Annotated in this window: 95 protein-coding genes, 4 tRNA genes and 6 pseudogenes (1 of these 105 cut by a window edge); 54 read left to right on the plus strand and 51 right to left on the minus strand. The window is 42.7% G+C overall.

Annotation, left to right across the window (positions count from 1 at the left end; all coding sequences use genetic code 11):
- The 4 genes and pseudogenes from F973_RS07185 to F973_RS07200 form a co-directional block, all read left to right on the plus strand.
- Positions 1–792, plus strand: partial view of an RNA-guided endonuclease InsQ/TnpB family protein gene (locus F973_RS07185; RefSeq protein ID WP_034432381.1) — the 3' portion only. The gene continues 267 nt to the left of window position 1, outside the view; 792 of the gene's 1,059 nt are visible here — the last part of the coding sequence; its start codon lies beyond the left edge, outside the window; it ends in the stop codon at positions 790–792.
- A gap of 50 nt (positions 793–842) precedes the next feature.
- Positions 843–1,189 (plus strand): annotated as a pseudogene (locus tag F973_RS07190) (DUF6607 family protein); the annotation flags it as partial.
- 179 nt (positions 1,190–1,368) lie between these two features.
- A complete protein-coding gene (locus tag F973_RS07195) occupies positions 1,369–2,178 on the plus strand; it encodes a formate/nitrite transporter family protein (protein ID WP_004756001.1) in 810 nt (269 codons plus the stop codon).
- Between the two features lie 63 nt (positions 2,179–2,241).
- The gene (locus F973_RS07200; protein ID WP_004760909.1) at positions 2,242–3,975 is read left to right on the plus strand and encodes a bifunctional protein-serine/threonine kinase/phosphatase; all 1,734 of its coding nucleotides are present in this window, start codon (positions 2,242–2,244) and stop codon (positions 3,973–3,975) included.
- Between the two features lie 608 nt (positions 3,976–4,583).
- Here the strand turns inward: F973_RS07200 and F973_RS07205 are convergent.
- The 4 genes from F973_RS07205 to F973_RS07225 form a co-directional block, all read right to left on the minus strand.
- Positions 4,584–5,702: a Fic family protein gene (locus F973_RS07205; RefSeq protein ID WP_004755996.1), complete on the minus strand. Its 1,119-nt coding sequence runs from the start codon at positions 5,700–5,702 to the stop codon at positions 4,584–4,586.
- A 243-nt stretch (positions 5,703–5,945) separates the two neighbouring features.
- A protein-coding gene (locus F973_RS14610; RefSeq protein ID WP_155756463.1) for an IS3-like element ISAcsp5 family transposase occupies positions 5,946–7,075 on the minus strand; the annotation gives its coding sequence in 2 pieces (ribosomal slippage) (positions 5,946–6,823 and positions 6,823–7,075; 1,131 coding nt in all).
- Positions 7,076–7,444: 369 nt separating this feature from the next.
- Positions 7,445–7,520: transfer RNA gene (locus F973_RS07220), tRNA-Arg, on the minus strand.
- An 82-nt stretch (positions 7,521–7,602) separates the two neighbouring features.
- Entirely contained in the window at positions 7,603–8,961 is a 1,359-nt protein-coding gene (locus F973_RS07225) for an amino acid permease (protein WP_004760913.1), read from the minus strand.
- Positions 8,962–9,331: 370 nt separating this feature from the next.
- Here F973_RS07225 and prpF point away from each other — a divergent pair, with 370 nt between their 5' ends.
- From prpF to F973_RS07240, 3 genes are all read left to right on the plus strand, one after another.
- A complete protein-coding gene (gene prpF / locus F973_RS07230; protein ID WP_004760915.1) occupies positions 9,332–10,519 on the plus strand; it encodes a 2-methylaconitate cis-trans isomerase PrpF in 1,188 nt (395 codons plus the stop codon).
- A 162-nt stretch (positions 10,520–10,681) separates the two neighbouring features.
- On the plus strand, positions 10,682–11,593 hold the full coding sequence (locus F973_RS07235; protein WP_004760916.1) for a polyprenyl synthetase family protein: 912 nt from the start codon (positions 10,682–10,684) through the stop codon (positions 11,591–11,593).
- A gap of 19 nt (positions 11,594–11,612) precedes the next feature.
- Positions 11,613–11,900, plus strand: coding sequence for a DUF3817 domain-containing protein (locus tag F973_RS07240; RefSeq protein ID WP_004681563.1), 288 nt, complete (start codon positions 11,613–11,615; stop codon positions 11,898–11,900).
- Positions 11,901–11,985: 85 nt separating this feature from the next.
- Here F973_RS07240 and F973_RS07245 read toward each other — a convergent pair whose 3' ends face one another.
- The 4 genes and pseudogenes from F973_RS07245 to F973_RS07260 form a co-directional block, all read right to left on the minus strand.
- A complete protein-coding gene (locus F973_RS07245; protein WP_004675007.1) occupies positions 11,986–12,837 on the minus strand; it encodes an SPFH domain-containing protein in 852 nt (283 codons plus the stop codon).
- Between the two features lie 16 nt (positions 12,838–12,853).
- Positions 12,854–13,321, minus strand: a complete 468-nt coding sequence (locus tag F973_RS07250) for an NfeD family protein (protein ID WP_004675003.1) — start codon at positions 13,319–13,321, stop codon at positions 12,854–12,856.
- A 182-nt stretch (positions 13,322–13,503) separates the two neighbouring features.
- Positions 13,504–14,421, minus strand: a complete 918-nt coding sequence (locus F973_RS07255; RefSeq protein WP_004760917.1) for a patatin-like phospholipase family protein — start codon at positions 14,419–14,421, stop codon at positions 13,504–13,506.
- 62 nt (positions 14,422–14,483) lie between these two features.
- A pseudogene (locus F973_RS07260) lies at positions 14,484–14,708 on the minus strand (acyltransferase); the annotation flags it as partial.
- 242 nt (positions 14,709–14,950) lie between these two features.
- Between F973_RS07260 and F973_RS07265 the strand changes: the two are divergent.
- The 5 genes from F973_RS07265 to F973_RS07285 all read left to right on the plus strand — a co-directional run bounded on the left by F973_RS07265 (position 14,951) and on the right by F973_RS07285 (position 21,480).
- Positions 14,951–16,198 carry an MFS transporter gene (locus F973_RS07265; RefSeq protein WP_004760920.1) on the plus strand — a complete coding sequence of 416 codons (1,248 nt, stop codon included), beginning with the start codon at positions 14,951–14,953 and terminating at the stop codon, positions 16,196–16,198.
- Between the two features lie 347 nt (positions 16,199–16,545).
- The gene (locus tag F973_RS07270; protein WP_004760922.1) at positions 16,546–17,673 is read left to right on the plus strand and encodes a porin; all 1,128 of its coding nucleotides are present in this window, start codon (positions 16,546–16,548) and stop codon (positions 17,671–17,673) included.
- 123 nt (positions 17,674–17,796) lie between these two features.
- Positions 17,797–19,437: a phosphoethanolamine transferase gene (locus F973_RS07275; protein WP_004760923.1), complete on the plus strand. Its 1,641-nt coding sequence runs from the start codon at positions 17,797–17,799 to the stop codon at positions 19,435–19,437.
- 21 nt (positions 19,438–19,458) lie between these two features.
- Positions 19,459–20,136: a DNA-binding response regulator PmrA gene (locus F973_RS07280; protein ID WP_004681554.1), complete on the plus strand. Its 678-nt coding sequence runs from the start codon at positions 19,459–19,461 to the stop codon at positions 20,134–20,136.
- Between the two features lie 6 nt (positions 20,137–20,142).
- On the plus strand, positions 20,143–21,480 hold the full coding sequence (locus F973_RS07285; protein WP_004755965.1) for an ATP-binding protein: 1,338 nt from the start codon (positions 20,143–20,145) through the stop codon (positions 21,478–21,480).
- A 12-nt stretch (positions 21,481–21,492) separates the two neighbouring features.
- On the opposite strand, the pseudogene F973_RS07290 reads toward F973_RS07285, so the two are convergent.
- From F973_RS07290 to F973_RS14615, 5 genes and pseudogenes are all read right to left on the minus strand, one after another.
- Positions 21,493–21,879 (minus strand): annotated as a pseudogene (locus tag F973_RS07290) (serine/threonine protein kinase); the annotation flags it as partial.
- 52 nt (positions 21,880–21,931) lie between these two features.
- Positions 21,932–22,648, minus strand: coding sequence for a phosphatase PAP2 family protein (locus F973_RS07295; protein WP_004760927.1), 717 nt, complete (start codon positions 22,646–22,648; stop codon positions 21,932–21,934).
- 406 nt (positions 22,649–23,054) lie between these two features.
- Entirely contained in the window at positions 23,055–24,242 is a 1,188-nt protein-coding gene (locus tag F973_RS07300; protein WP_004760928.1) for an ammonium transporter, read from the minus strand.
- A 237-nt stretch (positions 24,243–24,479) separates the two neighbouring features.
- Positions 24,480–24,914: a type II toxin-antitoxin system VapC family toxin gene (locus tag F973_RS07305; protein WP_004755961.1), complete on the minus strand. Its 435-nt coding sequence runs from the start codon at positions 24,912–24,914 to the stop codon at positions 24,480–24,482.
- A 92-nt stretch (positions 24,915–25,006) separates the two neighbouring features.
- Positions 25,007–25,180, minus strand: a complete 174-nt coding sequence (locus tag F973_RS14615; protein WP_004760929.1) for a type II toxin-antitoxin system Phd/YefM family antitoxin — start codon at positions 25,178–25,180, stop codon at positions 25,007–25,009.
- A 266-nt stretch (positions 25,181–25,446) separates the two neighbouring features.
- Here F973_RS14615 and F973_RS07310 point away from each other — a divergent pair, with 266 nt between their 5' ends.
- Positions 25,447–26,637: a hypothetical protein gene (locus F973_RS07310; protein WP_004760930.1), complete on the plus strand. Its 1,191-nt coding sequence runs from the start codon at positions 25,447–25,449 to the stop codon at positions 26,635–26,637.
- A gap of 99 nt (positions 26,638–26,736) precedes the next feature.
- Here F973_RS07310 and F973_RS07315 read toward each other — a convergent pair whose 3' ends face one another.
- The gene (locus tag F973_RS07315) at positions 26,737–29,634 is read right to left on the minus strand and encodes a valine--tRNA ligase (RefSeq protein WP_004760931.1); all 2,898 of its coding nucleotides are present in this window, start codon (positions 29,632–29,634) and stop codon (positions 26,737–26,739) included.
- Positions 29,635–30,043: 409 nt separating this feature from the next.
- Here F973_RS07315 and F973_RS07320 point away from each other — a divergent pair, with 409 nt between their 5' ends.
- Together F973_RS07320 and F973_RS07325 are read left to right on the plus strand one after the other, a co-directional pair.
- Positions 30,044–30,706: a hypothetical protein gene (locus F973_RS07320; RefSeq protein WP_004674981.1), complete on the plus strand. Its 663-nt coding sequence runs from the start codon at positions 30,044–30,046 to the stop codon at positions 30,704–30,706.
- 12 nt (positions 30,707–30,718) lie between these two features.
- Positions 30,719–31,525, plus strand: a complete 807-nt coding sequence (locus tag F973_RS07325; RefSeq protein WP_004760932.1) for an SDR family NAD(P)-dependent oxidoreductase — start codon at positions 30,719–30,721, stop codon at positions 31,523–31,525.
- Between the two features lie 19 nt (positions 31,526–31,544).
- Here the strand turns inward: F973_RS07325 and F973_RS07330 are convergent, their stop codons facing one another.
- The 8 genes from F973_RS07330 to sdsA form a co-directional block, all read right to left on the minus strand.
- Positions 31,545–31,982 (minus strand): YbjQ family protein, encoded by a 438-nt coding sequence (locus F973_RS07330; protein ID WP_004681541.1) that lies wholly within the window; start codon positions 31,980–31,982, stop codon positions 31,545–31,547.
- A gap of 8 nt (positions 31,983–31,990) precedes the next feature.
- Positions 31,991–32,341, minus strand: coding sequence for a YbjQ family protein (locus F973_RS07335; RefSeq protein ID WP_004674976.1), 351 nt, complete (start codon positions 32,339–32,341; stop codon positions 31,991–31,993).
- A gap of 289 nt (positions 32,342–32,630) precedes the next feature.
- Positions 32,631–34,091 (minus strand): multidrug efflux RND transporter AdeIJK outer membrane channel subunit AdeK, encoded by a 1,461-nt coding sequence (gene adeK, locus F973_RS07340; protein ID WP_004760933.1) that lies wholly within the window; start codon positions 34,089–34,091, stop codon positions 32,631–32,633.
- A gap of 5 nt (positions 34,092–34,096) precedes the next feature.
- Positions 34,097–37,270, minus strand: a complete 3,174-nt coding sequence (locus tag F973_RS07345; RefSeq protein ID WP_004674971.1) for an efflux RND transporter permease subunit — start codon at positions 37,268–37,270, stop codon at positions 34,097–34,099.
- A 12-nt stretch (positions 37,271–37,282) separates the two neighbouring features.
- On the minus strand, positions 37,283–38,545 hold the full coding sequence (locus tag F973_RS07350) for an efflux RND transporter periplasmic adaptor subunit (RefSeq protein WP_004674970.1): 1,263 nt from the start codon (positions 38,543–38,545) through the stop codon (positions 37,283–37,285).
- The gene (locus tag F973_RS07355; RefSeq protein WP_004755950.1) at positions 38,532–39,182 is read right to left on the minus strand and encodes a phosphatase PAP2 family protein; all 651 of its coding nucleotides are present in this window, start codon (positions 39,180–39,182) and stop codon (positions 38,532–38,534) included. The genes F973_RS07350 and F973_RS07355 overlap by 14 nt, the downstream gene beginning before the upstream one ends.
- A gap of 151 nt (positions 39,183–39,333) precedes the next feature.
- Positions 39,334–41,403 (minus strand): site-specific recombinase, encoded by a 2,070-nt coding sequence (locus tag F973_RS07360; protein ID WP_004760934.1) that lies wholly within the window; start codon positions 41,401–41,403, stop codon positions 39,334–39,336.
- A gap of 15 nt (positions 41,404–41,418) precedes the next feature.
- A complete protein-coding gene (gene sdsA / locus F973_RS07365; RefSeq protein WP_004674967.1) occupies positions 41,419–42,396 on the minus strand; it encodes an All-trans-nonaprenyl-diphosphate synthase in 978 nt (325 codons plus the stop codon).
- Between the two features lie 458 nt (positions 42,397–42,854).
- Between sdsA and rplU the strand changes: the two genes are divergently transcribed.
- From rplU to F973_RS07400, 7 genes are all read left to right on the plus strand, one after another.
- A complete protein-coding gene (gene rplU / locus F973_RS07370) occupies positions 42,855–43,166 on the plus strand; it encodes a 50S ribosomal protein L21 (protein WP_004652230.1) in 312 nt (103 codons plus the stop codon).
- 17 nt (positions 43,167–43,183) lie between these two features.
- A complete protein-coding gene (gene rpmA / locus F973_RS07375) occupies positions 43,184–43,438 on the plus strand; it encodes a 50S ribosomal protein L27 (RefSeq protein WP_004760935.1) in 255 nt (84 codons plus the stop codon).
- A gap of 198 nt (positions 43,439–43,636) precedes the next feature.
- Positions 43,637–44,332 (plus strand): outer membrane lipoprotein periplasmic chaperone LolA, encoded by a 696-nt coding sequence (gene lolA, locus F973_RS07380; protein ID WP_004760936.1) that lies wholly within the window; start codon positions 43,637–43,639, stop codon positions 44,330–44,332.
- 128 nt (positions 44,333–44,460) lie between these two features.
- Complete coding sequence (locus tag F973_RS07385; RefSeq protein WP_034432482.1) at positions 44,461–45,222, plus strand: RsiV family protein; 762 nt, start codon at positions 44,461–44,463, stop codon at positions 45,220–45,222.
- 117 nt (positions 45,223–45,339) lie between these two features.
- Positions 45,340–46,611 carry a serine--tRNA ligase gene (serS, locus tag F973_RS07390; protein WP_004760938.1) on the plus strand — a complete coding sequence of 424 codons (1,272 nt, stop codon included), beginning with the start codon at positions 45,340–45,342 and terminating at the stop codon, positions 46,609–46,611.
- Between the two features lie 69 nt (positions 46,612–46,680).
- Positions 46,681–48,054 carry a siroheme synthase CysG gene (gene cysG / locus F973_RS07395; protein WP_004760939.1) on the plus strand — a complete coding sequence of 458 codons (1,374 nt, stop codon included), beginning with the start codon at positions 46,681–46,683 and terminating at the stop codon, positions 48,052–48,054.
- Positions 48,055–48,137: 83 nt separating this feature from the next.
- Positions 48,138–48,617, plus strand: a complete 480-nt coding sequence (locus F973_RS07400) for a tRNA (cytidine(34)-2'-O)-methyltransferase (protein ID WP_004760940.1) — start codon at positions 48,138–48,140, stop codon at positions 48,615–48,617.
- A gap of 159 nt (positions 48,618–48,776) precedes the next feature.
- On the opposite strand, the gene F973_RS07405 is transcribed toward F973_RS07400, so the two are convergent.
- From F973_RS07405 to rpoD, 6 genes are all read right to left on the minus strand, one after another.
- Positions 48,777–50,186, minus strand: coding sequence for an APC family permease (locus F973_RS07405; RefSeq protein ID WP_004760941.1), 1,410 nt, complete (start codon positions 50,184–50,186; stop codon positions 48,777–48,779).
- Positions 50,187–50,438: 252 nt separating this feature from the next.
- Positions 50,439–51,623, minus strand: coding sequence for an iron-containing alcohol dehydrogenase (locus tag F973_RS07410; RefSeq protein WP_004681523.1), 1,185 nt, complete (start codon positions 51,621–51,623; stop codon positions 50,439–50,441).
- 1 nt (position 51,624) lies between these two features.
- Entirely contained in the window at positions 51,625–52,158 is a 534-nt protein-coding gene (locus tag F973_RS07415) for a hypothetical protein (protein WP_004681522.1), read from the minus strand.
- A gap of 81 nt (positions 52,159–52,239) precedes the next feature.
- Complete coding sequence (gene lipB / locus F973_RS07420) at positions 52,240–52,893, minus strand: lipoyl(octanoyl) transferase LipB (RefSeq protein ID WP_004760942.1); 654 nt, start codon at positions 52,891–52,893, stop codon at positions 52,240–52,242.
- A 151-nt stretch (positions 52,894–53,044) separates the two neighbouring features.
- Positions 53,045–53,332 (minus strand): YbeD family protein, encoded by a 288-nt coding sequence (locus tag F973_RS07425; protein WP_004760944.1) that lies wholly within the window; start codon positions 53,330–53,332, stop codon positions 53,045–53,047.
- Between the two features lie 139 nt (positions 53,333–53,471).
- Positions 53,472–55,355, minus strand: coding sequence for an RNA polymerase sigma factor RpoD (gene rpoD, locus F973_RS07430; RefSeq protein ID WP_004760945.1), 1,884 nt, complete (start codon positions 55,353–55,355; stop codon positions 53,472–53,474).
- A 349-nt stretch (positions 55,356–55,704) separates the two neighbouring features.
- Here rpoD and F973_RS07435 point away from each other — a divergent pair, with 349 nt between their 5' ends.
- Together F973_RS07435 and F973_RS07440 are read left to right on the plus strand one after the other, a co-directional pair.
- On the plus strand, positions 55,705–55,908 hold the full coding sequence (locus F973_RS07435) for a PA3496 family putative envelope integrity protein (protein WP_004681516.1): 204 nt from the start codon (positions 55,705–55,707) through the stop codon (positions 55,906–55,908).
- A 71-nt stretch (positions 55,909–55,979) separates the two neighbouring features.
- Positions 55,980–56,504 (plus strand): YecA/YgfB family protein, encoded by a 525-nt coding sequence (locus tag F973_RS07440; protein WP_004760946.1) that lies wholly within the window; start codon positions 55,980–55,982, stop codon positions 56,502–56,504.
- A gap of 108 nt (positions 56,505–56,612) precedes the next feature.
- Here F973_RS07440 and tmpT read toward each other — a convergent pair whose 3' ends face one another.
- From tmpT to F973_RS07455, 3 genes are all read right to left on the minus strand, one after another.
- Complete coding sequence (tmpT, locus tag F973_RS07445) at positions 56,613–57,242, minus strand: thiopurine S-methyltransferase (RefSeq protein WP_004760947.1); 630 nt, start codon at positions 57,240–57,242, stop codon at positions 56,613–56,615.
- A 49-nt stretch (positions 57,243–57,291) separates the two neighbouring features.
- Entirely contained in the window at positions 57,292–57,900 is a 609-nt protein-coding gene (locus F973_RS07450; protein WP_026040019.1) for a DedA family protein, read from the minus strand.
- A gap of 141 nt (positions 57,901–58,041) precedes the next feature.
- Entirely contained in the window at positions 58,042–58,974 is a 933-nt protein-coding gene (locus F973_RS07455) for an oxygen-dependent tRNA uridine(34) hydroxylase TrhO (RefSeq protein ID WP_004760948.1), read from the minus strand.
- A 110-nt stretch (positions 58,975–59,084) separates the two neighbouring features.
- On the opposite strand from F973_RS07455, the gene F973_RS07460 reads away from it, so the two are divergent.
- The gene (locus tag F973_RS07460; protein ID WP_004674940.1) at positions 59,085–59,576 is read left to right on the plus strand and encodes a DUF1289 domain-containing protein; all 492 of its coding nucleotides are present in this window, start codon (positions 59,085–59,087) and stop codon (positions 59,574–59,576) included.
- 55 nt (positions 59,577–59,631) lie between these two features.
- Here F973_RS07460 and gltA read toward each other — a convergent pair whose 3' ends face one another.
- Positions 59,632–60,906: a citrate synthase gene (gene gltA, locus F973_RS07465; RefSeq protein ID WP_004674939.1), complete on the minus strand. Its 1,275-nt coding sequence runs from the start codon at positions 60,904–60,906 to the stop codon at positions 59,632–59,634.
- 898 nt (positions 60,907–61,804) lie between these two features.
- Here gltA and sdhC point away from each other — a divergent pair.
- The 9 genes from sdhC (at position 61,805) to sucD (ending at position 73,698) form a co-directional block, all read left to right on the plus strand.
- On the plus strand, positions 61,805–62,206 hold the full coding sequence (sdhC, locus tag F973_RS07470; protein ID WP_004681507.1) for a succinate dehydrogenase, cytochrome b556 subunit: 402 nt from the start codon (positions 61,805–61,807) through the stop codon (positions 62,204–62,206).
- The gene (sdhD, locus tag F973_RS07475) at positions 62,206–62,571 is read left to right on the plus strand and encodes a succinate dehydrogenase, hydrophobic membrane anchor protein (protein WP_004652198.1); all 366 of its coding nucleotides are present in this window, start codon (positions 62,206–62,208) and stop codon (positions 62,569–62,571) included. The genes sdhC and sdhD overlap by 1 nt, the downstream gene beginning before the upstream one ends.
- A 12-nt stretch (positions 62,572–62,583) precedes the next feature.
- Positions 62,584–64,473: a succinate dehydrogenase flavoprotein subunit gene (gene sdhA / locus F973_RS07480; RefSeq protein ID WP_004760949.1), complete on the plus strand. Its 1,890-nt coding sequence runs from the start codon at positions 62,584–62,586 to the stop codon at positions 64,471–64,473.
- Between the two features lie 14 nt (positions 64,474–64,487).
- Positions 64,488–65,198: a succinate dehydrogenase iron-sulfur subunit gene (locus tag F973_RS07485; protein WP_004760950.1), complete on the plus strand. Its 711-nt coding sequence runs from the start codon at positions 64,488–64,490 to the stop codon at positions 65,196–65,198.
- A gap of 751 nt (positions 65,199–65,949) precedes the next feature.
- A complete protein-coding gene (locus F973_RS07490) occupies positions 65,950–68,790 on the plus strand; it encodes a 2-oxoglutarate dehydrogenase E1 component (RefSeq protein ID WP_004760951.1) in 2,841 nt (946 codons plus the stop codon).
- Positions 68,790–69,998, plus strand: a complete 1,209-nt coding sequence (odhB, locus tag F973_RS07495; RefSeq protein ID WP_004674931.1) for a 2-oxoglutarate dehydrogenase complex dihydrolipoyllysine-residue succinyltransferase — start codon at positions 68,790–68,792, stop codon at positions 69,996–69,998. Before F973_RS07490 ends, odhB begins: the two co-directional genes overlap by 1 nt.
- A 58-nt stretch (positions 69,999–70,056) precedes the next feature.
- Entirely contained in the window at positions 70,057–71,490 is a 1,434-nt protein-coding gene (gene lpdA, locus F973_RS07500; RefSeq protein WP_004760952.1) for a dihydrolipoyl dehydrogenase, read from the plus strand.
- Positions 71,491–71,626: 136 nt separating this feature from the next.
- Entirely contained in the window at positions 71,627–72,793 is a 1,167-nt protein-coding gene (gene sucC, locus F973_RS07505; protein WP_004674927.1) for an ADP-forming succinate--CoA ligase subunit beta, read from the plus strand.
- 14 nt (positions 72,794–72,807) lie between these two features.
- Positions 72,808–73,698: a succinate--CoA ligase subunit alpha gene (gene sucD / locus F973_RS07510; RefSeq protein ID WP_004681499.1), complete on the plus strand. Its 891-nt coding sequence runs from the start codon at positions 72,808–72,810 to the stop codon at positions 73,696–73,698.
- 91 nt (positions 73,699–73,789) lie between these two features.
- Here the strand turns inward: sucD and F973_RS07515 are convergent, their stop codons facing one another.
- The 4 genes from F973_RS07515 to trpS form a co-directional block, all read right to left on the minus strand.
- The gene (locus tag F973_RS07515; protein WP_004760954.1) at positions 73,790–75,496 is read right to left on the minus strand and encodes a flotillin family protein; all 1,707 of its coding nucleotides are present in this window, start codon (positions 75,494–75,496) and stop codon (positions 73,790–73,792) included.
- 31 nt (positions 75,497–75,527) lie between these two features.
- Positions 75,528–76,172 carry a YqiJ family protein gene (locus F973_RS07520; RefSeq protein ID WP_004760956.1) on the minus strand — a complete coding sequence of 215 codons (645 nt, stop codon included), beginning with the start codon at positions 76,170–76,172 and terminating at the stop codon, positions 75,528–75,530.
- Positions 76,173–76,410: 238 nt separating this feature from the next.
- Complete coding sequence (locus F973_RS07525) at positions 76,411–76,611, minus strand: dodecin family protein (protein WP_004674921.1); 201 nt, start codon at positions 76,609–76,611, stop codon at positions 76,411–76,413.
- Positions 76,612–77,031: 420 nt separating this feature from the next.
- Positions 77,032–78,045, minus strand: a complete 1,014-nt coding sequence (gene trpS / locus F973_RS07530; RefSeq protein ID WP_004674920.1) for a tryptophan--tRNA ligase — start codon at positions 78,043–78,045, stop codon at positions 77,032–77,034.
- Between the two features lie 189 nt (positions 78,046–78,234).
- Between trpS and F973_RS07535 the strand changes: the two genes are divergently transcribed.
- The 9 genes from F973_RS07535 to pgaD all read left to right on the plus strand — a co-directional run bounded on the left by F973_RS07535 (position 78,235) and on the right by pgaD (position 87,000).
- The gene (locus tag F973_RS07535) at positions 78,235–79,158 is read left to right on the plus strand and encodes a DUF808 domain-containing protein (RefSeq protein ID WP_004760958.1); all 924 of its coding nucleotides are present in this window, start codon (positions 78,235–78,237) and stop codon (positions 79,156–79,158) included.
- Positions 79,159–79,189: 31 nt separating this feature from the next.
- Positions 79,190–80,077, plus strand: coding sequence for a KPN_02809 family neutral zinc metallopeptidase (locus F973_RS07540; RefSeq protein WP_004760959.1), 888 nt, complete (start codon positions 79,190–79,192; stop codon positions 80,075–80,077).
- A 186-nt stretch (positions 80,078–80,263) separates the two neighbouring features.
- Positions 80,264–81,265 carry a CobW family GTP-binding protein gene (locus tag F973_RS07545; protein WP_034431184.1) on the plus strand — a complete coding sequence of 334 codons (1,002 nt, stop codon included), beginning with the start codon at positions 80,264–80,266 and terminating at the stop codon, positions 81,263–81,265.
- Positions 81,266–81,353: 88 nt separating this feature from the next.
- On the plus strand, positions 81,354–81,884 hold the full coding sequence (locus F973_RS07550) for a YaeQ family protein (RefSeq protein ID WP_004674913.1): 531 nt from the start codon (positions 81,354–81,356) through the stop codon (positions 81,882–81,884).
- A gap of 30 nt (positions 81,885–81,914) precedes the next feature.
- Entirely contained in the window at positions 81,915–82,256 is a 342-nt protein-coding gene (locus F973_RS07555) for an FKBP-type peptidyl-prolyl cis-trans isomerase (RefSeq protein WP_004760962.1), read from the plus strand.
- A gap of 378 nt (positions 82,257–82,634) precedes the next feature.
- A complete protein-coding gene (locus F973_RS07560; RefSeq protein WP_004760963.1) occupies positions 82,635–83,036 on the plus strand; it encodes a hypothetical protein in 402 nt (133 codons plus the stop codon).
- A 247-nt stretch (positions 83,037–83,283) separates the two neighbouring features.
- On the plus strand, positions 83,284–85,281 hold the full coding sequence (pgaB, locus tag F973_RS07565) for a poly-beta-1,6-N-acetyl-D-glucosamine N-deacetylase PgaB (protein ID WP_004760965.1): 1,998 nt from the start codon (positions 83,284–83,286) through the stop codon (positions 85,279–85,281).
- 13 nt (positions 85,282–85,294) lie between these two features.
- The gene (gene pgaC / locus F973_RS07570) at positions 85,295–86,551 is read left to right on the plus strand and encodes a poly-beta-1,6-N-acetyl-D-glucosamine synthase (RefSeq protein WP_004760966.1); all 1,257 of its coding nucleotides are present in this window, start codon (positions 85,295–85,297) and stop codon (positions 86,549–86,551) included.
- 32 nt (positions 86,552–86,583) lie between these two features.
- A complete protein-coding gene (gene pgaD, locus F973_RS07575; protein ID WP_004760968.1) occupies positions 86,584–87,000 on the plus strand; it encodes a poly-beta-1,6-N-acetyl-D-glucosamine biosynthesis protein PgaD in 417 nt (138 codons plus the stop codon).
- 234 nt (positions 87,001–87,234) lie between these two features.
- Here pgaD and F973_RS07580 read toward each other — a convergent pair.
- Positions 87,235–87,320 (minus strand) — tRNA-Leu (locus F973_RS07580).
- 207 nt (positions 87,321–87,527) lie between these two features.
- Here F973_RS07580 and F973_RS07585 point away from each other — a divergent pair.
- Positions 87,528–89,288, plus strand: a complete 1,761-nt coding sequence (locus F973_RS07585) for an alkaline phosphatase D family protein (protein ID WP_004760969.1) — start codon at positions 87,528–87,530, stop codon at positions 89,286–89,288.
- 125 nt (positions 89,289–89,413) lie between these two features.
- On the opposite strand, the gene F973_RS07590 is transcribed toward F973_RS07585, so the two are convergent.
- Both F973_RS07590 and F973_RS07595 read right to left on the minus strand, forming a co-directional pair.
- Positions 89,414–89,499, minus strand: a tRNA-Leu gene (locus F973_RS07590).
- Positions 89,500–89,507: 8 nt separating this feature from the next.
- Positions 89,508–89,581, minus strand: a tRNA-Cys gene (locus F973_RS07595).
- A gap of 170 nt (positions 89,582–89,751) precedes the next feature.
- On the opposite strand from F973_RS07595, the gene folD reads away from it, so the two are divergent.
- Together folD and F973_RS07605 are read left to right on the plus strand one after the other, a co-directional pair.
- Entirely contained in the window at positions 89,752–90,600 is an 849-nt protein-coding gene (folD, locus tag F973_RS07600; RefSeq protein WP_004760970.1) for a bifunctional methylenetetrahydrofolate dehydrogenase/methenyltetrahydrofolate cyclohydrolase FolD, read from the plus strand.
- A gap of 242 nt (positions 90,601–90,842) precedes the next feature.
- Complete coding sequence (locus F973_RS07605; RefSeq protein WP_004760972.1) at positions 90,843–91,511, plus strand: class I SAM-dependent methyltransferase; 669 nt, start codon at positions 90,843–90,845, stop codon at positions 91,509–91,511.
- A 54-nt stretch (positions 91,512–91,565) separates the two neighbouring features.
- Here F973_RS07605 and F973_RS07610 read toward each other — a convergent pair whose 3' ends face one another.
- Positions 91,566–91,988 (minus strand): hypothetical protein, encoded by a 423-nt coding sequence (locus F973_RS07610; RefSeq protein ID WP_004760974.1) that lies wholly within the window; start codon positions 91,986–91,988, stop codon positions 91,566–91,568.
- Between the two features lie 265 nt (positions 91,989–92,253).
- Between F973_RS07610 and glpK the strand changes: the two genes are divergently transcribed.
- The 3 genes from glpK to glpD all read left to right on the plus strand — a co-directional run bounded on the left by glpK (position 92,254) and on the right by glpD (position 96,331).
- Positions 92,254–93,762 carry a glycerol kinase GlpK gene (gene glpK / locus F973_RS07620; protein ID WP_004760975.1) on the plus strand — a complete coding sequence of 503 codons (1,509 nt, stop codon included), beginning with the start codon at positions 92,254–92,256 and terminating at the stop codon, positions 93,760–93,762.
- A 54-nt stretch (positions 93,763–93,816) separates the two neighbouring features.
- Positions 93,817–94,575 carry a DeoR/GlpR family DNA-binding transcription regulator gene (locus F973_RS07625; protein WP_004674899.1) on the plus strand — a complete coding sequence of 253 codons (759 nt, stop codon included), beginning with the start codon at positions 93,817–93,819 and terminating at the stop codon, positions 94,573–94,575.
- Between the two features lie 235 nt (positions 94,576–94,810).
- Positions 94,811–96,331, plus strand: coding sequence for a glycerol-3-phosphate dehydrogenase (gene glpD, locus F973_RS07630; RefSeq protein WP_034432394.1), 1,521 nt, complete (start codon positions 94,811–94,813; stop codon positions 96,329–96,331).
- A gap of 57 nt (positions 96,332–96,388) precedes the next feature.
- Here glpD and F973_RS15455 read toward each other — a convergent pair whose 3' ends face one another.
- The 5 genes from F973_RS15455 to F973_RS07655 form a co-directional block, all read right to left on the minus strand.
- A complete protein-coding gene (locus F973_RS15455; RefSeq protein ID WP_228127457.1) occupies positions 96,389–96,616 on the minus strand; it encodes a glyoxalase superfamily protein in 228 nt (75 codons plus the stop codon).
- A gap of 32 nt (positions 96,617–96,648) precedes the next feature.
- On the minus strand, positions 96,649–96,996 hold the full coding sequence (locus F973_RS07640; RefSeq protein WP_004760978.1) for a hypothetical protein: 348 nt from the start codon (positions 96,994–96,996) through the stop codon (positions 96,649–96,651).
- A 69-nt stretch (positions 96,997–97,065) separates the two neighbouring features.
- Positions 97,066–97,533 (minus strand): hypothetical protein, encoded by a 468-nt coding sequence (locus F973_RS07645; protein WP_004760980.1) that lies wholly within the window; start codon positions 97,531–97,533, stop codon positions 97,066–97,068.
- 3 nt (positions 97,534–97,536) lie between these two features.
- On the minus strand, positions 97,537–97,965 hold the full coding sequence (locus tag F973_RS07650; RefSeq protein ID WP_228127213.1) for a hypothetical protein: 429 nt from the start codon (positions 97,963–97,965) through the stop codon (positions 97,537–97,539).
- 195 nt (positions 97,966–98,160) lie between these two features.
- Positions 98,161–99,213 (minus strand): COG3904 family protein, encoded by a 1,053-nt coding sequence (locus F973_RS07655; protein WP_004760983.1) that lies wholly within the window; start codon positions 99,211–99,213, stop codon positions 98,161–98,163.
- Positions 99,214–99,501: 288 nt separating this feature from the next.
- Here F973_RS07655 and F973_RS14625 point away from each other — a divergent pair.
- Positions 99,502–99,808, plus strand: a pseudogene (locus tag F973_RS14625) (tyrosine-type recombinase/integrase); the annotation flags it as partial.
- Positions 99,809–100,024: 216 nt separating this feature from the next.
- On the opposite strand, the gene F973_RS07665 reads toward F973_RS14625, so the two are convergent.
- Positions 100,025–101,854: a phosphoenolpyruvate carboxykinase (GTP) gene (locus tag F973_RS07665; protein ID WP_004760985.1), complete on the minus strand. Its 1,830-nt coding sequence runs from the start codon at positions 101,852–101,854 to the stop codon at positions 100,025–100,027.
- 396 nt (positions 101,855–102,250) lie between these two features.
- Between F973_RS07665 and F973_RS07670 the strand changes: the two genes are divergently transcribed.
- The 4 genes from F973_RS07670 (at position 102,251) to groL (ending at position 106,099) form a co-directional block, all read left to right on the plus strand.
- A complete protein-coding gene (locus F973_RS07670) occupies positions 102,251–103,189 on the plus strand; it encodes a diacylglycerol/lipid kinase family protein (protein WP_004760986.1) in 939 nt (312 codons plus the stop codon).
- Positions 103,170–103,937: a metallophosphoesterase family protein gene (locus F973_RS07675; protein WP_004755907.1), complete on the plus strand. Its 768-nt coding sequence runs from the start codon at positions 103,170–103,172 to the stop codon at positions 103,935–103,937. The genes F973_RS07670 and F973_RS07675 overlap by 20 nt, the downstream gene beginning before the upstream one ends.
- 177 nt (positions 103,938–104,114) lie before the next feature.
- Positions 104,115–104,405 carry a co-chaperone GroES gene (locus F973_RS07680; protein ID WP_004674886.1) on the plus strand — a complete coding sequence of 97 codons (291 nt, stop codon included), beginning with the start codon at positions 104,115–104,117 and terminating at the stop codon, positions 104,403–104,405.
- 59 nt (positions 104,406–104,464) lie between these two features.
- The gene (groL, locus tag F973_RS07685) at positions 104,465–106,099 is read left to right on the plus strand and encodes a chaperonin GroEL (RefSeq protein ID WP_004674885.1); all 1,635 of its coding nucleotides are present in this window, start codon (positions 104,465–104,467) and stop codon (positions 106,097–106,099) included.
- A gap of 265 nt (positions 106,100–106,364) precedes the next feature.
- Here groL and F973_RS15595 read toward each other — a convergent pair.
- The 5 genes and pseudogenes from F973_RS15595 to F973_RS07710 all read right to left on the minus strand — a co-directional run bounded on the left by F973_RS15595 (position 106,365) and on the right by F973_RS07710 (position 109,533).
- Positions 106,365–106,674 (minus strand): annotated as a pseudogene (locus F973_RS15595) (hypothetical protein).
- Between the two features lie 182 nt (positions 106,675–106,856).
- Positions 106,857–107,396 (minus strand): IS630 family transposase, encoded by a 540-nt coding sequence (locus F973_RS07690; protein WP_126038012.1) that lies wholly within the window; start codon positions 107,394–107,396, stop codon positions 106,857–106,859.
- Positions 107,392–107,868, minus strand: a complete 477-nt coding sequence (locus F973_RS07695) for a helix-turn-helix domain-containing protein (protein WP_004760987.1) — start codon at positions 107,866–107,868, stop codon at positions 107,392–107,394. The genes F973_RS07690 and F973_RS07695 overlap by 5 nt, the downstream gene beginning before the upstream one ends.
- An 11-nt stretch (positions 107,869–107,879) precedes the next feature.
- Positions 107,880–108,538, minus strand: a pseudogene (locus F973_RS14635) (IS256 family transposase); the annotation flags it as partial.
- Positions 108,539–108,609: 71 nt separating this feature from the next.
- The gene (locus F973_RS07710; protein WP_004760989.1) at positions 108,610–109,533 is read right to left on the minus strand and encodes a copper resistance protein B; all 924 of its coding nucleotides are present in this window, start codon (positions 109,531–109,533) and stop codon (positions 108,610–108,612) included.
- Between the last annotated feature and the right edge of the window lie 91 nt (positions 109,534–109,624).

The following is a 109,624-nucleotide window of genomic DNA, read 5'->3' on the forward strand; positions in this document are numbered from 1 at the left end:
CGAGTCAGCAATAAAAAATCAGCTAGGCGTTCATTGGGCTGGATACCATTCAAAAAAGTTGCAATCAAATATGCTAATGGCTATGTTCAATACGGCAAGCATCAATTCAAACTATGGGATAGTTACGGACTATCAAAATACAACGTCAAAACAGGCTCGTTTGTAGAGGATAGTCGTGGGCGTTGGTATGTCTGTCTTGTAGTTGATTCAATTAAAACAGAGAAAACCAGCGCTAAAACCTCAATTGGTATAGATTTGGGATTAAAAGACTTAGCTACTTGTTCAGATGGTATAAAGCTCAAAGCCCCTAAAATCTATCGCCAATATGAACAAAAACTTGGCATTGCTCAACGTGCAAAAAATAAGAAACGCGTCAAAGCGATTCACGCCAAGATTAAAAATATACGTCAAAACATGTTGCATCAATTCAGCCATAAACTGGTGAATGAACATGCAGCAATCTTCGTTGGCAATGTGAATGCCAAAGCACTCGCACAAACTAAATTAGCTAAATCAGTGCTAGATGCAAGTTGGACAACACTAAGAACCATGCTCAAGTATAAATGCGAGAACGCAGGGGTATGGTATGAAGAAGTCAATGAAGCGTATACCACCCAAACGTGTTCGTGCTGTGGCTCACGCTGTAGTAGTCCGAAAGGTAGGACAGGTCTTGGAATAAGAGAATGGCAGTGCATGGAGTGCGGTACGCTCCATGATCGGGATGTAAATTCCGCACTGAATATTCTTGCGCTCGGACATGAGCGTCTCGCAGGAGGAATCCCCGTCCTTTAGGTCGGGGAGGATGTCAAGGCGAATTCAAACATGAGGTGCGACAATATTAGGAATATGAACCAACAAAAATGTGGAGCTATATTGGTAACTATAAATGGAAAAGTATTGAGCTAAAACAACAGGATGCACAAGGAAAATGGTTGCAGACAGTATGGCAGGTGGATGAATCTCCATGTTATGCAGGTTTGGGGCGTTGGACCAAAGATAATGGGGTAACGGAATGGACTTCAAATGAAACCTATCGTCCATTGCCACGCCGTGAGCATACGATTCGTAATGATTACGATGTGATTATTGGGACCAACCACCATGCATTGACAGCAACGGGTTGGGTGCATGAACAGGACAATATCAAGTTTGATAGCAAGACCATACTGCGCTGGCACGCAAATTGGGTGAATCAATACTTAGGTCTTTTTTATTTCTGGCATGCCATTTGCTTTTAAATAATTAGACAGGCAAAGATGCCTATTTCAATTAATCACTACGTTTTTATGGGCAAAGGGGCCTAAAGCTGAAAGATGCTTTAGGCCCTTTTTTTATAAAAATTTTTAAAGAAACTATAGAGGATTGTTTATGTCGTATATTGCGCCATCCGAGTTTGCGGTCAAGGTTGTTGATGCAGGCGAATCAAAACTGCATATGGCAACACGGGATGTGATGATTCGTGCCTATATGGCAGGGGCAATCCTTGCGATTGCGGCTGTATTTGCGGTGACGATTGGGATTCAAACAGGTGTGCCACTTATTGGTGCGTTGTTGTTCCCAGTGGGATTTTGCATGTTGTATTTATTGGGTTATGACCTATTAACGGGCGTTTTTGTATTAACGCCATTGGCATGGATCGACAAGCGTCCAGGGGTGACCATTCCAAGAATCCTGAAACACTGGGGCTGGGTGTTTTTAGGTAATTTCGCGGGTGCATTAACCGTCGCTGTGTTGATGGCAGCTGTTTATACTTATGGATTTGCCACTGAACCAAATGAAATTGGTAATAAAATTGCGCATATTGGTGAAAACCGAACCATTGGCTATAAGGAATATGGCTTTGGTGGCTGGATGACAATTTTCATTCGCGGCATGCTGTGTAACTGGATGGTTTCACTGGGGGTGATTGGTGCGATGATCTCGACCTCGGTGAGTGGTAAGTTCATTGCCATGTGGATGCCTGTGATGCTGTTCTTTGCCATGGGCTTTGAGCATTCTGTGGTGAATATGTTCCTGTTCCCATTTGCCATGATGATGGGTGGTGATTTTTCAATTATGGATTATTTCCTATGGAATGAGATTCCAGTTGCATTGGGGAATTTAGTGGGTGGTCTGGCTTTGACAGGTCTTGCGCTCTATACCACGCATGTTAAAACAGCACCAAAACGTAGCTTCTAATGATTTGCTATTGAATGGCATAAGGGAATCAGGGAGTGATTCCCGTTCAATACTGAGATAAAAATGACACAACAATTACAGGTTGAACTGGGACAATATTCTCATCAAGGTCGTAAAAAGCTCAATCAGGACTTTTATGCCGCAACTTTACCGCAAAACTATCTATTGCAGCATAAGGGCATGGCATTTGCCTTGGCGGATGGTATTAGCAGCAGCAATGTCAGTCACATTGCCAGTCAAACCGCCGTTACAGGATTGCTATCAGACTACTTTTCCACGCCAGAAACATGGACCGTCAAAACCTCGGTGGAACGGGTACTGACCGCAATCAATGGCTGGTTATACGCACAGACTCAACAGAGCCAGTATCGCTTTGATAAAGATCGTGGTTATGTCTGTACCTTGAGTGCTATGGTGCTGAAAGGGCAGATTGCCCATCTGTTCCATATTGGCGATAGTCGAATTTATCGGCTGCAATCGGGTCAATTGGAACAACTGACGACAGACCATCGGATTTGGTTATCATCACAAGAAAGCTATTTAAGCCGAGCCTTGGGGGTTAATGCCAAGGTAGAGATTGATTATCAAAACTATGCCTTATATGAGGGCGATATTTTTATTTTGATGACCGATGGGGTGTATGAATATTGTCCCCAAGCGCAACTCATTCAGTTTTTAACTCAAACAAATACCAGTTTAGATCAAATTGCTCAGCACATTGTGGAATGGGCCTATCAGCAGGGCAGTACCGATAACCTGACCATTCAGATTATTCAAGTGCAAAAACTGCCTCAAATTGAAGCACAGGATATTTTGCCTGAATATGCACAACTGGCTTTTGTGCCAGCGTTAAATGTGCCTACGCAATTTGATGGTTATCAACTGCTTCGGGAAATCTATACCAGCCACCGTAGTATTTTATATTTGGCACATGAAATAGATCGGCAACAGTTGCTGGTAATCAAAGTGCCTGCCTCTGAGGTGCAGCATGATCAATATTTGGCTGAACAGTTTTTACTGGAGGAATGGATTGCCAAGCGGATTCATAGTCCTCATGTATTGAGCGCCTATCCTCAAACCCGACCACGACATTATATTTACCATACCATGCATTATGTTGAGGGACAGACCTTAAAGCAATGGATGCTGGATCAGCAACAACCGATTGCATTGGATCAAGTACGTCAAATTATTGCGCAGGTTGCCAAGGGTTTACAGGCAATGCATCGACTGGAAATGTTGCATCAGGATATTCGCCCAGAAAATATTATGCTGGATCGCTTTGGAACGGTAAAAATCATTGATTTTGGGGCTTGTCGTGTTGCAGGCATTCGCGAAATGCAACGGGAAACACAGGATGCTGCCTTGGGAACGTTGGCCTATATGGCACCTGAATATTTTTTACTGGAACCTGTTTCAACCCGATCAGACCAATATTCGCTTGCCGTATTGACCTATTATTTATTGACAGGGGATTTACCTTACCAGACCAATATTGCCAAATGTAAATCCAGAAAAGACTTGAGGAAGCTGTATTATTTTTCGGTCTTTGAATATCGCAAAGATATTCCGATCTGGGTTGATCTGGCATTGGAAAAGGCGGTTCGACCTGATCCTGAGCAGCGTTATGAGGACATCTCAGAGTTTATTTATGATTTAAATTATTCTAATCCTCTGTTTGTGCAGCCAGCACGTAAATCATTTGTAGATAGGGACCCTGTTTTATTCTGGAAAATGCTATCTGCAATCCTGTTATTATTGCTTTTGGGCCTACTTTCCCTATTACACGGCAATTAGTTGTTTTTTATTAGTTTTCTGTAGCGTTGATTTCTACTTCTCATAACTGGTGTTTAGCACGAATCTCCTAAAATATTGTAGATTATTTTACCTTGCGGTTAATTTAATTTTATGAATCATAATTTTTATTTTGGATATTTAAATGAAGTCGTTGTATCTGGTGCTACTGGGCGGCAAGCATGAACAAGCCAATGTTGAGGTGTATGATGTCATCCCTGTGATTTGCAGTGATTTAACAGAAGCTTAACCCATGACCATCGTATAGGGAATAGTCTTTCTCTTTTGGTTTTGCACTTGAACACTTTGAATCTGTTAGGGGGGGATGTGTTTAGCCATAGCGAATGAGGATACAAAAGTTGATAGAACTGGATATATCCTCATTTTTTGCAACGGTATCCTTATTTATTATTGTATATTTTGTCATGTTGTTTTGGTTAAATTGCTATATATCAAAGGATTTTAAATATATTTTTCTATATTTGTTTATTGTGATTGTGCGCCCTGCGGGACTCGAACTATTATGTTATATAATTGAATTTTAAGTTTATAATTTATGAATTAAATTGATTTTACCGCAAACTATACCGTAAAAAATAAAAGTACTCTATTTATAATTGAGTATTGATCTGATAGCGAGTATTGCGCCCACCACCTTCCAATTTGATTATACACTCTTTTCCGAGCAAGTCAGATAAGTGACGAGTAGCCGTTGCTTTACTGACTTTAGCAACCTTTTGATATTGTGAGGCACTGATACCATGTTCAAAACCATTTTCCCCTCCATCCAATAAACGATTCAATACTTTGCGTTGTCCTTCATGAAGATCTAAGTTTGAATATTTATGCCAAAACTGGCTCTTAAACAATGTTCGATCAATTTGCTTTAGCGTCGTTTCAAGGCTGTCATTTAAAGTATCTAAAAACCAGACAAGCCAATTGGTGATATTGGAATCATTTTTTTGGGTTTGTTCTAATATTTCATAATAACTTTTGCGTTTATTTAATATAACGGGGGACATCGCATACAAACGTATACTCTGTTCATCCATTTGTGCTAATGCAAGGTCTGTGAGGGTACGTGTAATACGACCGTTACCATCATCAAAAGGGTGAAGTGTGATAAACCATAAGTGAGTAATGCCTGCACGAAGTAGTGGGTCAAGCAACGCATCGGTTAGACTATGATTAAACCAATTTATAAAAGCTTCTAAACGTTCTTCTAGTCCTTCTCTAGGAGGTGCTTCAAAGTGAACGGTCGGATAGTCCAATCGACCAGAGACAACCTGCATTGGTTCTGAACCTCTGAGTTGACCAATACGTAAACGCTGCATTGTCCAATCAGGGTCATTAAAAAGCCATTGGTGCCATTGCATAAGACGTTTAACAGTAAGTGGTTGCTTTACGTTATTAAGCGCATCCAGCATGATGTTGGTTAAGTCTTCAGATCGGTCTGAACTTGGGTAAGGTTGTTCAAGGGTAACACCCAAACGACGAGCAAGTGAGGAGCGTAATGAATACACATTTAAGGTCTCATTTTCAATCGCTGATGACGCTACAAGATTGGCAAGTAGAGTATCTAAAGTGAATTGTTCTTTGGCTAAATCATGTTGACTTTGCCCAAGTAGGATTCCAATTTTTTGATGAATTTGTCTGGTTTTGGGTAAGATGATTTCATCTTCCCATGTGAAGTTTACCCAGTTGTCACTTTGCCAAATCCAATCTTGCATCTTAATCTCCACTTAGAGTCTTTCCAAGGTGAGCTAAATATAACACATATTCGGCTCAATAAATGAGTTGAATGTAATGTTTAATGAGCTCATTTATACTCATGTACCTCTATTGAATGAGGGGTACATTATTGCTGAATCACTTTTTTTAATTAGAAATAGTAAATAATAACTAATGTGGTTCCGTTAATTAGACCACTCAATTCAGTTTTATAAGTGATAAATCCGCTCTAAATATTTAAATTATGCTGCCATTACTTTTAGTAAATGTTGATCATAAAATTCATTTGGTGTTGCCTTATTCAAACTTGAATGAGGACGTATCGTGTTATAAAAATCCAAATATTCAGCAATTGATTGTTTCGCTTGTTTAACCGTATCGTAAGCCTTCAAATAGACTTCCTCATGCTTCACGCTGCGCCATAACCGCTCAATCATCACATTATCCATCCATCGTCCTTTCCCATCCATACTGATACTGATATTTCGCAATTTTAACTCATTCAAAAATGCCTCGCTTGTGAATTGACTGCCTTGGTCTGTATTAAATACCTCTGGACAACCATATTTCACAATTGCTTCTTGCAACGCATCTATGCAAAAGTCTGTTTCCATACTGATCGATACACGATGAGCCAGTACTTTACGACTATGCCAATCTATAATTGCACACAGATAGACAAAGCCTTTAGCCATAGGAATGTATGTGATATCTGTACACCAGACTTGATTAGAGTGATCGATGACCATGTTTTTCAACAGATATGGGAAAATACGGTGTGCAAGATTAGGCTTACTGGTATTGGGTTTTGGATACAAGGCATGTATTCCCATCAAGCGCATTAAACGTCGGACTTTACGCCGACCTATTTGATGTCCTTGACGCTGTAGCATATCTCGTATCATTCGACTGCCCATAAAGGGGTAGTCGAGATGAATTTCATCGATCAGACGCATCAAACTCAAATCAGTTGATGAAATCTCTTTGGGCTTGTAATACAACGTACTGCGATTGATTTGAATCAATTGCGATTGTTGTCGTACCGAAAGTTGATGGGTCTTATCGATCATTTTTTGCCGCTCAGCTGCCCTATTTTTCTGAGCGCACCTTCTAAAAAATCAATTTGCAATGCCTGATGTCCTATCTTGGCATGTAAAGCTTTGAGGTCAATCTCAGGTTCTTGTTGTGCTGTTGGTCGTGAAAAAATATTGATTGATTGCTCAAGCAGTTGATTTTTCCAATCGATGATTTGGTTTTGATGTAAATCGAATTGAGTAGAAAGTTCAGCGAGTGTGTGGTCGCCTTTAATTGCTGCGAGAGCAACTTTAACTTTAAACTCTGCTGAATGATTACGACGTTTTCTTCGTGTCATGGTTGACTCCAAAAACAAGCATTTCCCATGCTTATTGGGGAGTAGATTATCACTTATAGACGTGGTCTAAAATCCTAGACCCACATCAATAATCAAAAATAAACCATTACCATCGGCAAGCTTCTGAACTTTTGTAGAGTCTGCTTTGATAGTTTTAATCTTGGTATCTGTAAGTGGTATAACTATTTTTGGCCTTTTTACGGTAAGAGTTTTTGCGGTAGTACATCTTACCGTAAAAATTACCGCAAAAAAATATGTATTAAGTTGGAAATTTATAGACTAAATTAGATTTGATTTTAATTAAATATTTGAATTTAATGTATGTTTTATTTTTGGGTGGAATGTTTTATATCAAAATAAACCATAAAATGGTGCGCCCTGCGGGACTCGAACCCACGTCGGTCGCTTAGGAGGCAACTGCTCTATCCAGTTAAGCTAAGGGCGCATAGTGCGGTGATTGTAAATGAAAAAGCATAAACAAAAAAGTGATTGCTAGAACAATCACTTTTTCAATACCGATCAAGTGTTTAATTCTTGGCTTTTAAATTCAGCACTTTATACAGTAAAAACATCAGCACAATCCAGATTGGAATCATCAGCACGGATTCCTTAAAGCCCTGCTGCCACATGATGTACAACACCACAGCAATAAATGCCAAGACCAAATAGTTACTCAATGGCGACCATAACGCAGGGAAGCTGGTTTTCAGGCCTTTTGTCTTGGTCATCGCCTTGAATTTCAGGTGGGTCAGGCTGATCATCGCCCAGTTTAAAACCAGTGCGCCGACCACTACATACATCAAATGGCCAAGGGCATCTTCTGGAACAAAGTAGTTCAACAACACACAGCCAAAGATCAATAAGGCAGACAGTAAAACCGCTGGTACAGGCACACCCTGTTTATTGGTCTTGGCAAACACTTTAGGCGCATTGCCTTGTTGAGCCAGACCGTACAACATACGACTATTGGCATACATACCACTGTTATAGACTGATAAAGCAGCAGTCAGGATAATAAAGTTAAGTAAATGTGCAGCCCAGCCAATTCCCATCTGGCTAAAGATCATCACAAATGGGCTTTTATCCAGACCGCCTAAATCCAACTGATTCCAGGGCACAAGTGATAATAAAATTGTGAGTGAACCGATGTAGAAAATCAGAATACGGAACACAACCTGATTGATCGCTTTAGGAATGGTTTTCTTTGGATCATTGGCTTCGGCTGCTGCCATACCAATCAATTCAATCCCACCAAAGGCAAACATCAGGAATGCCAGCATATAGAACAGGCCATCGAAGCCATTTGGGAAAAATCCACCATGCGCCCACAGGTTGCTAAATGAGGCGGTTGAATTGACATCTGCGGTAAAGAGCAGGAACAGGCCAAACAGGATCATGGCAACCACGGCCGTGACCTTGATAATGGCAAGCCAGAATTCTGACTCACCATAAAACTTTACATTGGTCAGGTTAATGGCAGTAATGACGACAAAGAAGAACAGCACCGACTGCCAGGCCGCAATATGAGGCCACCAGTAATTGATATATTTGGCGACCGCCGTCAGCTCACTCATGGCAACAAGGATATACAATACCCAATAGTTCCAGCCTGACAGGAAACCTGGAAACTTACCCCAATACTGATAGGCGAAATGGCTAAATGAACCTGCAACAGGCTCTTCAACAATCATTTCACCAAGTTGACGCATGATTAAAAAGGCAATCAAGCCGCCAATCGCATAACCCAAAATAATGGATGGTCCAGCAGACTGGATCACCTGTGCAGAACCTAAAAATAAGCCCGTACCAATTGCTCCACCCATCGCAATGAGCTGGATATGGCGGTTTTTTAGTCCACGCTGAAGTTGAGAAGAATCGTTGTTCAAAGGACTGAGCTCGACGATGAATAAGTGGATTATTCTAATAGATTGCAGGATTTTCGCCTAGTAAAAGTACAGGCAGGCTATGACTGTAAAGTAGTTTTTAAAAGTTATTTAAAATCCTATATTTGAATGATTGATAAAATAAATATTGATTTATATTTGTACGCTTGAAAGGCAAGTTTGTTTTTTAACCATGTTTGTTGGCTTTAGTGCTATTGTTAAATCATGCTGATATACCCAATATAAACAACATATTTTGCTAACGATAATTTGCCTAAAAAACCATTGGTCGTATGGCATTTTTGACTGCTGTGCAGTAACGTTGAACACAAAACCTAGCTGCACCAAAACATGATAAAAGGATGAAATTGACATGAGCTCAGTACCGCAAATCAAAGTCCCAGCAACCTATATGCGTGGTGGCACAAGTAAGGGGGTGTTTTTCAAGCTGGATGATTTGCCTGAAGCGGCACAGGTGGCAGGAAAGGCACGTGATCAACTTCTTCTTCGTGTGATTGGCAGTCCAGACCCTTATGGCAAGCAAATTGATGGCATGGGTGGTGCAACTTCAAGTACCAGCAAAACCGTGATTTTGGCAAAAAGTTCACAACCAGAACATGATGTAGATTATTTATTTGGACAGGTTTCGATTGACCAGCCATTTGTGGACTGGAGTGGTAACTGTGGCAACCTCACCGCAGCGGTGGGTTCATTTGCCATTTCCAATGGTTTGGTTGATGCAGAACGTATTCCTGAAAATGGTATTTGTACGGTACGCATCTGGCAGAAAAATATACAAAAAACCATTATTGCGCATGTGCCAGTGACCAACGGGCAGGTACAGGAAACAGGTGACTTTGAACTGGATGGCGTGACCTTTCCAGCAGCGGAAGTGCAGATTGAATTTTTAGACCCTGCCGATGATGGTGAAGAGGGCGGCGATATGTTCCCTACAGGCAATGTGGTGGATCAGCTTGAAGTACCTGAGATTGGTACATTTCAGGCCACCTTTATCAATGCGGGTATTCCAACCATTTTTCTGAATGCGGAAGATATTGGCTATCAGGGTACAGAATTGCAGGATCATATCAATGGTGATAACGCTGCCTTGGCGCGCTTTGAAAAAATCCGTGCCTATGGCGCGCTACAAATGGGCTTAATAAAAGATATTTCTGAAGCGGCTGCCCGTCAGCATACGCCTAAAATTGCCTTTGTTTCTCAGCCGAAAAACTATACTTCTTCAAGTGGCAAAAACGTTGAAGCGGCTGATGTGGATTTATTGGTGCGTGCCTTGTCGATGGGTAAGCTGCACCACGCTATGATGGGCACAGCCGCAGTTGCAATTGGTACGGCAGCAGCCATTCCAGGAACGTTGGTGAATCTGGCAGCAGGCGGTGGTGAGCGTGAAGCGGTTCGTTTTGGTCATCCATCAGGGACATTGCGTGTTGGCGCTCAAGCTGAGTTGATTGATGGCAAATGGGCCGTGAAAAAAGCCATTATGAGCCGTAGCGCACGTGTGTTAATGGAAGGTTGGGTGCGTGTACCAGGTGATACGTTCTAAATTATCCCAGTAAATTTCTTGATAGAGTCTCCTTTTGGAGGCTTTATTATTTTGAATAAGTTAAAAATACAAACACAATTTCCTGAGATAAATAATGGTATGATGTCGCCATTCTGACAGGTCCTGTCTTTATCCTTATCATTCAAGCTTCCAGAGGCAATTGTGTCATCTATTTCTCAAGTTAATGCGGATGTTTTACAACAAGCTCAACAACGTATTCAACAGGATTTATTGACAGCATTGGCTGCATTCTCCATTCCAGAACCGTTAAAGGCCGCTGTGCATCATGCCGTGATGCTAGGGGGAAAGCGTGTTCGTCCTGCATTGTGTTATGCAACAGCAGCTCTATTGCCGAATCATAATTTTGCAGCGGCTCGTCGTGCTGCCGTTGCGATTGAGTTAATACATTGTTATTCCTTAGCACATGATGACTTACCCTGTATGGATAATGATTTACTGCGTCGTGGGCAGCCAACCTGCCATGTGGCATTTGGTGAGGACACTGCCTTGTTGGCAGGTGACATCTTGCAATCCATGGCATTTGAAATTCTGGGAAGCCGTTTGTTTGATGAACAGGGGCAGGGAACTGATGCTGCAATTGTACTGAAGCAAATGCAGATTTTAGCCACCGCCAGTTCAAAAATGGTCTGTGGTCAGGTACTGGATTTACAGGCTGAAGGCAAACAGGTCGATCAGGCTGAACTGGAAAATATTCACCGTAATAAAACAGGTGCCTTGATTCAGGCCGCGATTATGATGGGTGCAGTGACAATTTTTGCAGGTACGGATCAGGCGATTCCAAAGTTGCGCCAGTTTGGGCAAAGCATTGGTTTGGCTTTTCAGGTTCAGGATGACATTCTGGATATTACCGCCAGCACTGAAACGTTGGGTAAAACTGCGGGTAAGGATGAGCAGGTACAAAAATCGACTTATCCAGCCTTAATGGGTTTGGAAAAAGCTCAGGCCTATGCGCAAACCCTACATGATCAGGCATTTGAAGCATTGGGCTATTTTGGTGATGGCGCCAGAGAGCTGGTGGCAATTGCACAGTTTTTACTGGCACGAAAAAGTTAATGACAGGAACAGCATCATAATGAATATTAAAACTTTACGTTTCGTGGGTACGCTTGAGGGAATCAGTTTCCTGTTATTGCTTGGTGTTGCGATGCCGATTAAATATATTTGGGATAATCCTGTTTTTGTCAAATACATTGGTATGGGACATGGAGTACTGTTCTTGTTGTTTTTAGCGGTCTTGCTGGTTGTTTGTCACCGTATGAAATGGTCACTGAGTATTTTTAACATGGGGTTGATTGCTGCGATCCTACCTTTTGGCCCTTTTATTTTTGATCGTAAAATTAAGAAATTAGCTGAGCAATAAATATCAACTACACAGGTTAGATGGTATTTGCTCAATAAAAAAACGCACCATCTTTAGAGATAGTACGTTTTTTTATAACTAAAAATTAATGCTTACCCATAATCCCACGAATTGCATTCAGTACATCAGCAGGGAGTACCACAGTTTTTGAATTACTTGATTTGGATAAATCCTGCATGGCTTTCACATATTGTTCACCCAATAGGTAGGCAACAGGAATTTCTTTATCTCCCACAGCACTGGTGACCATTTCAATGGCACGTTGTGAGGCTTCAGCAAGTACCACTTGCGCTTCTGCATCACGACGGGATGCTTCCAGACGGCCTTCTGCACTTAAAATAGCTGCCTGTTTTTCACCATCTGCTTTGGTTACAGCAGCACGACGTTGACGCTCTGCTGCCGCTTGTTCTTCCATTGCAGCCTGCATGGTATGTGAAGGTTGAATATCCTGAATCTCAACGGTTTTGAGCGTGATTCCCCAGTCTGAAATATCATCAGAAATCGCGGCTTTTAATTTCGCTTTGATATGGTCACGGGAAGACAACGCATCGTCCAAGTCCATTTCACCCACGATGGAACGTAGTGAAGTTTGAACAAGGTTTTGAATTGCCCATGTATAGTTTTCAATGCCATACACCGCTTTTTCAGGTGTGGTCAGGTTGATATAGGCAACTGCATTCATCACCAAGACCGCATTGTCGCGTGTAATCACTTCCTGTGAAGGAATATCCAGCACAATATCCTTGGTGGTGATTTTATAAGCCACTTCATCAACATATGGAATGACAAAATTCAGGCCAGGACTCAACGTAGTATGATATTTACCTAAACGTTGTACAATCCATTTATAACCCTGGGGAACAATACGAACCCCTTTAAAAATGGTTATACCAATAAAGACCAAAAGAGCTAAAACAATAATCGCTCCAGCAGACATATCAAAACCCTCTTTGTTATGAAATATTACTACTATGTGGTTGGACCACTAAATCATTACCTAGAATATCAACGACCCGAACACGGTCACCGACTTGAACAGCCGTTGTGGTTCGGCAATTCCATTCATCTGAGCCCAAAACAGGCATTGGAAAGCGTACAATGATCTGATCATGGTCAAGCCCAGTACGGATGACCATACCCACTTGTCCAATCGTGGCTTCCCGTGGTAATCCTGCCTTGGTTTTATCAGTCGAGAGTGGCTTGATAAACTTGAACCAGAGTATCGTACATAAAATAGATAAAATTCCCCAGGTCACCACTTGGGTGGTAAAGCCCATCATTGGGAAAAGCCACAGTAAAATACATACCATGACTGCTGCTATGCCAAACCATAATGCGGCAAAAGCAGGCAAAATCAACTCTGAAAGAATCAGTAAAATCCCTAATACGAACCAGTGCCAAGGTTCAACTACAAACTCCATAGATTTGCTCGCATCATTAAACTGAGTGGAGGTGAAAAAATATTCACTTTCTCCACTCTAGCAGATGATTATCTTTATGAATATAAAAAGATTGTTTTTTTAGAATGGGGGGGATGCGAGCTGGAAAGCTTACTCATAGAGCAAGCATTTTTGAAATGCACACCACCCCTTATATTGTTTTTTTAGAATTTGACCCGAGGCGCTGGCTGTAATGCAGCAGGGGACTTCTTAAAATCAGTAATGGCTTTTTGAATGGCAACGATTTTACCCTGAGCCGCTCTTTCACCCTCTAAAATCGCTTCATTACTTGATTTAAGATCAAGCACACCAAGATGACCAACTTTAGGCTGAATCACGACGTTTGCCTGATTCAACTCCCCATTAATACTTTGCTGTCCCATAATATTAATGGTCTGGTCGAGCAATCCCCACATACTCAATGGTTTGTCACCCGTTGGACGGGCTGAAATATCCACCGCAATCACAATATCAGCACCCATATCCTTTGCTGTTTTTACTGGAATTGGGCTGACCAGACCTCCATCGACATATTTGGTATTGCCAATCACAGTGGGTACAAAAACGTTCGGAATACTACAGGATGCACGTACTGCCTGACCTGCATTGCCCTTAATAAATTCAGCCTTTTTGCCATTGTCTAAACGGGTTGCAACCGCAGCAAAACGGATTGGGAACTTTTCAATCGGTTTATTGCCCACCTGAGCATTGACATAGTTCTGTAGTTTCTGACCTAAAATAATGCCCTGACTGTTGAGGGTTAAATCACGCAGATCAGACTCTTGCAGCTTTAGGGCAAGGTTTTGCATTTGATAAGGTGTTTGACCGCTTGCATAGATACTGCCCACAAAGCTGCCTGCACTGGTGCCTGTCACAATCTTGGCCTTAATCCCATGTGATTCCAGCACCTTGATCACACCAATATGAGCAAAGCCCTTAGCACCACCACCACCCAACGCCAGTGCGATCACAGGTTCACGGGCCTTGATTGCTGTTGTGGGAGGTGTTTTTTTTGCAGTCTGATCACAACCAAATAAAGCCAGGCTAACTAATGCCAGGCAAGACAGTCGAGCAATTTTCATATTAAATGCAGATAAAGTGTACAAAAAGATGGGCACATCAGAGCAGATTTGCCCTTAATTTTCTAGTTTTTTTTCACAAGTTTTTGTAAGGGTTCAGCCAGCCAGTGTGGATTCTTTGGTGAGAAATGGCCCTCATAACATTTCATAATTTTCTCAAGGTCTTGCTGATAGTGTCCTGTCGTGGTGAATGCGCCCAGACTATAGATGGTCTTGTGCTCATAATCGAAAGAAAATATCACAATCGGTAAGCCAGCGGCATGGGCAATATGATAAAAGCCACTTTTCATCCCTGACCAATGAAAAGTTTTCTGCACAATGCACGACTATACGCTCTGCCACGTTGCGGAACTAAGGGCGGTAAATCTGGAAAATCTTGTGGCATAAGCGAAGATAGGTCAAGAACAATTCCTATTATCTTAAATCCTCATGACAGTGCCTGCATTGGCAAAAAGTAAGATTTTATTGCCATGACACTGAAAGGATTGGATACTCTGGGCTTCGCCATAGCTTGCCAAGGGAAACTGAAAAAGTGCCTAGTCTCAGACAGATTTACATTTTATTGTTTTCCCTATATTGGGCACAGGGACTTCCCGTTGGCTTTATGACCCACGCCTTACCCGTGATTTTAAGGGCGCAGGGGGTATCTCTGGCACATATTGGTGGCTTTGGGTTGTTGATGATGCCGTGGTCAATCAAGATTTTTTGGGCGGCCTATGTGGATCGTTATGCCTTGTCACGTTTGGGGCATTATCGTAGCTGGATTGTCCCCACTCAATTATGTAGTGTGTTTATTCTGGTCATTTTGTCTTTTTTTCCCATTCAGTCTCTGGACCAACCCAGCTATTTGATCATTTTTTTTGTGCTATTGCTGCTCATGAACCTTACGGGAGCAACTCAGGATATTGCCACAGATGGTCTTGCTGTGAACCTGCTTAAAAGTGATCAGCAACATTGGGGCAATACCTTTCAGGTGATCGGTTCCCGTCTGGGCTTTATTGTCGGTGGTGGAGCGGTACTCTGGGGGCTGGACTGGCTACATTGGCAGGCAACATTTCTTGTGTTGGCGGTACTGGTTTTCCTGAACACATTACCTGTTTTATTTTATCGGGAACCGCTTCATTCAAGGCCAAGCGTTGATGATCCACAGGTTGCTCCCTCATTCATACAGGCCATCAGGAATTACCTGAATTATTTTAGCTCATCCAAAGCGCTTAAAAGCTGGTTAATGGTCTTGATCAGCTTCAAGGTCGCGGATGGTTTGGCAGGGCCATTATTAAAGCCGCTTATGGTGGATATGGGATTGAGTTTCACCCAAATTGGCGTGTTTATCACCATGTTTGGTGCCATCGCTGCACTGATCGGGGCAGCTTGTGCAGTTGTGCTGCTGAAATATTTTTCTCGGGCACAGTGCCTGATCATATTTTCCCTGTTGAAAATTCTGAGTCTGGTCGCTTATGCCGTTGTTGCATATGCATATGACCAGCAGGTTCAGGTTGCACCGTTATGGCTATATGCCGTGAACGCATTTGAAGATGCCTGTTCCGCGATGCTGTTGGTGGTGATGTTGACCTTGGTTATGCAATATAGCCGTAAGCCATTTGCTGGAACAGACTTTACCTTTCAGGTGTCAGTCATGGCGACAGTGAGTGGTTTGCTGTATCTGATCAGTGGAATCGTAGGGGATGTACTCGGATATTACCGTTATTTAGCCATGATTTGTGGGGTTGCCATTTTCTGTTTATGGCCGATATTCCTTTGGAAAAATAATGCAAGATGAAAATATAGTTTTATTACAATTTTTTCTAAAATGGCCTACGATTGAAATAGGTTTTATGTGCTGAAGTCATGTTTTATATGGAAAACTGAAGTAATTTATAAAAAATAGTTGTTTTATGAATAAAGGTGTTTTTATTGAAATAGAAAATAAATTTATTTTCTTAATTGATTGATAGTTAAAATAATAATCTGGATGATGAGATAAGGAAAATCGAGTTAAATGGTAATGAAAGAGTGTCTAAAAATTAAACTTTAGTCGAAAATTGAATAAATTAATAAGATTTTAATCGTTTTGTCATATAAAGTTAATGTGTAGGATTTGTTACAAATTTAGCTAGGACGTACACAATGAAAATCAAAATTGTAACAGCAGCAGTGCTTAGTTTACTTGCAACCACAACATTTGCAGCACCGACCATTTACGGTGAAATTGATGCCAGTGTTGACTATCTACCAGAAAAAAATGCAACCAAGGCCAACAAGGATGTTTGGGAAATTAGTTCAAACAGTTCATTTATTGGTGTTAAGGGTGATGAAAAACTTACAGAACGCTTAAGTGCCGTGTATGCCATCGAATGGGGCTTCAGCGCAGATGGTGACAGCACAGACTGGTCACAGCGTAACCGTTTTGTCGGTTTGAAAGATGCCCAGTTAGGTACAGTGAAAATTGGTGTACATGATACGCCATTGAAGCAACTTTCTAGTGTCGTTGATACTTTTAACAACTATGTTGCCAATAAGGCCGACATTGGTGGAATTTTTGGTGGTGAAACACGTGTCAGTAACGCGGTGGTTTATGAGTCTCCAGCGGTTAAAGTGCCTGCCCTAAATGGTGCAGTCAAGGTAAACGCATTGCTGGCAACAGGCGAGGCAACAGGCGAAGCAACAGGAATTGATACCAGTAAATCAGGTGTTGTTAAAACAGCAGGCCGTGGTTTAGGTGATGCATGGTCAGCGTCAGCAAGCTTTGAAAGTCCGTTATTGGTTGCTGGTGTTGCTTATGATAAAGCCATTCCAAGCTCATTTCTGGGGCGTGGCTTCTTAAATGCATCAGATAAGGCTGTGGCAGGCGGTTCTTTAGTTGCAGCAGCCAATACAGTGCGTGTGATCGGCCGTGTTAACCCAGTGAATGGTTTGGCGCTGAAAGCACTGTTCCAAAGCTCTGAGGTCGAGAATGTGGCTGGCAATACCGCAGGCGCAGACAAGATTGATGATGCCAAGGGCTGGTTGCTTGGTGTGGAATACACCATTCCACAGGCAAAGAACTGGACAGTGAAAGGTCAGTACAGCCAGAACACCACCAGCTTTAAGGACATCACGGCTGACTTTGAGGCCAAACAGATCATTGGTGGCGTTGACTATGCATTTAACAAGCAGGTAAAGACTTATGGCTATGCAGGTTACTTAACGCTTGAACAGGCCAGTAAAAAGGATAAACAGCCTGTTGCTGGTTTAGGTCTGGAATTTAAGTTCTAAGAATTAATATCATTATCATTTTAACAAAAAGACGATCACTTGATCGTCTTTTTCTATTTAAGTCATTTTTAAGTTTGTATTTTTATATTAAAAAGGAAGCAGGATATTGATGTTTAGACTGTAATGATGACATTTTTTCAACAATTAAAGATAAAACCCATTTCTTTAATTGTATTTAATCTATTGTTGGCAATTTGGTTGGGTGTATTTTTAAATATTGCCTTTTTTGAAAAAATACGCATGCTGACACCATATAATGGTGTAAAGGCAGGATTATTTGTTGTCGCTTCAATCATTATTGTGGTTGCCGCCTATAACTTTATTTTCCAGCTTTTTAACTGGAAATGGACAGCAAAACCTCTGGCGATTGCACTGGTATTTATTGGCGGTTTTTCCGCTTATGCAGTGAATACCTTGGGTGTGCTGATTACATCTGACCAAATTCAGAACTTGATGCAGACTGATATTGCGGAAGCGCGTGATACCTGGTCATGGCATTTGCTGACATGGACTTTGGGAATGATAGTACTGCCAATTATTGTAATTCTCATGATGAAAATCAAACCTGAACCCATCATTCGCCAGCTATTGCACAAGGTCATTGCTTCTGTTGTCTCTCTGGCGATGGTGTTAGGGCTATTATTTGTTTTCTATGTTGATTTTGCTGCAATCTTTCGTGAAAACCGTGACCTGAAAGGCATGATTTCGCCGCAGAACATGATTGCTTCCTTTGCTTCATATTATAAGAAGAAAGCGCCGAAAGAGAATTTACCGCTAGTCGTGTATGGTGAAGATGCGGTGATGAAAAAAGCACAAGATTCATCTTTACCCAAGCTGATGGTTCTGGTCGTAGGTGAGACAGCACGTGCTGAAAACTTCTCCTTAAATGGTTATGGCAAAAATACCACCCCAAAACTGGCACAGCAGGATATTTTAAACTTCTCGCGGGTCAGTTCATGTGGTACAGCAACCGCAGTTTCGGTTCCCTGTATGTTTTCAGGTATGCCACGTAAAGAGTATGAGGAACGTTTGGCTAGCCACCGTGAGGGATTACTGGATATTGCACAACGTGCAGGCTATCAAGTGACCTGGATTGATAATAATTCAGGCTGCAAAGGCACCTGTGACCGTGTCAATCAATTCAAGATTCCTGAACCGCTCCAGCAGAAATGGTGCAAGGACAAGGAATGTTTTGACGATATTCTGATTGATAGCTTTAAGGCCTATTTAGCCACAATTCCGCAAGATGACAATCGTCCACGTTTGATTGTACTGCATCAAATGGGCAGTCACGGGCCAGCCTACTATAAACGTGTTCCCGCACAATTCAAGGTGTTCAAGCCGACCTGTGACACCAACGCCATTCAGGGCTGTAGCAGAGATGCATTGCTGAACAGTTATGACAATACCTTGCTCTATACCGATTATGTTTTGGACACCCTGATTGAAACATTAAAAAATACAACGAAATATCAAAGTGCTTTGTGGTATTTATCTGATCATGGAGAGTCCACAGGTGAAAGTGGTATGTATTTGCATGGTGCGCCTTATGCGATTGCACCAACGCAACAGACCCATATCCCGATGTTGATGTGGTTCTCCACTGTCTGGCAACATCAGGCAAAACAACAGATCAAGTGTTTGGCACAGCAGGGCAGGCAGGAGTTGAGTCAGGATAACCTGTTCCCGACCATGCTGAGCCTGCTTGATGTGAAAAGCAAGGTGATCGACCCGAATAACGATATGCTGGCAGCATGTCCCTAATCCATAAGGTGTGGTGAAGTCATGACCAAAATTTTGATGATAGAAGATGATTTTATGATCGCAGAGTCAACCATGACGCTACTGCGCTATCATCAGTTTGAAGTGGAGGGGGTGAATAATGGGGTCGATGGCTTGGCATTATTGACCAAACAGGCGTTTGACTTGGTTTTATTGGACCTGGGTTTACCGCTTATGGATGGCATGCAAATTCTGAGACAAATCCGCCAGCGCACCTCAATTCCTGTTCTGATTATCTCTGCACGGGATCAGTTGCAGAATCGGGTGGATGGACTGAATCACGGCGCGGATGATTATCTGGTTAAGCCTTATGAGTTTGATGAGTTGCTTGCCCGTATCAATGCACTATTGCGTCGAGGAAATGCCGAAACCGCCTTACTGAAAAATCAGTCACAGTTACTTAAAAGTGGCGAGTTGACGCTGGATGTGGAACAGCATTTGGCGACTTTTAAAGGACAGCAAATTGAATTGTCCAACCGTGAATGGGCCATCCTGATTCCAATGGTGACCCATCCGAATAAAATCTTCTCCAAAGCCAACCTTGAAGACAAGCTCTATGACTTTGATAGTGAAGTGACAAGCAATACCATTGAGGTGTATGTCCATCATTTGCGTGCCAAGCTTGGCAAAGACTTTATTCGAACCATTCGTGGGCTAGGTTATAGACTGGGACAACCCTGATTATTTATGAAAAAAATGAAGCAATATTCACTGAAAAAAAGACTGATTTGGGGAACATCTGTCTTTAGTCTTCTACTTGGATGCTTGCTGATTTTTACCGCCTATAAAATTGCCCTGCATGAGGTCAATGAAATTCTGGATACCCAGATGCAGTATATGGCTGAACGCTCCGCCGTTGAACCGATCATAAAGATTGCCAGCAAAATAGAACTGCACCGCAGTTACCATGAAGAGGATTTACTGGTTGATATTTGGGCATATAAAGATCAAAGCCACCTTTGGCACCCAACCCATTTACTGGTTCCCCCTGTAAAACAGGCGGGTTTTTATACCCAAAATACTGTGCAGGGCACATGGCGGGTTTATGTATTTCCCTTAAAAGACTATCAAATCCAGATTAGCCAGCAGGAAAAGGTACGTCAAAGCTTTGCCTGGGAACTAGCGGGCAGCATGTTTATTCCCTATATCCTGATGTTGCCATTTGCGATCATTGTACTGGCCTTTATTATCAGTTTAAGCCTAAAACCACTGGAAGACTTTAAAACTGAGCTGACCCAACGAGGGTCTGAGGGATTGGCACCAATTGATAGTGACGAATATCCGCAGGAGTTGATTCCAACCATTGAGGAAATGAACCGTTTATTTGAACGGATCCAGCACGCACAGACCGAACAGAAACAGTTTATTGCCGATGCGGCACACGAACTCAGGACGCCTGTCACCGCCTTGAACCTGCAAACCAAGATTCTGATTAGCCAGTTTCCTGAACATGAGGCTTTGCAAAACCTCAGCAAGGGGCTGGCGCGTATTCAGCACTTGGTAACACAGTTGCTGGCCTTGGCGAAACAGGATGTTGGATTAAGCCTGATTGAACACAATACCAGGTTTTGCCTGAATGATGTGGCACTGAACTGCGTGGAGCAACTGGTCAATCTGGCAATGGAGAAAGAAATTGATCTGGGCTTTGAGCGTAATGACCTGATTGAAATGCAAAGCCTTGAGCCAACCGTTCACTCGATTATCTTTAACCTGATTGATAATGCGATCAAGTACACTCCGAATCAGGGCATCATCAATATTTCGGTTTATGATGATACCGATGGCTTTGCCTACGTGCAGATTGATGACAGCGGGCAGGGCATTGATCCAGACCAATACGACAAGGTTTTGAAGCGTTTTTACCGTGTGCATCATCATCTGGAAGTGGGCAGCGGTCTTGGACTTTCAATTGTGGATAAGGCCACGCAGCGTTTGGGTGGCACACTCACTTTATCAAGAAGTATGGATTTAGGCGGTTTATCTGTGCTGGTAAAACTTCCTAAAAAACTGGAGCATCATGCATAGAGAAAACTATGCGAATGCCTTTTCAGCGTGTTCTTTGCGGCGGGCAAGCGCTTGATCCAGTTGCTGAATCTGGCTTTGATGCTGTATTCCAATGTCTTGTAATAAAATGCCTTTTTCCGAAACTGCCAACACATTTGGCGTAGAAACCCCTAATTCCCTGAGTTGCTGAATCCGCTTGAATTCACACTGAATTGCGATTGATCCCCCTCGGTTGGGAACAGGCATGATTGCACCGAGGTTGAATATTTTTGCCAGCCATTTCAGAGGGGTGTAGAGCTATAAACCATGACGCTCGGAAGCCTTTTTAAGCCAGACCTTGCCTATATTCAGTTCATAGGCCTCAATCGAATTCTGTTGTGTGGTTAAAGAAGATTTTAAAAAAGTTTGAAAGTCAGACATAAGGCAGCAAAAAACATCCTGATGTTTATAAACACTTACTTGTAGTAGGTGTTCACTTTACCACATCAAGCTGTGCTTGCGGTACGGAATTACGGTCGGGGAGCGATACGTGGTATTTTGCAGTGACCGCATATAGAACAAAGTTAATGGTTAGACAAATCCAGCCTGTCCAGAGATTATGGCTGAGGAAGTGTGCGCCCCGCATCATCTGTGCCCAACCCATCGCAAAACCCAGTGTTAAACCAGCAAATAAATAAAACCATGCACGGTTTCTTTCACGCAAACGGTAGCAGAAATAACCCGTGACCAATGCAAAGCCTGTACTGGCATGACCTCCTGGGAAACAATGCCCCACAGTTGCGGAGAAATCCCAGACAAAACCCGTTGCGGTTTGCTGGGTCATATTCCAAGGGCAGGCATGGGCTGATTGGGCTTTCAGCAAACCGACAGTACAGGTACACAGCATACTGACCCAGAACATATAGCCATATTGCCAACGTCTTGCTTTCAGTTTCTCAACCTTAAATGATGAACACCAAAGTACAAAAAAGATGATGTAGACCATTGTCAGGATTTTCTTCACATAAGTATGACTTAGGATGGCTAAATACCAGTCGCCCTTTAATTGGAAATGTCCTGTGCTATCCACCCAAGGTTGAATAAGAGATAAATCAATCTGTCCAGCGACTGGAAATACAAAAATCAATACCAACCCGCTGAGAATAAGTAGGCAACTGTTCCATAAGAGAAAAGGGGATTTCATTAACATAATGAATAAATAATAATGGCGCAGATTGGACTGGGATTTAAAATGATGGAACTTAATATAAAATTAACCAAAACTTAAAGAAAAATTAAATTTATTTGAATGATAATTCTTATTATTATCTGATGTTACTCAGTAAGTGTATTTTTGGGCACTTTCACCACAATATGTTGTGGTTGAATTTTTGAAAATTTACAACATATAGGCTAGGTGCGTAACATCAGTTATTATAATAAAAATATTATTCATATTATAAGGTAATACAAATTTATAAAATAAATGTGGAGCGAGCTAATACATTTAAAATGTATGTTTGAAATATATTTTTTATGTTTAAAATTATTCCCTTGTAGTGAGGTCTGCACATACAAGGGAAATTTCAGGGGTACTCACTAATCTTCAAACCACATCAAAACATGGATTCTTCAGAATTTGCCGAAATTTTGTGAATGGAAAGGTCTGCACCGCGATATTCATCTTCCTGAGAAAGACGTATACCCAAAGTCGCCTTTAAGATGCCATACACGACAAAACCACCAATCAGCGCAATGATAATACCTAAGCCTGTACCAATGATTTGGGAAATGATGGACACACCACCCAAACCACCTAAAGCCTGCTGACCAAAAATACCCGCAGTGATGCCACCAAATGCACCACAGACACCGTGTAAAGGCCATACCCCCAGTACATCATCCACCTTGAGCTTGTTTTGCGTATAAGTGAACAGGTAAACAAACAGGGCACCCGCAACGCCACCAATGAATAATGCACCAATAGGATGCACAATATCCGAACCCGCACAGATTGCGACCAAACCTGCCAATGGACCATTGTGTAGGAAACCAGGGTCATTTTTACCCATAAAGTTTGCAGCCAATGTACCGCCAACCATTGCCATCAGTGAGTTGATTGCCACCAAACCAGAGATGGCCTCCACCCGTTGCGCACTCATCACGTTAAAGCCAAACCAGCCTATAATCAGAATCCATGAGCCTAAAGCAAGGAATGGAATTGATGATGGTGGATGGGCACTGACACGACCATCATTCTTATAGCGACCATTTCGAGCACCCAGCAGGATTACCGCTGCCAATGCAATCCATCCACCCATGGCATGTACAACGACTGAGCCTGCAAAGTCATGGAACCCTGCACCAAAGGTTTTTTCCAGCCAACCCTGCAAGCCATAATTGCCATTCCAGATCATGCCCTCAAAGAACGGATAGATCAGTGCGACCAGAATCAGCGTGGCAATGGCCTGGGAGCGCATTTTGGCACGTTCAGCAATACCACCAGAGATAATCGCTGGAATGGCGGCGGCAAAGGTGAGCAGGAAGAAACAGCGCATCAGGTTGTAGCCATGATCGGCAGCCAAGGTAGTGCCCGCATGGAAAAAATTCTGTCCGTATGCAATCCAGTAGCCCACAAAGAAATAGGCAATAGCTGAAATGGCAAAATCAGTTAAGATTTTGCTGAGCGCATTGACCTGGTTTTTATGGCGTACTGTACCCAGTTCCAAAAATGCAAAGCCAGCATGCATTGCCAATACCAGTACTGCACCGAGCAGTAAGAAAAATAGATCTACGTTTTGCATAGTAGTGCTCAAAAAAAGTGCTAAATTCGGTTTTGATACAAATATTTGATTCGTTTTTTGCACCAAAATAGATTTAGTAAATCTAAAAACTCAAGTTGTCGTGAAACAACTCAATTTGATGAATTTTATAATGCAAAAAACGCACCAATTTAGAATTTAAATTGTAATTTTGGTGAAAAGTGGTGCGATTTGCTTAAAAAGAGCACAAAATTGTTGCTGAATATGGAAAAAATCGGGTTATCTAAACCAATTGACCAACCTTAAACCTGAAATATTTTGAAAGTCTTTGCTATTACGAGTGATTAAAGCTAAGCCTTGAGCCATTGCGATTGCTGCAATCTGTCCATCTGCAAAGGGAATATTAAGCCCATTTTGTTGTGCTTCTAAGCGAATTTCAGCATGAATTTTGGCAGCAGATTCATGATAAGAAAGAATGGGAATCAGACTGACAATGTCATGTAAAAAAGAACCAATCATTTCTTTACCTTGCCCTTGAGGCATTTTAAGCCAACCAAACCGAAGTTCATTCCAAACTAAGCTCGGAATTGCAATTTCATGTTGATACAGTTGAAATTGCGAAATGACATGCTGATTGGGTTGTGGCTTGATCAATTCAGAAATGATGTTGGTATCTAGGAGATAACTAATATGAGATAGGGTAGAATTTACCATGAAAAATTTCGCCCCTGTTCTTGTGAGCGTTCAGGCTGAAAATCATCAGTCTCATTTTGTAAATCTTGTATATGTTGTTGATGCCATGCTGATCATGCCTGCATAAGACTTTGTGGATGATGACCTAATTTTTGATAGTCATTGAAAGATAAGAGCACCGCAGAGGTTTGCCCTCGTTGTGAAATAAAAATCGGTTGACCTTGTTTGCTTTGTTGTATCAGTTGCGCAAGATTGGCTCGGACTTGGCTAAATGGAATGTTGTTCATATTATTTGTCCTATTTAGATGTACATTTTAATTGTACATTTTGTAAGGCGAGTCTAGTAAGTATAAGATGCCGATTGTACTGATTTAAAGCCGCAGTTGAAGTGGGAAAAAAGAACGTTTAAAGTATATGAAAAAGCTGAGTGGGATGAAGATCTTGATGGAGCATGGGGTTCTATGAGATAAGATTTTACTTTTAAAACAAATGGTCGTAGGCATGCTTTCTGTTAAAATATTGAGTCAAATCGCATTTGTATTGAAATAACGTCATGAGCATTTTAGATTTAAGTTTGTATCAAGAAACTGAAAATTTATCTCCACAACAAAAAAAGTTTAATCGTCAGATTCAAAAAATTGAGAAATTACAAGTCTCTTTGGTTGAGTGGCAACAAGCACAACAAAAAGTACAGCAGGATGCAAGTGTTGAACTCTTGCGATTATATGCTCAATGGCACCAAGTTTTATTTAGTCAACTAGAGGTACTTTGGCAATATAAACAATCGCATAAATTTGCTAAAACCCATTTAGAGCGTTTAGATAAAAAAATCTCAATTTTAGTGAGTCAACTTTTAAATAATCCCAATCTGTCTGAAGAACAACATAAATTGACCATCGTCATTGCTCAATTTTATAAAATTTTAGAAGACCATGATCATTTGCCTACATCACAAGTAGATGATACAGAGGATGATTTTCATTCAGAGCATGATGTTGATGAAATGATGGAAAAACAAGTGATGAAAGAAATTCTTGCAGATCAATTGGGTGTGTCTGAGGACTGGATTGACTTTGATTTTGATCTCGAAAATCTTGAAGAGTTTATGCAAAAAGTAAAAGAAAAATTTGATCGAGAGGAAGCTGATTTCATTCAAAATCAACTTAATGATCATGAACGTGAAGCATATCAAAAGTTTGCAGAAAAACAAAAAAAGAAAATTTTAAAGAAGCAAATGCAACTTGAAGATGCAAAAAAAATGGCAGGGCAGTCATTAAAAAGCATTTATTTAAAAATTGCCTCTGTCATCCATCCTGATCGTGAACGGGATGAGCAAAAACGTATAGACAAAACCGAGCTCTTGCAGCAAGCAAATACTGCACTTGAAGAAAAAGATTTACTTACGCTATTAAAGTTACGTGCTTATACAGAACAAGGTGATCAAAAACAAGCAGTTAAAATCGCAAATGAACATTTGAAATCTTATAATCTATTGCTAGAAGATCAAATTGAGCAATTGCAAATGGAGTTAGATCACATTATTTACTCATTTGATTGGAAAAGCTCAGGTTTTTATAAACACACTTTTAAACCTGCTGATTTGGCTAAGAAGTACCAATATGATTTGAGGGAAATTCGAAGAAAGCTATTACAAGATGAACAGTGTTTAAATAACTATAAGGATTTTGATTGTTTAAAAAACTTACTTAAAAATAGAGCATTCGGCTGGTCATTTAATTTTTAAAGTGGTTTGAGCCTGTAAATAAGCTTTTAGTTGTTCAAACAAGTGGGACCACCTCTGTTTAGCGTATTGAATATATTTTATTCAATACGCTAGTCATAATTATAAACTTGCAATTTGCTCCATACTTGCTTTAATTTTACTTAACTGATCAGCAAATTCAGCCAATTTGACTTTTTCACCCTCAACAACGGCTGCTGGTGCTTTCGCCACAAAACCTTCATTGCCAAGCTTAGTCGCAATTTGATCATGTTGCTTTTGAACTTTGTCTAAGTCTTTTTGTAGGCGACCTAATTCAGCTTTAGGATCAATTAAACCCTTCATTGGAACGAATACAGACACATGACCCACAACAGAAGAAGAAGATAATGGCGGTTGTTCGCCGTCAGCCAAGAATGTAATGCTTTCAACTTTAGCCAATGCCTTAAATAATGCTTCAATACGGGTGATTTGCTCACGTTCAGCATCAGAAATGTTTTGCAGCAATACGGGTAACAAACGCGCATTACCCAAGCCCATTTCGCCACGAATATTACGTACCGCCCCAATCAAGCCTTGTAACCACTGCATATCTGCTTCCGCTTGATCATTGATCTTGGCTTGATCAGGCACAGGGTATTGCGCGGTCATGATGGTTGCGCCACCTTTGCCCAACATTGGCGCAAGAGTTTGCCAGATTTCTTCGGTTAAATATGGCATGAGTGGATGTGCCAAACGTAAAGAAGCTTCCATTACTGCAAGTAACACACGGCGAACTTCTGCTTTACGTTCTTCTGACACATTGGCATCATTAAGCACAGGCTTGGTCAGTTCGACATACCAGTCGCAGTATTCATTCCAGATAAAGTCATAGATCGCTTGCGCCGCAAGGTCTAAACGGTAGGTGGCAAATGCTTGATGAACCGCAGCTTCTGCTTTCTGTAAACGGCTGATAATCCATTGTTCAGGGAGTTCCCATAAATCAGGACGTGCTTCAGCACCAATCGTTTGACCTTCGACATTCATCAGAACAAAACGGGTTGCGTTCCAGATTTTGTTACAGAAGTTACGATAGCCTTCAACACGTTTTAAATCGAACTTGATGTCACGACCCGTATTGGCAAGCGCACAGAAGGTGAAACGAACTGCATCTGTACCGTAAGCTTGAATGCCTTCTGGGAACTCTTTACGGGTTGATTTCTCAATCTTCGCTGCGTCTTTCGGATTCATTAAGCCAGTGGTACGTTTGGCAACCAGACTTTCAAGATCAATACCGTCAATCAAGTCTAACGGATCAAGCACGTTGCCCTTGGACTTCGACATCTTCTGACCTTCACCATCACGGACCAAGCCGTGGACGTAAACCGTCTTGAATGGTACTTGTGATGAACCATCTTCATTCTTCATGAAGTGCATGGTCATCATGATCATACGTGCAACCCAGAAGAAGATGATGTCAAAACCTGTCACCAACACATCAGTCGGGTGGAACGTTTTAAGGAAAACGTTGGCTGCATCTTTCTGTGCATCGCCAGTCCAACCTAAAGTTGAGAACGTCCAAAGCGCAGAGGAGAACCATGTATCCAGTACATCTTCATCCTGATTTAATTCAATGTCAGCAGCGATGTTGTTTTTGGTACGAACGTCTTCTTCATTGCGTCCCACATACACATTGCCCTCGGCATCATACCAGGCAGGAATACGGTGGCCCCACCACAGTTGACGCGAAATACACCAGTCCTGAATGTCACGCATCCATGACATATACATATTGGTATATTGCTCAGGCACAAACTTAATACGACCATCCTGAACTGCTTCGATTGCAGGTTCAGCAAGTGGCGCAATCTTCACATACCATTGATCAGTCAATAATGGTTCAACGATCACACCTGAACGGTCGCCACGTGGCGCTTTCAAGTCATAAGGTTGGATTTGATCTAACCAGCCTTCAGTTTCCGCTTGTTCAACCAACTTTTTACGGGCAGCAAAACGCTCTAAACCAATATAGTCCGCAGGGGCAGGCAACAGTTGAGAAATTTGCTCACCCGCTTTGGCGATATATTCAAACTCAGCCAGCACTTCGGCATTTTTGTTGAAGATGTTGATGATGGCTAAGTTACAGCGTTTACCGACTTCATAGTCATTAAAGTCATGCGCTGGGGTGATTTTCACACAGCCAGTACCGAAATCTTTTTCGACATATTCATCAGCCACCACAGGTACTAAACGACCTGTAATTGGGAGAATAATGTTTTTACCAATCAGGTGTGCATAACGTTCATCTTCAGGATGTACCGCAACTGCTGTATCGCCTAATAAAGTTTCTGGGCGTGTGGTTGCCACAACAAGATAGTCATTACCATCTTTGGTTTTCAGTGATTTATCTTCAAAGAAATACTTAAAGTGCCACAATGAACCTTTTTCTTCCTTGCTTTCAACTTCAAGGTCAGAAACGGCGGTTTGCAGTTTAGGGTCCCAGTTCACCAAACGCTTGCCACGATAGATCAAGCCATCTTCGTGTAAACGGACGAATACTTCCTTTACCGCATTGGACAAGCCCTCATCCATGGTAAAGCGTTCACGAGACCAGTCCACAGATGAACCTAAACGGCGGATTTGCTTGGTAATCGTTCCGCCAGATTGTTCTTTCCATTCCCAAACTTTGTCGATGAACTTGTCACGACCCAAGTCATGACGGGTCACACCTTGCAAACCGAGTTGACGCTCGACCACCATCTGCGTTGCAATCCCCGCATGGTCTGTGCCTGGTTGCCATAAGGTGTTTTTACCCATCATACGGTTGTAGCGGGTCAGGGCATCCATGATGGCATTGTTAAAGCCATGCCCCATGTGCAGGCTACCTGTCACGTTTGGCGGTGGAATCATGATACAGAATGATTCACCCAGACCTGATGGTTTGAAGTAACCCTGTTGTTCCCAGATTTGATACCATTTCTTTTCGATCTCGGTTGGATCGTAAGTGGTTGCAATATTTTGAGCAGATTGAGCGTCAGTCATAGTACAGAAGATTAAAATTGAATAAAAAATTGGATCTATTGTAGCAAAAAAACCGCCAAGATTTTCATCTAAAAAAGCCGATGAAATGCGTTGGTTTTTTAACGATAAAACCTTGAATTATGTGTTCTGTGTCACATAATTATCCTATGTAGATGCATAAAACAACAACATAACAATATTAAAATATGAATGAGAGGATGGTTCAGATGAGTTATTCAATTTTACTAAAAATTAATGAAGCAACACACGGTCAACCATTTTTTTGGCATTTATGCATGTCGATGCGGAATAGAATATGCTAAATTCGGCGTGTAAAAAGCCAAAAATGATATAAAACAGTTTGATGGAAAAATAAGGGCTTGTTGAACAAGCCCTTATTTTATGCAATCTAAGAATTAGGGTAATTAGAATGAACACCGCCGTTTTTTTAAATATTCATGCGGATACATACGCGAGATTTGCGCATATTCGAGCGCAGTTATTACAGGGCAGTAAGGAAAGTCAGGCAAATGCTTTGGGGAATGTCCTGTCAGAAATGGCTTGTGAAGTGATTGAACAGGTTTTTATGGTGCTGCTACAGGAAAACCAGCATCATTCCCAAACAGGCGAATCCGAAAAGGTGATTCAGCAAATTCTGGAAGCCATTCGCAAATATATGCCGTGGTCAGTTTCATTTTTTGGCAATGACCGATTGGTTCCTGTGGTGGAATATCTTTCCAAAACCATTCAGCTTGAAGATGAAAAGGTTTACATGACCTATCCAATTGAACAGCAGCTTGCACAACAGGTGAAAAGCTCAAGCCATAAGCTTGCTGGTGGAGACCGTCATGAAACGGTAAATGCGTTGAAACTGCTGACCGATGTGATTGATGTCGGTGTGACCCATTTAATTCGTGAACCGAAAAAATGCCTGAAGTTCAATTTTGTGGTGGATAAAACCCTCAATGGCGTGATCAACATGACCACACATCTAGGCTATAAACGTTTGGAAAAACTAGGCACTCAACTGGATCAGCAGGTTGCGGTCATTTATGTGGATTACTTCTTAAAATTTATGCGTCATCAGGCATAGGGGATCATTGATATGGCAAAGTTAAAAAACCTTGAAAATAAAGTGGTATGGATTACAGGGGCTTCTTCTGGTTTGGGCAAGGCGCTGGCGCGGGAATGTGCCTTGCAGGGTGCGCAGGTGGTGCTGACCTCACGTCGTTATGATGAACTGGAAGCTGTGCGTGTCGGTTTGTTCAAGCCAGAACGTCATGTTTCAATTGCCGCTGATATTACTGATGAAGCCCAGGTACGTCATGCGCATGAACAGGTTTTGGCATGCAAAGGGCGAATTGACTGGCTCATCAACAATGCAGGTCTGAGCCAGCGTGCCCTGATTCAGGACACCACCATGCAAACTGAACGTGCCATCATGGAAGTGGATTATTTTTCACAGGTGTTCTTTACCAAGACTGTGTTACCAACATTCCTCAAACAAAAGTCTGGTCGGGTGGTATTTGTCTCCAGTGTGGCGGGCCTATTGGGTACACAATACCGTGCCAGTTATTCGGCTGCCAAAGCGGCGATTCATATGTGGGCAAATAGTCTTCGTGCCGAGGTTTCAAAAGATGGGGTTGAGGTTTCGGTGGTTTTCCCAGGCTTTGTTAAAACCAATGTCTCTTTTAATGCCTTAAATGGTGAGGGTAAGCCACAGGGCCATCAGGATGAAGCCATTGAAAATGGCCTCGATGCCGATGTATTCGCCCAGCGAGTTGTTGAGGCTTTGATGGCAGGTGAGGAATATGTAGTTGTCGGCGGCAAGAAAGAACAACTGGGCGTATTGGTGTCCCGTTTGTCACCAAGCCTGTTGTATAAAATGATTCGTAAAACCAAAGTGAAGTAAAAGGGGCTTTTGCTCCCTTTTACTCATTTAAAATAGCCGTGCCATAAGCAAACACTTCAACCATGCCACCTTGCATCCCCAGTTCAGTGGTGCTGAGACGAACCCCCATGATTTGGTTTGCTCCCATCCTGTGTGCTTCCTGCTTGAGCCGAACCATTGCCTCACGCCGTGCCCGTTCTACCAAACTTTCATAGCTGACAAGAGGACCACCAAAGAAGTTTTTAATGGTGGCAAGCACATATTTAAAATAATCATGTGAGATCACCACATTGCTGCTTACCAGTTGACCTTTTGCAGTCGTTTCAACAAAGCGGTTGGTATCAATGCGGATATGGGCAAGTTGTCTTTCTTTCTCATCCAGTTCGCGTAGGTGTTTTTGTTCAATATGACGACCAAAACCCCAACCGACTGAAAAAAGAATCAGAAAAATAACGATCTGAAAAATTAATCCATCCATTATATTGCCTATGCGCCAAATGGATCAGGAAGTTTAGGCGCCACAGGCTGAACCACGACAGCCGTACCATATACAAAAAGTTCGGACGCGCCTTGGGCAATATTCGATGTGGAAAAGCGAATCCCCACAATCGCATTGGCACCTAAACCGCGTGCCTTGTCGATCATGCGTTGTGTGGCTTCCTGACGGGATTCCTCAAGAAGTTCGGTATAACCTGTCAATTCGCCGCCCACAATATTTTTTAAACCCGCCATCAGGTCGCGACCCACGTGCTTACTGCGGACAGTGCTGCCATACACCACATCAAGCTGACGTAAAATTTCATGGCCAGGTACAGATTCCAAGCTGCTGAGTAACATATTGATCTCGAATAAAAATACTGTATTAAAGATAAAACAACATGAGGGATGAGAAAAGCTTAAAAAGGTAATTCTCATAAATATAGCTTGGGAATATACCAAGCCATTTTGATTGAAAGTGAGATGGTTATTTAATGGTGTGATAGAAATAACCTGTAAACTGGGAATTTCATCGCGTGCCGAAGCGGCACAATATGCCAATCATTTGGGGTTAAACTATTATTCAGTCGGACTCAAAATAAACTAGCCATCTCGGGAGATGGCTATAGATAGTACATCTTATTAAGGTTTATTGTGCAGCATGTATTTTAGCACTAGAGGGTTGAGGCGTCACTGTATCACTGGTATTGGCTTTTAAACCGCCACCCAATGTTTTGTAAAGCTCAACTTGGTTGTTCAGGTTTGCCTGCTGTAACAGCAGTAAACCTTGCTCAGCCGAATACGCTGAACGCTGGGCATCCAACACGGTTAAATAACTATCAATACCTGCACGGAAACGGGCGTTAGACAGCTTATAGGTCGTGTTGGTTGCATCCACTAAACGGCGTTGCGCGGTTAAACGATCACCAATGTTGGCACGGGTTGCCAAGGCATCATTCACTTCACGGAAAGCAGATTGAACTGACTTTTCATAGTTTGCCAAGGCAATTTTCTGATCAGTCTCTGAAATCTTGATGTTGGCTTTACGTGTACCCCAATCGAAGATTGGCAAGCTAATATTTGGCCCAATTGACCAAGCTGCATTACCCGCCTTAAAAAGGTTGCTCAAATCTGTTGAAGCATAACCTGCCGAACCTGTCAGGCTAATCGTCGGGTAAAGTTGTGCTTTGGCTGCACCAATATTTGCACCTGCGGCACTGAGTTGATATTCAGCCGCCTTGATATCTGGGCGATTATTGAGCAAGTCACTTGGTAAACCAGCACTTAAAGCGCTTTGTTTGGTAATTTGAGAAATTTGCTGTTGTGGCAATAAGTTTTGAGGAACTGTTTGACCAACAAGTAAATTTAACAAGTTTTGTGCTTGTGCGATCTGTGTTTTGTAGTTGGCAACATCATTACGTGCGGTTTCAACCGAAATTTGCGCCTGACGCAATGGAATCTCACTATCAATGCCCACATCGAAACGTTTCTTGTTCAGGTTAAACGAGTCTTGCTGTACCTTGAGGGTTTGATTTGCAAGTTTCAACTGTGCACTTGCATACGAATAATTCAACCACGTCTGAGTGATCTGGCTGATTAAACTAATTTGTGTGGCATCACGCGCACTTTGTGTCGCAAGGTAGCTGTCTAGTGCCGCATCTTTTAAGCTGGCAACACGCCCCCAGAAATCCAGCTCATAGGTTGTTTGTGGTATACCCACCTGATAAGTAGAATAAGGATTGTTTGGATCATAACTTGGGGATACCTGTCGAGTTGCGCCCCCCCCGACACCAATGGTTGGCAATCTGTTGTTTTCTGAGATTTGGTATTGTTGCTGTGCTTTTTGAATGTTGAGGACAGCAGTACGCAAGTCACGGTTATTGGCAAGCGCCAGATCAATCACTTGCAGTAAACGCTGGTCAGCAAAAAAGTCTTTGTAACCCTGTTCCGCGATTGATGCGCCAGAAGCCTTGCCATAAGAGGCAAAGCTTTCAGGAATATCTGTGTTCACAACAGGCTCTGGCCCGCGCATGCTTTGGCACGCAGCCAAAGACAACGCGAGTGCAGAGATTGCAATGCCACGACTGGAAATAGACCATACAGTTTGCATCACGATCAATGCTCCTGAGTATTTAAAGTTTTAGGTTTGTACTTAAAGATACTACGAATCCACACGAAGAATACAGGGATGAAGAAGATACCTAAAAGTGTTGAGGAGATCACACCACCCAATACACCATAACCGACTGAGTGCTGGCTACCCGCACCCGCACCGCTTGCAAGCGCCAATGGCAAAACACCAAAGCCGAACGCCAGTGTAGTCATGATAATTGGACGTAGACGCATTTTGGATGCATGCAGGGTTGCTTCAAGCAACTCTTCACCTTTTTCCTGTAATTCTTTTGCGAATTCAACAATCAGGATTGCATTCTTCGCGGATAGACCAATTACGGCAACAATTGCAACCTGGAAGTAAATGTTAAAGGATAAGTTTGGATCACCTTTAATCAGCATACCTAACCATGTCAAGGCAAATGCACCGACGATACCTAAAGGTACAACCAGCAATACCGAAACAGGTACAGACCAGCTTTCATAGAGTGCAGCAAGACACAGGAATACGATTAATAATGAAAGAACAAGAAGAGGTGCTGTTTGGCTACCAGAATCACGTTCTTCTAAAGATAAACCTGTCCATTCATAGTCGAAACCGGTTAAGCCCATAGAAGGTAACTTACCAATGATTTCTTCCATTGCCAACATTGCATCACCAGAGCTGACACCCGGTGCAGGCGTACCCTGAATGTTGACGGATGATACACCGTTATAACGTTCAAGACGTGGTGAACCATAGGTCCATTTGCCAGTTGCAAATGCAGAGAACGGAACCATTTCGCCTTTGTTGTTACGTACATACCACTGGTTGAGGTCTTCAGGCATCATACGGGCATTGGCTTCACCCTGCACATAGACTTTTTTCACGCGTCCACGATCAATGAAGTCATTGATGTATGAACCACCCCAGGCAATGCCCATGGTGCTGTTAATATCCGCGATACTGACACCCATTGCACCTGCTTGCGCTTGATCAATGGTGATCTGGTACTGTGGTGTATCTTCTTGACCATTTGGACGTACACCCGCAAGACGTTTGTCTTGTGATGCCATACCTAAAATCGCATTACGAGCAGCAATGAGTTTTTCATGCCCTTGACCGCTGGCATCTTTTAACTGGATATCGAAACCAGAAGCGACACCCAATTCAGGCATTGCGGGTAACTGCAATGGCATGATGTAAGACGCATCTTTCACAATCATGTTCAATGCCATACCACGTTGAATGATGGCACCGATTTGTGATTCTGGTGTCGTACGCTCACTCCAGTCTTTTAATTTAATAAAGGCAAGACCCGCGTTTTGACCCACCCCTGTGAATGAGAAACCAGCAACTGTAAAGATTGACTCTACATTTTCTTTTTCCTTATTCAAGAAATAGCCTGTCATGGTATCGATGACTTTGTCGGTTCGTTCCAAGCTCGCGCTCGGTGGTAACTGAACCAGTGTCATCACCACACCTTGGTCTTCTTCTGGTAAGAATGAAGATGGCAAAACTTTATAAATGCCAACCAAAGCGGCAATCACAACAATATAAAGTACCCCAGAGAATAACTTGTGGTGGGTCATACGATTGACACCGCCTTGGTATTTCTCCGAAAGTCTTTCAAAGCTACGGTTAAACCAACGGAAGAAACGCGCGAAAATATTGTTGCTTTCCTGCTTGTTTGGATCGTGCTGTTTTAACAAGGTTGCACATAGGGCAGGGGTAAAGGTAAGTGCTACGATCAATGACAAGATCATCGCAGTAACCAGCGTGATCGAGAATTGACGATAAATTACCCCAGTGGTTCCACTAAAGAACGCCATCGGTACGAATACCGCTGTTAACACACTGGTAATACCGACTAAGGCGCCTGAAATCTGACTCATCGACTTTTCGGTCGCAGGGACAGGTTCCAGATGTTCTTCCTGCATTACCCGTTCAACGTTCTCGACCACGACAATGGCGTCATCCACCAATAGACCGATGGCCAGTACCATTGCAAACATGGTGAGGGTGTTGATTGAGAAGCCAAACATATTGATTACGGCAAAAGTACCCAGTACCACCACAGGCACGGCCATAGTTGGAATAATGGTGGCACGCCAATTCTGTAAGAACAGGAACATCACAATAAAGACCAAAATGATCGCTTCAATTAAGGTTTTAACAACGCTCTTAATCGAAAGTTCAATAAATGGCGTGGTATCAAAGGCCAATTCATCCTTTAAACCCTCAGGGTAGTTAGGACGTAATTGCTTGAGACGTTCTTCCACAGCAGCAGCAGTATCGAGGGCGTTAGCACCTGTAGACAATCTAATTGCGACACCGCCTGCAGGCTTACCGTTGAACTTTGAGTCAAATTGATAGTTATCTGAACCGAGTTCGACACGTGCAACATCACCCAAACGAACTTGTGCACCACCTGAGGTATTTTTCAGGAAGATGTTTTTAAACTGTTCAGGGGTTTGCAACATGGTTTGTGCATTTACCGTTGCGTTAAGAACTTGGCCTGCAGTTGATGGCGCACCACCGAGCTGACCCACCGCAACTTGCGAGTTTTGTGCACGAATAGCAGTTGCAACATCATTTGGCGTCAAGTTAAAGCTAGTCAGCTTTGCTGGATCTAACCAGATACGCATTGCATATGAACCACCAAATACTTGGAGTTCACCTACACCTGCCACACGACTCAGTGGCTCAGAAATATTTGAGTTCACATAATCTTTAATGTCAGAAGCAGAAAGGCTGTTATCTGGCGAATAAAATGCAATAACTTGCAAGAAGCTTGCACCAGACTTCGTCACTTTTACACCTTGACGTTGTACGTCAGCAGGTAACAGTGCTGTTGCTGATTGCAGTTTGTTTTGAACTTGTACTTGGGCGATATCTGGATCGACACCTTGTGCGAAGTTCAAGTTAATTGATGCTTGACCATTACCCGCACTATTCGATGAAATGTAACGTAAACCATCCAAACCATTCATTTGTTGTTCAATGATTTGGGTGACCGTATTTTCAACGGTTTGCGCAGAAGCCCCAGGATAAGTTGCAGAAATCGTTACCGTGGGGGGGGCAATTGTCGGATATTGTGCAACTGGCATTTTTGTGAGCGTGATAATACCCGCCAACATAATGACCAGTGCGATCACCCATGCAAAAATTGGGCGATGGATAAAAAATTGAGCCATGCAATCTACCCCTTAAGCTTGTGAAGTAGCTTTTTGTTCAGCTTTTGCTGAATCGGCTTGCTTTTGTTGTTCAGCGGCGGCTGGTGGTGTAGCATTTTGACCTTGTGGTGCTTTTGCCTGTGGCTGGTAAGGTTTTACAGAAACTTGCTGGCCTTCCTTAACCTTGGCAACACCATCAACCACAATCTTGTCACCCGCCTGTAAGCCATCGGTGACAATCCAGTCCTGAGCTTTCACACCAACCGTTGTGATTGGGCGCGCTTCAACCGTATTCTTCGCATTTACAATCAAGGCAATCGCCTGTCCTGTTGGTAGACGTGACACAGCCACCTGTGGAATCAGGTAGGCATTTGGAATGATGCCCTGTGAAATCTTGGCAGTTGCATACATACCTGGTAACAACAGGTGGTTTGGATTTGAGAACACTGCACGCAAGGTCACTGTACCTGTGTCTGGATTGACTCTGGCATCAGAGAAAGCCAACTGGCCTTCAACAGGATAGTCGGAACCATCTTCAAGCGTAATCTTGACACGGGTGTTGTTGCTGTTGTTCAGGCTGCCTTTACTGAGCTGTTGACGTAGGCGCAACATTTCGGCACTGGATTGGTTAATATCAACATAGATCGGGTTAAGCTGTTGAATCGTGACCAAGGGATCAGCCTGATTCGCTGTCACCAACGCACCAGCTGTTACCGAAGAACGGCTGGACTGGCCTGAGATTGGCGCACGTACAGTAGAATAGCCCAAAGTGATCTCAGCATTTTTCAATGCCGCCTGAGAGGCTGCTACATCGGCTTCAGCCAACAGGACCTGGGCATGAATATCATCATATTCCTGTTTGGAAACCGCATTGGTGCCAACCAACTGACGATAACGCCCTTCTTTAACGCGTAATGCATTTAGGTTTGCTTGCTGGCGCAATAAGGTCGCGCGGGCGCTGTCTGCGCTTGCACGGTTGGTCTTGGCGTCAATTTCATAAAGTGCCTGACCTGCCTGAACATAACTGCCTTCAGCAAATAAGCGCTTTAAAATGACACCACCTGTTTGTGGACGTACTTCTGAAACCTGATAGGCGGAGGTCCGCCCAGAAAGTTCCACACTTTGTTCTACACTTTGCGGTTGGGCAACAATGACACCGACTTCAGGAGGTGGCATTTTTTGAGCAGCAGCAGCTTGCTGTGCATCTTTAGGGTCTTTGCTACAACCAACAAGCGCAATGCTTGTTGCCAACGCGCAAGCAGTGAGGGCAGGAGCCCAAAGCTTAGCTGACATCATTATTCCACCTCAATTTAGATTTTTTATCTAAAAACAAATTGTTGCTGAAATTGCCTTGATACAGCCAAAACCAAAGCAACGAAGTCCAAATCAGCCCGATTCCCCAACCTGCCAATACATCGGTTGGATAGTGAACCCCAGCATAAACTCTAGATATCCCCATGAAAACAAACCATAAAGTAGATACTAAAATAATGCTGTTACGGTATTTATGCGCGCTGTACAGCAACATGAACATATTCGCAAGGGTCGCAGCATATAGGCTATGGGCACTTGGGAAAGATGCGCCATAACTTTGAATCAAGTGATAAAGTTCCAAGGGTCTTGGTCGATCAATGCCCCATTTCAGAAGCCAACCAATCACAATACTTCCACCCACACTTAAAGCGATAAAAATTGCATTCTTATAGTTTTTAATCCAAGTTTGATAAATACACAAAAAAGTGGTTAAAAATAATAAAAATGGCATTCCACCCAGTCGAGAAAGCAGAATGGTTACCTGGTTAAGCGCAAACGAACGGTGTTCAAATAAAGCTTGAACACTAAAAAGGTCTAAAGTCGATGTGTCGAGATAAACCAGCCCAAACACACCGAGTCCTAAAAAAAAGCAACCAATACACAGCAGTAGGTGCGGCATGCGAACCTCATTATTTGCTTAACCATTGTTCAGGGTTGTCGAATGTTTGAAAGTGTACTTGCGAGTACACTCTTGGTCAAGTCTTGAAATCTTATGATAATTTCATTTTCATGTTTTTTAAGGTTCAGTAAAAAAACATAACAAAATTTGATTAATGTCTCATTTTTTGCTCTGTCGTGTCTTGCTCTTCCACTTCAACAGGTTGTTTTGGGGGCCAGAAGAAATCACTTGGTCGGGTCAGGAAATGGGTGATGACTAATTTAGCCAAGGGTTTCCACTGTGAGAAGCGCACACGGCGCGCACGCAACGCGACAATAATCGTCAGGGTAAAGCTGACAAACAGGTTGGTGAGACCAATCAACATAACGCCCAAAAATGACACGATGATTAAACCAAGGTCAGGTGCGCCGCTTACTGTCATTAAGCCTTGAATGAAATTGGCGGATGCAAAGGCAATATGACGGATATCCAGCGGCAGGCCTAAAATAAAACCGATGGTTCCCATACTTCCCAGCATTATCCCGAACAGGAAGTTACCTGCCAAAGCCCCGAGATTGGTTTCAATATAGTTGGCAAACTTGTCCAGTCGTGCCTGTCCCATCCAGCGTTTTAGGCGGCGGTGCTGTTTTAGACGGGGGCCGACCTTTCGGTAGACTGCCAGATTATCGAAATAGCCCGCAATCAGGCCTGAAAGGAATAAACAGACACCTGCAATTGCCGCATGCGGGATAGCCAGCGAAGTAAATGGATTTAAATCATGTAGTGTCTTGGCTGCCTTAATAGGGGAAAGTAACGGTTCCCCAAGACTGTACTGCCATAAAAAGGTAATTAAGGCCGCTACAGGAATAGCGATTGAAATATTTCCCAGTATTGCGATGAATTGAGTTCGGATAATATTGATAATCAGGGCCGCCAGTTCAGCAATCTGAGCTGTTTTACTGCCTTTCTGCTGCTGTACCGTTGCTGCAAGTGCTGCGGCCGTCATCGCAGGTTGTTTGGTTGCAACCGTAAAATGCAGCACATGGATCAGCATGAAACCTAGACCATAATTCATGCTATATAAAAATGCATGCATAAATGGAGCAAGTACCAGACGGGTCGTTAAAATTTTCAAGGTGGCCATGACGGCAATAATTGCGCCTGCACCTGCCGCCGCCTTATACATGCCGAAAAAGCCTTTTTTATCGGTACTTACATAATGCTCACCTGTTTTACTGGCATTTTCGGTGACTTGCAGGGCAATCAGTTCACTGGTTGAATTTAGTAGGTGACGAACACTTTTTTCATCATAATGGGCCTGGGTCAGGTCAGTAATTAATTGTCCCAGTGCGATAGAGTGGAAATCATTTTTACTGGCAAGCAAACCAAGCAATAATTCAATACGGTCAAGCGCCTGCTCCAGTAAGGACAATAAATAGGTCAGGCTGATACTGACCCCGATGCGCTTGGTTGCCCGACGGATCTTGAGCACAACCTCACGGCATTGGTCCAGCATCACAAAGGCCTGTGACGCATCGGGAGGAGCAAGCACCGCAACTGTATCCTGCTGGTGTATCTGCTGTTTATACTTTTCAATGAACTCTACAATTTCACGGTTCTGAACCAAAAAAGGTGACTCATATTCAATAATGTCGGGTTGTGCATTAATAAATTCTGGATACAGACCAATGCCACTAATCCGATAGGACAACACAGTAATGGCCTTGATCAGGTCGGTTTTACACACCTGTTTTTCATTCGTGTTGCTTTGGCTTTCAGCAATTAGGTTGAAGAGGGTAATCCAGTCCTGATTTTCGATCAGGTCCAGCCATTCTCCATCACTTTGCTTATGAAAGACTTTGCCAACGAGGGTTTTAAGCTGGTTAGCATCTTCCACTAAAGGCAGGAAATGTGCGCCAAGACGTTGCCCAAGCTGATTCCAGAAACCATCCAGCGAAAGAATGCCGCTGTCGGCATAGAGGCTGATCTGTTTATACTGGCTCATCAGCTTGAGCAGGAAATTCTGGAGTAAAGTTGCTGAAGTGGGAGTCAGCAAAAGAATTTTGATTAATGCATGAATTCGCTGTTTAACTTCTTCAGCATCATTCGGTTTTTTGGGTCGTATGCGATTGACCAGTTCAATGAGGATCTGCTCATTGGCAAGAAGATTTTCAGAAACAGCCTCAGGGTGGTCAAGCTGTTCCTGCATTTTTAAAAATAAATCAGATAAATTTAAATGCATAGGCACTCAGAAAAATTATTGTAGTCGATGTAAGGCCATTAAGGTCAGGTTCATCAGTGCCTGGCGATATTCATTATCTGGAAGTGCTTTAAGCGCTTCTAAAGCGGCATCCGTTTCTTGTTGGGCACGTTTTTGACAGTAATCCAGACCACCTGAGTGATGAACAATTTCAATCACTTTATCCAAATGTTCCACACCGCCTGTTGCAATGCTGCGGCGAATAATCGCATGGTCATCACCAGTGGAGTGGGCCAATGCTGAAATTAACGGTAAAGTCGGTTTGCCTTCCATTAAATCATCACCAATATTTTTACCCAGTGTTTCCGCATCGGAGGTGTAGTCTAAAATATCGTCAATGATCTGAAAGGCATTGCCAAAGTGACCCGCAAAGCGACGCAGTGGCTCACGGTATTCTTCAGTACCCGCCAAGATAGCCGCGCCTTCAGTTGCCAGTTCAAACAGGCGTGATGTTTTACCATGAATAATTTTTAGATAGGTTTCTTCAGTGGTCTCTGGCTGGTATTGGGACTGAAGCTGTAAAACCTCACCTTCCGCAATTTCACAGGTTCCTGTTGAGAAATCCTTGAGTAAAGTGATGTTGTTTAAGTCCACCAGTAAATCGAAAGCGCGGGCAATCAGAAAGTCACCGACCAGAACGGCGGTCTGGTTGTTCCAGGTTGCATTGGCAGTGGGTCTGCCGCGGCGCAGATTGGACTCATCCACAACATCATCATGTACCAGCGTTGCGGTATGCAGCATTTCAATAATGGCTGCCAGATGGTGCGCATGCTGCATATTGGCTACACCACATGCACGGGCTGCGAGTAGGCACATGATTGGGCGCATACGTTTACCGCCAGCCTCAACCACATGCTTGCTGACTGACATGACCAGGCCAACCTTGGAGCTGATTCCTTCATTGATCAAATGATCCATCGCAGCAAAATCTGTCGCTACAGGAGAGAGAATGTCTTGCTTAAAATCGATAACCATATGAAGAAGAACCTCGTACAGGTGAAATATAGTGTTAGGTGTATCAATATGTCTGTTGCTGAACAGCTATACAGGCTGTGTAATCAGTCATTTAAATCGGTGCAGCGATTTTGCGGCTTTCGTTAGACAAAAAAGCGGTCTCTACATAGCCAAACCTAAGCTTTATACCATAGGTATGCATGACTTTATATAAACACAGATTGTTATTGTCGCAATTGGTTTTTTAGAATGTATTGCAAAACCCGATCAGAATCAATAAAAACAACGTATTCTGAAACTGTTTGATTTTATTATGAAATCTACAGCTCATTTGTTGAGCGGCGTATTTGTGCAAAATCACTTGTTGTTTGATCAAATTTCACTTAAAATCTATCGCCTTGTATAACCCCAGTGGCGTTCGTCTTAAGATCGGTATGTCCCTTTATCGGCACGACGACACGGGCATGTTGGAGTACATTATGTACGCAGTAATCCAAAGCGGTGGTAAACAGCACCGTGTTGTTGAGGGTGAAACCCTTAAAGTAGAATTATTGAAAGCTGAAACTGGCGCGACTATTACGTTTGATGACGTATTAATGGTTGTAAACGGTGACAACATTCAAATCGGTGCTCCAGTTGTAGCTGGCGCAAAAGTAACTGCAGAAGTAGTTGGCCATGGTCGTCACGACAAAATCCGCATCATCAAAATGCGTCGTCGTAAACACTACCGTAAGCAACAAGGTCACCGTCAATGGTTTACCGAGTTGAAAATTACTGGTATCGCAGGCTAACACAGGAGTAAATAGACATGGCAACTAAAAAAGCCGGTGGATCGACGAAGAACGGTCGTGATTCGAATCCTAAGATGTTGGGTGTTAAAGTTTACGGTGGTCAAACTGTAACTGCTGGTAACATCATCGTTCGTCAACGTGGTACTGAGTTCCACGCTGGTGCAAATGTTGGTATGGGCCGTGACCATACTTTATTTGCTACTGCTGACGGCGTAGTGAAATTTGAAGTGAAAGGTCAGTTTGGCCGTCGCTATGTAAGTGTTGAAGCTTAAGCTTTAATGGTTCAGGAAAACCCGCTTTTGGCGGGTTTTTTTATATTTACAATCTCTACATAAAGGCAGAAACTTCATACATAATGCAGGACTTTGCGACACGAAATACACAAAACCTGTGTATTTCTTCATTTTTTTCGTGATCAAAAACAGTAAGATGTCGTCATAACAGTAGAAATCTGATAGAAGGTTCATTTTATGAATTTCGTAAAAAAAATAGCTTATGCCGCAACGTTAAGTGCCATCACGCTTGCCCCTGTTGTGGGAAGTCAGGTGTTTGCCGCACCTGTGGCTGCATCGGCTCAGCAGGCAACCAGCAGTCTGGTAAAGCAGTTGGCTGGCCTGCAACGACTGACCGCAGATTTTGAACAAAGCACCAAGACCACCAATAATAAAACTGTACAGAAAAAAGGCTTAACAGCCCAACACATGAATCAGACCTTTAAAGGTGTGATGAAAGTTGAGCGTCCTGGAAAATTCTATTGGGAAACCACCAGTCCAGCGAAGCAAACCATTGTAACCACGGGTAAGGTGGTGTGGATTTATGATCCAGATTTACAGCAGGCAGTACGCCAGAGTCTGGATGATCAGGTGGCCAATACGCCTGCACTATTATTGTCAGGTAATACCAACCAGATTATGGATGCTTACCGTGTGACTCAGCCTGACCGAACCAAGCTGTACTATACCTTGTACCCAAAACAGGATGATGGTGCATTCCAAAGCCTAACCATTAGCTTTGGCGCAAATAAGGCACCCACCTTGATGATTTTGCAGGATTCCTTGGGTCAAACCACTTATGTACGTTTTAGCAACATTAAGGTAAATCCAGCGATTCCAGCATCGGTCTTTCACTTTGAACCGCCAAAAGGTACAGATATTATTGACCAATAATGGACTTATGCTCAACAAAGCCGCATCTGTTGCGGCTTTTTGCTGGGCGCGATATAGATACATTTCTTAATTTCATCTAGGCGCAAGGCTTTGTATAGTGAAGAAAAATCCTGGAGACTTGCATGGCGATGAAAATAGTAAAAAGATCACAATTGATTCCACTCATTTCAATACTTACGGTCATTGCAATGGTTGGCTGTCAACCTAAAAAAGAACAATCGTCAGCTACTGCTGAAAAAGTCGATATTCCATTGATTCAGGCCAAAGTTGTGGCGGTCAAGCTTCCTAAACAAAAGTTGTGCCTGGAAGATGGATGTACCAGTTATGACTTGCAAACGGTCGAGACCAAGCAAAAATGGATTGATGAATATTTTATCAATCGTATGAAAAAGGCCGAGCCGAATGCCTTTGCCAACATTGCAGACCAAAAAGTCAAGGTGCCAGCGGATGAACCCTCGCTTAGTGAAAGTAGCACTTATGTACGTTTTTTAGGGCAAAACTATAATTTAGCGACTTTTGCCATTCAGACCTATAGTTACCCTGCGGGTGCGGCACATGGCATGTCGCATCAGGAATTTGTCAATTTTGACCTGTCCAATAAAAAACACATTACTGTAAGTGAATTGGTTAAACCTGACATGAACCAAAAACTACGCGATGAGTTATATGCCTCGAATCAGAATTGGCTGGAAGACCATAACATCAAGAAAGAGCAGTTGCAGGTGAGTGACAACTATTATTATGGTGTCAATGGGATAGTATTCGTCTATCCGCTGTACGAATTGGCTTCGTACGCCGAAGGGATGAGCGAGTTGACCCTGCCATATTATGCAGCCAAACAGTTTATTAAGCCGCAATATTTGCCAAGTCTGCCGAAAGAGCCTGTTTAGCCAGTATTCAGCATCGATATATCGTGTGTGGATGCTGAGTCTTTGTTGTCTATTACTGTATTTTTTCGGGTTAAAGCCTTACACTATAGCCAGTTTTTTCTCTATTCATGATTGATTATGATCGACCCAAAATTACTCAGAAATAATATTGAAGCGGTCAATGCCGCTTTGGCAAAACGTGGTATTCAGCTTGATGTTCAGGAATGGGCGGATTTAGAAGCGCGCCGTAAAGATTTACAGTCCAAGGCTGAAAATTTACAGGCAGAGCGTAATGCGGGTGCCAAACAGGTCGGTCAAATTAAGAAATCGGGTGGAGATGCATCTGAGATCATGGCACGTATGGCTGCCATTGGTGATGAAATCAAGGCTGCTGAAGTGGCTTTGGCTGAGCTGCAAACTGAACTTGAGCAAAAATCACTGGCCATTCCAAACTTACCTGATGAATCTGTTCCAGAAGGGAAAGATGAAAGTGATAACTTAGAAATCTTAAAGTGGGGCACACCACGCCAATTTGATTTTGAGATCAAGGACCATACCGATCTGGGCGAATGGATGGGTGGTCTTGAGTTTGAGACCGCAACCAAGCTGACAGGTTCACGTTTTAGTGTATTGAAAGGTCCTTTGGCACGTCTACAACGTGCTTTAACCCAATTTATGTTAGATACGCATACGCTCAAAAATGGTTATACCGAAGCGTATGTACCTTATCTGGTCAATGCAGATAGCTTACGTGGTACAGGTCAGCTGCCTAAATTTGAAGAAGACTTATTCAAGTTGCAAGGTGAGAAAGAGTATTACCTGATTCCAACCGCAGAAGTGCCTGTCACCAACTTTGTGCGTGACGAAATCTTAGATGCCGATCGTTTGCCACTTAAATACGCAGCACATACACCATGTTTCCGTAGTGAAGCAGGTTCTTACGGGCGTGATACCCGTGGCCTGATTCGTCAGCATCAGTTTGACAAGGTTGAAATGGTGCAAATCGTAAAACCAGAGCACTCAATGCAGGCGCTTGAAGAACTGACTGCACATGCAGAAGGCATTTTGCAGGCATTGGGTTTACCTTACCGCAAGATTTTGCTCTGTGGTGGTGATATGGGCTTCGGTTCAACCAAGACCTATGACCTGGAAGTATGGGTACCAAGCCAAAATACCTATCGTGAAATCTCTAGCTGCTCAAACATGGGCGATTTTCAGGCACGCCGTATGAAAGCGCGCTACCGTGTAGACCAGAAGAAGATCGAACTGGTGCATACCTTGAATGGTTCAGGTCTGGCGGTGGGTCGTACCTTGCTTGCAGTGATGGAAAATTACCAGCGTGCTGACGGTTCAATCGAAATTCCAGAAGTTTTACGTCCATATATGGGCGGTGCAAGCTATATTGATTAAACTGCGCATCCATTTTGTGCATAGTTTTTGCTTTAGCCCAATCAGATCTAAAAAATATAGAGGCGTATCGTGGAAATTTTCCCAATCTCTTTAAAGTTGCAGCAGCAACGTTGTCTGATTGTTGGCGGTGGGCATATTGCCTACCGTAAAGCAAGTTTATTGGTGAAGGCAGGTGCGATTGTCGATGTGATTGCGCCTGAGATTGAGCCTGAGTTACGCCAGCTTGTTTACAAATCGATGGGGCAATATATTCAGGCCGCTTTTTCTGAAAATATTCTTGCTACAGGTTATCGTTTGGTGATTGCTGCAACCGACAATACCGCTGTGAATAAAAGCGTTTTCGAGCAATGCGAAGCACGTAATATTTTAGTGAATAGTGTGGATGATATTCCGAATTGCCGTTTCATGGTTCCCGCGATTATTGACCGTTCACCTTTGGTGATTTCCGTTGCATCCAATGGAGCATCGCCTGTTTTATCCAGACAACTTCGTACCCAGATTGAAACGATTGTGCCGCATGGTATGGGGAAACTGGCTGAGTTTTCAGGTCTTTGGCGTAAACAGGTCAAGGAAAAGATTTCCAATCCCGATGAACGCCGTATCTTTTGGGAGAATCTGTATGCCAGTCCGTTAAAGGAGCAGGTGTTCAATGATAATCTGGATGTGGCGAATGATTTGATCCAGCAGGCGTTGACTGAATGGATAGCACCGAAAGGTGAGGTGTATCTGGTGGGGGCTGGTCCAGGTGATCCTGAGCTTTTGACCTTAAAAGCCTTACGCTTGATGCAACAAGCTGATGTGGTGATTTATGACCGCTTGGTGTCTGCGCCGATTCTGGAACTCTGCCGCCGTGATGCGGAAAAGATTTATGTCGGTAAGGCCCGTTCCAATCATTCCGTTCCACAAGAGGGTATTAATGCCTTATTGGTGGAGTATGCACAAAAAGGTAAACGTGTTTGCCGCCTGAAAGGTGGTGATCCCTTTATCTTTGGACGTGGTGGTGAAGAAATTCAGGAGCTGGTTGAAGCCAGTGTCACTTTTCAGGTTGTGCCTGGAATTACCGCCGCATCAGGTTGTTCCGCATATGCAGGGATTCCGCTGACCCATCGTGATTATGCACAAAGTGTTCGTTTCCTAACTGGGCACTTAAAAGAGGGTTCACCAGAATTACCCTGGAATGAACTGGTGTATGAAAATCAGACCTTGGTGCTGTACATGGGCTTGGTGGGCTTGGAGCGTATTTGTGAGCAACTGATTGCACATGGTCAACGACCAACCATGCCTGTTGCCTTGATTTCCAAAGGTACAACGCCTGAGCAGAAAGTACTGGTGGGTACATTGGCGGATATTGCAGCCAAAGTGTCTGAACATCATATCGTAGCACCGACCTTAACCATTATTGGTGAAGTGGTGAGTCTGCGTGAACAGTTACAATGGTTGTAAGAATCTCATAATTAATGTTTCAATTTATACCCCCCTAAATCCCCCCTCACAGGGGGGACTTACATGCAATGTAGAGAATATTTGTGATTCATGTTGTCCTATACGAACCTGAAATTCCTGCCAACACAGGCAATATCATTCGTTTATGTGCCAATACAGGTGCGCAACTGCATTTGATCAAGCCTTTGGGCTTTGAACTGGATGATAAGAAACTGAAGCGTGCAGGCCTGGATTATCACGAATGGGCAAGAATGCAGATTTGGGACAATATTGAAATTTGCCTCGCGGATTTAAAGGCAAAGGGTATTGGCATCAATGATATTTTTCCATTGACCACCAAAGGTTCTGCCACACCGCATACGGTCGATTTAAACCGTTCTGTTGCATTACTTATGGGGCCTGAAACTCGTGGCTTGCCTGAACAGGTACGCCTGATGTTCCCGCAGGAAAACTGGATTCGTTTGCCCATGGCTGAAAATTCAAGAAGCCTGAACCTTTCCAACGCAACCGCGGTGATTGTTTATGAAGCCTGGCGGCAGCAGGGATTTAAGGCACTGACTTGATTATTAAAAATTTTCTGTCATCGTAAAGGCTTATCGAAACAAAGGCTAAATGTTTAAAGATTTAAAGCAAACGTCATCATATATGACATTGAAATTGTTTCAAACTTTTTTAAAATTAATAGAAAAGGCGCATTTAGCGCCTTTCCTATTCCAGCAAGTTTAACGGTCGTCAAACTCATTATGCTGAGGGGCATTGTATTTAAAGCCCTTGGTTTTATAACCAAGGTATAAAATACCGAACATTGCCCACCATAAGCCATATTTCAATGCCGTGTCTTCAATTTCAAGCCACATGGCAAAAACGCTGAGAAAGCCCAAGAGAGGAATAATCACAAAGCTCACAATGTCTTTGAAGTTCTTGGTTCGACCATCACGTAAGGCATAACGTGAAATCACGGACAGGTTCACGAAAGTAAACGCAATCAGGGCACCAAAACTGATCATGGAAATCACTACATCCAGACTCATAAAACCTGCACTTAATGCCACCAATCCAACAATCAGAATGTTATAAGATGGCGTAAAGGTTTTCGGGCTGATATGGCCAAAGATTTTCTTGTTGATGACCCCATCACGACCCATCACATACATTAAGCGTGATACACCTGCATGGGCAGAAATCCCTGATGCCATGACCGTCACAATCGCAAAGGCAAGCACATAGGACTGGAATAATGAACCACCCACCAGTAACAGGATGTCAGGCTGGGTTGCGGCGACGTCCTCAAAATAAGTTTTAGGATCATTCGGAAAGTAGATTTGCATAAAGTAGGTACTGATAATAAACACAATACCTGCAAATAATGCAGTCAGGAAAATCGCTTTAGGCAGCGTCTTTTCAGTATCCTTGGTTTCTTCCGCCAGTGAGCTGAGCGAGTCAAAACCCGTAAACGAGAAGCACAGCAGGGTTGCACCTGTAATCAATGCGCCTACAGAAGTCAGGTCGTTCCAGAATGGCTCCAGGCTCCAGAGTTGGTAACGTGTTTCTGCAGTAATTGGACCTTCGGCGTTATATCCCATCTGTAGTTTGCTATAGACCAGATAGGTGAATACAGCAATCACGATAAGCTGGACGACGACAATCAGGCTGTTAAAGTTCGCCACAAAACGTGCGCCACGTAAGTTGATGCCAGTCATAAAGGCGGTCAGAACAATCACCCAGACCCAGTGGTTTACATTCGGGAATAATGCGTCAAGATAGATGCCTGCCAGAATGATATTGACCATTGGTGACAGCAAATAGTCCAGCCATGATGACCAGCCCACCATAAAGCCCACGTTGGGATGGATGGATTTTTGTGCATAGGTATAAGCCGACCCTGATGATGGGTAACGACGAATCATGTGACCATAACTGATCGACGTGAATAAAATTGCAATTAGGGCAACAATATAGGAGGTCGGAACATGATGATGACTTTCTTTCGATACCAGTCCGAAAGTGTCAAACAAAGTCATGGGCTGAATGTAGGCTAAGCCAATAATGATAATGTGCCAGAGACCTAGCGTTTTTTGCAGCTTAGCTACCGATGGAGTCCCAGAGATATTTGTCAACGGCGTTATCCTCATAATCGTTGATCAAGGATCAGCTATGGTTTAAGGATCGTTTGAGACGAAAACGATCCCCCCTATAGAAAAAAGAAGTTCGCCAATCTATCGTAAATTGATAAACATTGTCAGTACTTTTACGCTTTTTTTAGCAATTTTTTTGCCAGTTGTGCAGAGAAACAGATGAATAAAAATTCATTGAAATGAAAAAAGCCCCGATCATTGGTTTAGATCAGGGCCTATTAATGATAACTATTTATCTAAATAAATGAATTACCAGGCTTTTTGTAGAATTGCACGTAGTTCCTGCAAATTGGCCTCTTTAGGATTGTAAATGATAGAACCATCATTTAACGCTTTCTCAGCCACTTCATCCAGCTGTGCTTCAGTTACCTTACCTGTTTCACGCAGGGTACGTGGTAGCTTGGTGAGGCTGAATAGGCGGTCACGCATGGTTAAAATAGTTGCAATTGCTTTATCTGCACGCTGGCTGGCAGGTGTTTGTGCATAAATGTCTGCACCTGCAAGTGGAAGCAATAATTCACCAATCTTATCGCCATTGATCTCTTTATTATATTCAAGCACATATGGCAGGAATAGGTTCATACATAAACCATGCGGCAGGTGAGCCACTGCACCCAAGGCATGGCCAAGTGAGTGAACCAGACCAACCATTGAATTGGAGAATGCAATACCTGCCATGGTCGAAGCCTGTGCCAACTCTAAACGGCCTTGGGCATCACTTGGGTTGTCCAGCACCTTGAACAGGTTTTCACTGATCTTCTTGATACCAGCACTTGCATATGCATCACTTAAAGGGTTCGCTGCCAGACAGGTGTATGCCTCAACACAGTGCGTGAGTGCATCCATTCCAGTCATTGCGGTTAGGTGTGGTGGCAATGTTTGTGTCATGCGCGGATCAAGAATCGCAGCATGGGGCATAAGATAATATGATGCAAATGCGAGTTTTACATTACGTTGAGTATCAGATACCACGGCGACCATCGTTGCTTCTGAGCCTGTACCAGACGTGGTTGGAATTACGAAGAATGGCTTTAATGGTTTTGGAAGATTGTGTGCGCCTGAGTATTGAAGCAGGTCATTGCCACCTTCAGACACAAGGATGTTGGTTGCCTTGGAGGTGTCAATCACTGAACCGCCGCCAATCGCAATAATCGCATCACAGTTTTGCTTACGGTAAAGTTCCGCTGCCTGGCGTACCACTTCCAGGCTTGAATCTGGTGGAACGTCATCAAAGATTGCACCAATCACGGCATCAGTGGTGCTGAATGCCGCTTCGATTGGGCCAAGTAAACCGTTGGCGCGTACACCTTTATCGGTAATGATCATTGGGCGTTTTGCGCCCAGAGTTGCAAGCTCAAACGGAATATGCTCTAACGCAGCGTTACCAGCAATTACCTTTACAGGACAGAAAAATTCGTAATAAGGCTTAGCCATGTTATGCGCTCCGTTTAAAGTATGATTTTGCGACTTTGAGATAGATATTTTTTGCGCCAGTGAATTTTTCTTTTAATGTTAATTCAACTGGATAACGCTTGACTGCAAGGTTGGCGATCAGCTTAGGCAGGATCAACGCTTCCATCTTGTTCAGGCAACGCACAAGACGGATTGCACTGGATACATCACCATCGGCAATCATGCGGTCATTGGCAAATGCTTGGGCAGTACTCTCCTGAAACGAGAAAACCAGAAATGCATGGGTAAGATGCTTGAACGTGATGGTTAAGTCAGGCTTGCCTTTGTAGTTAGAGAGAAGCTCTAACTGTTTTTCTTCTGTTACTCGGGCAACAAATGCAGGTCCATTTGGAAAAACATTCATTGAAAGTATAAAGCCAACAGGAAACTTGGAAACTTCCTGTTGTACTTCATCGTCCACTTGGCTTGCCATTACTAAACCACGACCAACAACATCCATCATGAGTTTTACGTAGGCAAATTGCAAAGTGGGCTTCACTGCTTTGGTTGAAATCACTTGCGTATCCCTTATTAAAATTATGCAAAAGCAAATTTAGAGTAATTACTCTAATTTATTTCTCTAAAATTGAAAAGTAGTTTATTCAGATTTGACTTCAGGGTCATGAAAGAAATTGGTATTTTTTAAATAACAAACAAAATCATGACAGAGCTGCTTGAAGCTTGGATAATCTTCGAGCAGGTCCTGCAAGCGTACCATTTCTAAACCTGCGTATCCACAAGGATTAATGGTTTGAAAACCAGTCAGGTCACAGTCAATGTTCAATGCCAAACCATGATAGCTACGACCACGGCGAATTTTAAAACCGAGAGAGCCAATCTTGCGCCCTTCAACGTATACTCCAGGTGCATCAGGTTTTGCATAGGCCCGAATATTGTATTGTTGAAGCAGGTCAATCATGGCCTTTTCAGCAAAGCTGACCAGAGTGCGTACATGCCATTTCAGGCGGTTTAAATCAAGCAGGAAGTAGGCGACCAGTTGCCCCTGTCCATGCCATGTCACTTGCCCCCCACGGTCGGTCTGAACAACAGGGAGATTGGTTTGCATAAGAATATGTTCCGCCTTGCCTGCCTGTCCCTGAGTAAGCACATCCTGATGCTGTAACAACCAGACCTCGTCAGGTGTGTTTTCATCACGATTCGCTGTAAAGTCCTTCATGGCTTCAAAGCGTGAGCTGTAGTCTTGTAGGTCTTTGAAACAACGAATGATGAGGGAGGGTTTATCAAAGTTCATTACTGCATGTTTCCTTTGATTCTTGCAATTTTATCAGTCGCTTAATTATGTAATGATTGAGCTAAGATAAATACCTATCTATGAAAATTTTATACAGCAAGTATAGTTATTGAAAAAAAATCCAAAACACTTTCGTATTTTGGATTTCTATTTACAGTGCTGTTTTGATTAAAGGACAGGCAGCAAGATCAGCATACAAGGCATGAACCTGTTCCAATTCTTTGAAGCGTAATTGTGCAGTCAAAGAATGGTATTTACCTGTACGTGAAGGTTGTACTTTTACTGTACCACCATCGAATTCAGGAAAGTGCTTTTGCAAAATATCTACAACAGCCACTCGAAGTTCATCCCCAGCATTACCGATCAACTTGATTGGATAGTCCATCGGGAAAACCCAAAGATGTTCTTGCAATTCGCGAGATGGAGTGCGGTCTACCATGAGTAACCTCTTAATTTGAAACGCCTGCATCAGTGCAGGCGCTTATGTTCTAACTAGGTAGTAAATGGAGGCGAAGTGTTTAACTTCAAGCCCTGCACCAAAGCATTGTTGCGCTCTTGATACAGGATGTCCCTAAGCATTAGTCATTTTCAAGGAATGAACGTAGGTGCTCTGAACGAGATGGATGACGTAGTTTACGCAGAGCTTTCGCCTCAATCTGACGAATACGCTCACGCGTTACGTCAAATTGTTTGCCCACTTCCTCTAAGGTATGGTCGGTTGGCATATCAATACCAAAACGCATTTTCAACACTTTCGCTTCACGTTCAGTCAGGTTCTCAAGCACTTCACGGGTCGCTTCCTTTAAGCCTTCTGAGGTCGCGGCATCCACTGGAGAAGTGATGTTTGAGTCCTCAATAAAGTCACCAAGATGCGAATCTTCATCATCACCAATCGGTGTTTCCATTGAAATCGGTTCTTTAGCGATTTTCAGCACCTTACGGACTTTAACCTCATCCATTTCCAGACGTTCGCCCAGCTCTTCAGGGGTTGGCTCACGGCCCATTTCCTGAAGCAACTGGCGGGAAACACGATTGATCTTGTTAATGGTTTCAATCATGTGCACTGGAATACGAATGGTACGCGCCTGATCCGCAATCGAACGGGTAATCGCCTGACGGATCCACCAAGTGGCATAGGTCGAGAACTTGTAACCACGACGGTATTCAAACTTGTCCACCGCTTTCATCAAACCGATGTTGCCTTCCTGAATCAGGTCAAGGAACTGCAAGCCGCGGTTGGTATATTTCTTCGCAATCGAGATCACCAAACGTAGGTTGGCCTCAACCATCTCTTTTTTGGCACGGCGGGCTTTCGCTTCACCAACCGCCATACGCTTGGAAATATCCTTGATATCCTTAACGTTTAAATCCAGTTCTTTTTCAATATCAGCAATCTTTTGCTGGAATGCCAACACATCTGGGCGTACTTTTTCCAGATGGCCCTTGATTTCAGCAGGTGCCTTTGCAATCTGCTCATCCAACCAGGCTGGGTTTGATTCCTGTTCTGGGAAGGTCATACGGAACTGGTTACGGTCCATGCGGCCACGACGCACCGCATAACGCATGATTTCACGTTCATTGGCACGGATTTGCTCATGAGTACCACGAATCATTTCTGAAATGATGTCAAACAGGCGAGGTGTAAATTTGAACATCATGAACACGGTAGCCAAAGACTCTAGTGCAGCTTTTGCCTCATCACTATTGCGACCATGTTTTTCAATGATGGATTTGGTTTGTTTCCAGGCATTTTCTAATTCAGAGAAACGAATTTTTGCAACCTCAGGGTCTGGACCTGAATCACCTTCAGAATCATCATCGCCCTCAGACTCTTCCTCTTCGTCATCATCATCAAGCTTGACTTCCTTGGTGGCAGAAGTCGCGTTTTTATCTTCCTCAAGCTCCGTTTCTTCTTCAAGAACTTCAGGAATATCCTCATCGGTTTCAGGATCTAAATAGCCTGAGAGAATATCGGCAAGGCGGCGCTCGCCAGTTAAAAAATCATTATATTCTTTTAAAACGACTTCCACGGCATTTGGCCAGTAAGCGATTGAGTGTAAAACGTCACGGATACCTTCCTCGATGCGTTTTGCAATACTGATCTCACCCTCACGCGTAAGAAGTTCAACCGTGCCCATTTCACGCATGTACATGCGTACAGGGTCTGTGGTACGGCCTGGTTCACTTTCAACCGATGCCAGTACGGCAGCAGCTTCTTCCTCGGCAACCTCATCGGCAGCTTCGGTAGATTCACCAAACATGGTGTCATCGGTTTCAGGCGCACGTTCATGCACAGGAATACCAACGTCCTGAAGCATCTGGATGATGTCTTCAATCTGCTCACTTTCCGTAATTGAGTCTGGTAGATGATCGTTAACCTCAGCGTAAGTTAAGTAACCTTGTTCTTTGCCTCGGCTAATCAGAGCCGCTACTTGCGAAGTAGGGGAATGCATATCGCTCATCTTTGCTTACTCTTTTGTTGAATCTGTGGCGGTGAAAAACCGTGCATGATAGCACAGTTCACGGGGAATGTTCTGGATTTGATCCGTTTGCTTTAAATAAAAAATAGTATTGATTTCACGTGTGTTTCTTGAATATGGGGGTGTGTCATAATTTTTCAAGCAGTCCATCCTTTTTGCGGAACTTTTTTGATTGGTATTGTCCTAGGATTATAATTACACAAAAAAACCGCCGAAAAAAAGTACAAATCACCGATTTATAGCAAAAAAATAAAATAAAACTTGACAAGGTGGTTTGAGACAGATAAATAGCGGCTAGACCCATTTATATTTTTCGTATAAGAGGTACTTCGTGTCTTCTACAGATTTTGAATTAGATGATGATAACTACGGCGATGATGTTGGTTTTGATGAATCATCAGGAAAAATCAGTGCCAAGGAATCATTGGAAAAACGCCGTTTGATTGATGATCTGTTGGCTCAGCGTCGTTTAGAACGAGAATTAAAAGATTTTGACTACGATTTCGACGATGATGACCTCGATGACGAAGACTAGGCAAAATTGCTGAGACTTTGTGTCTGAAAATGTTATGCTGTCGAAAATGTAACTTTAGAGCTGGATAAAAAATGAGTACCCTGAATTTAGACTTGTTAAGTAATTATCTTGACGGTGACCAAAACGAATATGGTTTAGATTTTGCGGCGACTCATGGCTTTTTGTGCGCTATTGCCGTTGGCCCAAAGTTTGATCGTTGGCTGGATGAGCTGTTCGAGAGCAATCAAAAGAAAGTTCCGAGTGAGATCATCGAACAGATTAAAGCCTGGCTGGAATCCATCCGTCAGGATTTGGCCAATGAAAATGGAATTGAGTTTCCATTTGAAATTGAAGAGGCTGATGTGGATTCAAGTTTAGGTGACTGGAGCGTCGGTTTCGTTGATGCCATGTTCCTGAACGAAGATGCCTGGTTTACGCCAGAATATGAAGAACAACTGGTTGATTTGACTTTGCCGATCATGGTGTTTAGTGGCATTGATGAGGAAGATCCCCAAATGGAGTCTTTCCGTCGCAATGGTCAGTTGATGGATGAACTGGCTGAGGAAATTCCAGATAATCTTAATGAGATTTATCTCATGTACCATACACCAGCTTGAGGATAGGTTTGAGGCCGCAATGATAGCGGCTCATATAATAGCGGCTCATATATACGCCAGGTTAAGTATTTAAACGTCCTTATGGACGTTTTTTATTTTGGGATAGGGTTATTTCTTTAGCAGCCAAATTTTTTCCTGGGCATTCACTTTTCCTTTGAGCAGTTCAGTTTGGCTATCGAGTGGCTGTATGTCGTATTCACTGGAATAGTAGTCTTGAAGCTGTTGGGTGGAAATGGAAAAAGGCGGACCAGCCATCATGGATTGATCATACTCAAAGCTAATCAGTAATTGCGATGCTTCACCACCAATCTGAATGAGATGCTGGACATATTGGCTTCGCATTTCTTCTGGCAGGGCGACCAAGGCTGCCCGATCATAAATCGCATCAATCTTTCCTGTCTGTTCAACCGTCAATTCAAAAAAATCACCGACAAATAGGTCAATTTGTGGATGGTGAAAATGACTAAGATTTCCAGTCCGAGTTTCGGTAAAGGAAAGTCTAAGTGTTGAGATTAAGTCCTGAATGGCAATTGGACTCAGGTCAATTGCCACTACATGATAGCCCTGACCTAAAAGCCAATGTATGTCTAAACTTTTACCGCAGAGTGGGATAAAAATACGGCTATTTGGAGAGAGATTTAAGGAACCCGTATATTTAACCAGTAGTGGGTGAGGCTGGTTGAGATGAAAGCCAATCTCATTTTTTTGCCATTTTTGATGCCAAAACTCATGCTGCATGGTTTTTCCTTAACTTAGATGAATAATAAAGGATAAGTCTTTGTCTTTTTTATGTTTTCTGCCCAAATTTTTTAGCCATTTTCCAAATGATGTAAAGTATGACAATTGCCAAAATAATATAGCTAGCCCGTTGCATAATTAAAGACATTAGGGCCTGATCTTCACTGAGGTGATAGCCTAAAAATGCCAGGAATGTTGTCCAGATGATGGTTCCGAATGCGCTGTAAGCCATAAACTTGCCAAAAGGCATCTTGCTCATTCCAGCGGGGATACTAATCAGCGAGCGTACCGCTGGAATCATGCGGCCGAAGAAAACGATTTTATGTCCATGCTGGTTGAACCAGCCCAAGGCCTTTTCAAGGTCGGTAACCTTGATTCTAAGGAATTTGCCGTAATGCTCTATAAAACTGAATAAACGCTGTTCAGGAATTTTACGGCCAATCCAATAAAGGATCATCGCCGCGATCAGTGAACCTGCGCTTCCAGCAATGATAACGCCAATTAAGCTCAAATCCCCCTTGGAGGCGGTATAACCCGCAGAGGGCATAATAATTTCAGAGGGAATAGGAGGAAAAATGTTATCTAGGAACATCAAAAAAGCGATGCCTAAATATCCAAGCTTTTCCATGACTGCCAAGACCCATTCTTCAAGTCCCATAATACCCATATATAGTTTATTTGATTATTGTTTTTAGCATAGGATGGTTAATCATGAAGCTCAATGGTCTAATCGTTACATCATTTTATTATTATCATAAAAAAGCCATAGTAGAACTATGGCTTTCAGTTTTTTTAATTTTTATAGACGTTTACGTTTTGCTGCTGCAATTTGCGATTGACGCATACGGAAACCCTCTTTCTGTTTCTCTGTGGTTTTATCAATACAGAAAACACAGGAAACACCATGCTCATAGCTTGGCAATTTCGCTTCTTCTTTGGTTAAAGGCCAGCCGCATGCATGACACTTGATGTTCTCGCCTTCCTCAACCCCGTGTGTCACGGCAGTACGGCCATCAAATACAAAACATTCACCTTCCCAAAGGCTTTCCTCGGCAGGTGTTTCTTCCAGATATTTAAGGATACCGCCCTTTAGGTGGTAAACCTCACTAAAGCCTTCCTGTAACAACAGGGAAGTAGATTTTTCACAGCGGATACCCCCTGTACAGAACATGGCGATTTTCTTGTCTTTGTGTTGTTCAAGGTTTTGTTTTACATATTCAGGAAATTCACGGAATGTTTCTGTTTTAGGATCAATTGCGCCCTTGAATGTACCTGCCTTATATTCGTAGTCGTTGCGGGTATCCACCAGAATCACGTCATCGCGGCTAATCAGCTCGTTCCATTCCTTTGGATCAAGATAATGACCAACCAGGTCACGTGGCTTAACCTCCACACCCAGGGTAACGATTTCATTCTTCAGCTTAATCTTCATCTTGCGGAATGGTTTTTCAGAGCTGGTAGACTCCTTATATTCTATTGCGCTAAAGCCTTCGTTCAATAGGAATTGGTGAACCGTGTCAATTGCTGCACGGTCGCCAGCAACAGTACCATTAATTCCTTCAGAAGCGACAATCAGAGTTCCACATAAATTGATGCCATTCACTAAGTCCAGAAGACGTTTTTGCAGATCGGCCGCATCCGCAACTTCTTTAAATTGATATAGTGCCGCAACAACCCAATTATTGGTCGCTTGCTGTTCTACAGGTGCAAGCTGTTCTACAGTAGCGTTCATGGATAACTCCAAATGTATTAAGATAGGAAAAACAAGGCGCATATTTTAGCGTGAAATTTGAAAATAAGCGAGAAAACCATAAAATTAATATGGTTTTAGAGGAATAAGTTTTGAGTAATGATTGTCGAATCCCATCACTGACCCCATGCGCAGGGCGTTGTTCAACGGTATTTGGTGATCTGGTGTGTCGTGGATGCCGCCGTTTTAATCATGAGGTGATCCAGTGGAACACCTATACGCCTGAACAGCGGTTGGTGGTCTGGAAGCGTTTGGATGCACAACTGGACCAGATTCTGGTGCCATTGTTGCCCAATGCCAGTCTCCAGCATGTCGAGGGCTTTATCCATGCTAAGCACATTCGTATTCTGGAAAGCGCAAGTGCTGGACGTAAGCTGTATCATGCTTTAAAAATCTGTGAGAAAAATAAGCATTTGGCACAGGAAAGTGGACTTGGAATTTCCCACACACAGGTAAAGCTGATCTGGGATGAGTTTGAACGACGTGTGTTGGCTTTAGCCAAGGCAAGCTATGAACTGGCCTGGCTGCGTGCCGATGGGATCAGTACAAACTTGTTGCGTGCCCTGGAAGAGGATGAGCTTTAGAAAGCAATAAAAAAAGCTGCCATTTGGCAGCTTTTTCACATTAATTTCTTAAAAATTAACGTTTGATGTCACGTTGTTTTTCACCTGTATAAAGCTGGCGAGGACGGCCAATTTTATATGGGGAAGCGTGCATTTCTAACCAGTGGCTGATCCAGCCAACAGTACGACCTAATGCAAAAATAACCGTAAACATATCAACAGGGATACCAATCGCTTTTAAGATGATGCCTGAGTAGAAGTCCACGTTTGGATAAAGTTTACGTTCAATGAAGTATGGGTCGCTAAGCGCAATGCGCTCAAGTTCCATTGCAAGCGCAAGTTGTGGATCATTGATACCCAATGCACCAAGCACTTCATCACAGGTTTCTTTCATCACTTTGGCACGTGGGTCAAAGTTTTTGTAAACACGGTGACCAAAGCCCATAAGCTTCGCTTCTTTGCGTTTTACTTTTTCCATAAATTCAGCAACGTTTTCAACGCTACCGATTTCAGCCAGCATTTTCAGTACAGCTTCGTTTGCACCACCGTGTGATGGTCCCCAAAGTGCAGAAATACCTGAAGAGATACATGCATATGGGTTTGCACCAGTAGAACCAGCAAGACGAACAGTAGATGTAGACGCATTTTGTTCGTGGTCAGCATGAAGCGTGAAGATACGGTCCATTGCTTTAGACAAAATCGGATTAACTTTATAGTCACGATCCGCAGGCGTAGCAAACATCATATGCAGGAAGTTTTCTGCATAGTTTAGGTCGTTACGTGGGTAAATGAATGGCTGTCCAATCGTGTACTTGTAGCTCCACGCCGCAAGCGTAGGAATTTTCGCGATAAGACGAATTGCAGTGATTTCACGGTGGTTGATATCTTCGATATCCAAGCCATTATGATAGAACGCAGACAACGCACCAACAACACCAACCATTATAGCCATTGGGTGAGCGTCACGACGGAAACCATTGAAGAAACGGCTTACCTGATCGTGAACCATGGTATGGTTGCGTACTTTAGCGTCAAATTCTGCCTTTTGTTCAGCATTTGGAAGCTCGCCATTTAATAGTAAATAGCAAGTTTCGAGGTAGTCTGCTTGAGTCGCTAATTGATCAATTGGATAACCACGGTGCAATAACACACCTTTGTCACCATCAATGAATGTGATCTTAGATTCGCAAGCAGCTGTCGCCATAAAACCAGGATCGAAAGTAAAATGACCAGATGCCAATACATCTTTAACGTCAATTACATCTGGGCCCAATGTGCCGCTGTAAATTGGTAATTCAATTTCTTTGCCATCAAGCTGTAATACGGCTTTTTTGCCAGTTGCTGCAGACATTCAATAGATCTCCTGTCCTGGTGAATGATTATCTGACTCGAAATCCTAATCTTGTCATGTGCGAATCAGACGGTGTCAAAATTTGCTATAAGATTAGTGGCTACTAAAATTTTGTCAATTATACTTAGGGATAAAAAATGACATTTCTACAGTCAACTTAGTCATTCAGTATCAAAGAAAAAATTGAGTAAATTCACAGCATCGGTCGAGTATAATATGTCAAATCATGTTTCAGGTGCATAAAAAAAATGAAGCACCAGTACAATTGTAAGTAAATTTTTACTCTGGTGATATTTTGATGCCTGTAAAATTAAGGGCTTAGCTCAGCAAAAACCTATATATCTCATGGTCTCGCGTTAAATAATAGTTCAAAAAACAGTTTAAAGGCTGACATATAACGGGATAATTGGTTCATTATGGTGCGATTGATTGATTAAAAATAAATCGATGTATTTATATGGATTAGGCCTGAATAATAGATTAGTGGTTAATTGTATTTAAGATATAAATGAGGGGTATTATTTATGACTATGCTTAAAACCGACTCATTTAATGGGGTTTTACTGAGAAAAACATATTTTTTTTGAAATAAATAATGGTGATTTTTTCCAGCTTGAAACTATTCATAAAAAAAAGTTTTATATTTTTGTTTTTATAAAACAAATGGATAGAATAATTTCGCCAGAAATTTAATTTATCTGGGAAATATTGTTTGTGTGAATGATTCTTATTTATTATTTTTTTCGACTAAAGCGAAAGCTGATTGTTTGTATTTTGATATTTCACGTTTTATAATTCGGTGTCGTTATAGGTTAGGCATGAGCTGTGCTTGCCTAACAATGCCAGCTTTCCTTTGAATTAATTCAAACAAACTCCAGTTGGAGTTTCTACTTACAGGATGCCCGCTGTGAAAAGCAACAGACCTGTCAATTTGTCCATGGGTCAAGTTTTAGCTGTAAACTTAAAATCACCCGTGGCTATTGCATCAATTCTGCACCGTTTATCAGGTGTGATCGTTTTCTTATTGGTCGCAGTTCTTTTATGGATTTTGGATAAATCTTTATCTTCACCAGAAGGATTTGACTACGTTAAAAATGTCGTTTTCGGAAATATCATTGTACGTTTCATCGTATGGGTATTTGTAGCTGGATTAATTTTCCACTTTATCGCAGGAATCAAGCACTTGCTTGCCGACCTCGGTTTTGCTGAAGAATTACAGAGCGGTCGCATCGCAGCTACAATTGCATTGATCTTGTCTGCGGTTGGTATTATCGCAGCCTTTGTATGGATTATGTTCTGATGAAAAGTGCTACAGGTTTAACAGGTTCAGGTTCTCGCGATTGGTATATCCAGCGTGTGAGTGCGGTTGTATTGGCTGCCTATACTGTTGTTCTGTTTGGCTGGATTCTCTGCAACAGCGGATTTGGCTATGAACAGTGGGCTGGCTTTATGTTGACTCTGCCAATGAAGATTTTTTCTTTGTTGGCGGTATTATCGCTGGTTGCACATGCTTGGATTGGTATGTGGCAAGTCTTTACTGATTATGTAACGACTCGTCAGATGGGGCCATCAGCTTCAGGTTTGCGCCTTGTATTGACTTCTGCCGTCATTATTTCAGTGTTCGTGTACGCAATCTGGGGTATCCAGATTTTCTGGGCAAATTGATAGGAACAGATCATGGCAACCCCTAAAGAAAATTATTCAAATATCCAGACATTATCATTTGACGCTGTAATCGTTGGTGGTGGTGGTTCTGGTATGCGTGCAGCCTATCAGCTTGCTCAGGCAGGTTTACAGGTTGCAGTACTCACCAAAGTGTTCCCAACACGTTCGCATACAGTTGCTGCTCAGGGTGGTATTGGTGCGTCACTGGGCAACATGCAGGAAGACAACTGGCATTACCACTTTTACGATACGGTAAAAGGTTCTGACTGGTTGGGTGATCAGGACGCAATCGAGTTTATGACCCGTGAAGCGCCAAAAGTTGTTTATGAGCTTGAACATCTGGGTATGCCGTTTGACCGTAATGAAGATGGCACGATCTATCAGCGTCCATTCGGTGGTCACTCTGCTAACTACGGTGAAAAAGCCGTTCCACGTGCCTGTGCTGCCGCTGACCGTACAGGTCATGCATTGCTTCATACCTTGTATCAAAGCAACGTGAAAATGGGTACTCAGTTCTTCGTTGAATGGATTGCACTTGACTTAATCCGTAATGAACAGGGTGATGTTCTTGGTGTAACCGCATATGATCAGGAAACTGGTAATATTGCGGTATTCCAGGCAAAGGCAACCTTGTTTGCTACGGGTGGTGCGGGTCGTGTTTACCGTGCATCAACAAACGCCTATATCAACACAGGTGACGGACTTGGTATGGCTGCCCGTGCGGGTATTCCATTGCAGGATATGGAATTCTGGCAATTCCACCCAACGGGTGTTGCGGGCGCAGGTGTATTGTTGACTGAGGGTTGTCGTGGTGAAGGCGGTATCCTTCGTAATAAAGACGGCGAACCGTTCATGGAGCGTTATGCACCGACTTTAAAAGACTTGGCACCACGTGACTTCGTATCACGCTCTATGGATCAGGAAATTAAGGAAGGTCGTGGCTGTGGTCCTAAAGCGGATTATATCCTGTTGGATATGACCCACTTGGGTGCGGAAACAATCATGAAGCGTCTACCATCTGTATTTGAGATTGGTAAGAAGTTCGCAAACGTTGACTGTACCAAAGAGCCAATTCCAGTTGTACCAACAATTCATTATCAAATGGGTGGTATTCCAACCAATATTCATGGTCAAGTGGTTGTGCCGCATGGTGTGGAAGAGGCTGAATTCTCTGCTCACTATGATAAGGACACTAAAGAATATACCTATAAAGGTACCCGTGACTATGTGAAGCCAGTAAAAGGTTTCTATGCAATCGGTGAGTGTTCTTGTGTATCTGTACATGGTGCAAACCGTTTAGGGACCAACTCCCTGCTTGACCTTGTGGTATTCGGTAAAGCTGCTGGTGAACACATCATTGACTACGTCACCAAGCATCACGGTGATGACTATGCACCGTTGCCAAATAATGTGCTGGAAAACACTCTGGCTCGTATCCGTAAGCTGGATGACTCAACTTCTGGTGAGAACGCTCAGGAAGTGGCCGATGCAATCCGTGACATCGTACAGGATCACGCAGGTGTATTCCGTACTCAGGCATTGCTTGACAAAGGCGTAAAAGAAATCCTCGCGATTGAGCCACGTGTTCGAAACATTCATTTGAAAGACAAATCTAAAGTCTTTAACACAGCACGTGTTGAGGCATTGGAAGTTGAAAACCTGTATGAAGTTGCAAAAGCGACCCTGATCTCTGCTGCTGCACGTAAAGAATGTCGTGGTGCACATACAGTTGTTGACTATGAGTTGGCACCTGATCACCCAACATACTCATACGGCCGCCGTGATGATGAGTGGATGAAGCATACTTTATGGTATTCATCAGACAACCGTCTTGAATATAAGCCAGTTCGTTTCAGCCCATTAACGGTTGAAGCAATCGAACCTAAGCCACGTACATTCTAATCGGGAGAACAAAGATGAGTAGAGGCACTCGTACATTCGAAATCTACCGCTACGATCCTGATAAGGATAAAGCGCCGTACATGCAAACTTTTAAACTTGAGTTAACCGACAAGCACCGTATGTTACTTGATGCGTTGCTTGCGTTGAAAGTACAGGATGAGACATTAACGTTCCGCCGTTCATGCCGTGAGGGCATCTGTGGTTCTGATGGTGTCAACATCAATGGTAAAAATGGCTTGGCTTGTTTGTGGAACCTGAACGACTTGCCAGAGAAGATTGTGATCCGTCCTTTACCAGGCTTGCCAGTGGTAAAAGACTTGGTTGTAGACATGAACCAGTTTTATGACCAGTATAACAAGATCCAACCGTTCTTGATTAACAATCAGCCTGCACCAGCAAAAGAGCGTTTACAGTCTCAGGCAGAGCGTGAGCATCTTGATGGTCTATATGAATGTATCCTTTGCGCATGTTGTTCAACGTCATGCCCATCATTCTGGTGGAACCCTGACAAGTTTCTTGGGCCATCTGCATTGTTAAATGCATACCGCTTTATCATTGACTCTCGTGATACCGCAACTCAGGAACGTTTGGCTCGTTTAGATGACCCGTTCTCTTTGTTCCGCTGTAAAGGGATCATGAACTGTGTATCGGTTTGCCCGAAAGGTTTAAACCCAACCAAGGCAATTGGTCACATTCGTAACATGCTGTTAGATCAAGCGGGCTAATCGCTTGCTCTGACCAAAAAACGGAAGTTCCAAAAGGACTTCCGTTTTTTATTTTGGAGGCGGCTGTTTATAAGGATGGAAACATGGGGTTGGGTAATATGTGTACCAATCTTAAACAGCAGTCAGTTATGTGGTATTTTTATAAATTTTATGATTAAGTCAAATAATAAAAACAAATATAAATCGGGTAGTTGCTTTATTTTTAGGCATTCTGCGTGGTGTTTGTGCGAAATTTGTAGTGAATCTTTAACTTTGGTCGATATAAGGTGCAACTTTTAGAAAAAGGGCGGTATATTAGAATATAATTGAATATGTGTATTTCGCTGGTTTATGAATGGTATGTGTCAAAAAAATCAATTCAGACTTGATTACATGATAGGATTTCACCCAGTAAATGAAAGCAAAAAATAAGCATATTCCTGATGTTATCTAAAAGTAACATTGCATGAATTTATGCAAATTACTTTTAAAAAGTCAATTTAGAAAAGTTAAAAAATTATTTAATTTTTCTAAAATGATTTGCAAAAAATTGCTCGATTTCATCGAGTATGAAAATGAGTTATGTGCTTTGAATTGAAAGTGCATGGCTCATTTGTTACATCAAAGGGAATACTCCTGATGTGTAGTAATAATGTCTCAGGGTTGGATGATCTTGGGTAGTAGTGTCTCGTTACCAATTTGACGCTATGAATCATGGGTATGCTTAAAAGGCAACCTGTATTATTTTTTGCAATAGGAAATGGGTCCAAAAATGCAAGAAGTTGCTGACGCACTGCGTCTTGACACTGAACTTTCCGCTGATAGTGCAGCGTATATTGAAGAGCTTTACGAACAGTACCTAACTTCTCCAACCTCAGTGTCAGAGGATTGGCGTGAATATTTCGATAAATACCCTAAAGGTGATCAACCACACGGCAGTGTGCGCGAGCAATTCCTCCTTTTGGGTCGTAATTCAAACCGGGTTCAACCTGTTGTACAAAGCACTGTAAGTACAGAACATGAGCGTCGTCAAATTGGTGTATTGCAACTGATTGCTGCTTACCGCAACCGTGGTCATCAAAAAGCCAAACTTGATCCATTAGGTCTTGCGAAACGTGAAGAAGTTCCAGATCTTGATTTATCTGCACATGGTTTAACTAAATCTGATTTAGATACTGTATTTAATACAGGCAACCTCGCGATTGGCAAAGCAGAAGCGACATTGGCTGAAATGGTTGAGGCAATGGAGGCTATCTACTGTGGATCAATTGGTGCAGAGTATATGCACATTGTTGACACTAAGGAAAAACGCTGGATTCAGCAACGTTTAGAGGGTGCGCGCGGTAAATTCAACTTCAGCCCTGATCAGAAAAAAGGCTTTCTGGAGCGTTTGACGGCTGCTGAAGGTCTGGAAAAGTATCTGGGTAATAAGTTTGTTGGCGCGAAGCGTTTTGGTGTTGAAGGCGGTGAGTCCTTTATTCCAATGGTCAACGAAATCATTCAGCGTGCAGGTAGTGTAGGCTGTAAAGAAGTTGTGATCGGGATGCCACACCGTGGTCGTCTTAACCTGCTTGTCAACATTATGGGTAAAAACCCTGCCGACCTTTTTGGTGAGTTTGAAGGCAAAAGCCTGCACAAAAAAGGTTCTGGCGATGTGAAGTATCATCAGGGCTTCTCTTCAAATGTAATGACACCAGGTGGTGAAGTGCATTTGGCACTGGCATTTAACCCATCGCACCTTGAGATTGTGGGACCTGTGGTTGAAGGTTCGGTGCGTGCGCGTCAGGTTCGCCGTAAGGATATCGGTGGTGATGATGTTTTACCATTGATTGTTCATGGTGATGCGGCATTTGCAGGTCAGGGTGTGAACATGGAAACTTTCCAGATGTCACAGACTCGTGGCTATACGGTTGGTGGTACTGTTCATATTATTGTGAACAATCAGGTTGGTTTTACCACTTCTGATCCACGTGATGCCCGTTCTACCGAATACTGTACCGATGTTGCAAAAATGATTCAGGCACCGATCTTCCATGTCAATGGGGATGATCCTGAAGCTGTAATTTTTGCGACTCAAATCGCCCATGATTTCCGTCATGAGTTCCGTAAAGATGTTGTCATTGATCTGTTCTGTTATCGCCGCCGTGGTCATAATGAAGCGGATGAACCATCCGCAACACAGCCATTGATGTATCAGATCATTAATAAAAAAGCCACCACGCGTACACTTTATGCTGATCAGTTGGTTCAACAGCAAATTCTTGATCGTGCAAGTGCAGACAGAATGGTTGAGGATTACCGCGCTGACCTTGAAGCAGGTAATCATGTGGCGAACGCATTGGTGACTCAGCCGAACAAGAAGATGTTTGTGGACTGGTCTCCATATCTGGGTCATGAATATACCGATGTCTGGGATACCAGTGTCAATATTGACCGCTTAAAAGAACTTGGAAAAACCTTAAATACTTTGCCTGAAGGTTTCGTATTGCAGCGTCAGGTTCAGAAAGTCATTGATGATCGGATGAAAATGCAAACGGGTGAAATGCCACTAAACTGGGGTGCAGCTGAAACTTTGGCATACGCATCTTTGTTGGATGATGGGTATCTTGTGCGTTTGACTGGTGAAGACGTTGGTCGTGGTACTTTCTCACACCGTCATGCAAAACTGCATAACCAAGTCGATGGTAAAACTTATATTCCACTTTGCCACATTAAAGAGAACCAACCACGCGTTGCTATATATGACTCTTTATTGTCTGAATTGGCAGTATTGGCATTTGAATATGGCTATGCGACAACGCTTCCAAAGAGCTTGATTATTTGGGAAGCCCAGTTTGGTGACTTCGCAAACTGTGCACAGGTGGTGATCGACCAGTTTATCGCTTCGGGTGAAACTAAGTGGGAGCGAGTATGTGGTCTCACCATGTTGTTGCCACACGGTTATGAAGGTCAGGGACCAGAGCATTCATCTGCACGTCTGGAGCGTTTCTTACAGCTATGTGCTGAAGACAATATGCAGGTGATGACACCAACAACACCAGCACAGATTTTCCATGCGCTACGCCGTCAGGCGGTTCGTCCGATTCGTAAGCCCTTGATTGTCATGTCACCAAAATCATTGTTGCGTCATAAGCTTGCGACCTCGACTTTAGATGAGTTGGCAAATGGTTCATTCCAGACTGTGATTGATGAAATTGATAACATCAATAAAGCTGATGTGACGCGTTTAGTCCTTTGTGGCGGTAAGGTTTATTACGATTTACTGGAAAAACGTCGTGAGCTTGGTTTGGATCATATTGCGATTGTTCGTATCGAACAGTTGTATCCATATCCAGAACAGCGTTTAGCTGAAGTCATGGCTCAGTATCCAAACATCCAGGAACTTGTCTGGGCGCAGGAAGAACCGAAGAATCAGGGCGCCTGGTTATTTATCGTTCCTCGTCTATACGAAGATGTTCTTAAATCTGGTAAACAAATTCGCATTAGCTATGCAGGCCGTGAAGCATCTGCCGCACCTGCCTGTGGCTCACCATACTTGCATGCAAAACAACAAGCTCAGCTCGTCAATGACGCACTAGCAATTGAAGCTGAACAATCAGGAGATTCTCAATAATGGCAACCGAAATTAAAGCACCGGTATTTCCAGAGTCAGTTGCTGATGGTACGATCGCAACCTGGCACAAGAAAGTAGGTGAACCTGTATCACGTGATGAAGTGATCTGTGACATTGAAACCGATAAAGTTGTTTTAGAAGTGGTTGCTCCAGCTGACGGTAGTTTAGTTGCAATCATCAAAAATGAAGGGGACACTGTTTTATCTGATGAAGTGATCGCACAGTTTGAGGCGGGTGCTGTTTCTGGTGCTGCCGATACTCAGGCAGTGCAAAGTGCAGCGCCTGCTCAAGTGCAGCAGGCTGTTGAAAATACTCAAGCAGGTGCGGCACCAGTAGTTCCCGTGCAGGATCAGGCTCCTGCTGTGCGTAAGGCATTGTCTGAAACAGGCATCAATGCGGCTGATGTACAGGGTACAGGTCGTGGTGGTCGCATCACGAAAGAAGATGTTGCCAGCCATCAGGCTAAACCTGCTGCATCAGTTCAACCATTAAGCGTTGCTGTAGGTGAGCGTATCGAGAAACGTGTTCCTATGACTCGTTTACGTAAACGTGTTGCTGAGCGTTTATTGGCAGCTACACAACAGACTGCAATGTTGACAACGTTCAACGAAGTGAACATGAAGCCAATCATGGAAATGCGTAAGCAATATAAAGATGCTTTTGAAAAGCGTCATGGTGCGCGTTTAGGCTTTATGTCTTTCTTTGTTAAGGCTGCCACTGAAGCGTTAAAACGTTATCCAGCGGTTAATGCATCGATTGATGGTGATGATATCGTTTATCACGGTTTCTATGACATTGGTGTAGCGGTTTCTTCTGACCGTGGTCTGGTTGTGCCAATTCTCCGTGATACTGACCGTATGAACTATGCCGAAGTTGAGAATGGCATTGCTGGTTATGCTGCGAAAGCACGTGAAGGCAAGTTGTCAATTGAAGAAATGACTGGTGGTACATTCACGATTACCAATGGTGGTACATTCGGTTCATTGCTTTCAACTCCTATTTTAAACCAGCCACAAACTGCGATTTTGGGTATGCATAAAATCCAGGAACGTCCTATGGCGGTGAATGGTCAAGTTGAAATCTTGCCAATGATGTATTTAGCGCTTTCTTATGACCACCGTTTAATCGATGGTAAAGAAGCTGTCGGTTTCTTGGTAACAATCAAAGAATTGTTAGAAGAACCAGCTAAACTCATTCTTGACCTTTAATACTAGAAATATATCTCCCATATAAAGTGATCCTTTATATGGGACTTTGGAGATAAAAATGTCTCAACAGTTTGATCTTGTTGTTATTGGCGGTGGACCTGGCGGTTATGAGGCAGCGATCCGTGCTGCACAACTTGGTTTCAAAGTCGCTTGTATCGAAAAACGTATCCACAACGGTAAGCCATCTTTAGGTGGTACCTGTCTAAATGTGGGCTGTATCCCATCTAAAGCACTGCTTGACTCTTCCCACCGCTATGAAGCAACCGTTCACGAACTTGCTGAACATGGTATCACCACAGGTGAAGTTAAATTTGATCTAGACACTTTGTTGGCACGTAAAGACAAAGTTGTAGATCAATTGACGGGTGGTGTTGCTCAATTACTGAAAGGTAATGGTATCGAGTGGTTACAAGGTACTGGTAAATTACTTGCAGGTAAAAAAGTAGAATTCACACCGTTTGAAGGTGATGTACAGGTTTTAGAACCGAAGTACGTGATCCTTGCAACGGGTTCTGTACCTGTCAATATTCCAGTAGCTCCAGTTGATGAAGACTTAATTGTTGATTCTACTGGTGCATTAAAATTCCCAGAAGTTCCTAAACGTCTTGGTGTCATTGGTGCAGGTGTTATCGGTTTAGAGTTGGGTTCAGTATGGCGCCGTCTTGGTTCAGAAGTGGTTGTGTTTGAAGCACTGGATACATTCTTGCCAATGGCGGACAAAGCATTGGCGAAAGAATATCAAAAAATCTTGAAAAAACAGGGTTTAGATATTCGTTTCGGTGCCAAAGTTTCAGGTACTGATGTTAATGGTCGTGAAGTGACTGTTAAATATACCCAAGGCGGTGAAGACAAAGAACAAACTTTCGATAAATTGATCGTTTGTGTAGGTCGTCGTGCTTATGCTGAAGGTTTATTGGCAGATGATTGCGGTATTAAACTGACTGAACGTGGCTTAGTTGAAGTAAACGATTGGTGTGCAACTTCTGTTGAAGGTGTTTATGCGATTGGTGACTTGGTACGCGGTCCAATGCTTGCACATAAGGCAATGGAAGAGGGTGTAATGGCAGTGGAGCGTATCCACGGTCATGCTGCTCAAGTGAACTATGACACCATCATCAGCATAATCTATACCCATCCAGAAGCAGCTTGGGTGGGCTTAACTGAAGAGCAAGCCAAAGAAAAAGGCCATGAAGTGAAAGCAGGCCAATTCCCGTTTGCGGTGAATGGTCGTGCATTGGCAGCTGGTGATACGGCTGGTTTTGTGAAATTCGTTGCTGATGCGAAAACAGACCGTCTTTTAGGTATGCACGTTGTGGGTCCAAACGCATCTGATATCGCACACCAAGGCATGATTGCGCTTGAGTTTGTTTCTTCTGTAGAAGATTTACAGTTGATGACTTTCGGTCACCCGACTTTCGCAGAAGTTGTACATGAAGCAGCGCTTGCTGTTGATGGTCGTGCAATCCACGCCATTCAACGTAAGCGTAAGTAAACAAAAAGTGTGGTTCGCCACACTTTTTTAAATGATGGTGATTGGTTTTATAAGGCAATCATTTACTCAATATGTAGCAGTCTGGTTTTAAGAATATTTAGGCTGTACCACAATAAACAACATAGTAGGTAACTAAATGAACTTACATGAGTATCAAGCTAAAGCGTTATTAAAAAAATATGGCATGCCAGTACAAGAAGGTATTTTGGCAACAAATGCAGATGAGGCAGTTGCTGCATTTGAACAGCTTGGTGGTAAATTCGCTGTAATGAAAGCGCAGGTTCATGCAGGTGGCCGTGGTAAGGCTGGCGGCGTTAAAGTTGCGAAATCTAAAGAAGATGTAATCGAATTTGCAAACAACATCATTGGCACTCGTCTTGTAACGTATCAAACAGATGCAAATGGTCAACCTGTTAACAGCATTATTGTTGCTGAAGACGTTTATCCAGTTGAGCGTGAGCTTTACTTGGGTGCGGTTGTAGACCGTTCTAGCCGTCGTATTACTTTCATGGCTTCTACCGAAGGTGGTGTAGAAATCGAGAAAGTTGCAGAAGAAACACCTGAAAAAATTATTAAAGTTGAAGTCGATCCACTCGTTGGCTTACAACCATTCCAGGCACGTGAAGTTGCGTTTGCTTTAGGTTTGAAAGACAAGCAAATCGGTCAATTTGTAAAAATCATGTCTGCTGCTTACCAGGCATTTGTAGAAAATGATTTTGCATTATTTGAAATCAACCCACTTTCAGTTCGTGAAAATGGCGAGATTTTATGTGTAGATGCAAAAGTTGGTATCGACTCTAATGCGCTTTACCGTTTACCAGAAGTTGCTGCTTTACGTGACAAATCGCAAGAGAATGAGCGTGAATTAAAAGCATCTGAATTTGACCTTAACTATGTTGCTTTAGAGGGTAATATCGGTTGTATGGTGAATGGTGCTGGTCTTGCAATGGCAACGATGGATATCATCAAACTTTATGGTGGTCAGCCTGCAAACTTCCTTGATGTTGGTGGCGGTGCAACCAAGGAGCGCGTAATCGAAGCGTTCAAAATCATCCTTGCTGATACGTCTGTACAAGGTGTTTTAATTAACATCTTCGGTGGTATCGTACGTTGTGACATGATTGCTGAAGCAATTATTGCAGCGGTTCAAGAAGTAAATGTCACTGTACCTGTTGTTGTTCGTTTAGAAGGGAACAACGCTGAGTTAGGTGCTAAATTACTTGATGAATCTGGTTTGAAATTAATTTCTGCGAACGGTTTATCTGATGCCGCAGAAAAAGTTGTAGCTGCAGTTAAGGCGTAAGGAGAGTATCAATCATGAGCGTATTAATTAATAAAGACACTAAAGTATTGGTACAGGGTTTTACTGGTAAAAACGGTACTTTCCACTCTGCGCAAGCTTTAGACTACGGTACAAAAGTTGTGGGTGGTGTTACTCCAGGGAAAGGCGGTACGACTCACCTTGACCTACCAGTATTCAACACAATGAAAGAAGCTGTACGTGAAACAAATGCAGATGCATCTGTTATCTATGTACCAGCTCCATTCGTTTTAGATTCGATCGTTGAAGCGGTTGATTCAGGTGTTGGCTTAATTGTTGTGATCACTGAAGGTGTTCCAACCATCGACATGCTTAAAGCTAAACGTTACTTAGAAACTAACGGTAACGGTACGCGTTTAGTTGGTCCTAACTGTCCAGGCGTGATCACTCCAGGTGAATGTAAGATTGGTATTATGCCTGGCCATATCCACCAACCAGGTCGTATTGGAATCATTTCACGTTCAGGTACATTGACTTATGAAGCTGTTGCTCAAACAACCAAGCTTGGTTTAGGTCAGTCTACTTGTATCGGTATCGGTGGTGACCCAATCCCAGGTATGAATCAGATTGAAGCGCTTCAATTGTTCCAAGACGATCCAGATACTGATGCAATCATCATGATCGGTGAGATCGGTGGTACAGCGGAAGAAGAAGCTGCTGAATTCATCAAATCTAACGTGACTAAACCAGTTGTAGGTTATATCGCTGGTGTAACTGCACCGAAAGGTAAGCGTATGGGTCACGCAGGTGCGATCATTTCTGGTGGTAAAGGTACAGCAGAAGAGAAATTCGCTGCATTTGAAAAAGCAGGTATGGCTTACACGCGTAGCCCTGCAGAGCTTGGTTCAACCATGCTACAAGTTTTGAAAGAGAAAGGTTTGGCGTAATTCGTTGATTTTAATCTTTAAAGAACCCTGATGGAAACATCGGGGTTTTTTATTGTCATTTAATAAGTCTCAGTTTGAGGATATTAAACACTTACTCCGCTTTTGGTTTCAATCCTTGAGTTAAACCATTAATATCACCACCTTGTAAGCCAAGTTCACTCATTAAGCTATCAATCAAAGGGGCTTGTGAACGATAGCGTAGGGCGCTATTCACAACCTGATCAGACAAAGAGGTTTGGGTGTTTTCAACTGTTTCACCTGATACATAACCACCTGCAAAACCATTTAAACCATTGACCTGTAAAATCTTGATGTCATCAATATTTTCCATTGGTTTAACGCTTTCACGGATAATTTCAGGTAAGTGTTTGAGCAAGGCTAAACGAATTTGCATTTCCACCTGTTCAGCAGAAAGGGTATTGGCTGCTTCATTCACTGCCCGAGCACCCTCTGCATCGACTTGATATTGTTTCTCCAATGCCTGAGCAAGCAGGATTTTGGCATCCGCTTCACCTTTGGCTTTTAAACGTACTTTTTCAGCCTCGGCTTCTGCACCAATTCGTATTGCCTCGGCTTCATCAGCAGCTGCTTTTTTACCTGCATCGGCAGCAACGGTAATGGCAATTGCTTCTTTTTCAGCGGTTTGTTTGGCTGCAACCAGTTCAACCGCTTTTTGACGTTCCGCACGTTGTGTTTCACGCACAGTCACAACTTCTTCCTCTGCTTTTACTGCTTCGGCACGGGCTTTATCTGCTTGGGCTTTGGCTTCTGATTCAGCGCGGGACTTTTCTGCAATAGCAATGGCACGATCTTGCTCTGCAAGTTCAATGGTTTTCTTCTGCTCAACCTGCGCTTTTTGAATGAGCTGAGCTTTCTGGATGTTTTCATTTTCCACATCACGTGCGGAAGCAATCCGTTTCAGTTCAACTTCACGTTCAGCAGCAATACGGGCTTCTTCTGCTTCACGTTTTTTAGCTGCTTCCTGCGCTGCAATTTCAGCACTTTGTTCCGCTTTACGAATTGAAATTTCACGTTCCTGTTGTAGCTTGGCGTATTCCTCTTCACGAGAGATTTGTAGCCTTGCCTGTTCAGCTTGCAGATTTTTCGCACGAATCGCCAGGTCAGCATCCTGCTCAATGTCGTTACGTTTTTTACGGCGGTCTTCAATGGTTTCGGTCAGCTTGGTTAAACCTTCAGCATCAAAGGCATTTTGAGGGTTAAAGAACTTAAAGCTGGTTTGGTCTAGACCTGTCAATGAAACGGTTTCAAGCTCTAAACCATTTTTAGACAAATCTTCTGATACCACCTGTTGAACTTTCTGCACGAAATCAACACGCTTTTCATGCAGTTCTTCCATCGCCATTTCAGCTGCAACGGCACGTAGGGAGTCAACAAATTTGCCTTCAACCAAGTCTTTCAATTCCTGAGGCGACATGGTTTTACGACCTAGCGTTTGTGCCGCAGTTGCAATGGATTCACCTGTTGGTTTTACCCGAACATAAAACTCAGCCATGACATCCACTCGCATACGGTCACGGGTAATCAGCGCCTGATCAGCAGCGCGTTTGACTTCCAGACGCAAGGTATTCATGTTTACAGGAATAATTTCATGCAATACAGGCAGAACAATTGCCCCGCCATTTAAAATTACTTTTTCCCCACCAAAGCCTGTGCGTACAAAAGACACTTCCTTACTGGAACGTGTGTACAGGCGAGCAATAATAATCCCTATAAAAATCAGTGCCGCAAAAATAACACCTGTAATAATTAAAATTTCAGTCAATGCTGAATTAAACATTTAAATGCCCTCGTATCATCCAATATAAAAATTAAATCGAAATTGCCTGAAAACCAATCTTGGTTCTCTGCGTCAAAATAACCTCTTGTCCTTGCTGAAAAACAATGTCGAGTTCTGGTTCAACCAAAACATAATGGGTTTGACCAAACTGGTCTTTCACTTTGGCCTGTGCAGGGGAGTTGGGTTTGGCATCCCCTAAAATGATTTGGGCTGTCCTGCCGATCAAGTCTTCACTATAAATAACTGTGGTTTCATCTTTGGGAATAATCCTGGTGATGAGCGCAGCACTGATACGCACGATGGGCATACACAGAAACACACAGGCAGGTGCAATAATCCATGCAGACAGGTAATGTTTGGTTAGGTGGAAGAAGATATCCTGAATGATCAGGCCTGTTAAGGCATATACAGTTAAGAAAATAATGAGCCAGATCAGTAAGGGAACCTTGCCTAAATACAGCCATTCCAGTAATTGGGTAAAGAGATTCTCTGGATGATCCACTCCAACATCGGCATGGTCTACATCGGTGAGGCTATCTGGTAAAAACTGTTCGAGAAAACTTGAGCTACCCCCAAACAGCAGCAAGATGAATTCAAGTACGCCAATAAACAGGCATAGCATTAAAGAAATGCTAAAAACAATATTTGATGGATGGATTAATAAGTCCCATATCATTTGCATTACTCTTATATCTTTTTGAGATAATTAATAAAATTTTTATAAAAATAAAACAGTTATAAGAGTAAAGCGAATGGGGGTGAATTTCAACTTAAATCGTTCTGATTGCTATGCTCTGGCAGATGAATAAAAGATGATTTTATAATCTGTTTGATCATTTTGGATGATCAAATATTGTCGACATTGTCACTATAAAAAAATCCCCAAACGGGGATTTTTAAAAGATAAAATCTTTTTATTCAACAAGGAAACTAATTTTTAAATTCACGCGATATTCAGTAATTTTATTGTCTTTGATCACTACTTTCTGCTCGTTGATCCAAGCACCTTGAACATTTTTGACCGTTTCAGTGACTTTAGCAATCCCAGTTTGAATTGCATCTTCAAAGCTTTTGTTGCTGCTAGAATTGACTTCGACGACTTTAGCAATGGACATAATAATCTCTCTCAGTGTGTGGTAGTTATTGAAAAATTATCATAGATCAAAAAATCAGCTAGACCGCTATAATTAACTTTTTATTGCTAAAAACTTACATGTTTTCACAATCGAGAAATAGGCATAAAAAAAACGCAATGATTGGGGTGATCATTGCGTAGAACTACGAATCTGTAAAACAGTTCCGATGAAAAGGAGAAATATCATAAGATTAGTTTTTTCTAATCTACATAGTCATCATATAAAAAAACTTAACCAAGTTCATAGGTATTCATGTTAACTACTGTTAATAGATGTTAATAAGTGACGAAAATTGTTAGTTATAAATTTTATTGGGTAGTTCTTAAATTAGACTTAAATCCATGAGTTAATTAAAAAAACCCAGAAATATGGGCTTTTTTGTGGTAAAAGTAACGTAAATTAAAATTTAAATAAACCCAAGCCCGCTTTTACTTCATCTAAGGTTTGTTGTGTGATATCTCTGCATTTTTTAGTGCCTTGTTTCAAAATATCCATAATATAATCAGGATCTTTAGCCAATTCTTCACGACGTTCACGAATTGGGCTAATCAATTCTTTTAACACACCCTCTAAACGTTTTTTAACTGTTCCGTCACCCAAACCGCCACGACGGTAATGTGCCTTGAGTTCCTCAACCTCTTCCTTGTTTGGATCAAAGGCATCCAGATAGGTAAATACAATATTACCCTCAACCTGACCTGGGTCCTCAATACGCAAGTGATTTGGGTCGGTATACATGGCATTGACCGCTTTCTTGATGTCTTTGTCTGAAGCATTTAAGACAATGGTGTTGCCCAATGACTTAGACATTTTGGCTTTGCCATCAAAACCTGGCAAACGTCCCATATTGGATAACAGCGCCTTACATTCAGGTAATAAATCCTGTCCGATTTGACGGTTGATACGGCGCACGATTTCATTGGTTTGTTCAATCATTGGAATCTGGTCTTCACCCACAGGCACCACAGTTGCCTTGAATGCGGTGATGTCTGCCGCCTGAGCCACTGGATAGCATAGGAACCCTGCTGGAATGTCACGTTCAAAACCACGCATCTGGATTTCTGACTTGATGGTTGGATTGCGTTCCAGACGTGCCACAGTGACAAAGTTAAGGTAAAGCATGGTGAGTTCGTTCAGGGCAGGTAAACATGACTGCACACAAATGGTTGTTTTGGTTGGATCAATACCGACTGCCAGATAATCGAGAGCCACTTGTAGGATATTGTTGCGAACTTTATCTGGATTATCGGCATTGTCCGTCAGAGCCTGGGCATCGGCCAGTAAAAGGTGCTGATGATGGCTGTCCTGTAGGCCTACACGAGAGCGTAATGAACCGACAAAGTGTCCAAGATGAAGTTGTCCAGTAGGGCGGTCGCCTGTCAAAATTATTGGACGTTGATCAGCATTGCTCATGATATGTTCCAAGATTCAGTCATTTGATAAATATTTAATGCAGCATATTGTACGGTATATTGCAGGAATGCGGGTAATCTCTGTAAAACATGCCTACAAAAAATACGCAAAGAATTTTCAATATATCAATATAAAAATGGCTTTAATCCACTTTACAATAGCCGTATAAATACAAACTAGGACATAAAAATGGCGAGTGGTTTATTATTATTGCTGGATGATATTGCGACAGTTTTAGATGATGTTGCCGTGATGAGCAAAATGGCAGCCAAAAAAACTGCTGGGGTATTGGGGGATGACCTTGCGCTGAATGCCCAGCAAGTGAGTGGTGTGCGTTCTGACCGTGAATTGCCAGTGGTCTGGAGTGTCGCCAAAGGCTCTTTTGTGAATAAGTTGATTCTTGTTCCACTGGCACTTTTAATCAGCGTGGTTGCGCCGTGGTTGATTAATCCCTTGCTGATGATTGGTGGCTTATTCCTCTGTTATGAGGGTGTAGAAAAAGTTGTGCATATGTTGCACCACAAAAAAGCCAAAACAGCCGAACAGGCGAGTGAAAACCTGCAACAGGTTGAAGTTGATCTGGTCAAGTTTGAAAAAGAAAAAGTGAAAGGTGCGATTCGTACCGATTTTATTTTATCCGCTGAAATTGTGGTAATTTCGTTAGGTACAGTTGCAACAGCAGCATTTATGACTAAAGTGACTGTATTAAGCGTTATTGCCATTGGGATGACCATTGGCGTGTATGGCTTTGTTGCCATGATCGTCAAGATTGATGATCTCGGGTTATATTTAACCCAACAGGCATCTGAATTTAAAAATAAGATTGGGCGTGGTTTGCTGGCCTTTGCCCCTGTGTTGATGAAAACACTCTCCATTGTTGGAACGGTTGCAATGTTCTTGGTTGGTGGTGGCATTATTAGCCATACCATTCCATTACTGCATCATTTTACTGAAGAGACGGTAGACCATATGGAACTGATTCCAAGCATTGGTTCAGTTATTGGCGCATTGACACCTACCTTGATTAATTTGGGTATTGGTCTGGTTGCAGGTGCCATTGTACTCATCATTGTTGGATTGATTCAAAAAGTGTGGTCAAAGGCTTCGGCTTAAATCTTGGACAATATAATCATGTGAGGTCACTATGCGCTGGAAAGATCGTCGAATCAGTATCAATGTTGAAGACCGTCGTGGTGGCGGGGCAAAAGCAGGCGGAATTAGTATACTGGGGCTTATTGTTGCTTTTATTGCATGGAAGTTTTTTGGGGTTGACCCCCAACAGGCTTATCAGGCGACCCAGGCTGTGACTAGTGCGCAATCCTCACAGGGCAGTGCGCCACAAAGCCTGACTGGCGACCAGAAAGAAGCCAGTGATTTTGTCGGAACCATTCTGGCAGATACAGAAGATACCTGGACTCCTATCTTTCAACAGTTGGGCATGTCCTATAAACCACCAAGATTGGTGCTGTTTAATGGAGTGGTGCGTTCTGGTTGTGGCACGGCTCAAGCGGCAATGGGGCCGTTTTATTGTCCAACAGACCAAAAAGTCTATATTGATACCTCATTCTTTAAAGAGATGCGCCAGCAAATGGGTATCTCTGGGGAACAGAACCAAACAGAACTTTCCCGTCAGGATCAGGCGGGTGACTTTGCTCAGGCGTATGTGATTGCACATGAGGTCGGTCATCATATTCAAAATCTATTGGGGATTTCCTCTCAGGTGCAGCAGGCGCGTTCACAAATGAGTCAGACACAGGGCAATCAGCTTTCAGTACGTTTGGAATTGCAGGCGGATTGTTTTGCAGGAATCTGGGCACATCAGAACCAGCAGCGTACACAATTTCTAGAGCAGGGTGATATCGAGGAAGCGATGGATGCTGCCCAAAAGATTGGTGATGATTATTTGCAGAAACGTGCCACAGGACAGGTTGTCCCTGATAGTTTCACACATGGTACCAGTGAGCAGCGTATGCATTGGTTTCAGTTGGGACTGAAATCGGGTGATATCAATCAGTGTGATACCTTTAAGTAACTTAAAGGTATTTCATCCTTATTTGAAAATATAAATTGTGAATGAATGGGTTTGGGTCATTGTTATAGACTTTAGGTAAGTGTGTTGATGTGTTTGTTTTATGGTAAATCACCATAAAATCTCTAAAGTTACTTTTTGATGGGCAACTTTGCCGTTAGAATAAATCTTTTGCACCTGTCAGACACTGTGAAATTTATTGCACCTCAACCCGTTGCAACCCATATTATTTCTGGCTTTTTAGGGGCGGGTAAAACCACGCTACTGCAACATTTACTGAGCCAAAAGCCTGAACATGAGGTGTGGGCGGTATTGATGAATGAATTTGGTCAAATCGGTGTTGACCAGCACTTAATTAGTCAACAACAGGGCTATGCTGTCAAGGAGTTGCTGGGTGGTTGTTTATGTTGTAGTAGTCAGTTACCCATGCAAATTGCGCTTGCGCGTCTTTTAAGTGAAAGCAAACCAGACCGACTATTTATAGAACCCACAGGTTTAGGGCATCCCGCACAATTGCTGGAACAACTGACAGAACCCCATTGGCAAAGCAGTCTGGCGATGCGGGCCTTGGTGGTGGTTGTGGATGGCAGCCGTTTGCATGACCAAGACTGGGTGCAGCAGAACTTATATACCGATCAGTTGAAAGCGGCACAAATCGTGGTCATCTCACATATTGATTTGATGAATGAGGCTGACCACCAAGCTTATCTGGCGTTAAAACAGGAATACCAGACCTATGTGCAACATTGGTTTGAGACTGAGCAGGGGCAGGTCGAGCTTGAAAAAATTGATATTGCCCAACAGCCTGTCCAACGTAAAATTCAGCCCTTATTAAAGTTGCAAAAAACACAGGCCGCCGTTCAGGAACAGGAAATCAAGCAACTGCCTTATCATTATGTCGAGACTGCCCAGGGCTATACCGTGGCAGGTTGGAAATTACCAAAGCGCTGGCAGTTTAATTTTTATGATTTATTAGACCTATTGTGTGCCCAGCAAGACTGGGTGCGTATCAAGGGAATTTTTAATACCGATCAGGGCTGGAAAAGCTTTAATTTTAATCCTCAACAGTTTAACTATAAGTCGGCGGAAGAAAGTATTGATAACCGAATAGAAATCATTACCCAAGTCCAGCAGGATTGGTTGGCATTTGAAACGCAGTTCTTGGCGTGTCGTATCAATAGAGATGGATAACCAGTTGGTCAAATTGGCTCATGTTGTCCTATAAAATAGAGTATGCTTAGCGCCAAATTTGAACACACTATATTTAAGAGCACCATTTATGGCGTTAAAAGCAACAATATATAAGGCAGACCTGAATATTGCCAATATGGATGAGCATATCTATGCGGATTACCAGTTGACGCTGGCATTACATCCATCAGAAACCATTGAACGTTTAATGGTGCGTATTCTCGCCTATGCGCGTTATGCGGATGAGCAACTGGAATTCACCAAAGACCTGTTTGAAACCGATGAACCAGCCTTATGGCAGAAAGACCTGACGGGGTTGCTGGAAAAATGGATTGAAGTTGGGTGTCCATCGGAAGATAAAGTAAAGAAGGCTAGTGCGCGTTGCAAGAAAGTTGCCGTGATTGCCTATGGTTCGCAGGCAGATGACTGGTGGCAGAAAAATACCAAAATCAAGACACTCGGCAATGTCTCGGTTTGGCAACTGGCTCCGCAAACCACACAGGCACTTGAACAATTGTGTGAACGTACCATGCAGTTGCAACTGAATATCATGGATGGTGAATGGACTTTGCTCAGTGACAAGGGACAGGTCGACATCCAGTGGCAACAATTGCAATAATGTTGAACTGAAAGAAATTTGGAGAGAGCGATGAGTGCGGAATTACAGATTATTGATTTAAAAGTGGGTGAGGGTAAAGAGGCTGTAAAAGGCGCCCTGATTACCACCCATTATACAGGGTGGTTGGAAGATGGAACCAAGTTTGACTCTTCAATAGACCGTGGTAATTATTTTGAAACCGTGATTGGCGCTGGACGAGTGATCAAGGGCTGGGACCAGGGCATTATGGGAATGCGGGTTGGCGGCAAGCGCAAACTGATTGTTCCTGCACACTTGGCTTACGGGGAACGTAAGATGGGAAAAATTATTCCTGCCAACTCAAACCTGACCTTTGAAATTGAGCTTTTTGATGTCAAGACACGCGACGAATAGACCGTTCGTTGTAGAAACAATAAAGTGGTTTAGGCTTGAATTTATGCTAAATCACTTTAAAATCAGTTATATAAAACATTATTAATAATTGTATAATAACTTTTTGATTTTAAATGACTTTCTTTTTTATCTTATTTTTTTCATACTCTGGGAAAAATGGTTGATTCTCTATACAGTCCTGTATATCTTTGAGTTCAAAGAGCAATTTCCCTGCAAATGACAATGTGCTGAACAAAAAATCATATTTTAAAATTTGGCAAATTTCTTATAAGGTCACTATTAGGGTTGTGCTTGGTCACGTATGATAGTTGCTTAAATATAAAAATGCTGTAATTGCCTCAGGCAAGCGATAAAAATTTGAATGAGTAGAGGTATGATATGAATGATTATTTGGATATCACTGCATCAGAGTTGTTAAAAGAGCTGGACCATTTTTTCCTGATTGATACGCATGATGGGGCGCAAACAGGATTTTGGGTCAATGAACAGGCGCTTATGGATCGGCATTACTGGATTGATGGCGATTATAAAGTTGAAATCGTAAGGGCCCTGCAACCTGCTCACCAGCATGCACCTCATAATTATAAGATTACCCGTCTGGCTTCATCCGAAGATGACCGCAATGTTGTGCTGCTGGAATATGATGGTATCCATAAAAAAATATTGACGTTCCGCCGTGGTGAGTGGGTCAACCGTTTATGTAAATATTTCTACCAGAAAGAACGCTACTATTTACAGCAGCTATCAGAAAATCCAAATTTCCAGTCTATTGAATATTAGTCTGTATAGCGTTTTATACTCCTAACCGTCACAAGGGTTGGGGGTATGATTGTATTTCCATCATATCTATTATTTTACGATAAATTTCATAATATACACTTTTAAGATTATTTTCAGTTTGCAAAATTATAAATACAATCCTTACTTCCAGCTGACACGCTAGAATGCTTATGATGTTGCCTAAATCCTAAGACCATTCATGCCTGCTTCGTCCCCAGCGACTTTCCTGTATCGAGACAATATTTCTATGACAACACGTTTAGTGTCTCCGACCTTAAAAACATTTTTCGGTCTTGTATTGGGTGTGGTTGCAACCACCCCCATTTTTGCGGCAAATCCAAAAATTGATGCGACAACGTTAACCGTCATTGGTTATCATGAAATCACAGAGCATAAAGATGCACTGATCCCAAGTTATGCGGTTACTGCACAGCAGTTTAGTCAACATATTGACTGGTTAAAGAATAATGGCTTCCATTTTATTAATGTGGATCAACTGATCAAGGCCCATCAAGGCCAGTATAAATTGCCTAGTAAACCTGTATTACTGACGGTGGATGATGGCTATCAATCTTTCTATCAAAATGCCTATCCCGTAATTCGTGCCAAAAAAATCCCTGTGGTTTTGGCTGTGGTCGGTTCATGGCTGGAACCGAAAGAAAACCAGAATGTGGATTTTGGTGGGGAAAGCATCGCAAGGAACAAAATCTTGAGCTGGGACGAGCTTAAGGAGATGCAGAATAGTGGTTTGGTAGAGATTGCCAGTCACAGTTATCATCTGCATCAGGGGGTTAATGCCAATCCACAGGGTAATCTGGAGCCTGCCGCCATTACCCGCATTTATGATACTAAAAGCAAAAGTTATGAAAATGATGCCGATTATCAGGCACGTGTCTATCAGGACCTAAAAAAGAATAATGACCTGTTAAAGGCACATGGTCTACGTTCACCGCGGGTCATGGTCTGGCCTTATGGCCGCTACAATATGCAGTTGGTCAAAACCGCCAAGGAATTGGGCATGCCGATTACCATTACCTTGGATGATGGGGCAGACCAGGCCAAACAATCCATTCAGAATATGAGCCGTATTTTGATTCAGGGCAATATGTCGACCAGTGCACTTGCACAGGAAATCAAGAACCGTGAACTGAACCTCGGTGACAATAATCGTCCGCAAAAAATCATGCATGTCGATTTAGACTATATCTATGATCCTGATCCGCAGCAACAGGAACGTAATCTGGGACATTTACTGGATCGAATTAATGGTATGGGCGTAAACACCGTTTATCTACAGGCTTTTTCTGACCCCGATGCCAATGGTTCGGCAGATAGGGTGTATTTCCCGAACCGTCATATCCCGATGCGTGCAGACCTGTTTAACCGCGTGGCCTGGCAAATTCAGACCAGAACACAGGTACAGCGTTTATATGCGTGGATGCCGTTACTGGCGTGGGAATTACCAAAAGAAGACCCTGTTGCAGATGAGCTGGTTGAAACCCAGCAGGGCAAATCAGGTGAGCATTTAAATATGGGCTATATCCGTTTAAGTCCATTCTCACCAGAAGCTCGGCAGACCATTAAGGAAATTTATCGGGACCTGGCGAAATCAACTCCATTTGATGGTCTGCTGTTCCATGATGATGTCACTTTGTCTGACTATGAAGATGCCAGCCCAGAAGCATTGGCGGCTTATGCAAAACAGGGATTGCCAACCGACCTTGCCAAAATACGCAACAATGATGCTGACCTGCAAAAATGGACGGCCTTTAAAACCCGTTATCTGGATGACTTTGCAATGGAGCTTGCAGGAGAGGTGCGGCAATATCAGCCCTATTTAATGACTGCACGGAATCTGTACGCACAGGTTGCGCTGAATCCATACGCAGAAAACTGGTATGCCCAGTCTCTGGAGGAATCGCTTAACCGTTATGATTTCACCGCCATTATGGCCATGCCCTATATGGAACAGGTGAAAAATCCTGACAAGTTCTACACTGATATCTTAAATCGGGTCAAGAAATATCCGAATGGCATTAAGAAAATGGTGATGGAACTACAGGCAACCAACTGGCGCAATGACCAGAAAGTTCCCTCAGAAGAGATGGCGGCAACCATCAAGTCCCTGTATGAACAAGGGGCAATGCATATTGCGTATTATCCAGATGACCCAATTCAGGATCACCCAGAGGTAAAAACCATGCATAACGCATTTGGGTTAAAGTCCTCTCAGCTTGTCCCATAATGGAGTCATATCAATGAGTTGGATTGCTTTATTATGGTCGTCAGCCATTAAGTTTGTGTTCTATTATCCATTGTTCATGTCATATCTATGGATGATTGGGGCACTGATTTTTTACTGGAAAGAGCGTCAGGACCCACCTTACCAGCAACCAGCCGCATTGCCACGCTATCCTAAAGTTGCGGTACTGATTCCCTGCTTTAATGAGAGGGAAAATGCAGATGAAACCATTCGCCATGCCTTGCAACTGGACTATCCAGATTTTGAGGTGATTGCAATCAATGATGGCAGTTCCGACAACACGGGCGAGGTGCTAGACCGTCTGGCAAGCCAGTATGAAAAATTGCGGGTGGTGCATTTGGCCCAGAATCAGGGTAAGGCAATGGGCTTGCAGGCAGGCAGCCTGATGACCGATGCTGAATTCCTGATTGGTATTGATGGCGATGCCTTGCTTGACCCACATGCCGCCAAGTGGATGATGCGACATTTCCTTGAAGATTCGACTGTGGCAGCGGTAACGGGAAATCCACGTATCCGTACCCGTTCAACGCTATTAGGGCGGATTCAGGTTGGGGAGTTTTCCTCAATTGTGGGCATGATTAAACGCGCCCAGCGCACCTTTGGGCGCTTGTTCACGGTATCGGGTGTGATTACCGCATTCCGTAAAAGTGCGGTGCATCAGGTGGATTACTGGTCACCCAATATGTTGACTGAAGATATTGATATCACCTGGAAATTACAGCGCGCAGGCTGGGATGTCCGTTTTGAACCAAATGCACTGGTGTGGATTTTAATGCCAGAAACCCTGAATGGTTTATGGAAACAGCGTTTACGCTGGGCGATGGGTGGGGCACAGGTGCTGGTCAAAAATATTGACGTGTTCTTTAAGCCTAAGCTGAACTTTTTATGGCCGTTAATGCTAGAACTTTGTTTGACATTAGTCTGGTCATACTTAATGTTGATCATGGCGGTGATGTGGCTATTGCATTTTATTTTTCCAATTCATGCACTTACTGTAGTCAGCTCGCCTTTCTTGCCCTATGGCAGCGGAATTTTATTGGGTGCTACCTGTTTAATTCAGTTTGCTTTAAGCAAATGGATGGATAGTCGTTATGAACCAAGCTTAGGGAAAAATTATTATTGGATGATTTGGTACCCATTTGTATTCTGGTTAATTACGATTACTGCTACAATCATCGCCTTTCCAAAAGTGCTGTTACGCAACGATGGAAAACGTGCCCGCTGGATCAGTCCTGATCGTGGTATTCGTTGAATCTAAAGATTCATTTTGCTGGGTAAAGAGCAATGAAAGCAAACAGTTTGATTATTGATTTACGTCGCCAGCTCCCATGGCATAAACGTTATGCATCAACAACAACGACAGCAATGATGTGGGCAGGCTGGCTGCTGCTATGGCGACCATTTATTCTGGTTTGGGTGTTGGTGGAGATTAAGAAAACCTACCTGGCACAACGTCTGGTTGAAGCCTTTGGTGATGGCATTGAGCAGGGCGTAACGGCTTTAGTATTGTGTGCTGTTGCCTTGTTGCTATGGGGTTTTTTACCTGCAAAACGTGTGCATAAAACGCATGTGGTGGAAAAATCACTGCCTGATTATGCGCGCTATTTTGAATTGCCTGAACAGGAAATCCAGTTGGGGCGTCAGAACAAAGTCACCACCGTACACCACGATGAAAATGGTAAAATTATCCGTGTGGAATAATTTTATTGTTTGAGCCTGAAAATAATATTGAATGCCTTGGTTTTTTAATTAAGGCATTTTTTTATATTCCTAAATTTCAGGTATAAAAAAACCAGCATTAAGCTGGAATTTTTAGCACCATATAGTCAAACTACTTTATTATTCATACAGGATTCGAAAAAAACTCGAAATAATTCATCGACTTATTTGTATTAGTTTTATAATGATTTGACTATATTTCCATTTGCTGAAAAATGGTGCCCGAGGCCAGACTCGAACTGGCACGCTTTGTGGGCGGGGGATTTTAAATCCCCTGTGTCTACCGATTTCACCACTCGGGCATGAGCGCAATAATAGAGGACACTTGAAAACTTGGCAAGAGTAAAACCACGTATTTGCTTTCTTTTCAGTCAATTCATGTATTTATCGGATAAAACCAAACTTGGACAAACTGTTTTCATAATTCTTTCATCAAACTGAGATTAAAGCTTCATGTATGTCCATTAGCTTTATTCATTTATTGCGATAAAAGCTAAGGTAGCCATCAAATGACAGCTAAAATTTCACGGCGGGAACTCATTCAAAAAAGCTTATTCGGTTTCGGGGCATTGTCCCTCTCCACTGGTTTTACAGGATGTAATGACAGTTCAGACCAAGAAACGGCAACACTTCAGGTGAATTTTGAACATGGTGTGGCAAGTGGTGATCCATTGCAGGATCGCGTGATTTTATGGACACGCCTGACACCGAATGATGCCAGTGCTCGTTTACAGGTAAGTTGGGAAATTGCACTAGATAATCAATTTAAGCAAATCATTAAAACCGATAAAGTCCTTACCTCGGCATCGCAAGATTTTACCGTCAAGGTGGATGTCACGGGTTTAAAACCAGACCAGCGTTATTTCTATCGCTTTATCTTTGGTGACAAGATTTCTCCAGTTGGTCAAACTAAAACCTTAGCAACCAGCACCTCAAAAGTCAGTTTTGCGGTATGTTCATGCTCAAATTATCCAGCAGGTTATTTCTATGTGTATCGGGAAATGGCGAAGCAAAATGTGGATGTGGTCATTCATCTCGGTGACTATATTTATGAATATGGTGCGGATGGCTATGCGGCGGAAGATGCGGAAAAATTAGGACGAACACTGGCGGCTGATAACAATAAAGAAATTATTAAACTGGATGACTACCGCAAGCGTTATGCTTTATACCGTAAAGACAAGGACTTGCAGGCATTGCATCAACGTCATCCATTTATCGTGATTTGGGATGACCATGAATTGGCCAATGACACATGGCGAGGTGGAGCAGAGAATCATCAGGCCAGTGAGGGGCCGTTCATGGAGCGTAAACTGGCAGCTTTACAGGCTTATTTTGAATGGATGCCAATTCGCCCAATAGATGAACAACATCTCAAGATTTATCGCCAGTTTGATTTTGGCAAGCTGGTGCAACTGACTATGCTTGATACTCGGATTATCGCCCGTGATGAGCAGTTGGACTATGCCAACTATATGACAGCGAATGGTTTGGATATTGCAAAGTTTCAGGCAGATTTAACCAATCCAGCACGTACCTTAATGGGTTATACGCAGCGTGATTGGTTACTTGGAAAACTACAGCAATCGACATCCACATGGAATGTACTGGGGCAGCAGATTTTAATGACAAAAATGCTGGTTCCAGCTGAATTGTTGCTTTCATTGGCAGAAATAACTTCAGGCAATCCAACTGCCGACACCTTAAATAAAATGAATATGCAAATTACTGAGCTAGTCACCTTAAAGATGCGTTTAAAGCAAGGTGATCCGAGCTTAACCAGTCAGGAAAAAGCCCGCGTTCTCAGCGTTGCACCTTATAATCTGGATGCCTGGGATGGTTATTTTGCAGAGCGTGAGATTCTGTATGGCACTTTGGCACAATTAAAGAAAAAAGTTGTTGTACTTGCAGGGGACACCCATAATGCATGGTCATCCAATCTATATAGCAAGGATGGTGTGTTTGTTGGTGTTGAGCTGGCAACCAGTTCAGTTTCTTCGCCAGGTTTGGAAAAATATTTAAATATCCCATTGGCTCAGTTGCAACAGTTTGAATTTGCGTTTACCACCTTGATTGATGAGCTGAACTATTGCAACTTAAATCAAAGAGGTTATTTAATTGTTCAATTTGATGAAGCACAGGTACAGTCACAGTGGGTTTATGTGGATTCAATCAAGAAGCCTGAATATAGTGTTGATACAGCCAGACAGCATCAGTTGAGTTTGGATGTGAATTTATTGCCAATGAAAACAGCGCAACAAGTAGCGTAATCCTATTTCAGTAGAGGCCAAACCATTCTGTTTGGCTTTTTTTATTTTTATTGCAAATATTTTCAGACATAAAAAAACCAGCATTAAGCTGGAATTTTTAGCACCATATTTCATTTGCTGAAAAATGGTGCCCGAGGCCAGACTCGAACTGGCACGCTTTGTGGGCGGGGGATTTTAAATCCCCTGTGTCTACCGATTTCACCACTCGGGCTTTACCAATGGAGGCGGAGGTCGGAATCGAACCGGCGTACACGGAGTTGCAGTCCGCTGCATGACCACTCTGCCACCCCGCCATCTCTTGGTGATGCACATATTAGCAATCTTTAGGAAAAAAACAATAGTGTTTCGGGTGAATATGCACATAAAAACAACATCTAAAAGCATATTGGACAAATTATCATGTATCATTTGCATACTTATCTGATTAGTAAGCACTTACTTATACTCACTTGGGAGATACGCTGTGGCATTGGTTTTAGACGGTCGTGCATTGGCAAAACAAATCGAGGCGGATTTGTTGGTACGTGTAGAGGCATTAAAAGCAAAAACGGGGCGTACCCCAATTTTGGCAACCATCCTTGTCGGGGATGATGGTGCATCTGCAACTTATGTACGCATGAAAGGCAATGCTTGCCGTCGTGTGGGAATGGACTCACTTAAAATCGAATTACCGAAAGAGACCACCACAGCGCAACTTCTGTCTGAAATTGAAAAACTGAATGCCAATCCTGATGTGCATGGCATCTTGTTGCAGCACCCAGTTCCTGAACAGATTGATGAACGCGCATGTTTTGATGCTATTTCACTAGAAAAAGATGTGGATGGGGTAACTTGCCTTGGTTTTGGTCGTATGGCAATGGGTGAGTCTGCTTATGGCTCAGCGACGCCAGCAGGCATCATGACCATTTTGCAGGAAAACAACATTGAAATCGCAGGTAAACATGCGGTTGTGGTGGGTCGCTCAGCGATTTTAGGTAAACCAATGGCGATGATGCTATTACAGGCCAATGCGACAGTGACAATTTGCCATTCACGTACCCAGAATCTTGCTGAGCTGGTTAAACAGGCAGATATTATTGTCGGTGCAGTCGGTAAGGCTGAACTGATTCAGAAAGACTGGATCAAGCAAGGTGCGGTTGTGGTTGATGCTGGTTTCCATCCTCGTGATGGCGGCGGTGTAGGTGATATTCAACTTGTTGGAATTGAAGAAGTTGCATCTGCCTATACACCAGTGCCAGGCGGTGTTGGCCCTATGACGATTACCACATTGATTCGTCAGACCGTTGAAGCCGCTGAAAAAGCTTTGGATTAAATTCCCCCCTAACCCTCTCTTTATGAATATAAGTGTCTACACAAGTTTTAATATGTTGATTTATCTGATTTTTAACCCCTCTAAATCTCCCCTTTAAAAGGGGAGACTTCCTGTGAATCTTATAAGGTCTTGATTCAAATGATGTTCCTCCACCTTTTTAAGGGGGGGAGTTAGGAGGGGGTTACAGATATGTAGATACCTATGCTTTATGAAAGAGGGGGATTGTATAGAATTAAAGAAATATGAGCTGTACTTTTCAATTTGCCAAAGCACCTGCGCAATTGCTGAAAGCTTTGCATGAAGTTATTCCAAATACAGATTTATTGGCGCAACAGCTTCCTGAAACGCCAATTTCCCTATGGCTGATTCCACCTGTTTTCCCAACTGAGCGTCTGGATGATGAAGTCATTCGCCGTATCTGGAATGAAACGCCATACTGGATTTTCTGCTGGGCCTCAGGTTTGGCAATGGCGCAATGGTTATTGGCAGAGCCGCATTATGTTAAAGACAAGGTGGTGCTGGATTTTGGGGCGGGTTCAGGCGTGGTTGCCATTGCCGCAAAATTGGCTGGGGCAAAGCGGGTCATCTGCTGTGATATTGATCAGGTCAGCCTCGAATCATGTCGCGAAAATGCTTTGTTAAATAATGTCGAGCTTGAGTATCTGGATGATTTGTACAAGTCGGAACAGGTAGATGTGTTGCTGGCTGCGGATGTGCTTTACGATCAGTGTAACCGCTTTTTTCTGGATGAGTTTTTAAAATTCGCACCAGAAGTCTGGGTAGCGGATAGTCGGGTTAAAAACTTTAGTCACCCTAAATATATGAAGATTGATGAGCGCAGCGCAACCACCTGGCCTGATCTGGATGAAGCCAAAGAGTTTCGCAATGTCAGTTTTTATAAGACCTTATAATAAGTACGCAGATAAAGCTAAGGTGGTTTAAATCAACCACCTTATTTTTAACCATTATGAGCAGGTATAGCGAACCACTTTCAGTGTGGTTGGGCGTGTTTCCAGTGCCTGACGTGTTGCGTAGCCCTCAGTGTTGTTTAAATCAGGTGAGTTGGATAGACCAAAAGTTGCACGGCTGTTGCCAAGTTGCACCCCATATTGTTCCTGTTTGGTTGGGTTCATAATTTCATTGACGTTGAGTATCGAAATTTTGTAGGTTTTTTCCATCCCTAACACTTGTTTACAGGCATGCTGTAGTTTTTTCTCATCAACCTCACTGTTGCCACGTGCTGCCAAGGTATAGACTAGTGTTGCCGAAGTTGCCGTTTTATTTTCAATTTCATAACCTGTCACACCATTGTACTGATGTGGAGTGCTTTGACATGCCGCAACCAGAAGTGTACCGCTCACAATAATCAATAAATTAGTTTTTTTCATATTAGTGATCCTATTATTTCTAGTCTTAGTATCGCATAAATTAGATTTTGTATTGTGGCGAATCTTTAAAACTCACGCTGTTCATCATGATTTGGGTTCAAAATAAGAGAAAGAATTTTCGTTTTCGAACAACTTTGCATATAATCGTGCAAGTTTTTTATTTTTATATACAAGTTGTTGCTGTATCGCAGTGTTGAGGCCCATTTTTTTAATAGGTATTTCATTTATTGCTTTGATACATAAGGCAATTCTGAATAGGTATGCCATGATCTCTACAGATAGTCAAAAAAAATATGTGGTTGCATTTGACCAGGGTACAACCAGTTCACGTGCAATCGTGTTGGATCACGATGCAAATGTTATTACGATTGCCCAGCGTGAGTTTACCCAAATCTACCCACAACCAGGCTGGGTTGAGCATGACCCAATGGAAATCTGGGCAACGCAAAGTGCGGTGTGGGTTGAGGCTTTAGCACAGGCAAGTATTTCAAGCGACCAGATTGCCGCGATTGGCATCACTAACCAGCGTGAAACCACAATTATCTGGGATAAAAAAACAGGTAAACCGATTTATAACGCGATTGTATGGCAGAGCCGCCAAAGTAATGAAATCTGCAACCAGCTTCGTCAGGACGGCTGGGATGAGTATGTACGTAAGGTCACTGGACTGGTGATTGACCCATATTTTTCGGCAACCAAGATCAAGTGGATTCTTGACCAGGTAGAGGGCAGTCGAGAGCGGGCAGAACGTGGCGAGCTGTTGTTTGGTACAGTGGATACCTGGTTGATCTGGAAACTGACCAATGGTCAGGCGCATGTAACTGACTATACCAATGCCTCACGTACCATGCTGTTTAATATTGAAACATTGCAATGGGATGATAAGCTGCTTGAAGCCTTGAATATTCCTAAAGCCATGTTGCCTGAGGTGCGTACTTCTTCTGAAATATATGGGCATACCCATACCATCAGTGGTCAGGAAATTGGGATTCCAATTGCGGGAATTGCAGGGGATCAACAGGCGGCTTTGTTCGGTCAAATGTGTGTTGAGGCGGGACAGGCAAAAAATACCTACGGTACAGGCTGTTTCCTGCTTATGAATACAGGTAAACGTATTGTTCAATCTGAACATGGTTTACTCACCACGATTGCATGTGGGCCACGAGGTGAAGTGAACTATGCCCTCGAAGGTGCGGTATTTAATGGTGGTTCATGTGTGCAATGGCTGCGTGATGAATTAAAGGCCATTAACGACTCGCATGACTCGGAATATTACGCAACCAAAGTGAAAGACAGTAATGGCGTTTATGTCGTTCCTGCATTTACGGGGTTGGGTGCGCCATATTGGGACCCAACCGCCCGTGGTGCGATTCTGGGAATTACCCGTGGCGTGAGTATTGAGCATATTATTCGTGCAACGCTGGAATCCATTGCTTATCAAACCCGTGATGTGCTGGATGCCATGCAGCAGGATTCGGGTGAGAAGTTACGTACACTTCGTGTAGATGGTGGTGTTACCGCAAATAACTTCCTTATGCAGTTTCAGGCGGATATTTTATCGACTTTGGTTGAACGTCCAGCCATGAAAGAGACCACAGGTATGGGGGCGGCATTCCTGGCAGGTTTAGCCGTTGGTTTCTGGTCTGATTTGAATGAATTGAAGAGCAGAATGACCATTGAGCGAACATTTACACCCGCGTGTAGTCAGGATGAAACCGAAAAACTTTATCAAGGTTGGTTGAAAGCTGTGGGACGTACACGTGACTGGGCTTAAAATTAAGGTAAAATAACGCCATTCGTAATTTAAAATAACTTAGGATGGATGAGCATGAGCTTGATCCTACGCCAACAAAAAACCCTCGAACTGGTGAGAGAGCGTGGCTATATCAGTATTGAAGAGCTTGCTCAATATTTTGATGTCACCCCCCAAACCATCCGCCGTGATATTAATCAGTTGGCGGATGAGGGCTTGTTGCGCCGCTATCATGGTGGGGCCGCACATGATTCCAGTGTTGAAAATACCGAATATACGATGCGTGTCGGCTATATGCTTGAAGAAAAGCTCAGGATTGCAGAGGCGGTGGCTGCTGCTGTACCTGACCATGCGTCATTATTCATTAATATTGGAACGACCACGGAATCGATTGCCCATGCCTTGCTCAACCATACTGGGCTGAAGATCATTACCAATAACCTGAATGTGGCCAAAATTCTCAGCACCAAGGAGGATTTTGAAGTACTGATTGCCAGTGGTCGAGTTCGCCCTGATGGTGGAGTGATTGGTCAGGCAACGGCTGATTTCTTTAAGCAGTTTAAGGCGGATTATGCGCTGATTGGGATTAGTGGTATTGATGAGGATGGCACTTTGCTGGATTTTGACTTTCAGGAAGTGTGTGTGTCACAGGAAATCCTCTCAAGTGCACGTCAGGTTTTCTTGGCGGCGGATAGTAGCAAGTTTGGCCGTAATGCCATGATCCGTCTGGGTTCATTGAAGCAAGTAGATAGTATCTTTACTGATCAGCAACCCAATGAGCAATATCTAAAAACCATTCATGATTTAGGTGTGAATTTGGTTGTTGCTCAATAATTTTTCATTAAATGCTTTGTTTTATATCTCTTTAGTGGTCAAACACAGTTTGTTTCTATGATTCGAAAATTGACCTAAAGCATTTATCATCCATTTCATAATCAATTTCTTTTTTATTCATTTGTTAAAAATGCCAATAATTTGGCATTTTTTTTGCACAAAATTTATTGTTTATTTTCATTTTATATGTTTAAATTTTCATTATCGAAAAATAATGAAAATTTGCGGTGATAATATGCAAACTTCTCCTCAGTCAAATGACAAAATCTATGACCTTGCTGTTATTGGTGGCGGTATTAACGGTGTTGGTATCGCTGCTGATGCGTCAGGACGTGGTTTATCCGTATTCTTATGTGAAAAAGATGATTTGGCAAGCCATACCTCCTCTGCCAGCAGTAAGCTGATTCATGGTGGTCTACGTTATCTCGAACATAAAGAATTTCGTTTGGTACGTGAAGCATTGGCTGAACGTGAAGTCTTGTTGGCTAAAGCACCGCACATTATCCGCCCAATGCGTTTTATCATGCCGCATCGTCCGCATTTACGTCCCGCATGGTTGATTCGTACAGGTTTGTTCTTTTATGACCATTTGGGTAAACGTGAAAAGCTGTTGGGTTCAAACAATGTTTATTTTAAAGAAGATAGCCCGCTAAACTCTGCTATTACCCGTGGTTTTGAATATTCAGACTGTGCTGTGGATGACTCTCGTCTGGTGGTTTTAAACGCCATGCATGCCCGTGAGAAAGGGGCTGATGTAGTGACCCGAACCCGTTGTCTTTCTGCACAACGTGATGGGCAATATTGGCTGGTCGATCTGGAAAATGAGCATGGTCAATTCCAGATTAAGGCGAAAGCCTTGGTTAATGCGGCAGGACCTTGGGTTGCGCAATTTATCAAGCAGGATTTGCAGCTTAAATCTCCTTATGGTATCCGCCTGATTCAGGGCAGTCATATTATTGTGCCGAAGCTGTATGAATGTGACAAAGCCTTTATTATGCAGAATGATGACCGCCGTATTGTGTTTGCCATTCCATATCTGGACCAATACACCATGATTGGCACCACAGACCGTGAATATCAGGGTGATCCAGCACAGGTGAAAATTACTCAGGAAGAGATTGATTACCTGATTGAAGTGAGCAATGCCCATTTCAAAAAACAACTCACCCAACAGGACATCATTTGGACTTTTGCGGGTGTGCGTCCTCTGTGTGATGATGAATCGGATAATCCATCAGCCATTACCCGTGACTATACTTTGGCCTTGTCCAAAGGTGAGAAAGGGCAGGCACCATTACTTTCCGTATTTGGTGGAAAATTAACAACATATCGTAAATTGGCTGAATCTGCCATGCAACAGCTCAAGGCATTTTTCCCTGAGATGCAGGGAAGCTGGACTGCGACAGAGGCATTGCCTGGCGGTGAAAATATGCATTCTGTTGAACAGTTGATACAGGAAATCCGTGCACAAATCACGGATGCTCCAGAAGCATTGGCAAAACGCTGGGCATCGACTTATGGTTCACGGATCTGGAATATATTGGGTGAAATAACATCGGTTGACCAACTCGGAAAACATTTTGGTCAGGGCTTGTATGCCAAAGAAGTGGATTATTTATGTCGCTTTGAATGGGTAACAAGCACTCAGGATGTGCTGTGGAGACGTTCTAAGTTGGGCTTGAGCTTTAAGCCGAGTGAAGAGCTGGCTTTAGATGCTTATTTGGCTGCTAAGCAGCAATCGCCACATGCGGCTTAAAAAATCGTATAGTATACTGTCTTTAAAATAACGGTTATCTACGTCACCTGAGTTCGACTAACTCAGGTGGCGTACTAATGGAGTGGAAGGGGTGCTTTTTTTGGGGACGAATGTTAGGTACTGATGGCATTCGTGAAAGTAATTTGATACCTGCATGTAAAGAGGCGCGTCATCGGAGTCCCGATGTTCAAAGTCGATATTGAACCCCAAAAATTCAACATAAAATTCTTTGGCTTTGTTTTCATCAAATATTCTTATAAGAGGGGCTATTCTGGTAAATGCCATTTTTTGTTTCCTTTGGTTGCATAACACCTGAGTTAGGCAGCAGGCCCTAGCGCATGGCGGAGATTGGAAGCTAAGCGCTGTTGACCGTCTGATCCAAGTTCAGCATCATCAAACGCCATGTACACCCCCCACATAAACTCGGGGATTCGGTTGTTGCAGATTGCATAGCCAGCAAGATTGTTTATAGCCACGTCTGTTTCTTCGAACGACCCTTCACCAGATAAGAATTTTTCCGCGATAAACCTGGCAAGAGAGTCAACAAGTTCTGATTTTTCTGCAATTGAATAGACATCGATCACTTTCGAAAATCGGTTAATGAACTCGTCATCTGGTCTGGGGTGCAGGCAGATTTTGTAAAGAGTATCGAGGATGTTCGTCATGCTGCCTAACGCCGTGCTCTGCGGAAACTTAGGAGCGCCAGCGAGTAAATTTTCCGTAGCAGTACCTTGTTATGCTTTGTTTAGAAGTGACTTCCAGTCTACATGGTCAACGGTGCTATCAAATAACTGCCTATCTAATTTTCTCTTTTTCTTCTTAAGGATGGCCTCACAATGTTCTACGGCATTTTTCATTGTTTGGGAAAGGACCGAGTTTACTGCTGACTTTGAGAATGGTTCACGACAAAAGCTGTCAGATATTTTCTCAAACTGTTTTCTTCGAGTACGAACCTTTTTCTTTGCATCGGTCTCCCAATACTCGCATCTAATTTGGTTTGAGCCGTAACGATAAAAACGTAGAAAACCTATTATTTCGTTGTACTTCCAGTCCCCACCATATTGTTTTTTCAGGTACCCCTCGTCCATGGGATGCTGATTCTTGCCATTTATCTCGGATATGTGGCTCTTCATTTGATCGTAGTATGATTTTTCGTCGATTCTATATACTGGAATTTCAAATAGATATTCATATGTAAACATTAGTTATTTACAGCCCGGATGGTTGAGTAATCCAAGATTACAGAGATATTGAGTGTTGTCTTCAGTTTGCTTTTGTTGTTTTACTCGATCTTGTTCAGCTTGAATTGCCTGGGTGTTTTGCAAAACCTGATTCATTAGTCGATTCTGCTGTAACTGTAATGCAAATGAATGATCAGCTTGTGCATTAGGTGCACTGCTTGGCCTATTGATTGTGTAAACCCAATTTTGTCCTACACCAACTCTGCCAGAATTTACCTTTTCAGTCGCACCTGATACCCACTTCATCCATATATCCCAAGTATATGCATACCCTCGCTCTTTATCTTCCTTGGTCGGATTGATATAGAATGTTACTGGGGCATACCCCCTAACAGTTCCTGAGCTATCAATGACCTGAGCACCTTTAGGATAGGAATCATATGTAATAGCCATCTGCGAGGAACATCCCGTTATCATCAACAAGGATGACACTAATATCAATTTCAAATTACTCATAATCTCTCCAAGAAGCATAACGCCTGAGTTAAGCCGACTTGCGTAGCGGAGCCAACAACATGGCAAGCTCTTTCTGCCATGTTGTTGGTGTAGCGAAGCAAGTTCGGCTTGAACGAATTGTTAGGCCGCAGCCTAGTGATCTTGCAAGCAATTCTTGATGAAGTAAGCCATCTTTTGCCTCGCAGGACGGATATCTATAGTGGCTCCCCATCTCATCGAACCACCGTTCTCTGTCCAGATGCCAAGTTGATTGGTCTTGAGTAGGTTCAGAAGATCGGAGTTAGATGGTAAGCGCTGTAGCCAAAGCACACTATCAACTGCGCTACTCCCAGACCGACCCTGCGCAACCAACAGTTCGCCAGTATCTGTTTCTAAGTAGTTCCTGGCCAAGCTCGATTGCTTTTCTCTTGACAGGTCGGGAGTAGTTACAATGCCTGCAAGCAAGGTGATGCGGTTGTTCTCGCAGCCAAACAAGATCCTGGTTGTTACATCGCTGACGCTCTGCTCTAACTTTAGGTACGGACTTGATCCAGCCATCTTGATCTCGGCCACAGTTGGGTTGGCCCCGTTGTTTGAGAGCCCCAGTGAGATGGACTGATCTGCGGTCAGCCAGAACATCGAGTCACCGCGAGCAGTGCTTGCAACGACGAATGCCTGCGGATCGACTCCCATGGACTGTAGGTAATCGACAAGAACCGAACTGACAAGTTGCGTGTCTCCCATGTCGGCTTGGTTGCCGCCAGACGAGTAGAACTGGTGTATCCCGAGCTTCTCTTTATCGCCGTAATAGAAGCGATACTCGCCCCCCGCGAATGCATAGGCGCAAGAGCTCGCGCACATGCCTTGATATAGACGCCTGCCTTTTGGGCCATATGAGCCTATGCCCGTGTTGAAGTGCATAGAGCGAATTGCCTTGCCAAGGCTTATCCCTCCGGATAGTGAGCCACCGGGGGAGTCGAACAACACAATTGCATCTTTGATCGAGTTTGTTGCGACGAACTCTCTAAATCGCTCGGCAGCACCTGAATCGATCTCACCCGAGGCAAATATTTCATACTGACCGCCGTTTAGTGCAACCCGGAAGAGACTGTTCTCAGGCGTCTCAGGAGCAATCTGGAATTGCATCGGCTCATCTGCATAGGCAGGGCCGACCAATGCGAGGGCTAGGATTAGTAAACGAAACATCTCGTGGCATCTCCCCTGCGGCCTAACTACTCTTATGCGGCAGAGGTGACACATAAGATGCTAAAACTTGCTGCATAAGACGCCTATTTATAAAGTATTAAACAAAATAATATTGATTTATTTCAACTAAAGACTATCATTAAATCATAAAAATAACAAGGATAATAACATGTCAGTTCAACAACCCAAACTTCTTGATTTAGTCAGGCAGCGTATACGTTATAAGCACATGAGTTATCGGACTGAACAAGCCTATTGTGGCTGGATAAAACGCTATGTCATTTATCTTGGTTTTGGGTATTTCCCGCATCTAATGAATCCACTGATCCAAGGACAGGAATTTTTAGACGGCATCATATTTATCATCAAGGTTTGCAACGCGCATTCAAAATTGCTGTGCAGCAAGCGCATATCACAAAATTTGCTACACTGCATACGTTGAGGCATAGTTTTGCCACACAAATTTTGCGAAACGGCTATGACATCCGCACTGTACAAGAGTTATTGGGGCACTGATGTCAAAACCACAATGATCTATACCCACATGCTTAATCGTGGTGGTTTGGGTGTGCAAAGTCCATTAGATTCATTTTGAGAAGATCATGAGTCTCCTTTCCTCAAGCCATTGTTTTAACGGTAAACAACGCATCTAAACTATAATTCTAGTGTTATTGGTCTCGCGCTATGACGTTTGGTATGTACCTGCTATCCCAAAGCCTTGGCGAGTGAAAATGCCAAACACTTTTTTACCTCGTTACTAAATCCTCCAAATAAAAAAGGCCGCCGAAGCGACCTTTTGTATTTTTAATTATTAAGCAGATTTAACCGCGTTTAATAACTCAGCCTGACGATCTTTAAGTGCCTGAGGCAAGCGATCACCCAGTTTGGTAAATAACTCAGTGTGGCTTTCAAGCTCTTTGATCCATTGATCTTTGTCCTGAGTGGTTACTGTGTCGAATTGCTCTTTAGAGAAATCGATACCTTCCCAGTTTAACTGCTCATAAGTAGGAACCAGACCGATTGGTGTTTCAGTCGCTTCTGCACGACCTTCGCAACGGTCAATGATCCACTCAAGCACACGCATGTTCTGACCGAAACCAGGCCATACAAAGTTGCCTTCAACATCACGGCGGAACCAGTTTACATTGAAGATTTTTGGTAATTTGTTACCAGCAGCTTCAGCTTTTGCACCCACTTCTTTACCTAATTGTAACCAGTGGCCAAAGTAGTCAGCCATGTTATAACCAGCAAATGGAAGCATTGCAAATGGGTCACGGCGTACAATACCTTGTTGACCAACAGCAGCAGCAGTGGTTTCAGAACCCATGGTTGCCGCTTTATAAACACCATCCACCCAGTCAAATGCTTCTGATACCAAAGGCACAGTGTCTGCACGGCGACCACCGAAGATAAACGCAGAAATTGGAACACCTGCTGGATTTTCCCAGTCAGCGTCAATAGATGGACATTGACCAGCAGCAACGGTGAAACGGGCGTTTGGATGTGCCGCTTTATCTTCACCTGTATGTGGCTGACCTTTCCAGTTGGTCAAGTTCGCTGGAACTTCCTTGGAAAGACCTTCCCACCAGATTTCACCGTTGTCAGTTACAGCAACGTTGGTATAGATTACGTCTTTATGCAGGGTAGCCATACAGTTCGGGTTAGTCTTGGTGTTTGTACCTGGGGCAACACCGAAGAAACCAGCTTCTGGGTTGATTGCATATAGGCGACCATCTTCACCTGGCTTGATCCATGCAATATCGTCACCTACAGTTTCAATCTTCCAGCCTTCATAACCTGCTGGTGGAATCAACATTGCAAAGTTGGTTTTACCACATGCAGATGGGAATGCCGCCGCGATGTAATGTTTTTCGCCCTGTGGATTGGTCACGCCTAAAATCAACATGTGTTCAGCCAGCCAGCCTTGTTCACGGCCCATGACTGATGCGATACGTAATGCAAGGCATTTTTTGCCCAATAATGCATTACCGCCGTAACCTGAACCATAAGACCAGATTTCACGGGTTTCTGGATAGTGCACGATATATTTTTCAGGGTTGCAAGGCCAGGCAACGTCTTTCTGGCCATCTTTTAATGGTGCTGCAACAGTGTGTACACATGGGATAAACTCGCCATCTGTGCCCAACACATCATAAACTGCCTTACCCATACGCGCCATTTTGGTCATGCTAACCGCAACGTAAGGTGAGTCTGTTAATTCAATACCAATGTGGGCAATATGGCTGCCTAAAGGTCCCATTGAGAACGGAACCACATACATGGTACGGCCTTCCATTGCACCGTCAAATAATCCATTTAATTTTGCACGCATTTCCGCAGGATCAACCCAGTTGTTGGTTGCCCCAGCATCTTCTTTGTTTTGAGAGCAGATATAAGTGCGATCTTCAACACGAGCCACGTCAGAAGGGTCAGAATTTGCAAGATAAGAACCAGGATGTTTTTCTTGGTTAAGTTTTTGCATGGTGCCGTTAGCGATCATCAAGTCGATCAGACGTTGATATTCTTCTTCGCTGCCGTCACACCATTCGATTTTTGCTGGCTTGGTTAGTTTTGCAATTTCTTCCACCCATGCAATTAGCTTAGGGTGACGAACGAATTCTGGTGCGTTCACTTGGGTCATGGTGATGCCTTTTTAAAGTGTGTACAACGTACAAGTTCCATTTACTGGATGACAGTAAGATAGATGAAGTAAAAAAAGTGGCTGTATTAAAGCATAAAATCATAAAAAAAATAAGACTAAAGAATGTCAGAATCGGTTAATGCAAGCATGTATATTTATAGATAGGTAGTTGTTTTTAATTGGTTTGATCATTTTTCTATTCATTATTTTGATTTTTTATATGTGTTATTTTTATTTAAAATTATATTGGAAAACAATATCTTAAAATATTGTGATTTTTTGAGAATTATTATTGGTTATATGAATGAGGTGCATTAAAAATTTACATAAAGAAGCTTTTATTTGTTGATTTTGTAAACAAAAATAAGATTGTTAACTTTATTCAGGTTAAGTTGTATGAGTCAAAATTTACGGCCTTTATCCCTCATTTATAATCAAAAATCAGGTTTTCATGCAGCACAACAAGATGAGCAATATGAACGTCTTATGACATTCTGGACACAATATGGGTTTGAAATCCAAGTTTTTGAGTTAAATCAGCAGCTTAGCTTTGATGAAATGATGACATCGGTACTCTCCAGACATCAGCAGGCTGATTCGCGTGGTGTTGTGGTGGCGGCAGGAGGGGATGGCACCTTGAATGCGGTTGCCAAAAAATTGATGCATACCGATATTCCAATGGGAATCATGCCATTAGGGACATTTAATTATGTTGCCCGCGCCCTGAATATCCCCATTGATCTGGGGCTGGCTGCGGAGGTGATTGCCACAGGCATTGAACATAAGGTTCATGTTGCCACCCTGAATGACCAGATTTACCTGAATAATGCTAGTCTGGGTTTATATCCCTTATTTATAAAAAAACGTGAATTATATAACCAGCGTTTCGGCCGTTTCCCCTTGAATGCCTATACATCGGGTTTGGATGTGCTGTTGCGTGAACACAAATCATTAAAACTGACGGTCATTGTAGATGGCCAAAAATATCCTGTTGCAACACCGCTGGTTTTCTTTGGCAACAACCAGCTTCAACTCAGCGACATGAAGCTGAGGATTGCGGAATGTGCTGCCAATGGAAAGCTGGCAGGGGTGGTGGTGGCTAAAAGTGATCGGTTAAGTTTGCTGAAAATGTTATGGACACTGATTCAGGGGAAAATTGATCAGGCTTCTGATGTTTATTCATTCTGTGCTGAACAGATTCAGGTAGAGTGTAAAAAGAAAAAGCTCACTGTGGCCGTGGATGGAGAACTGATGGAAATGCAGACACCGCTAAAATTCGCAGTTGAAAAATCTGCTTTAAAGGTAATGGCGCCAAATGCTGTTGCATCTGTCTGATTTACACTTTGGCACTGAAAGAGAAGTATGTATTCAGGCCATACAGCAGTTTTGCCAGCAACATCGTCCAGAAGCGATTGTGGTGAGTGGTGACTTAACCCAGCGTGCCCGCTTTAAGCAGTTCTATGCCTGCCGAAAATTTCTGGATTCCCTGTCATTGCCTTATTTGGTGGTGCCAGGAAATCATGATATCCCCCTTTATCAGGTCTGGAACCGATTTTTCTCCCCTTTTGTATTGTATCAGGCATTTTTTGGTCGCCTGGAAACAACGCTGGAAACTGAGCATTTTTATATTGTGGGGGTAAACAGTATTCGGCGGCGTTACCACACGCGGGGACATATTTCCATGGAACAAATCCATGAAACCTATGAAAAGTTAAACAATGTGCCCTCAAATAAAATAAAGCTGGTGGTTTTTCATCAGCCTTTCTATATATCTCCTGATCAGCGTGATGATAAGGATTGTCCTGTTTTAGGGAAGATTGCTTTGGAACGCTGGGGCGAAACGGGACTGTTTGGCTTGTTGCATGGGCATTTACATCAAACAGCAGTATATGATCTCACAAAGATTTATCAGTTGAATGTCAATCATCCTATCTATGACATTCATGCAGGCACTGCAATTTCGAGCCGTTTACACCATGACTCAACCAATGGTTTTAATGTTATTTTAGGGAATGGCAAGATTGAGCATTATTGGTTTGATGAAAAGTTAAAAATATTTGTTCAATCCCCAGAAAGTGTTTAATACAGCATTTCATGATTTCTTGTGTTTAAAAAAACATCTAGAAATAGAATTTTTTTCCTTTTACCCCTTGAAGCCATTTTTTTTAACCCCACAAAAGTGGCATATCAAATTTTGTTATGGCGCTTTTGTCTTGTCATAACAATTTATCAAAAAAGACTAAGTCTGATGGAGTTAATTATGAGCAACATTCGTCCATTACATGATCGTGTTGTGATTCGTCGTGTAGAAGAAGAAACCAAAACTGCTGGCGGTATTTTACTTCCAGGTTCGGCTGCTGAAAAACCATCTCAGGGTGAGGTGATTGCAGTGGGCAATGGTCAGATCACTGACAATGGTGTACGTGCTTTGGATGTTAAAGTTGGAGACAAAGTATTGTTTGGTACTTATGCGGGAACAACTGTAAAAGTAAACGGTGAAGAACTCTTGATTATGAAAGAGTCAGATATCTTGGCTGTGCTTGAAAGCTAATCTACACATAACTCACATTTATTATCAGATTCAGTATTTAAAAAGATTCGGAGTTTAATATGTCAGCTAAAGACGTAAAATTTGGTGATTCAGCTCGCTCAAAAATGATTGCAGGCGTAAACGTTCTTGCAGATGCAGTAAAAGTAACTTTAGGTCCTAAAGGCCGTAACGTTGTCATTGACCGTTCTTTCGGCGCACCGCACATCACTAAAGATGGTGTTACTGTTGCGAAAGAAATTTCATTAAAAGACAAGTTTGAAAACATGGGTGCTCAACTTGTTCGTGAAGTTTCCTCTAAAACCAATGACATCGCAGGTGATGGTACAACAACTGCAACTGTACTTGCTCAAGCGATTTTAAATGAAGGGATCAAGTCAGTAACTGCTGGTATGAACCCAATGGACTTGAAACGTGGTATCGACATCGCAGTGAGAACTGTGGTTGAAAATATCCGTACCAATGCAAAACCTGCTGATGATTTCAAGGCGATTGAACAAGTAGGTTCAATCTCTGCAAACTCTGACACCACTGTGGGTAAGTTGATTGCGCAAGCAATGGAAAAAGTGGGTAAAGAAGGTGTGATCACTGTAGAAGAAGGTTCTGGCTTCGAAGACGCTTTAGACGTTGTAGAAGGTATGCAGTTCGACCGTGGTTATATCTCTCCATACTTTGCAAACAAGCAAGATACTTTAACTGCTGAACTTGAAAATCCGTTCATTCTTCTTGTGGATAAAAAAATCAGCAATATTCGTGAATTGATCACTGTATTGGAAGCGGTTGCTAAAACAGGTAAACCACTTCTAATCATTGCAGAAGATGTTGAAGGCGAAGCGCTTGCTACACTTGTTGTAAACAACATGCGCGGTATTATCAAAGTATGTGCGGTTAAAGCCCCTGGTTTTGGTGACCGCCGTAAAGCAATGCTGCAAGACATCGCAATCTTGACTGGTGCAACTGTAATCTCTGAAGAAGTCGGTATGTCTTTAGAACAAGCTTCTCTTCAAGATTTAGGTACTGCTCATAAAATCACGGTGTCTAAAGAAAACACAGTAATTGTTGATGGTGCTGGTAATGCTGAACAAATCGCTGAACGTGTTCAACAGATCCGTGCGCAAATCGAAGAATCAACTTCTGAATACGACAAAGAAAAACTTCAGGAACGTGTTGCTAAATTAGCGGGTGGTGTGGCAGTCATCAAGATTGGTGCTGCAACTGAAGTTGAAATGAAAGAGAAGAAAGATCGTGTAGATGATGCACTTCATGCAACGCGTGCCGCAGTTGAAGAGGGTGTTGTTGCAGGTGGTGGTGTTGCGCTGGTACGTGCGGTCAATGCATTAGATGGCCTAAAAGGCGCGAATGAAGACCAAACAGCAGGTATCAACATTTTACGCCGTGCGATTGAAGCGCCACTTCGTCAGATCGTTGCCAATGCGGGTGATGAGCCATCTGTTGTAATCAACGCTGTTAAAGCCGGTGAGGGTAACTTCGGTTATAACGCCGCAACTGGTGAATATGGCGATATGTTGGAAATGGGTATTCTTGACCCTGCTAAAGTAACCCGTTCAGCACTTGAGCATGCAGCTTCTGTTGCTGGCTTGATGTTGACGACTGAAGCAATGATTACTGATATCCCAGAAGATAAACCAGCTGCTCCAGATATGGGCGGAATGGGTGGTATGGGCGGAATGATGTAAACTACTCACTGATATATTAAATTGTTGTAATTTAAAATAATTTATTATATCAGAATTTAGCTTACTCATAGTGTTACTCACATATGAGTTTGTTACAAAAAAGGTCACAAATTTTATTTGTGACCTTTTTAATTATAGATCTTTAATCTCTTAAAAAAGAAGAGATCTTATTAGATAAGAATTTAACTCTTGAATGAATGAATGAAAATATTGAAAAAAACGCCTGAGAAAAATCAGGCGTTTTTGACTTAGAGCAACATCTATTTCATTTTGACGTAAGAATGGAGTTTTCCTCATTTAGAATACAGGTAAGGACATAGCTATTAAGCCAGAAGTTTTTACGTCCATCCTTTATCGGTCTTTTCACGCGACCAGTTTTATAGTCAAACTACTTTATTATCCATACAGGATTCGAAAAAAACTCTAAATAATTCATCGACTGAGTTGTATTGGTTTTATAATGATTTGACTATAATTCGATCATATAGTTCTTTTTCAGATATATTCATTCTTAATGCAAATTCAGCAGTCGATACACGTCGCTCTGTATTTGTAAGGTCTATAGATTTAATCATTAGATTTTCTCCATTTGTATAGGTTGAAAAGATAAACTCTTAAAATGAAGATTATCAAATTAATAAAATAAAAGATGAGATATGTTTAAAAAATCAAAAAAAAGACTTATTTTTTTTATTATATCAGTTAATAATCTTTTGTTTGTTGTTGGTAATAACAACATCGACTGCTTAAGTATCAACTAAAAAGTAAACATGTATTCATTACCAAAACCCTTTGAAATCTGCCCAACCCAACGCTCTATTTGATCTGCCTTCATCACCTTAAAATCCCGCCAGTTATACTTCATCTGCTTCCAAACCATCTCAATTCTATTCAGCTCAGGACTATACGCAGGTAGAAAATACAAAGTCGTTGAATACTCTTGTACAAGAAGCTTGCGCCAATCTACCATCTGTTTGCTGCGATGAATCGAGGCATTGTCAACAATCAACACCAAAGGAACTTGATAGCTGCGTTTCACCTGTGCTGCTACACCCATCAAATAGGCATAAAACCAGCGACTGTTAACGGACTCCTGTAGGCAACTGGTGATCAGATGACCTGTTGACAGCAGACAACCCATCACATTAACTCGCTTTAGTCTTACAGCATCAACCGCATGAACATCGCCTATCTTTGTCCATGCATAACGGTTATCTGGCGTAGCCGAAAATCCTGTTTCGTCCACATAGCCCAATACAATTTCACCACGTGCCGCTTGCTCACGTAATGCTTCAATCTGCTGTTGCGCTTGTCCAAATGCGGTCGGGTCTCTTTTTTTTCAAGCTGTGGCGGGTGCGTTTGAAGACCATGCCTGAATCTCGCAAAAACTTGCGAATAGTTTCAACAGACACGGACACACCGTGTTTTTCATGCAGTTTGAATCGGATTTGTTCTGCATTGAGTGGGCTTGTGTTGACCCACTCTAAGATTTGAGCCTGATAGTTTGATGTCAGTGTATTGGGACGGCCTGAGCGATGGCCTTCTTGAATCGATTCAAACTGATGTAGCTCCCAATGTCGGCGTTGTAGCCTTATGGTTTCTGGGATACGCTCTTGTAACGCAGCAACTTCGGCAACAGTTTTACCTTCGGAAAGCCAGAGAATGGTTTGGGCACGTTGTCTTTCACGCCAATGTGCTGCATGCTTGGTCAAGAGAATTAGTTGTGCACGCTGTTCTAAGCTGAGTGGGACGGTAACAATCCGTGGCATGTGCAAACATCGTTTAACCAAAAATGTCTTTTCGCATGTTTAGTTGTTTTTGTAAACTTACCTAATAAGTCTTTCTGTCCGTCTGTATTGACACCTAATGCTAGATACACCGCTTTGTTAATAATCGTACTATCTTGACGCACTTTCACGACGATAGAATCCATATAGACAATAGGATAAAGGGCATCCAATGGTCGATTTTGCCATTCTATTACTTGTTCTTTAACTGCATCGGTCACCCTGGAAATTAAGGTTGGAGAGACGTCTGCATCGTACATTTCCTTGAATGTGGCAACAATATCTCGTGTCGTCATGCCTTTGGCGTATAGGGATAGGATTTGGCTATCCATTTGTGTGATACGCCTTGCGAAGCGCTGCTTCTCATCTTCTTGATCAGCTGGGGCTCAAAAGTGCCATCACGATCTCTAGGCGTGTCTAGTTCAAATTCACCATCATCAGTAAATAGCCGTTTGGTTGTATAGCCATTACGTGTATTTTTGCCTATACGAGGACTATTCTTCTCATAGCCTAAATGTTCTGTCAGTTCAGCATTGAGTGCAGTTTCAACGGTGAGTTTCTTTAAAGCTTTACTGAAATTATTCAGGTCAGCTTCTGTTTTTAAGTTCTTGGCAAATTCTTTTGCCAATGCCAGCATTGCTTCATCTTTCATGGTAAACACCTGTGTTGCCCCCAACAGCGTTGAGGGATAGTTTAAGCGTTTACACAGTTTTATTTACAGTCTCAAAAAACAAACTCGATACCTGCACCATACAACCAGCCTTTTTCTGAGTCAGTGGCTTGTTGGAATCTTGTCTCTTTCAACCCTTTTTCATATTGATATGCAACATCCACAAAGGGTCTAATCCTTTTAGTAATCTCATATCTGGTTTTTATACCAGTCTTTAATTCAGACAAGCCGGTCTTAGAAGCAAAGTCAGAATTATCATTGAGTACAATATCTGCTTCGATATATGGTTGAGTAATTAACTTTTGGGTAAGTAATAAGTCTCGATCCACGTCAAAACTAGCTCCCCAAAAATTATTTTCACCACCGTATAAATAAGCCTGAGTTTCAAAGAAGTAAGGAGCTAATCCTAATATACCAATAACGCCATCCACTCTATTGCTGTTGTTATTCCTATCTTCACTATATCTTACACCAGCTTGTATATCCCAAAAGGGTGCTACATTACGACTGTAAAGTGCAGATACATCATATTTAGGATCATTGCTTTCTGACTTATCTAAATTTGCTTTAAGGAATAAACGATTTTCGTCCGTTCCTATCAATGTTTCAACTTTAGAACCCAGAGCACCATTACCATCTTCATCCACAGTCCACTGATTCTCAAATTTTGTTACTTGATAAATTTGTCCACCATGCTCGCTAATATGTTTATCATGACTCTGATTAACCGAAGCTGTTTTAAGCCCAGTACCGTTATCTCCATCATTTTTATTAGAGGCATTTTGATAAAAACTACGGTTAAGGTAACCCAACCCTCCGGGTTCGTTTGAAAGTACATTCATACTCTCAGATGTAGAAGCACGGGAACCATTGTCTAAGTTTTCCGTAGAAATATCATTTGCAAAAGCTATACCTGAAAATCCGATTAGAGCAACTGATAAAAGTGTTTTTGAAAATAATTTTTTAGTGATGGGCATGTGGATTTACTCCCTTCTCATTTACTTGGGACTGAGGAACAGTCTTTGTAGAATTACCATCTTCCACTTGAGCTACAATGAGTTTATTCAT

Source organism: Acinetobacter sp. CIP 102129, assembly GCF_000368305.1.
Lineage (GTDB): Bacteria > Pseudomonadota > Gammaproteobacteria > Pseudomonadales > Moraxellaceae > Acinetobacter > Acinetobacter parvus.

Bases quoted from the DNA above. Each gene is read 5' to 3' on its own strand.
- F973_RS07195 (WP_004756001.1), top strand. From the start codon at position 1,369: ATGTCGTATATTGCGCCATCCGAGTTTGCGGTCAAGGTTGTTGATGCA.
- F973_RS07200 (WP_004760909.1), top strand. From the start codon at position 2,242: ATGACACAACAATTACAGGTTGAACTGGGACAATATTCTCATCAAGGT.
- F973_RS07205 (WP_004755996.1), bottom strand. From the start codon at position 5,702: ATGCAAGATTGGATTTGGCAAAGTGACAACTGGGTAAACTTCACATGG.
- prpF (WP_004760915.1), top strand. From the start codon at position 9,332: ATGAGCTCAGTACCGCAAATCAAAGTCCCAGCAACCTATATGCGTGGT.
- F973_RS07240 (WP_004681563.1), top strand. From the start codon at position 11,613: ATGAATATTAAAACTTTACGTTTCGTGGGTACGCTTGAGGGAATCAGT.
- F973_RS07245 (WP_004675007.1), bottom strand. From the start codon at position 12,837: ATGTCTGCTGGAGCGATTATTGTTTTAGCTCTTTTGGTCTTTATTGGT.
- F973_RS07250 (WP_004675003.1), bottom strand. From the start codon at position 13,321: ATGGAGTTTGTAGTTGAACCTTGGCACTGGTTCGTATTAGGGATTTTA.
- F973_RS07255 (WP_004760917.1), bottom strand. From the start codon at position 14,421: ATGAAAATTGCTCGACTGTCTTGCCTGGCATTAGTTAGCCTGGCTTTA.
- F973_RS07270 (WP_004760922.1), top strand. From the start codon at position 16,546: ATGAAAATCAAAATTGTAACAGCAGCAGTGCTTAGTTTACTTGCAACC.
- F973_RS07275 (WP_004760923.1), top strand. From the start codon at position 17,797: ATGATGACATTTTTTCAACAATTAAAGATAAAACCCATTTCTTTAATT.
- F973_RS07280 (WP_004681554.1), top strand. From the start codon at position 19,459: ATGACCAAAATTTTGATGATAGAAGATGATTTTATGATCGCAGAGTCA.
- F973_RS07285 (WP_004755965.1), top strand. From the start codon at position 20,143: ATGAAAAAAATGAAGCAATATTCACTGAAAAAAAGACTGATTTGGGGA.
- F973_RS07295 (WP_004760927.1), bottom strand. From the start codon at position 22,648: ATGTTAATGAAATCCCCTTTTCTCTTATGGAACAGTTGCCTACTTATT.
- F973_RS07300 (WP_004760928.1), bottom strand. From the start codon at position 24,242: ATGCAAAACGTAGATCTATTTTTCTTACTGCTCGGTGCAGTACTGGTA.
- F973_RS07305 (WP_004755961.1), bottom strand. From the start codon at position 24,914: ATGGTAAATTCTACCCTATCTCATATTAGTTATCTCCTAGATACCAAC.
- F973_RS14615 (WP_004760929.1), bottom strand. From the start codon at position 25,180: ATGAACAACATTCCATTTAGCCAAGTCCGAGCCAATCTTGCGCAACTG.
- F973_RS07310 (WP_004760930.1), top strand. From the start codon at position 25,447: ATGAGCATTTTAGATTTAAGTTTGTATCAAGAAACTGAAAATTTATCT.
- F973_RS07315 (WP_004760931.1), bottom strand. From the start codon at position 29,634: ATGACTGACGCTCAATCTGCTCAAAATATTGCAACCACTTACGATCCA.
- F973_RS07320 (WP_004674981.1), top strand. From the start codon at position 30,044: ATGAACACCGCCGTTTTTTTAAATATTCATGCGGATACATACGCGAGA.
- F973_RS07325 (WP_004760932.1), top strand. From the start codon at position 30,719: ATGGCAAAGTTAAAAAACCTTGAAAATAAAGTGGTATGGATTACAGGG.
- F973_RS07330 (WP_004681541.1), bottom strand. From the start codon at position 31,982: ATGGATGGATTAATTTTTCAGATCGTTATTTTTCTGATTCTTTTTTCA.
- F973_RS07335 (WP_004674976.1), bottom strand. From the start codon at position 32,341: ATGTTACTCAGCAGCTTGGAATCTGTACCTGGCCATGAAATTTTACGT.
- adeK (WP_004760933.1), bottom strand. From the start codon at position 34,091: ATGCAAACTGTATGGTCTATTTCCAGTCGTGGCATTGCAATCTCTGCA.
- F973_RS07345 (WP_004674971.1), bottom strand. From the start codon at position 37,270: ATGGCTCAATTTTTTATCCATCGCCCAATTTTTGCATGGGTGATCGCA.
- F973_RS07350 (WP_004674970.1), bottom strand. From the start codon at position 38,545: ATGATGTCAGCTAAGCTTTGGGCTCCTGCCCTCACTGCTTGCGCGTTG.
- F973_RS07355 (WP_004755950.1), bottom strand. From the start codon at position 39,182: ATGCCGCACCTACTGCTGTGTATTGGTTGCTTTTTTTTAGGACTCGGT.
- F973_RS07360 (WP_004760934.1), bottom strand. From the start codon at position 41,403: ATGCATTTAAATTTATCTGATTTATTTTTAAAAATGCAGGAACAGCTT.
- sdsA (WP_004674967.1), bottom strand. From the start codon at position 42,396: ATGGTTATCGATTTTAAGCAAGACATTCTCTCTCCTGTAGCGACAGAT.
- rplU (WP_004652230.1), top strand. From the start codon at position 42,855: ATGTACGCAGTAATCCAAAGCGGTGGTAAACAGCACCGTGTTGTTGAG.
- rpmA (WP_004760935.1), top strand. From the start codon at position 43,184: ATGGCAACTAAAAAAGCCGGTGGATCGACGAAGAACGGTCGTGATTCG.
- lolA (WP_004760936.1), top strand. From the start codon at position 43,637: ATGAATTTCGTAAAAAAAATAGCTTATGCCGCAACGTTAAGTGCCATC.
- F973_RS07385 (WP_034432482.1), top strand. From the start codon at position 44,461: ATGAAAATAGTAAAAAGATCACAATTGATTCCACTCATTTCAATACTT.
- serS (WP_004760938.1), top strand. From the start codon at position 45,340: ATGATCGACCCAAAATTACTCAGAAATAATATTGAAGCGGTCAATGCC.
- F973_RS07405 (WP_004760941.1), bottom strand. From the start codon at position 50,186: ATGAGGATAACGCCGTTGACAAATATCTCTGGGACTCCATCGGTAGCT.
- F973_RS07410 (WP_004681523.1), bottom strand. From the start codon at position 51,623: ATGGCTAAGCCTTATTACGAATTTTTCTGTCCTGTAAAGGTAATTGCT.
- lipB (WP_004760942.1), bottom strand. From the start codon at position 52,893: ATGAACTTTGATAAACCCTCCCTCATCATTCGTTGTTTCAAAGACCTA.
- F973_RS07425 (WP_004760944.1), bottom strand. From the start codon at position 53,332: ATGGTAGACCGCACTCCATCTCGCGAATTGCAAGAACATCTTTGGGTT.
- rpoD (WP_004760945.1), bottom strand. From the start codon at position 55,355: ATGAGCGATATGCATTCCCCTACTTCGCAAGTAGCGGCTCTGATTAGC.
- F973_RS07440 (WP_004760946.1), top strand. From the start codon at position 55,980: ATGAGTACCCTGAATTTAGACTTGTTAAGTAATTATCTTGACGGTGAC.
- tmpT (WP_004760947.1), bottom strand. From the start codon at position 57,242: ATGCAGCATGAGTTTTGGCATCAAAAATGGCAAAAAAATGAGATTGGC.
- F973_RS07450 (WP_026040019.1), bottom strand. From the start codon at position 57,900: ATGGGACTTGAAGAATGGGTCTTGGCAGTCATGGAAAAGCTTGGATAT.
- F973_RS07455 (WP_004760948.1), bottom strand. From the start codon at position 58,974: ATGAACGCTACTGTAGAACAGCTTGCACCTGTAGAACAGCAAGCGACC.
- gltA (WP_004674939.1), bottom strand. From the start codon at position 60,906: ATGTCTGCAGCAACTGGCAAAAAAGCCGTATTACAGCTTGATGGCAAA.
- sdhC (WP_004681507.1), top strand. From the start codon at position 61,805: ATGCCCGCTGTGAAAAGCAACAGACCTGTCAATTTGTCCATGGGTCAA.
- sdhD (WP_004652198.1), top strand. From the start codon at position 62,206: ATGAAAAGTGCTACAGGTTTAACAGGTTCAGGTTCTCGCGATTGGTAT.
- sdhA (WP_004760949.1), top strand. From the start codon at position 62,584: ATGGCAACCCCTAAAGAAAATTATTCAAATATCCAGACATTATCATTT.
- F973_RS07485 (WP_004760950.1), top strand. From the start codon at position 64,488: ATGAGTAGAGGCACTCGTACATTCGAAATCTACCGCTACGATCCTGAT.
- F973_RS07490 (WP_004760951.1), top strand. From the start codon at position 65,950: ATGCAAGAAGTTGCTGACGCACTGCGTCTTGACACTGAACTTTCCGCT.
- odhB (WP_004674931.1), top strand. From the start codon at position 68,790: ATGGCAACCGAAATTAAAGCACCGGTATTTCCAGAGTCAGTTGCTGAT.
- lpdA (WP_004760952.1), top strand. From the start codon at position 70,057: ATGTCTCAACAGTTTGATCTTGTTGTTATTGGCGGTGGACCTGGCGGT.
- sucC (WP_004674927.1), top strand. From the start codon at position 71,627: ATGAACTTACATGAGTATCAAGCTAAAGCGTTATTAAAAAAATATGGC.
- sucD (WP_004681499.1), top strand. From the start codon at position 72,808: ATGAGCGTATTAATTAATAAAGACACTAAAGTATTGGTACAGGGTTTT.
- F973_RS07515 (WP_004760954.1), bottom strand. From the start codon at position 75,496: ATGTTTAATTCAGCATTGACTGAAATTTTAATTATTACAGGTGTTATT.
- F973_RS07520 (WP_004760956.1), bottom strand. From the start codon at position 76,172: ATGATATGGGACTTATTAATCCATCCATCAAATATTGTTTTTAGCATT.
- F973_RS07525 (WP_004674921.1), bottom strand. From the start codon at position 76,611: ATGTCCATTGCTAAAGTCGTCGAAGTCAATTCTAGCAGCAACAAAAGC.
- trpS (WP_004674920.1), bottom strand. From the start codon at position 78,045: ATGAGCAATGCTGATCAACGTCCAATAATTTTGACAGGCGACCGCCCT.
- F973_RS07535 (WP_004760958.1), top strand. From the start codon at position 78,235: ATGGCGAGTGGTTTATTATTATTGCTGGATGATATTGCGACAGTTTTA.
- F973_RS07540 (WP_004760959.1), top strand. From the start codon at position 79,190: ATGCGCTGGAAAGATCGTCGAATCAGTATCAATGTTGAAGACCGTCGT.
- F973_RS07550 (WP_004674913.1), top strand. From the start codon at position 81,354: ATGGCGTTAAAAGCAACAATATATAAGGCAGACCTGAATATTGCCAAT.
- F973_RS07555 (WP_004760962.1), top strand. From the start codon at position 81,915: ATGAGTGCGGAATTACAGATTATTGATTTAAAAGTGGGTGAGGGTAAA.
- F973_RS07560 (WP_004760963.1), top strand. From the start codon at position 82,635: ATGAATGATTATTTGGATATCACTGCATCAGAGTTGTTAAAAGAGCTG.
- pgaB (WP_004760965.1), top strand. From the start codon at position 83,284: ATGACAACACGTTTAGTGTCTCCGACCTTAAAAACATTTTTCGGTCTT.
- pgaC (WP_004760966.1), top strand. From the start codon at position 85,295: ATGAGTTGGATTGCTTTATTATGGTCGTCAGCCATTAAGTTTGTGTTC.
- pgaD (WP_004760968.1), top strand. From the start codon at position 86,584: ATGAAAGCAAACAGTTTGATTATTGATTTACGTCGCCAGCTCCCATGG.
- F973_RS07585 (WP_004760969.1), top strand. From the start codon at position 87,528: ATGACAGCTAAAATTTCACGGCGGGAACTCATTCAAAAAAGCTTATTC.
- F973_RS07605 (WP_004760972.1), top strand. From the start codon at position 90,843: ATGAGCTGTACTTTTCAATTTGCCAAAGCACCTGCGCAATTGCTGAAA.
- F973_RS07610 (WP_004760974.1), bottom strand. From the start codon at position 91,988: ATGAAAAAAACTAATTTATTGATTATTGTGAGCGGTACACTTCTGGTT.
- glpK (WP_004760975.1), top strand. From the start codon at position 92,254: ATGATCTCTACAGATAGTCAAAAAAAATATGTGGTTGCATTTGACCAG.
- F973_RS07625 (WP_004674899.1), top strand. From the start codon at position 93,817: ATGAGCTTGATCCTACGCCAACAAAAAACCCTCGAACTGGTGAGAGAG.
- glpD (WP_034432394.1), top strand. From the start codon at position 94,811: ATGCAAACTTCTCCTCAGTCAAATGACAAAATCTATGACCTTGCTGTT.
- F973_RS15455 (WP_228127457.1), bottom strand. From the start codon at position 96,616: ATGGCATTTACCAGAATAGCCCCTCTTATAAGAATATTTGATGAAAAC.
- F973_RS07640 (WP_004760978.1), bottom strand. From the start codon at position 96,996: ATGACGAACATCCTCGATACTCTTTACAAAATCTGCCTGCACCCCAGA.
- F973_RS07645 (WP_004760980.1), bottom strand. From the start codon at position 97,533: ATGTTTACATATGAATATCTATTTGAAATTCCAGTATATAGAATCGAC.
- F973_RS07650 (WP_228127213.1), bottom strand. From the start codon at position 97,965: ATGGCTATTACATATGATTCCTATCCTAAAGGTGCTCAGGTCATTGAT.
- F973_RS07655 (WP_004760983.1), bottom strand. From the start codon at position 99,213: ATGTTTCGTTTACTAATCCTAGCCCTCGCATTGGTCGGCCCTGCCTAT.
- F973_RS07665 (WP_004760985.1), bottom strand. From the start codon at position 101,854: ATGACCCAAGTGAACGCACCAGAATTCGTTCGTCACCCTAAGCTAATT.
- F973_RS07670 (WP_004760986.1), top strand. From the start codon at position 102,251: ATGAGTCAAAATTTACGGCCTTTATCCCTCATTTATAATCAAAAATCA.
- F973_RS07675 (WP_004755907.1), top strand. From the start codon at position 103,170: ATGCTGTTGCATCTGTCTGATTTACACTTTGGCACTGAAAGAGAAGTA.
- F973_RS07680 (WP_004674886.1), top strand. From the start codon at position 104,115: ATGAGCAACATTCGTCCATTACATGATCGTGTTGTGATTCGTCGTGTA.
- groL (WP_004674885.1), top strand. From the start codon at position 104,465: ATGTCAGCTAAAGACGTAAAATTTGGTGATTCAGCTCGCTCAAAAATG.
- F973_RS07695 (WP_004760987.1), bottom strand. From the start codon at position 107,868: ATGCCACGGATTGTTACCGTCCCACTCAGCTTAGAACAGCGTGCACAA.
- F973_RS07710 (WP_004760989.1), bottom strand. From the start codon at position 109,533: ATGCCCATCACTAAAAAATTATTTTCAAAAACACTTTTATCAGTTGCT.